The sequence below is a fragment of the Bacillus sp. NPDC057893 genome (genome assembly GCF_042796455.1).
Taxonomy (GTDB): domain Bacteria; phylum Bacillota; class Bacilli; order Bacillales; family Bacillaceae_G; genus Bacillus_A.
Genome location: NZ_JBHVNG010000002.1, coordinates 1,117,556 through 1,232,073 on the forward strand (window position 1 = coordinate 1,117,556; position 114,518 = coordinate 1,232,073).

Consider the following 114,518-nt stretch of genomic DNA (forward strand, 5'->3'; position numbering starts at 1 on the left):
CAACTATGATAATCATCAAATGTTTGGAGAACCATTCTCTGTACAAGAGGAAGTATTATATGAGACAGGAGAATATATGGGGATAGAGCCACAGCAAATGACGCTTTTATTCCAAATTGATTCAGATCATAAAAATTGTAATATGGTTTGGGGAGAATTAGGAATGCTATATTTCTGTATTAGTAATGAAGATTTGAAAAATCGACGTTTTGAAAATACATGTTGTGTGTTACAAACTTGTTAATGAAGAAGGTTGTTCTTGTAAAAAGAACAACCTTTTTACAATGTTAAATATGCATAATCTCATATGACCTATTTTGAAAAGTATTGTATACTCTGAAACTATACGATACTTTTTCGTATAGTTATAGAATGTAAGGAGTGACAAGATGGGAAAGACAAGTAAGTATGTGACAGCTGCCGCACTTTGTTCAACTATAGTAATGGGAGGCTTACAAGCGTCATCTGTATCTTATGCGGCTACGAATCCGACTACAGTGACAACACAATCAGATGCAAAGTTGTTAAATGATTTCAGAAAAGAATTAAAAAAACAGATTGATAATCGTGAAGAAAATATTACAATCGCATATAAAACAAAAGATAGAGATGCTAGAAAGATTATGGACCAATTGTACGGCGAGTTTAATAAAATCGTAGATGCTGATGAGTATGTAAAATATAATGTAGCATCTACTAAGTATTCTATAAAAGGTATGCCAGGGAATTATACGTTTACATTACAAGTGGAGTATCGTGAATCAAAAGAGCAAACACAGTATGTAAAGTCTCAGGCGAAAGCAATTGTAAATTCTATAATTAAACAAGGCATGGATGAGCATGAGAAAGTAAAAGCTATTCATGATTACGTTGTAAAACATGTATCTTATGATACGTCTTATCAAGCGTATACAGCGTATGAAGCGTTAGCGAATCGTTCTGCAGTTTGCCAAGGATATACATTATTAACATATCAATTATTGCAAGAAGCAGGTATTCAAAATCATATTGTAACAGGTACAGGGAATGGACAAGCTCACGCATGGAATTTAGTGAACATTGATAACAAGTGGTACCACCTAGATACTACATTCGATGATCCAGTACCAGATAAAGCTGGGCGTGTAACATATTCCTATTTTAATATGTCTGACGAGCAGTTAAGCAAAGACCACGAATGGGATCGTAGTAAATATCCAGCGGCAACTACAAGTTACTTTGGTGAATTAACAAACAAAATAAAAGCTGGTAGCTCAAAAACGATTGTATATGAGAAAATGTTAAAAGAAACAAATTTAAAATACTTGTCTGCACAATATGGAGCGGAAAATTATAATGAATTTAAGCAAAAGTTACAGCAACAATTTGCATCTAAACCAGAAAAAGTAGAAGTACGATATAAGCAGTCTATGGATGGAACGATGCAAGATATAAAGACAGTATTAAATGAAGTAACTTGGCCAAAAGGTGCAAAGCGTGTATCTTATCAAGTTGCGCCATATAGTGCAATGGCAGGTTATTCATTAGCGACAATTACATTTACGTATTAATGAAAAAGAGCATCTTTAAAAGGTGCTCTTTTTGCGTTTGGTTATAATATTAGTGACTATTTAGAATCGTGTGATAGAATAAAGGGAAGAGGATGCGATAGTTGAATGAACTTGTTCGAAAGTAATATATTTACATTGATATATTCTTGTCTAGTAATCGGACTTATCGTTTTGTTGTTTCTATCATTTACTCTGTTCATTAAAAGCTTATTGTAAAATAACATGTGATTAATATGAATCAGAAGCTAGATCGGATTATTGAATTGCTTGAAAAAGATAAAAAAAGAATGATGGAAGATGTATAAAAAGGAGAAGTAAATGGCGAATTATATAAAGGAATTACGTGAAAAAGTAGGACATGATTATATTTTCTTAAACTTTGCGGGTGGTTGTGTATTTAATAAAGAGGGAGAAGTATTACTGCAAAAAAGGGGAGACTTTAACGCTTGGGGCTTTCCGGGCGGTGCAATGGAAATAGGAGAGTCGGCTGCAGAAACTGCCATTCGAGAAGTTAAAGAAGAAACAGGATATGATGTAGAAATTGATGAGCTCATTGGCGTGTATACGAAATATTTTCAAACATATCCGAATGGAGATCAGGCACAGGCAATTGTAATATTCTTTAAGTTTTCAATCGTTGGAGGGAACAAAAAAGTAGACGGTGATGAAACGTTGGATTTGAAGTTTTTCCCGTTAGATAAAATGCCACCGTTATTTTGTAAACAACATGAAGATTGCTTGCAAGATTTATTGGAGAAAAGAGTAGGGGTATATCGCTAACATATAAAAAAGAAGCTAAAAGATTAGCTTCTTTTTTTATGTTCTATTTCCACCAATCATCAAACATTGACGCTGGTACTTGTCGTTTATGTTCACTCACTGTGTAACGCTTTTCGATTTTTTCTGCAACGTCAGCTGGAACTGATTTACCTTCTAAATAATCATCTAATTGATCGTAAGTAATGCCTAATTCTGTTTCATCAGCTTGACCTGGCTTTTTATCTAATAAATCAGCTGTTGGCATTTTTAAGTAAAGTCGCTCGTCTGCACCTAACTCTTGTAATAAAGCACGTCCTTGGCGCTTCGTTAAACCTGTTAATGGTAATAAATCTGCACCGCCATCTCCAAATTTTGTGAAGAAACCTGTTACAGCTTCAGCCGCGTGATCAGTTCCGATAACAAGTAATCCTTGTTGTCCGCCGATTGCATATTGTGTAACCATACGGATACGCGCTTTAACGTTACCTTTATTGAAATCTGTTAATGATTCACCTAATAAGTTTTCGTATTGATTTGAGAAAGTATCAACTGTTGAAGCGATATCAAATGCAGTAGATTGATCAGCTTGAATAAATTGTAATGCTAATTGTGCATCATCTTCATCCTTTTGTACTTTGTACGGAAGACGTACGGCGATAAACGTTGCGTTACCACCTTCATTACGAATTTCTTCAACTGCAAGCTGAGCTAAACGTCCAGCTAATGTAGAATCTTGTCCGCCACTAATTCCAAGTACAAATCCTTTCGCACCCGTTTTTTTTACATAATCTTTTAAGAAATCAACTCGTTTACGAATTTCTTCTTTCGGATCAATTACAGGCTGAACATGTAATGCTTTCATAATCTGTTCTTGTAATGTCATTATGTTTTCCTCCTATTCATATTAAAGCGATAAATAAGTTTATATGTATATTGGTACATACTTCTATCCTTTATTATTTCGCAAAACTAACGAATATACAATAGGATGTGTGTATGAATATGAATGTAGTCATTATAATGAAACTGCTTCGTGTAAGTAATTTTTTAAACCTTTCAATAATGTAAGGTTTTTGTCATTTGAATCGATGGAAGGTATTTCCGTACTTTACTAATATAAGAACATAGTTAGTAGAAGGGCGGAGAAGTAGTATGAACATTAGAGAACTCGCATTTCGAAATGTAACGCGAAATAGACGAACATACTCAGCTTATTTTTTGAGTAGTGCATTTGCCATTATGGCCTTTTTTGTATATTCATTTTTTGCGTTCCATCCGGCATTAAGTGCGGGAGAATTAGGGAAGTACGTATTTATAAGTATGTCTTTTGCACAGTCTATTATTTACTTATTTACATTCTTCTTTATTTTATATTCAATGGGAATGTTTTTGAAAACGAGAAAGCGTGAACTAGGAATTTTAATGATGCTAGGTATGACGAAATATCAATTAAAGCGTCTTATCTTCTTTGAAAATATCATGATTGGAATAGGGGCAATTATTTTTGGGATTCTTTCAGGTATGTTATTTTCAGGGATATTAATTTTTGTAGCCCCGATGATTTTAAAATTAGATATTTCTTTATCCTATTACATACCGATGAAAGCGATTGTTGTAACGAGTATTATGTTTTTCGTATTATTTATGATTATTTCATTGTTCAGTGCAGGAATGGTTCGTAAAAATAAAATTATGAAATTGTTTAGAGGATCAGCAGAGGCGAAACCAGAACCGAAGGCATCTATAATTTCTTCTATATTAGCAGTAGTATTGCTTAGTGTTGGGTATGTAGGCGCTCTTATGTCACATGGTGCAATGGTATTTATTATGATGATTCCTGTTACAACGGTAGTCACTATCGGTACGTATTTGCTGTACAAGCAGTTGAGCGTCTTTATTATTCGACTATGTAAAAAAAGTAAACGTTTCTATTGGACACAGACAAATATTATTACTTTGTCAGATTTAGCATACCGTATGAGAGATAACGCGAGAATGTTCTTTATTGTAACGATTATTTCAACTGTAGCATTTTCAGCAATAGGTACATTGGTTGGTTTTGCTTCGATGACGAAAGAAATTATGGACAGACCAATTGCGTTTCACTATCATTCTAAGCAAGGTAATAGCAATGAGTCACAGCATCTGAAAATTATTGACGAAGGATTAAAGAAACATAATATAGCAGCTTCAAAAATAAATATTTCATCGAAGACAACGGAGGAGCAGTCGTTAAGAAGCGCCAGTTTTATAAAAGAATCAGATTATAAGGAATATGCAAAGTTAACAGGAGAACCATTTAATACTGTATCAAATAAAGAGGCTTTATTTTTGTCAGTCGAAATACCAGGACCACCCATGAAAGAAAGGAAAGAAATTACTTTACCAAATGTGAATGAACCTTTAAATGTGAAAAAAGTTAATACTTCTTCATTAAGTAAAATACTAAGAGGTAATGTTTATGTAATCTCTAAAAATCAATATGATTCATTACAAGATGGATTTAAAGAAGAAAAAGATTATATGTATAAAACACAAGGAACAAAAGATGAAATTGAGGTTGGTAAAGAGCTTACGAATCAGATTAAGCCTTATCAAGAACATGCAACGTTTAGTGCAGAAGAGTACGATCAAAATCAAAGTTTACAAATCGCAGGACCCATTTTATTTGTAGGTTTCTTTATTGGTATTGTATTTTTCGTTTGTGCAGGAAGCTTCCTTTACTTCCGTTTATTTTCAGATTTGGAGGACGATACTCGTTTATTTGAAATGATTCGAAAAGTTGGATTGACGAGAGGGGAATTATCGAAAGTAGTCACAATCCGCTTAGCGCTTTTATTCTTCGTTCCAGTTGGAGTTGCAACATTACATGGGGCAGTAGCATTAACTGCGTTAGGACAAATGTTTGAGTACTCACTGTTTAAAGAGAATACGATTGTATTAAGTATTTTTGTAAGTATTCAAGTTTTGTATTTCGTCATTATACGAGCTCGTTATTTAAAACAATTGAAAGAAAGATTGAATATTCGTTAAATGTGTTTTTTTAACTTTTGTACTATATTTTCTAAAAAGAGTAAGGCATTACCAAATATATAGTGATAAAATGAAAATAGCGAGGTGAAAAAAATAATAGAGAGTAAGGGGGGAGTAACATGAAAGCAACAGGAATTATTCGAAAAGTAGATGAATTGGGACGGATAGTTATTCCTAAAGAATTACGAGATGTATTAGGAATACAAATCAAATCACCACTTGAAATTTTTGTAGAAGAAGACAAAGTCATTTTACAAAAATATCAACCTTACAATGCTTGTCAAATAACAGGTGATGTTTCAGACCAAAATATTTCATTAGCAAATGGAAACATTACTGTTAGTATAGAAGGCGCAAAACATGTAATAAAAGAAATTGAGCAGTTTTTGAAAAAGAGTGAGATTTAGTCTTAATTTATATTATTCTATTGAAAAACTGAAAAAGAAAAGGACCATTTAATGGTCTTATCCCTGTCAAGTAGACAATATTAAAAAGACTAAGCAGCCATCGAGATTCGATATTCTATCGGAGCTCGGTGGTTGAGTCGTTTTTGGAACCGTTTATAGTTATAAAAATAAATATACTCTTCAATTGCTTGTATTAAATCTGCTTCTGTTTTAAAATGATTCAAATACAACATTTCCGATTTAAAATGGGAGAAAAATGACTCAATACAGGCATTATCATGGCAGTTTCCTTTGCGAGAGTGGCTGCCAATGATACCTAAACCTAAAAGTCGTTTGTTGTAGGCGTGAGATGTGTACTGGAATCCCTGATCTGAATGGAGAATGGTTCCACGCACATCTCTTTTTTGTGCCAACATTTCAATTGTATCTAATACAAGTTCATTATCGTTGCGCTTGGATATTTTCCAAGAAACAACTTCGTTATTATAAATATCTTGTACAACAGAAAGATACCGAAATCCCTCTTGGAATCGTAGGTAAGTAATATCTGTAACAAGCGCTTCATTTTGTTGGCGATCTTTGAATTCACGGTTTAAAACATTCGGAAAAACATTGGAGTAGTTCCCTTTAAAGAAGCGACGCTTCTTTCGAATAATAGATTGAATGTTGAGCTCGCTCATTAAGCGATATACTTTTTTGTGATTTATAAAATATCCCTCTTCCTGTAAAGCGATTTTCATACGTGGATAACCATATTCCTTGTGCCTTACGTGAATAGATTGTATTACTTTTTTTAATCGTTTCTCGGATTCTAGTCGTATGTTTTTCATACTTTTTGTATGAATCCACTTATAGTAACTTGAACGATGTACACCCGCATATTTCGTAAGCCATATAACCGGATATTTCCCCTTTAATGATTCAATGATATGATATCTCACCGTATATTTTAGTGCACCTCCATTTACAGATTCGGATACTGCTTTTTTAAATATTCAACCTGTGCCTTATAGTAGTCACGTTCCTCTTCAATCGTCTTAAAATGAACGCGTTTGCCTTTTAGAGGATTTGATATACCTTTCATTCCACCATTTTTTCCACGAGTATCTGTAATTTCACCAAATTCTTTATATTTTTTCACCCAATTTTTTAGTTGTGTAGAGCTTCTAATCTGATATTTTTCCTTTATCATATTGTAACTTCCTTCTCCGTTTAAATAACTTTGAACAGCCGCTAACTTTAATTCTTCTGAATATGTAATAAATGTTGAACCTTTTTTAGTCATGAAAAATCCCCTCCAAGTAATAGTGTAACATCCATGTATGTACATGGTCTTTTTACACTGTCTACTTAAAGGGGATAATATCATTAATGGGTCCTTTTCTTTTGTTTATTGAGAAATATTTGAGAGGAAGGAAAATAGAACGAATAAAACGAAAGTTAAATATAAACGCATTCAATAGTGGTCTGAAATGAAAATAATATATTTTCAGGAGGGATTACGATGAATAGTAGTACAGCGAATAAACAAAAAGGCATTAAATTAATTCCGTTTACTGTAAATAAAGTGGTTGAACAAGTAAATGAAATTCCACCAGGTGTACAGCTGATTCATGCTCCGCAAGTATGGGAAAAGAGTGCGAAAGGGAAAGACATTGTCGTTGCCGTTTTAGATACAGGTTGTGATATAAATCATGTAGATTTAAAAGATCGTATTATTGGTGGGAGAAATTTTACAAAAGATTATGAAGGTGATCCGAAAATTTATCTTGATAATAATGGGCATGGTACTCATGTAGCGGGGACAATCGCAGCGACTGAAAATGGTGTCGGTGTTTTAGGTGTAGCGCCACTTGCTAAAATGTTAGTTTTAAAAGTATTAGCTGGAGACGGTTCTGGAAGCTATGAGCAAATTATTGAGGCCATTCATTATGCTGTAAATTGGAGAGGACCGAATAAAGAGAAAGTGAGAATTATTTCAATGTCACTTGGTGGTCCGCAAGATGTACCAGGATTACATGAAGCTATTCAAAATGCGGTAAAACAAGACGTACTTGTCGTATGCGCTGCTGGAAATGATGGGGATTGTAACGATGATACGGAAGAATTAGATTTTCCAGGTGCTTATTCTGAAGTAATCGAAGTAGGTGCTGTTAATTTAGAGCGGAAAATTTCATGCTTTAGTAATTCAAATCAAGAAATTGATTTAGTAGCGCCGGGTGATGAAATACTGTCTACGTATCCAGAGGGGAAATATGCAGTATTAAGTGGTACTTCAATGGCGACGCCGCATGTTGCTGGGGCGTTAGCACTTCTCATAAAGCAGTGCGAGAGAGAGTACGGTAGAAAATTATCAGAGCCGGAAATATACGCACAACTTATAAAAAAGACTGTACCTTTAGGGTATGAACGTACATCTGAAGGAAATGGATTAATAGATTTATTAAAAGAATAGTAATTACTAAAAAACATCTCATATTTATATGAGATGTTTTTTAGTCAGGCTGTGGAGAAAGTCTTCTCCACAGCCTGTTTTTGTGTCTGAACCTCTTTTATGTGTCAACACTGATAAAAAAGAGGAAAAGGAGAGATTTCTTATGATGGGTGCTTTAAAAAATCATCGTGATGAACGTGTATCTGTTTCTGTAGAAGAGTTAGTTCCACAAGATCATTTCCTTCGTGCAATTGAAGCGACAATTAGTTTTGATTTTATTGAGGAGAAGTTACGCCCTTATTACTGTGAAAACAATGGACGTCCGTCAATCCATCCTATCGTTTTATTTAAAATGATGTTTATTGGATATTTTTATGGTATTCGTTCTGAGCGTCAATTGGAAAAGGAGATTAAAACGAATATCGCCTACCGTTGGTTTTTAGGGTTTTCTCTATCAGATACTATTCCAGATCATTCTACAATCAGTTGGAATCGTCGTACCCGTTTTATTCATACAAATATTTTCGAAGAAATTTTTGATGAGATTGTGAGGCAAGCGACAGAGCACCGGATGGTGGGAGGACGTGCGCTGATGACAGATTCTACACATATTAAGGCCAATGCTAATAAAAATAAATTTGTACATAAATATAAAAAAGAAAAGGCAAAGTTTTATATAGATGAACTAGAAGCTGCGGTAATCGAAGATCGTGAGGTACACGGAAAAAAGAATTAAAACCCAGAAAGGAAAGTGATACCCCTACTAAAAAAACTCGTATAAGTACTACGGATCCAGATAGTGGATTTTTAATGAGAGAGGGAAAACCGAACGGTTTTCATTTCTTAGACCATCGTACGACTGATGCGAAGTACAATATTATTACAGATACTTATGTAACGGCTGGAAATATGGTAGATTCCGAGCCGTATTTAGCACGTCTACAAGCTCAAATTGATAAATTCGGATTTAAAGTGGAAGCTGTAGCTCTTGATGCAGGCTATTTTACAGGTTATATCTGTAAGAAATTATCAGAAAGAAATATATTTATGGTGATGGGGTATCGCCGATTTGGAAAGCGAAATAAAGAAGTACCGAAAAGCCAATTTAAATATGTAGAAGAAATGAATGCATTTGCTTGTCCGATGGGATGTATTTTAGAGTATGCGACAACGGATCGCGAAGGATATCGTCAATATAAATCGAATCCAGAAGACTGCGCTGTTTGTCCGCTACGTGAGGTGTGCTTTTCAAAGAAACAAAAACAAAAAGTTATCACTCATCATATATGGGAGAAATATAAAGATATCGCTAGAAAAAACAAGCTAACAGCTACAGGGAAAAAGTTGTATAAAGTACGCTGTTCAACTATAGAGCGAAGCTTTGCGGACGCCAAAGAACTACATGGCTATCGATATGCTCGGTTTCGGGGGCTGAAGTCTGTCCAAATGCAGGCTTATCTCACCGCAGCTTGTCAAAATATGAAAAAAATAGCCCTCCATCTGACCAAAAAGGGTCTGGTGGAGGGCTATTTTTCTAAATTCTATTATTTTATGTTGTTTTCATTCGCTAAAATCAAAAAGATTTCAGAGTGTTGGGAACCCTAAAGGGTTTCCCAACACTCTGACTAAAAAACATCTCATATTTATATGAGATGTTTTTTAGTATGGTTCTGTCGCATGTATTACAACATCTAATAAACCAGGGAATCTAGTATTTAAATCTTCTTCACGAATTGAAATGAAACGTTGTGTTCCTTCAAGGCGTGTATACATAACACCTGATTCACGTAAAACCTTGAAATGATGAGATAAAGTTGATTTCGCGATAGGGATGTTTAACGCGCCACAAGATTGTTCATTTTTCTCAAGTAACATATTTACAATTTGTAAACGAATTTGATCGCTAAGTGCATATAAGACTGAAGAGAATTGAATTTCTTCTCGGTTCGGATGGTATAGTGTTCGCATTATTTCACCTACTTGTATAAGTTGTTCTAGTTGCACTATAGCATATAAAGTGCTATATTTCTATTGTTCGACTATATTCGAACAATGGAAATATAGGGGGAGAAAAAATGAAGTATACAAAATTGCAAAAGGCAGGACTAAATATTTCAAAGTTAGGGTTAGGGACAAACGCTGTAGGGGGACATAATTTATATGCTGATGTGAATGAGGAAGAAGGAAAACGATTAATAGAAGAAGCGATCCAGCAAGGGATTACATTTTTTGATACAGCAGATTCATACGGTTTCGGTAGATCAGAGGAATTGGTAGGGGAAGTATTGAAAGGAAAACGCCACGAAGTTGTACTTGCTACAAAAGGTGGAATACAGCCGTTATTAAATGGAGAGGTTTATATTAATAATGAACCAAGCTATTTAAGAAATGCTGTGGAAAATAGCTTAAGAAGATTACAAACTGATTATATTGATTTATATTATTTACATTTTACAAATTCTGAAACAAGTTACATAGATTCAATTGGAGAGCTTACTCGCCTAAAAGAAGAAGGGAAAATTCGTTCAATTGGAATATCTAACGTTAATGTAAAGCAATTAAAAGAAGCGAATCAGCACGGACATATAGATGTTGTACAATCACCGTATAATATATTGGATCGTGCTGCTGGGGAAGAACTTTTGCCATATTGTATAGAATCAGGTATTTCATTTATTCCGTACGGGCCTCTTGCTTTTGGGATACTAGGCGGAAAATATACAGAAGATTTCAAATTGAGTGAAGGGGATTGGCGTCAAAGTGTAAATCTATTTGAAGAAAATACATATAAGAGTAACTTTAAGAAAGTTGAGAAGTTAAAAGGCTTAGCTAAAGAAAAGAATCTCGAAGTATCGAATTTAGCTTTAGCGTGGTTATTAAACAAAAAAGGAATTGATACTGTTATTCCTGGCGGGAAGCGAGCGGAGCAAATAAGAGAAAGTGTAAGAGCAGTGGATGTTTCATTGAATGAAAAGGTTATGAAAGAGATTGGATCTATATTAGAAGATTAGTTGAAAAGAGGGACAGTGCCCTCTTTTTATATAAAAGGAGAAGGTTTAAATGAAAAGAGTGCTAGCTGTATTCTTTACGATAATGTTTATGATTGGTACAGATACTTTCTTAATTTCACCACTTTTGCCAACATTACAACAGGTGTATCATGTATCAACTGAATTATCAGGATGGATGGTGAGTTCATATGCTTTAGGATACGCTGGATTTGCGCTTATCGCTGGTCCTATATCAGATGGCTTAAACAGAAAAAAAGTGATGGTATTAGGAATGAGTTTTTTTGCATTAAGTACATTTTTGTGTGGAATGGCACCGAGTTTTTTATGGATGCTAACATTTAGATTTTTAGCAGGTGTAAGTGCAGCTTTTGTATCTCCACAAGTATGGGCATCTATTCCGCTCCTTATAGAGAAGAAGCAAATTGTAAAAGCAATTGGAATTGCAACAGCAGGGTTATCAATCTCCCAAATTTTAGGACTGCCAATTGGAGCATATTTAGCAACGATACATTATACAACACCATTCTTCGTCATTGGTATATTATCAGCACTACTTGTCGTTCTTATTTATGTTACATTACCAGAAATACAACCAGTTCAAATAGGTGGAAATGAAAAAAATATATTAAAGCGCTATAAGCAATTACTTAGAGATTCAAAGGTTTCACTTTCTTATTTTGCATATTTTGTTTTTCAAACTGGTAATTTTGCAGCATTTTCATTCTTTGGTGTGTGGCTTTCCAGTCAATTTGGCTTACAAGTTCATGAAGTAGGTACAGCTATGCTCGTATTAGGATTAGGAAATTTAACCGGTAACATTTTTGGGCCGAGAATCGTAAATAAAATTGGTTATAACCTTTCTTTCTATGGTGGAATTGTATTTACAGCAGTGCTATATGTCATACTTCCTCATTTAAAGAACATTATATTTGTAGAGTTATTTTTCTTTGTTTTATTTTTTGTGACAGGAATTTTGTTTGTATTGATGATGGGGCGCTTACAAAATATGTCTAGTATAGCAAGAGGAACAGGAGCCGCTCTTGCTAATGCTTCTATGTATATTGGCCAAATGATTGGAGCGGCAATAGCAGGAATGTTATTTGCAGCATCTCATAAATTTATACTTGTAGGTAGTTTTACTGCGTTACTATATATAGGAGCTTTATTTTTGTTTAGAAAAAGTGAAAAGCTTAATGAAGATAGTGAAACAGGAATTGCATCATAAAGCCTTTAAAAATAAATCGGGGAAATCCAAAAAATAAAAAATCCCTAAAGAGATAGGGATTTATATATCGGCATATAGTTCCTTGGAAAAGGATATACTTAGTTTAACATATAGGACTACTTATATTTGTGAAGTAGATGTGAAAGTAATGTGAAAAATACCGTAATAAAAAGCACTGTTTTAGCTAATTTACAAGCACTGTTTTAGCTAATTTACTAAAACAGTGCTTTTCTTTTTGATTGAACAGTTGCTGCGTTTTCATCATGTATTCCAGCTTCTTCAATAACTCGTTTTTTTACTTTATTTAATAGATGGTCTACTGCCTCACCAAAATAGTTAGCTTCGCTTTTTGTGCGGGCTTCTCGTAAACATTTATAGTTTTCTAGCAGTTCCTCTTTTTCGGAGTTTGTTAAGAAATCTTCTATTTTCTTTTTTGTCATACGAAACACCCTTTCTTCTGACAAACGACGCAATAGAAAATATTTATTTTTCATTATAACAATAATTTTTAAAGAAAGTATAGATTAACGTCGTAATAATTTGTCAAGTTCTTGAATTTTTTCATCAGCTTTCCCAATTTGTGAATTTTTAGCCTGTTCACCACCTAGAGCTTGATGAAGTAAAAATGTTTGGCCTGAAATAGCGGTTACAATAGATACTTTTATAATTTCTTTAATTAAGGTGACATCGAATAAAACAAGTCCAAGAAGTGCAGCTAGGCTACCGGTAAATATATCGGTTAAAAACCCAAAGTGGAAAAACGTTTTTAAACGGCGTGGAAGCAATAACTTACCTTGGTTATTGATCAGATGGGAAACGAATCCAGTAACGCCACCAACTAGAACAGCAGTTAGCCATTGATACAATTCCATCGAATCCACTCCTTTTAGTGAATAAGATTCGTTTACTAAATATATATTCCTTTTTTAATTTTATATAAGCATATTGAGAAAGTTTGTTCTGGCTATTTGCTTGTTCAGTTTAATTATAACAGAAAAATCTGATATATTTCAGTCTATTATATGAAGCCTTTTTTCATTAATATGAATTCAGAAAGGGGTGCGTGAAATGTATATAGATTATCGAATAAGAAGTGTAGATGGTTATACAAAAAATATAGGGGAACTTGTAAGTATGATGGAGCATACGCGGGCAGTAACATTAAAGGAAATAGAGGATTTAGCAGTGGAGCAATTGGATTTAATAATGCCGAGTGGTGAGAATTCAATTGGTGCTTTACTAAAGCATATAGCGGCTATAGAAAAAGTCCATCAGCTTATTTCTTTTCAAAATCGTGATTTTACAAAAGAAGAATTAGAAGTATGGGAAGATGCACTGTATTTAGGGGAAGCGGGGAGATCTATCCGTGGTTATGAAATACAGTATTATGTACAACTTTTACAGAAAGTTAGAGAAGAAACATTAGAGTATTTGAGACAACGGGATGATGAATGGCTAATGTCAGAAAGAAAGTGGCCTAATGGTGTAGCATATAATCAGCACTACCTTTGGTTTCACGTGCTAGAAGATGAAATTAGTCATCGCGGACAAATTAAAATGCTGAAAAATAAGTTATTTGAAAATTACGTTAAATAAAGTAGCTTTTTAACGGGATATTCCATATAATGAGAGTAATTAAAATTAGAACGGGGTGATGTATTATGGCGAAATTAACTTATATGAATAATAAACCAAATACAAAGGTGGATGGAAAGGGCGATACTATATAAGTGAGCGCACTATCCTTCCACTTAGATTATAAACTAGGGAGGATATCAATTTGAATCAAAATATTTTAGAATCGTTCGGCTGGGATTCTTTTTTTGAAGAACAAGCTGTTGAGAACTATGAAGTAGGACGTATTTTACTTGAACATAAGCATATATATCGGATTATTTGTAATGACGGTGAATATATGGCAGAACTGTCTGGGAAGTTTCGGCATGAAGCGGTAACGAGAGGAGATTATCCAGCGGTTGGTGATTGGGTGTATATAAAGAAAATAGAAAATGAGCAAAAGGCAATCATTCATCGTATTTTTTCGAGAAGAAGTTCTTTTTCAAGACAAGAAGCTGGTAATAGAACTGAAGAACAAATTATTGCAGCAAATGTAGATTATTTATTTTTAGTGAATGCACTTAACCATGATTTTAACGTAAGAAGGCTGGAGCGTTATTTACTATTAGCGTATGAAAGTGGTGCAATGCCTGTTATTGTTTTAACAAAAAGTAGTTTATGTGAAGATGTGGAACAAAAAATCGTAGAAACGGAAGCTGTTGCAATTGGTGTTCCGATCTTCGTCGTCGATAGTTTAGAGCATACAGGTATTGACTCGTTACAACAATTTGTTGCTTCAGGAAAAACAATTGCTTTAGTCGGCTCATCGGGGGTTGGAAAATCTACTTTGTTAAATGCACTCGTAGGAATTGAGATAGCGAAAACGGGAGATATACGTGAGGAAGATAGTAAAGGGCGGCATACGACAACTCATCGTGAGCTGTTCCAACTACCGAGTGGGGGCTTAGTCATTGATACTCCTGGCATGAGGGAGTTGCAGATTTGGGAAGGAAGCAATGCAATTCAAACAACATTTTCTGATATTGAAGAACTTGCAAAAACATGCCGCTTCCGAGATTGTAAACATGAGAATGAACCAGGATGCGCAGTGCATAAAGCAATTGATAACGGGCTAACGACGATAAATCGTTTGCAAAGCTATAAAAAATTGCAAAGAGAATTGGCGTATTTTATGAGAAAACAAGATGCTATTCTGGCAAGAGCTGAGCGTGATAAGTGGAAGAAGATTTCTAAGCAAGATAAAAAGATGTAAAAAACCAAAGGACTATTCCTTTGGTTTTTTGTATTTGTAAATTTTATAATAATATTATTCATATATATAGACAAAGGGGAAATATTTGTTTAAACTTTACAAGGTGTTTATTAAAAACGAATTGTAAAAATAGAGGATAGGGAATGGGATATATTCATAATTGGTTATTTATCTTTAAAACTTAATATTTAAATGTAGGAGGTTTATAATGAGTAAACTGTTAAGGTGGTTTCGAGATATAAAAGTAGCAAAAAAGCTATTAATTTCATTTTTGGTAATTTTAATTGCAGCTGTCTCTATTATTGGAGGCATGTCTTATCAAACGGCTAAAAAGAATTTTGAATCACAAATTACGAGTAGTGCTCACGATAATATAAAAATATTAGATAATTTAATCAATCAAATGATTGAGGCGAAATTTAACGAAGTAAATAACTTTGCACGAGTGATTCATAGTGATATGTATCAAGGAGATAATCAAGATGAATTAAGAAAGGTGTTATCTCAATATATTAATTTAAATAAAGATATTGAACAAGTATATGTTGCCGGCAATGATAAGAAGTTTGTGCAAGAACCAAATATACAAATGGCAGCAGATTATGATCCAACAACCCGCTCTTGGTATAAAGATGCAGTGAGTAAACAAGGTGGAATCGTGGTCACTGAACCGTATAAGGCGAAAGGAAATGGACATATTGTCGTAACGATTGCGAAACAAACAGAAGATAAAAATGGCGTTGTTGCGGTAGATTTAAGTTTAGAGAATTTATTGAAAACAACAAAGCTAATCAATATTGGTAAAAAAGGATATACATTCATTTTAGATGGAAAACAAAAAATAATTGCGCATCCTCAAGAAAAACCAGGAGATAAAGCAGCTGATTCTTGGGCAAAGAAAATTTACGAAGATAATCAGGGCACTTTTTCATACACGTATGACGGTAGTGAAAAGAAAATGGTATTTGCTACAAACTTAAAAACAGGATGGAAAATCGGTGGAACGATGTACTCAAATGAAGTAATTGAAGCTGCTCAGCCTGTATTTTATAATATGTTAATTGTTATGCTTATTTCACTAGTTATAGGAGGAGCACTTATTTATCTCGTAACGCTTTCTATTACAAAACCTTTAAAGAGATTAGTTGCCACTTCTAAAAAAATAAGTGAAGGAGATTTAACGCAAACAATTGAAATTCATTCAAACGATGAAATTGGTCAACTTGCAAAAGGTTTTAATGAGATGACAGATTCACTACGAACGTTAATTGGAAGAATTAATGATTCGGCCGGGCATGTTGCAGCGGCATCAGAAGAGCTAACTGCGAGTGTAAGACAAGCGAGTGAAGCGACTGAACAAATTACAATGGCAATGGATGAAATATCGGGCGGGGCAACGACGCAAACATCAAGTGTTGAAAATGGTGCCATGTTACTGTTTGATGTAACAGAAGGGATTCAGCACGTAGCAAATAGTTCATCCTCTATTAATTCTGCTTCTGCTCATACACGTGAAAAAGCGGAAGATGGCGGAAAACTAGTAGGAAAAACAGTAAATCAAATGCAGTCTATTGCGGCATCTGTTTCGCAATCAGATGCAGTTATTCAGTTATTAAATAACAAATCAAAGCAAATTGGTGATATTTTAGAAGTAATTCAAAATATTGCAGATCAGACAAACCTGCTAGCATTAAATGCAGCAATTGAGGCTGCAAGAGCTGGTGAGCATGGAAGAGGCTTTGCAATTGTTGCTGATGAAGTACGAAAATTAGCAGAACAATCTAGCGTATCATCGAGTGAAATTAGTAAATTAATTTCTGAAATACAAGATGATATGAGTAAGACAGTAAAATCTATGAATAATGTAAATGAAGAAGTTCAATCTGGACTTGTTATCGCAAATGAAACGAAACAAAATTTTGCTGAGATTTTACAATCTACAAATGAAATTGTTGATCAAATTAAAACGATGGTTGAAACAGCTAATGGAATGTCAAAAGGTGCAAATGAAGTATCTATTTCGGTTGGTCAAATTGCTATGACGGCACAAAATAATGCGACGAGCACACAAAGTGTTGCAGCATCAGCTGAGGAACAGCTAGCTTCCATGGAGGAAATTGGTTCTGCAGCTGGTACATTATCTCAAATGGCTGAAGAATTGCAAGGGTTAATTGAAAGATTTAAAGTATAAAAAGGAGAGGCTGTCTTAAAATAGCATTAGTGCTATTTTAAGACAGTCTTTTAGCTGATAAACGGATTAGAGGTTCAATGTATGTAATGTTTGTCGAAAAATAGAGGGATTTGTAAAGCTGATGTATAATTAATCTAATATAGACTACGTTTAAAGGAGATCGGTATGGGAGTGTATTGGGGAACGAAAAGACATTCTTGGCTTAGCTATGTCTCGTTTTGGTTAAGTATTTTATTCTTTGTTGTTTTTTTAATTGAAGTGTTTGTATTTAAAACACTTTCAAATAGTTCATTACAAGTCGTTAAATATCTTTATTTGATATTTGTCCCATTAAATATCATTCTTTGTTTAAGGTTATTATCTAAGAAGAATGAAAAGAAAATATTACCGATTTTTAGTTTAATTGTATCATTATTATTTGCAAGTTTAATTCTAGTATTAGCATTAGCAGCTACAGGGAAAATCTTATGAGGAGAGTGATATAAATTACTCTTCTTTTTTGTTGTTTTTTTTAAGAGTTGTAAGTAGTGTGTAGGAAATAAGGAAAGTGATAAGTTATCAGTAAGGGAACATACTAGTGAATAGAGAGTGAACTGAAAATACTATAGGTTTTGTATGCGTTTATAAAGCAAATCAATGCGGTAGGATTCGTGATATATGGTACAATAAACATGGATAGTGATAGAGATAAAGGGTATATAAAATACTCATCGTTTTTTAGTAAGAGAGGGGTTATCTTATGCTATACGAGGATTTGATGACATTATTCCAAGCTGCTCCGATAGAATTGGATAGAGGCGGCTGGAAATATATAATCCAGGAACAAAATGATAAATATGAAATTGTTGATGAAATGTTAAAAAAGCAAATGAATGTTGAATTGTATTTTAATGAGTATGATGAGGTGAAAATCACTTTATATAAAGATGGAAGCCCCATTACTACTATGCAAAGAATTGCTATTTCAAAAGTTGAGTTAGATGAAGAGGAAGAAGGCATTCAATTCGTATTAGAACGCATGCCAAGTCGAATGATTCGTTTGCAATTAAAGCCATACCTTGCAGTAGAAATGGGGCCGTACTGGGAAGTATGTGAAGACTGTGAATGAACATGAAAAAACATCCGTATACACGGATGTTTTTTCATGTTTTTTGAAGTTGTTTAAAGGCAATAATCGGTAGTAAAATGATGCTCACCCAACCGATAATAGGGTATAGAATATGAAGTAATTCACTATATCCGATGAAACTAAAGCAATAACTAATTAGTAATATGAAGTAAATAATGTTATTACTTTTCCATCCGGTAATGGATTGCATTTGTTTTGTCATTCCGAACACATTACCAACTAAAGTTGTGAACACTTCACCGAAAATAATAAGAACAAAGAAAAAGTGAAAAGTTGCATTAAATCTTCTTATGACTTCAGCCATTGGGATATTGTATTGATAAAATTGGTCGACTGATAAGATAGCTAAATGGCTGCATAATAAAATTAAAGAAAGTCCTGCACCACCTAAAATTCCACCCCACAAAATGGCTTTTCGATCTTTTACTTCACTGGCTAACGGGACGAGAACGCTTTGGGCGAGCGAAAGATTTAAAGCGACATATGTAATAGGGCTAGTAATCCACTTCATATTCCAGCTCTCTGCAGGAATAGTATTACTAATAGGTGTTGTACTATGGAAAAAGGTTGTAATAGCGAGTCCGATAATAAAGATCATCATAATAGGTACGACAAGCGTATTTACTTCAAAAACACCTTGTAATCCCCGGCTCCCAATAATGAGACAGGCGATGACCGTGATGAAAATACCAAGTTGTCTCGGGAGGCGGAGTTGCTCTTCAAATACTGCACCGGCTCCTGATAACATAACGCTAGTTACGCCAAATAATACGAGTAATAATAAAGTATTTACGACATTTCCAAATACATCCCCAAATAAATATTTGTTAAATTCTTGCGCTGAAAATGCCCCGATTTGTGATGAAAGTAACATCATCTTTGTACCGAGCCAAATAAAAAAAAATCCACTTATACATATGCCAATGGTCCCGTACAATCCGTTAACTGTAAAAAATTCAACAATTTCTCGCCCAGTAGCAAATCCAGCTCCAACGACCGTTCCGATATAAGTAGCAGCGACTTTCTTTGCTACTTGCCATTGTTGATTGTCCATGTTATCCCTCTTTCTTCTATGATGAGCTTGACTTACTATTATGCATATGTGTGAGCTTGGACAATTAGACATGTGAAGTAGTTGAAAGAATACATGAATTATATGATATTAGGGAAATATTAAGGTTGTTAAAACTTTGTTACATATAAGCTGTTCATTCGGAAGAGTAGGAAATGTATGGTAAAATGTAATTAAGTTATTAAAAGATAATAATTATAAAATGATAAGAGGAGTGGATTGTATGAGTACGAAAACAAATGTTGTTGAAGTATTAAACAAGCAGGTAGCAAACTGGAATGTATTATATGTGAAACTGCATAATTATCATTGGTATGTGACAGGACCACACTTCTTTACATTACATGAGAAATTTGAAGAGTTTTATAATGAAGCAGGAACGTACATTGATGAGTTAGCAGAGCGTATTTTAGCGTTAGAAGGAAAACCGTTAGCGACAATGAAAGAGTATTTAGCAACTTCAACTGTAATCGAAGGGACAAGCAAAGAGTCTGCAGAAGAAATGGTACAAACTTTAGTAAACGATTTTTCTGCACTTATTCAAGAATTAAAAGAAGGTATGGAAGTAGCTGATGAAGCTGGTGATGAAACGTCAGCTGATATGCTATTAGCAATTCATACGACATTAGAACAACATGTATGGATGTTAAGTGCATTCTTAAAATAAACATAAATTGATTTTTTAAAAAACTCTATCGAAAAATTCTTTCAATAGAGTTTTTTGTGATTTTTCAGTTTTCTTTTATGCTATAATATAGTAAAAAGGAGGCGATACGATGTTTCGCTTTTTCAGAACTGGAAAAGAAGATAGAGAAATTACGAAAGATGAATTAGAGCAAGCGATGGCTAAGTTTCTAGAAACGAATGCTAATATCGTTTATACAGTCTTAGTAAATGATGATTACACAGTAAATTATGATTTGTTAAAGCCATATTTACCTGCATTTCCAACAAATTTTTTTCTGATAACGAAGGAAACGCTTGAGGTATTTGAACATACAGAAGAAAATTTAAACCTAGTTAAAGAAATTGATATCGTACAAAAGGCCGTAGATCAATATGTAACAGAAAAAGAAATGTTCCCAATTGTTGAAGATAGCGAAGATCGCCTCATATGCGGAGTGAAGCTAGGACCATATTTAAATCGTATATTAAAAAGAAACTTATATATTTCAGAAAAGCATTATTTAGTTTCAAGTAAACCAGATAAGAAAAAAAAGAATAGTGGGCAGATGTTATGAGAACAACAATAATATTATTGTTGTCTTTTTTTTTATTAAAATACTGATTTTTCAGTCTGTTTAACTTTATACTACAATTAGTGGATAGGAAGGAGTGGTGTATTATGCGTATACATACATTAATTATTAAATATCATTCTGAGGATCAGGTATTGTTAAGTTGAATTGTAGAATTTAACTACGTATACCGTGACCCTAGAATGATAGGAAGATTGGAGAAGCAATTATTATAAAAGGTTACGGGGGAATTTCTATATGAAAAATAGTATGACTTATATTAAGTTATTAAATGAAACGTTACATTGTTATGCAAATAAAGGAAGTTTTGAAGCGTATTCTTATATAACGAATAACGCTAAAGATGTAATGGGTAATGAAGCACAAATATATAATTTTAAATATGCATTAGCAAGTGCAGCAGGACTTGAAGAAGAAGCGTTGCATTTAATGAAGAAAGCAATTATAGAAAATGGATTCTGGTACGGAAGTGAGTATTTAATTTCCGATGATGATTTAAAACCACTACATAAATTTGAAGAGTTTCATAGAATGGTTCAATTATGTAAAGAAAGAGAAGAGTTAGCAAAGAAAACGGAACAAGCAGACGTGAAATATACATACAGCAAACAAAATGAAAATCTACTAATAACACTGCATGGGGATCAAGAAAATATACAAATAATAGAACCATATTGGAACTCTGTAATGGAACAAGGTTTTATGCTGGCATTGCCTCAATCTTCCCAAATTCAATTTTCAGATGGATATGTTTGGGATAGTATCGAAAGAGGAAGAGAAGAGTTAAAAGAACATTACAATAAGATTAAAGTAAATAAAACATTTGGAAATATTATTATTGGTGGCTTTTCTGCTGGGGCAAGAGTAGCGTTACATTCCATGTTACAAGGTGAAATAGAAGTGAACGGTTTTATTTTTGTGGCACCGTGGCTCCCGGAAATGGAAGAATGGGAAGAAATGATTGGAATATTACATGATAAAAGCATAAAAGGATATATAATATGTGGGGATCAAGATGAAGATTGTTTCGAATGTACACAGCAATTTGTAAAGTTATTAAAGGATAAAAATATAGAACATAAGTATAAAGTTGTGCCTAACTTAAATCATGATTATCCTCATAATTTTGATGAGTTATTAAAAGAAGCTATTGAATATATAGGAAGCAAAAACAATTGATTGGTAGTAAGAAAGGGAGATGCATCATATGTGATGCATCTCCCTTTCGTTATTATAAATTAAAAGCGTCTGCCAATAGGCGATAAGAGTTTAATTTATCTTCAAATTGATGAGTAATCGTGACAATCATAAATTCGTCAGTATTATACGCTTTGCTTAAGTTTAATATTTTTTCTTTCACAGAAGACGGATCACCGACGATCATACGTTGACGATTTTCTTTTATGCGGAATAGATCATAAGCACTATACGAATAATTTTGAGCAGTTTCGATAGAAGGAGTACCAGTAGTCCGTTTTCCTTGTTCTAATAGTAAAATCGATAAATCAAGGCTTGATGCTATCTTCTCTGCTTCTTCGTTTGTTTCTCCGCAAATAACAAAAATAGATACGATTGATTTTGGTTTATCACCTAAATAGGAAGGTTGGAATTGTTCTTGATAAGCCCTCATTACTTCAGGGCCACCGTATCCGTTAATGAATTGTGCAAATGCAAAAGAAGCGCCTTGCTTTGCGGCAATCATTGCACTTTCTCCGCTAGAACCGAGCATCCACATTTCAGGAGATGTTGTGATAACTGGAGTAGCCTTTAAGTTTGCATAATGATGGTTTTCTGGTACTTGATCATGTAAGTACATAGCAACATTTGCAATTTGTTCTGGATATTGATCAAGTGAGCCCATTTTACCTTCTTGAAGTGCGCGAGTTGCTATCGGCATACCACCAGGTGCTCTCCCGACACCAAGGTCGATGCGGTTTGGATAAAGTGCTTCTAAAACGCGGAAATTCTCGGCAACTTTATATGGGCTATAATGTGGCAGCATAACACCACCAGAACCAACTCTAATACGATCAGTTTTCGCGGCAATATGTGAAATGAGTATTTCTGGACTTGAACCAGCTAAGCTAACTGAATTATGGTGCTCGGATACCCAAAAACGTGTGAATCCGAGTTTTTCAACTTCTTGTGCAAGCGTAACTGTATGTGAAATAGCTTGGGCTGCTGTGCTACCATCTGAAATAGGTGATTGGTCTAATACACTTAATTTGATCATAGAATATACCTCTCAATCTTAATGTACATCCTATTATATATTTACTTATGAAAAATGCGTAATGAAATGCTCACACAAAAAAGCGGATAATTTTATATCCGCTTTTAACGAGAAAACCCTCGTTCATAATGATTCATTTCGACTAAGTTTAAAATATATTCGTAGTTATCAATTTCTAGATATATTTGCTTGCGTTCTTCCTCAGTTAGTTTAACGCTAGTAAGTTTTTTACAAAGCTGTTCTTTCTTTAATTCTAAATGTTTTTTTGTAGCATGATAGTCGTAAGTACGTTTCATGTGTATCCTTCCTTTCTCTACTATATATATATTTATTGTATGAAGCATGTAGAAGAGGGAGAGCTACACCATATGTATTTTTAGTGAATCTTCAAATTGCTATGGTGTTATGTTTAAGGGGATTCATGAATAAAATGCACTAAACCACTAATGTCCATTTTATGAAGTAAGGGGTGGAATTGTGCAGAAAGATATAATGTATAACACTGAGGTAGATGAAACGTTAAAAGTTATAAATAATGGATTAAAGAAGACGACACGTCCGAAACAAATTATTGTAGTAGGGGCAGGCATGGCTGGATTAGTTTCGGCATCTTTATTAAAAGCAGCAGGGCATGAAGTGAAGATTTTTGAAGCGAACAACCGTGTAGGTGGCCGCATAGAGACAGTTAGGATGGAAGATACCGGATTATATTTAGATGTTGGAGCGATGAGAATTCCGTATTCGCACAAATTAACGATGGCATATATAAGAAAGTATGGGCTACAGGTGAGCCCTTTTATTAATAGGAATGAGACTGATATTATATACGTAAATGGTCGGAAAACAACGTTGAAACAATATGAAAAGGACCCAAGTATTTTAAAGTATCCGGTGGAAATGAACGAAGAGGGGAAAACGTCGGAGGACCTATTATTATTAGCGGTACAGCCAATTATAAATTTTATTAAAAGAAATCCAGAAAAAAATTGGGATATTGTAGTAAAGGATTTTGGGAAATATTCTACAGGGCAATTTTTAAAGTATCATCCTTATCAATATAATACGTATTTTTCGCCAGTAACGATTGAGATGATTGGTGTTCTGTTAGATTTAGAAGGTTTTTTAGAAAGGTCATTCGTTGAGACGTTACGTTTTTTATACATTATGCAAGAGGAGAGCGGATTTTGTGAAATAATAGGTGGAAACGATAGATTACCAAAGTCTTTTTTACCGCAATTAGAAGAAAATATTATTTATAATCAAAAATTAATGAAGCTACATCAACACGATAACGGTGTGACGGCTTTCTATCGAAATGAGGAAACTTTTGAATATAGTAGTATTACAGGGGATTTAGTTATTGTTACAATTCCGTTTTCGACAATGCGTTTTGTGGAAGTAGATCCATTTGATTCTATATCTCATGAAAAGTGGAAAGCAATTCGTGAATTGCATTATATGCCTGCGACGAAAATAGGCATTCAATTTAAAAGTCGATTTTGGGAAGAACAAGGGCAATTAGGTGGCAGAATTATAACAGATTTGCCAATTCGTTACGCCTATTATCCAAGCCATGGAATTGGAGAGAAAGGACCTGCTATGATGTTAGGAAGCTATACATGGTCTTATGATGCGTTGTTATGGGATGGGTTATCAAAGGGTGATCGTATTTATTACACATTGCACAACTTAGCAACGATATTAGGTGGTCAAGTATATGATGAATTCATGTCTGGAATATCAAAAAGTTGGACATTGGATCCATATGCGCTTGGAGGATTTGCCCTTTTTCAAGCTGGTCAAGAATCTGAGCTACAACCAGTGATTGTAAAGCCAGAGGGGAAAATATTCTTTGCTGGAGATCATACAACGTTATATCACGGATGGATTCAAGGTGCGATTGAGTCTGGAGTTCGTGTAGCGATAGAAGTAAATGAATAAAATGTTTAAAATTCAGAAATTTCTTTACCGTATAACTTGAGATGGATATTATTATATATAAAAGAATTATAGGGAGTGTTTACAGTGAATCCGTTATTATTCGATTTTTCTTCTGAATTTTATACTGACAGGCTTTTTATTCGAATGCCGAAACCAGGCGATGGTAAAGTTGTATATGACGCAATTCAAGCTTCAATACAAGAATTAAACCCTTGGATGGTTTTTGCACAAAAAGAGCAAACAGAGGAAGAAATAGAAGAGAGTATAAGAAAATCGCATATTCAATTTTTACAAAGAGAAGATTTGAGGTTGCTAGTATTCTCGAAAGAGACAGGTGAATTTATTGCTTCTAGCGGATTACATCGTATTAATTGGGATATACCTCAATTTGAAATCGGGTATTGGATTGATTCGAGATTTAGTGGAAAAGGCTATATGGTAGAGGCTGCGAAAGGTATAACGGATTATGCTTTTTCTGAACTGAAAGCAAACCGCGTAGAAATTCGTTGTGATTCTCTAAATAAGAAGAGTAGAGCGATACCTGAGAAATTAGGTTTTAAATTAGAGGGGATTTTAGAAAGTGCGAGTGTTGCGGTAGATGGAAATGGATTAAGGGATATGTGTGTATTTGCAATGACGAGAAATACATATGAAAAAGAAGAGCTGTAAAGAAACAGCTCTTCTTCTTTATATTATGGTACAGGATGTCCATTAGAGCTTTCAAAAATTGTAAACCATTGTTGACGATCTAAGTTAACTTTTGTAGCAAGAGCGGCCGTTTTTACACGATCTAATTTACCTGAGCCAACGATTGGCATCATTTTAGCTGGATGAGCAAGTAACCATGCATACATAACAGTATCGATGCTATCAACACCTAGCTCAGTAGCAACTTTTTGCAGTGTTTCACGTACACGTACAGCACGTTCAGTTTGACCGGTAAAGATTTCACCACCAGCAAGAGGTGACCAAATCATTGGGTTGATTCGTTTTTCTTGGCATAAATCAATCGTACCTTTTTCAAAGTGCTCAAGCTGCATCGCAGATACTTCGATTTGATTTGTAATGAGCGGGAAATCTAAATATGAACTTAACATATTAAATTGTGAAGGTAAAAAGTTAGATACACCGAAGTGACGTACTTTTCCTTCGTGCTTTAAGCGTGAAAAAGCTTCTGCCACTTCGTTTGGATCCATAAATGGATCAGGACGATGGATGAGTAATACATCAATATAATCTGTATGTAAGTTTTGTAATGAATCCTCCGCGCTCTTTATGATATGTTCAGCACTCGTATTGTAGTGAGCAACATATCGCTCTGGAAATTTCGGTGATGGGGGAGCGATTCCACATTTTGTGACAATTTGCATGTTTTCGCGTAAGGAAGGCTTGAGTTGTAGTGCTTCTCCAAACAATTCTTCACACTTATATCCACCATAAATATCAGCGTGATCGAAAGTAGTTATCCCCATATCCATACAAGATTCAATAAAAGAAAGTAATTCTTGTTTCGTCATATTCCATTCTGCTAAACGCCAAAATCCTTGAATAATACGAGAAAATTCCAGTGTTTCGGCCATTTGAACTCGTTCCATTTTAAGTACCTCCTTGATGAATGATAATATTTTGAAAAGGCTTTCTTGCTACATATTATTATATAGTTACAGGGTCGTACATACAATAAATATGTTTTGCTACAAAAACGATTTTTTCTATATGCTATAATATAGAAACATTTAGCTATAAGGAGAGGTACGAAATGATTCCAGTAACAATATTAACGGGTTTTCTTGGATCAGGGAAAACAACATTATTAAATCGTATTTTATCAGAAAATCACGGTAAGAAATTAGCGGTGATTGTAAATGAAATAGGACAAATTGGTATCGATAATCAATTGATTATGAATGTTGAAGAAGAAATTATGGAAATGACAAATGGCTGTTTATGCTGTACTGTGCGTGAAGATTTACTTGTTGCTTTAAAACAATTACTGGATGTGAAAGCAGAAGGGGAAATGGAATTTGATGGATTAGTAATTGAAACAACAGGTCTTGCAAATCCAGGTCCGATTATTCAAACTTTCTTTTTAGATCCAGTTATTCAATCTGCATACCAAATTAACGGTGTTGTAACAGTTGTAGATAGCTATCATATACATAAACATTTTGAAAAGGGACTAGAAGCAAAAGAACAAATTGCCTTTGCTGATGTTGTGTTAGTTAATAAATTAGATTTAATTGAAGAAAATGAGAAAGAAAGTCTCGTGCATGAACTGCAAGGAATTAATCCAACTGCAAAATTAATCGAGACGACTAACTGTGAGGTAGATATACCATCGCTACTACAAATTCAAACGTTTAAAACGAAAGATACGTTACAAATTTACCCTCATAAAGAACATAACCATTTAGAAGGTGTAAAATCGTTTGTACTACGTGAAGAGCGTTCGTTAGATTTACAAAAACTGAATGAGTGGATGTCAGCTGTCGTGCAAGAGCTAGGGGAGTATTTATATCGTTACAAAGGGATATTATCTATTGACGGAGTAGATAAAAGAATTGTTTTCCAAGGTGTACATACATTGTTTGCTGCTTCGTACGATAGAGAGTGGCAAGAGGGCGAAGAGCGAGTAAGTGAAGTAGTGTTCATCGGAAAAGATATTAATAAAGAATGGTTCCAAGAACATTTCCAAGAGTGTGTGAAATAAGTCTGCGTATATTGCAGGCTTTTTTTGTTTACTAAAATTGGAATTTGTATTAAGATAATCTGAAAATACTAAACGTTTAGTATTTTGTTATGGGTAGGGGGAGAAAAGGTGCGTTTAATGATTCTTGGATTGCTTACTAAAAGGGAGTCGCTATCTGGTTATGAAATACAACAGGCGCTAAATATGGTGCAAAGTAATAAATGGGCGGAAGTTTTCCCAGCTTCTATTTATCACGCATTAAAAAAAATGGAAAATGAAAATTTCATTCAAGTTAAAGCAATTGAAATGACCGGAAAACGGTCGAAAACGATATATTGTATTACAGAAAAGGGAAGTCAAGAATTTAAAAGGTTATTAAAGGAGTCGTTTCAAAAAACTTCAGTTATGTTTCCGAAACATCTATATACAGCGTTAACATTTCTGTCAGAAGAAGAGAGTATGAGAGAGGAAATTTTAGAAGCTTTAGAAGAGCAGAAAAGTGAAATACGATCTACTTATGAAGAGATGAGGGAAGGAGAAAGACTAAAAGATAACGCGCCAGCGTATGTGAAACTAATTTTCGAAAATATGTATGAACAATGTGAGATGCAACTTCGATTTATTCATAGGTTAGAGAAACTATTAAAAAACTAAAAATGTGGTGGGAAGAATATGAAAATCGATCATCTTGTTATAAATGTAAATAAAGAAATACAAGAAAATAAGGAAACGATTAAAAATGTACATTCTATCGGGCTTCCATATGTTCCGAAATGGGGAAAGGGAACGAAAGGGTTTAAAGTATCTAACATATGGATTGGAAAAGAATATTTAGAATTAGTAAGAGTAAAAACAAAAGATGGGGGTGGTTGGGTACAAGAGTGGGTTCAGAAATATTGTGATGGCCATAGGGGACTCATCGGACTGGCAATTGATGTTGAAAATATAGATAAAGTGTATGGGAAAATGATAGAAGGTGGAATTGAAATTACAAAACCAGAACCATTACAATACAAGTGGTTTTTTAATTTATTTAAGAAAACTATGCCGTGGAAAAATGCATACATACAGCCGATGAAGGGGATGCCGTTTCAATTTTTTCTACAACAAATGGACGATCAAAAGAGCAGAGAATATATGGAGAAATATATGTATCCAAATAGTTTGGAGCAGGGAATTACAGGAATAAATACGGTGAAATTATATGGAGAAATAACAAATGAAGATAGAGACATTATTAGTTGTCTATTTTCAGATGTTACAAATGAAGAAGAAGAAATAGTAATACGTTTAAACAATCAAATGATTTATCTAATTCAATCGGATGAGCATTTTACGGAGATAATACTAGATTGCAAAAGCGAAGCACATAGGGAGAAGAAATTAAATATAGAAAATGTGACATTAATAAATAAATAATAAAAAGCCTGTTTTCACAGGCTTGTATTTTCATCTATTAGTAATTCCATTACAACACCTACAACTGGACCCTCGTCATCAATGTCTCCGTTTAAACGGAAGCCAAATGATTCATATAGTCCCATTGCGAGTTTGTTGTCTGGATGTAAACTTAAATAAATTATTTTACATTCAAATTTTTGTTGTAAATATTGGATTAGTAAACGAAGGAAACGTTTTGCATATCCTTTTCCTTGAAAATGCTGATCAATCATAAAACGATCTAACCATACGCTTTCATGCTTTTTGGAATGCCAACCGTACATTGCGTATCCAACGAGTGTTTCTTTGTCATATAAGCCTACTGACGTTCCGTTTTCTTCATATAATGATTCAGCTAAAGAAAACGCATTGCTTTCAATAAATTGCTGCTGTTCTTTTGTTACGTTTAAAGCAGCTACTGAACGCCAATTATTTGCTGTTACTTCACAAATGTGAAGATTCATAGTTCCAACTCACCTTCTAAATTATTATAGCTTAAAAGCTAATATGGATAATTTTACTTGTTATTTCGGCCAAGTCAAGTGAGAACAAACAAAAAAGAAGCTGAATGGCATATTCAGCTTCTTATAAAGTGAAACTTTAATGAGTGGGGGGGCATCCCCCACTCATTATCAACACGCACCAATCGGGCGTTTACTGCCCGTTAATACGGGATAAAAAGTTGATTAGTTAGTAGCTTCTTTCAATGTATTCACGTTTTCTTCCATTAAAGTAAAGTAATCTTTATTGTTCTTAGCATCATCCTCAGAAATAGTAGCAAGGTGATTTAAGCGTAAAATTTTTGTACCTGTTTCTTTTTGAATAACTGATGCTACTTTTGGAGTAGAGAATGTCTCAAATAAAATATATTTTAAACCGTGTTCTTTTACTGTTTTTGTAATGTCAGCAAGCTGTTTTTGAGATGGTTCATCAGATGCTGAAATTCCAGCGATTGGGATTTGTTTTAAACCGTATCGTTGTTCCCAGTAGCCATAAGCTGCATGTGAAACTAATATTTCTTTCGTTTTTGCATTTGCAACAACTGCTTTAAATTGATCATCTAAATCAGTAAATTTTGTTTGAAGTGCTGCGAAGTTTTTTTCGAATTCTTTTTTATGTTCAGGCTGTAATTCTACAAGTGCATTTTTAATTTTTTCTGCTTGTTTCATCGCAAGAGTAGGATCTATCCAAACGTGTGGGTCTTTATCGTGATGATGTTCATCTTCTTTATGACCGTCTCCATGATCGTGCTGCTCTTCTTCAGATGAAGCACGAAGTTCGATATCTTTAGATGCATTTACAACTTTTACGTTTTCTTTTTTTAAGGATTTTTCCATTTTTTCGGCAAATGGTTCTAATTCTGCACCGTTATAAACGAATAAATCGGCTTTTGCGATTTGTACAGTCTGTTTTTGACTCGGTTCAAATGTATGAGAATCCGCACCAGGTGGGTAAATTGCTTCTACATTTACATAATCACCACCGATTTTTTTTGCGAAATCAGCAAGTGGGAAAATGGTTGTATAAACAGTTAGTTTTCCATCTTTCTTGGCAGTATCTTCTTTTTTATTTGAGCAGCCAGTAAAAATTAAAGTGAAAATAAGTAAGAATGAAAATATAGTCAATCTTTTAGGCATGAAGTTCTCCTCTTTTCTTTTTTTACGGATATATCTTCCCCCAATTATAGAAGAAAAATATCATTTTAATACAAAACGGAATAATTACGTTTTAGCTCGCGAACCTAGTATAATACATCTTTATGAAAGTTGCAATAAATAATAATCATTACGATTTGATTTTGTTATAAATCTGTCAAAAAGAAAGGTATTAATTTTTGTGATTGGTGCATATGTGACAATGTTACTTTCATATATTGGGAGGGAGCAGAAAAAAGGGGATGAGCGCTTGGGTTACATTATGGAGGCTATCTTTTTAATACTTGCGGTTGTTTTGCCGTTATCTTTTGTTTTAATTTTTTTAAGAAGACTAATAAGTAATTTAGGGGATGCTACAACAATTACGAAATTGCCAGTTGAAGAAAAAGAAAAGAAAAAAGAGTAATTAAAGCACTATGCTTACGCATAGTACTTTAATTATGATAAAATGATAAAACGGAAACTCCTATTAGCGACTTTCAGCAAAAGGAGAGAAAAGTAAATAAAGAGGTATATATATGAATGAACGAACAGCGTTAGTACTTGGCGCAAGTGGGCTAGTTGGACAAGAAATAACGCGACTATTACTTGACTCAGATTACTACGATTCGGTTACTATTTTTGTAAGAGAACCATTACAATTACAGCATGAGAAATTGCAGCAGAAACAGGTGGATTTTTCAGTATTAGAGGAATATAAAGAATTTTTTGCAGTAGATGATGTTTTTAGTTGTTTAGGAACAACGATAAAAAAAGCGAAGTCGAAGGTGAATTTTAAAAAAGTAGATTATGAATATACATTGCGAGCTGCCTGCTTAGCTGAAAAACAAGGCGTGCAAAATTTTCTTGTTATTTCATCAATGGGAGCAAATCCTAAATCATTCTTCTTTTACTCGCAAGTGAAGGGGAAAATGGAAGAGGAGCTGAAAAAGCTAGTTATTGGTGGCATACACATTTTCAGGCCGTCATTATTAGTAGGAAATCGACAAGAATATCGTTTTGGGGAAAGAATGGCTGAGAAATTATCTCGTATTCTTCCGTTTATATTTAAAGGGGCTTTTAAAAAGTACAAACCAATTTCAGCCAAAGATGTGGCGAAAGGAATGTATATAACAGCGCTGCGTGAAGAATCGGGTATCCATATTTATAATTCAAATGAAATTACAACGATAGAATAAATAAAACCGAGAAGACTCACTTCTCGGTTTTATTTATTAGTTTTAATTTTTCCGGGTGCTCGTCGGTACTGATATGGTTCTTGTAATTCAAAGCCGAGTTCATTGGCGGCTATTCTTGGGAAGTATGGATTGCGAAGTAACTCACGTCCGATAAAAATTAAATCTGCCTCGTTAGTTTTTAAAATTTGCTCTGCTTGTGATCCTGTTGTAATTAATCCTACCGCACCAGTTGCAATGTTAACATGCTCCTTAATATGTTTAGCATATTGTACTTGGTAACCAGGATAAACATCAATATGTGCTGGAACAACTGCACCAGAACTACAGTCAATTAAATCTACGCTTTGCTCTTGCATCCATTTTGTATACTGAACATAATCATGAACAGTTAAACCTTCATGATGATAATCATTAGCAGAAATACGAACAAACAACGGCCCAGTCCAAACTTCATTTACTGCATCAGTGATTTCACGTAAGAAGCGATAGCGATTTTCAGGTGAGCCCCCGTATTCATCAGTTCGCTTATTGGAAAGTGGAGAAAGAAATTCATTAATAAGATAACCGTGGGCACCGTGTAATTCAATAACGTCAAAGCCAGCTTCTTTAGAGCGTAAAGCAGCTCTTTGAAAAGCCAAAACAGTTTCTTTAATTTGCTGTTTACTCATTTCTACTGGTATTTTCATTCTATCGTTAAACGGAATTGCTGAAGGAGCGAAAGCATCCGTTTCTAATTCAGCCTTTCTTCCGGCATGTGCGAGTTGAATGGCAGCTTTTGCACCGTTATCATGTATAAAAGTTGTCGTTTTATGTAAGCCTTCAATTAGGCTATCATCCCAAATGCCTAAGTCTTTGTTAGAAATTCGTCCTTCAGGTAATACAGCTGTTGCTTCAATCATAACTAAACCTACTTGACCGGCAGCCCTGGTTCCATAGTGGACGAGATGAAAATTAGTTACTTGGCCATCCTCATTCTCTGATGAATACATGCACATAGGCGACATAACGATACGGTTTTTTAGTGTAACGTCCTTAATTGTATAGGGTGAAAAAAGTTGGGGATTCATCAAATAGCCTCCTTAATTGAATTTTCTTACATTGTATCATTCTCTTTTTTGTTTCTCTAATAAAACGCTTATACGAAAAATTTTGTCTATTCGTGTTACAATGGCTAATATGAATTGAATTGGAGGATGACATATGTATCAGGCTTATTATGAAAGTGAATTAGGTTTGCTGGAAATTACAGCGAATACGAAAGGGATTACGTCTGTTATATTTGTTGAAGAAAGAAAAGAAGAACATAAAAATGAACTTGTTGAACAATGTATAAATGAATTAGATGAATACTTTGAAGGAAAAAGAAAAGAGTTTACAGTTCCATTGTCTGCTGAAGGAACACCATTCCAAAAGAATGTATGGGAAGCACTTTACACCGTACCATATGGCGTAAGTGCTTCATATTTAGATATTGCAGATAAGGTTGGGAATACGAAAGCTGTACGAGCGATAGGAGGGGCAAATAGCCGGAATCCAATTTCAATTATCGTTCCATGTCATCGTGTAATAGGAAAGAGTGGAAAACTTGTTGGGTATGCAGGTGGTTTATGGAGGAAAGAGTGGTTATTGAAGCATGAAGGCATATTAAAATGAAGTATGGATGGAAAGAGGGATTGTTTTGAAATGTATAAATTGTGGGCGACCTTGTATTAATGATCAGTTGAATTGTGCAAATTGTCAACGGAACTTGCATAATAAACAAGGTGAAGAAAGCTCGCTAATAGACAAAGAATTAGAAGTATATGTAGGGAGACAATATCCATATTACAAAAGAAAATGGGAGCTTGAGAATAAGCGAATTGCTAGGTGGAGCTGGAATGGTTTGGCTGCTATTTTCAATGTAGGTTGGCTTGGATATCGTAAGTATTATTTACCTGCTGCTTTATTTATACTGTTATTAGTAGCATGTGATGCATTTTCTTATTATATGGGGTTCAACGTAGCGTTGCCAATCATTAATATGGTGCCTCTTACGTTTTTATTACTCATTTTCATTCTATTTGGGATGGGGATTTTTGCAAATGGATTATATTATCAATTTGCAGAAAGGCGTATATATCGAATAAAAGCACGGGGAATTAAAGATGAATCGGTTGAAAATTATCTGATCCGTGATAGTGGTGGAACGAGTAAAATGGGAGCAACAATCGTTACTATTTTAGCAGTTGCTAGTATTTTTTTCAGTCATTTCTTTTTTCCGACTGATCGAGATATTATACAAAAAGTACGCACAAGTTCGCTTTATGAATATCCTTTCTTTTCGATTGGTGAATCGTTTGAAAGCTATTTTCAAAATTCAGGGTGGATATATTATCGTGGTTCGGAAGGTATGGAATTAGTAGAATTTCAAGGATACAGCCCAGGGATGCCAAGACAAAAAGTTACAATTCAATTTATTGTTGATTATAAATTGAGTGAAATTGAGCCATACTCCCTTACGATTAATGGTGAATCTAAAAATGAAGAAGAGTTTTTGAAGATAATGGAGGAAATATTTAAAGTTCAAAATCCATTTGATATAGAGGATGGCTTACAAGTAAATGCTATTCAACAAAGCGGAGGGAAAGCAATTTCTGACCGCTTTTTTTCTTTTTATAAAAATAAATATTTAAAATAATCAGAATCTTTTGTATAATAAAATATATTATACAAGTTTTAACTTATACATATAGATTGGGGGAAGGAAGAATGAAGAGAAAGGCAACAACAATTGCTGCACTTGCGTTATCGACTAGTGTACTGGTTGCGGGATGTGGGAATGGGGAGAAGGCTTCGACAACGAAGAAAGAATCAAGTAAGGGAATGGCAGATAAACAAGTTTTAAATTTGCTAGAAACAGCTGAAATTCCTTCAATGGATACATCTAAATCAACAGATTCTGTATCTTTCCGTGTATTTGTAAATGCAATGGAAGGATTATATCGTCTAGATAAAGATAATAAACCAACTCCAGGTATGGCCAAAGACGTGAAGATTAGTGAAGATAAAAAGACATATACATTTGAATTACGTGATGCAAAATGGTCAAATGGTGATCCAGTTCGAGCACAAGATTTTGTATATGCATGGCAACGTACATTAGATAAAGCAATAGCAGCAGAATATGCATTTATTTTATTTGATGTGAAAAATGCACAGAAAGTAAATAAAGGAGAAGTACCGTCGGATCAATTAGGTGTTAAAGCGAAGGATGATAAAACGTTGGTAGTAGAATTAGAGCAACCAGCACCTTATTTCCTTGAGCTTACTTCGTTCCCTACATTCTTCCCATTAAATGAAAAGTATGTAAAAGGACAAGGGGATAAATACGGATTAGAAGCAGATAAATTATTGTACAATGGACCATTTACAATGAGTGAATGGAAACATGAACAAAGTTACCAGTTAAAGAAAAACCAAAATTATTGGGATAAAGATGCTGTAAAATTACAAGAAATTAATGTGGGTATAGTAAAAGAGACAAGTACTGGGGTAAATTTATATGATAGTGATCAAGCAGACCGTGTCATTTTAAGTTCTGAGTTTGTAGACAAATATAAAAAGAATAAACCAGATGAATTTAAAACGAAGCTAGACCCACGTATGTATTTCCTACGTTTTAATCAAAAAAATGCAACGTTTAAAAATCAAAAGGTTCGTGAGGCGATTGATTTAGCGTACGATAAAAAAGGAATTGCGGATGTAATTTTGAATGATGGATCATTGCCAGCGTATTTCTTAGTACCTGAAAAGTTTACGACAGGACCAGATGGAAAAGACTTCCGTACTGTAAATAAAAATTTCCGTGACAGTAAAGATAATGCTGCGAAAGCAAAAAAACTGTGGGAAGAAGCGAAGAAAGAACTTGGTCAAGATACAATTACAGTAGAATTACTAAATGATGATAACGGTAGTCGTAAAAAAGTGGGCGACTTTATTAAAGAAGAATTAGAGAAAAACTTACCTGGTATTAAAGTGAATTTGAAGCAACAACCATATAAGCAGAAGTTAGATTTAGAAAAGAAATTTGAATATGAATTCTCATTATCTGCATGGAGTCCAGATTATCCAGACCCAATGACATATATTGATATGTTCGTTACTGGAAGCTCATTTAATGAAATGGATTATTCAAATCCGAAGTACGATGATTTAGTAGCAAAATCAAAAGGAGAACTACTAAAAGATGACGCAGCACGCTGGAAAGCACTTGCAGAAGCTGAAAAAATCTTAATTGGTCAAGATGCTGCAATCTCTCCTACGTACCAACAAAGTACAGCTTACTTAGAGAAGACGTATGTAAATGGTATTGCTAACCATACGTTCGGTGGCGACTTTAGTTATAAATGGGCATATATTACAAAGAAATAGTATAATAAAAGATGAGTGAATTTTCGCTCATCTTTTATTTGTTTAGGGAGGAACATGGAGTGTTGAAAGGAATCAATCATCTTTGTTTTTCAGTATCAAATTTAGAAAACGCTATTATGTTTTATGAAAGAGTGCTAGAAGGAGAACTATTAGTTAAAGGGAGAAAACTTGCATATTTCAATATATGTGGAGTATGGATAGCACTGAACGAAGAGGCACATATTCCCAGAAAGGAGATTCATCAATCTTATACGCACCTCGCATTTTCTGTTGAACAAAAAGATTTTGAACGCCTGTTACATCGGTTAGAAGAAAATAATGTTCATATTTTACTAGGAAGAGAACGTAATGTGAGAGATTGTGAGTCTATATATTTTGTTGATCCTGACGGTCACAAGTTCGAGTTTCATTCAGGGACACTACAAGACCGTCTAAATTATTATAGGGAAGAAAAACCACATATGACATTTTACTAGGGAGGAAGAGTATTTGCATGCACTTGTAATCGGGGGAACAGGGATGTTAAAGCAAGTTTCTATGTGGCTTTGTAAGCAAGGATTCCATGTTTCTATTATTGGACGAGATGAAGTGAAATTAGAAAATGTGAAGGGAGCAAGTTCTGCACCAGAAAATATCACATGCCTTCCGTTAGATTATCATAATAATGACGATGTAAAGATAGCTATTAAAGGTACAATTGAGAGAAATGGTCCCATAACATTAGTTGTCGCATGGATACATTCAAGTGCAAAGTATGCGTTATCACTCATTTGTAAGGAGATAGAATTTTCGTCTGAAACATACAGTTTATTTCATATTTTAGGCAGTAAAGCATCGCGTATGACTGCAGAGAAAATAGGTGGTACGCTTTGTCGGTATCATAGAATTATATTAGGTTTTATTTTAGAAGATACATACGGAAGATGGCTTACTCATCAAGAAATATCAGATGGAGTAATTAATGGGATTGAAAGTAATTGCAATGAATGGATTGTGGGGCAAATAGAACCATGGGAATTACGACCAAATTGATAAGGGGGAATGAGAAATGAAAACAACTGTATATGTAACAAGGCACGGTGAAACAGAATGGAATGTAGCGAAGCGAATGCAAGGACGGAAAAATTCAGCTTTAACTGAAAATGGTATGTTACAAGCGAAACAATTAGGTGACCGAATGAAAGATTTAGCTATCCATGCGATCTATAGTAGTCCGAGTGAAAGAACACTTCATACTGCAAAGTTAATAAAGGGCGAACGTGATATACCGATAATAGCGGATGAGCATTTTTATGAAATTAACATGGGTATATGGGAAGGACAAACAATCGATGAGATAGAAAGGCAATACCCAGAAGAAATACAATTGTTTTGGTATGAGCCACATCTTTTTCAGTCAACATCAGGAGAAAATTTTGAGGCCGTTCATAAAAGAGTAATTGAGGGGATGCAGCTTCTTTTAGAAAAGCATAAAGGCGAAAATATACTAATTGTTTCCCATGCGGCAGCGGCAAAATTACTTGTTGGGCATTTCGCGGGTAGTGAAATAGAAAATGTGTGGGATGATCCATTTATGCATAGCGCTAGTCTTAGCGTAATAGAATTTGAAGAAGGTAATGGAAAAGTAAAACAATTTGCAGATATAAGTCATTTTCAATAAACGTAAAAAAGGCCGCAAAACGGCCTTTTTTTGTAGGCATAAAAACTAACAATTACGTTTTTTATACCAGAAGTGGTCGAATTTCTTATTTTTGCAACATGGGAACTTATGTCCACCGCTGCAATCATTCCATTTATGCCCGTCATCGTGACAGTCCTTACCATGATCACATGAATCATCGCAAGAGCGACCGTGTCCGTGAGGGAAGAATTCGCATTTTTTACAGAAACTTCGTTTTGTCCAGAAAAATTTCTTTTCAAAGCGTATGCACTTTGTAACGAAAGTACAATGTTTTCTGCGAGTACGTTTTGTAACTAAAACGCATTCTTTTCTACGCGTCACTTTCGTAACGAACGTCCATTTTTGAACGCGCACACGAGTACATTTCGTAACAAATGTCCATTTTTTAACATGAGTACATTTTGTAACGAAAGTACAATGTTTCACGCGAGTACATCTTGTTCTTGGACATTTACGCCCTGTTGTACATTTACGCCCTGTTGTACATTTAAACCCTGTTGTACATTTATGATGAGAGAATTTATCATCATCGCACTCAAAAGCACTTGGATCTTGGTGTAAGAAATCCTCCATCCCAGCACTTTTGATTTCTTCAACAGCTTTTCTAATATCACGTTTCATAGAAATCCTCCTTATCGAGTATTAAATTGAAAAGGTATTCTTTTTCCTTAACATGATATGAGATACGGTTTCTTTCTGAACAGGACAAGAGTGTATTTTTATATAAATGGATGATAGCGGATGTATGGACAAGGCGTGGTGCATACATTGAATGAAGAGAACTGAGAAGGGATGGGAAAATATGCTACCTTCATATGATTTTTTTATTCATCCAATGTACTTAGTGGAATTGAAAAAAGATATTTGGTCAGATAGTCCAGTGCCAGCAAAGTTAACATATGGAAAAAAGAAGTATGATATTGATATCGTTTATCGAGGCGCTCATATTCGTGAGTTTGAGAAAAAGTCTTATCATGTTAAGTTTTATAAGCCAAAAAAATTTCAAGGGGTAAAGGAGTTTCATTTAAACTCTGAATTTATGGATCCATCTCTTATTCGTAACAAATTATCACTAGACTTTTTTAATGATATTGGGGTACTTTCACCGAAGTCACAGCACGTATTTATAAAAATAAATGGTCAAATACAAGGGGTATATTTACAGTTAGAATCAGTTGATGAAAACTTTTTAAAAAGTAGAGGATTGCCGAGTGGTTCTATTTATTATGCGATAGATGACGACGCGAATTTTTCTTTAATGAGTGAGAGAGATAAAGATGTTAAAACTGAGCTTTTTGCAGGGTATGAATTTAAATGTTCGAATAAAAATAGTGAAGAGCAACTAAGTGAATTCGTATTTCAAGCAAATACTTTGTCGAGGGAAGATTATGAAAAAGAAATTGGGAAGTTTCTAAATGTAGATAAATATTTACGATGGTTAGCTGGAGTTATTTTTACGCAAAACTTTGATGGTTTCGTTCATAACTATGCACTATATCATAACGATGAAACAAATTTATTTGAAGTTATACCGTGGGATTATGATGCGACTTGGGGGCGAGATGTACAAGGGAGACCGCTTAATCATGAATATATTCGCATTCAAGGGTATAACACGTTAAGTGCAAGGCTGTTAGATATACCTGTATTTAGAAAGCAATATCGAAGTATTTTAGAAGAAATATTAGAAGAACAATTTACAGTTTCATTTATGAGGCCGAAAGTAGAAGGAATATGTGAATCGATTCGTCCGTATTTACTACAAGATCCATATATGAAAGAAAAATTAGAAACATTTGATCAAGAGGCTGATATGATCTATGAATATATAAATAAAAGAAGAAAGTATATACAAGACCACTTACATGAATTGGATTAATTTTGAAAGAGATTGGAACATTATCAATCTCTTTTTTTGTATAATAAAGATGTACGAAAAAAGTGAAATAGTATGTATTTGATAGAGAATGGGGTTGTGTAGAGATGACGATTAAATGGATTGATTGGGTAAAACAAATACAATCTATAGCCCAAGCGGGTTTAACGTATTCTAAGGATGCGTATGATATAGAACGTTTCCAACAATTACGAGACATTTCGATTTCGATGATGTCACATTACACAAAAACAGATTGGGAAGTAGTAGAGAAATTATTTGCAAGTGAGACAGGCTATCAAACACCAAAAGTTGATATACGAGCAGTTGTTTGTCAAAATGAAAAATTATTATTTGTAAAAGAAAAAAGTGATGGGAAATGGGCATTGCCAGGTGGATGGGCCGATATTGGTTATACGCCAACAGAAGTTGCGGCAAAAGAAGTATCAGAAGAGACAGGTTATAAAGTAGATCATTTTAGGCTACTAGCAATATTCGATAAAGAAAAACATCAACCATCTCCATCAGCAACCCATATATATAAGGTTTTTATAGGTTGTGAGATTGTTGGTGGAGAAAAGAAACTAAGCATTGAAACAGAAGATATAGATTTTTTTAGTGAAAATGAAATACCTGATTTATCAATCGCTAGAAATACAGAATGGCAGATTAAAGAAATGTTTGCGTTTATGAAGGATCGAAATAAGGAAAAGATACTTGATTAATTAAATTAATCAAGTATCTTTTTAGGGTATATTGATGAAGGGCTGTACATATTCTTGTAACAAAAAAGAGTATAGTGTAGTCTTCTTTAAAGTCTATGAGTTAGGCGAAGAGATTCACATGATTATATTGGCAGATGGCAATCTTTATGTGATAATGGGGGGTATGTGAAGAAAAAAGGAGATAGAAAAGAATATGTTAGCGAATATAATAGATCAGTTATTGCAATTCTTTGCAAGCTTAGGGTACTTTGGAGTAGCTCTTGCTTTAATGATTGAAGTAATCCCAAGTGAAATTGTACTTTCGTATGCTGGCTTTTTAGTGGCGGATGGTAAAATTAGTTTTGTGGGTGCAGTTATCGCCGGAACTATTGGTGGTACTTTAGCGCAAATCTTTTTATACTGGCTTGGATACTACGGAGGGCGTCCAGTTGTAGAGAAATATGGGAAATATCTACTTATTAATAAACACCATTTAGACATAGCGGAAGGTTGGTTTAAGCGTTACGGAGCAGGCGTAATATTTTCTGCACGCTTTATCCCAGTAGTACGTCATGCTATTTCTATTCCAGCAGGACTAGCTAAGATGCCATTAAAACTATTTACACTTTATACGGTTGTAGCGATCATTCCATGGTCAATTCTATTTATATACTTAGGTGAAAAACTTGGTGGAAATTGGCGTCATATTAAAGAGTATGCATCTGATTACACACATTACATAATTATAGGAGCTGTGCTCTTTATTGCACTATACTTCGGTTTAAAGTATTTGAAAAAGAAAAAAACAACACGTTAAAGTCAATGATGATTCATTGGCTTTTTTATTTGTTTCGGTTCTAAACAAAAGGAGTTGTCCATAATGTGTAATAATAAAGCGTAGCGGAGGAATGTAATGAAAGGGTCACCGTTTATACGTGGAACGATATTTTTAACGATGGCAACGATGATATCTAAAATGTTAGGGTTTATATATATTATACCATTTACAGCAATGGTTGGTACGAGCGGGTACGTTCTATACACATATGCATATCGTCCTTATACAATCATGCTGAGTATAGCGACGATGGGGTTACCGCTCGCTGTTTCAAAGATGGTATCAAAATATGATCAACTAAATGATTATCATACAGTTAAAAGAGTACTAAAGAGTGGTATCGTTTTTATGTTAATAATGGGAGTTGTATCGTGTTTCACACTATATGTATTAGCCCCGCATTTAGCTGAACTTGTAGTTGATGGAAGTGATCAAACGGGGAATAGTGTAACTGCAGTCGCTACTAACATTCAAATTGTAAGTTTTGCGTTAATACTTGTACCAGTAATGAGTTTATTAAGAGGCTTCTTTCAAGGGTTTCAGTCGATGGGCCCTTCTGCATTAAGTGTAGTTGTAGAGCAATTCTTTCGGGTCTTAACCATATTGATAGGAAGTTTTGTCGTATTATATGTTTTAAAAGCGTCTGTTTCGCTAGCAGTTGGTATTTCAACGTTTGGTGCTTTCATGGGAGCGATAGGTGGATTAACTGTTTTAACTGCGTATTATGTAAGAAGGAGAAGGCATTTAAAGAAAAAAGAGATGGCAAGTATACCGCAAACGACGAAATCTTTCTTCTCGTTGTATAAGGAGCTCTTTACATATTCTATTCCTTTCGTCGTGGTTGGTTTAGCAATTCCTTTGTATCAGACTATTGATACATTTACAATTAATAAACTACTTATACAAATTGGATATATGCAAGGAGAAGCGGAAAAAATCAATGCGATAATTGGCCTTGTTCAAATGGTTGTACTTATCCCCGTTTCAGTTGCGACTGCTTTTAGTATGTCCCTCGTTCCAGAGATGACGAAAGCTTATACAGCAGGGAATACGAAGTTACTATATAAACATTTTACAAAGACGAATATATTAGTAGTAGGGATTACGGTACCAGCGGCGATTGGAATGATGGTGTTAGCAAAACCAATATATACGCTTTTGTTTAGTACTGGGAATGATCCGGAGATAGGAAGTGTTATTCTACAATATTATGCTCCTGCGTGTATACTATTTTCTCTCTTTACTGTAACGGCCGCCATGCTGCAAGGAATCAATCAACAACAGAAAACAGTATTAGGTTTAGTAATCGGAATTATTGTAAAGATAATATTAAATATTGTATTGCTTCCGTATTTCGATTATGTAAGTTTTATCATTTCAACTTACGCTGGTTATACGATTTCAGTTGGTTTTAACTTGTGGATGCTCTCTAAATATGTTATAAAAGCAACATAAGCTTTTAAGGCAGAGAATCCTCTGTCTTTTTCTACGTTTATAATATTTTTCACGTAAAAGCGTTTTCAAAATAATTTTTCTATTGAAATTTAAACGTATGTTTCATATGCTGAAAATAGCGGTTCAAAAACTGTTGTTTAAGTGAGGTAGATTCCCACATGTAAAAAGAATCGGGGTGATAGTATGTTAAATATGTATTTAACAGACCGAAACGGAAAACTACAAGAGATTGAGGAAATGCAAAAGGGTTGCTGGATTAATGTACTTCATCCAACTGAAGAGGAAATTCAGTATTTAGTACAAACTTTAAATGTAGACTTAGATTTCATTAAAGACCCTTTGGATGATGAAGAACGCTCTCGTATTGAAAAGGAAGACAATAATACCTTAATCATCGTCGATATTCCGACAGTTAGGCATGATGAAGAGGGGAATTCAATTTATGACACGATTCCAATAGGTATGATTGTAATGCCAGATTGTTTCGTTACAATTTGCTTAGAAGAGAATCCAATTTTTGAACGTTTTATTAATCAACGTATTAAAGAATTTTATACGTTTAAAAAAACACGCTTTGCACTGCAGCTCTTATATACAATTTCTACTTATTATTTAAGATACTTAAAGCAAATAAATCGAAAAACAATCGATTTAGAGCACCAATTAAATAAGTCGATGAAAAATAAAGAAATTTTCACATTGCTCGGCCTTGAAAAAAGTTTAGTTTATTTTACAACATCATTAAAGGCAAATAAAATTGTAATTCAAAAATTAATGCGAAACAGTACATTTTTGAAAATGTATGAAGACGATCAAGATTTACTAGAAGATGTATTAATTGAAAATAAGCAGGCTATTGAAATGGCGGAAATATATAGTCACATCTTAAGTGGAATGATGAATACATTCAGTTCGGTTATTTCTAACAATTTAAATAGTGTTATGAAACTGTTGACTTCTATTACAATCATTTTATCATTACCAACGATGGTTTCTAGTTTCTTTGGAATGAATGTAAAGGTTCCATTTGAAGGGGAAGCATATGGTTTTGTAATTGTACTTATAATATGTGTAACATTATCTTTCACTTTAGCATTTGTTTTTTGGAAGAAACGTTACTTTTAATGATAAGAAAGCTGCTCTAGCATAGTTGTCAAACTGCGCTAGAGCAGCTTTTTTTGCTATGAAATCTCAATTTTGGAACAGAATATAACTTGTGAAATGTAATGTGTATGAAGGTTATGAATTCCGTATAACCCTTGTTCAAATAATGAAATGGGGTTAAAATTACATATTGTTAATGAAAAGTTGGAGGAAATACATCATGGAATTGTTTGAATTACCGAAAGCATTCCTGCAAATGAATACAATCTTTATCTCAATATTAATCGAAGCACTTCCTTTTGTGCTAATTGGTGTATTTATTTCAGGATTCATTCAAATGTTTGTGACAGAAGATATGGTGGCAAAATGGATGCCTAAAAACCGATTTCTGTCCGTTTTATTAGCTACTTTTTTAGGTATGATGTTTCCTGGATGTGAATGTGGAATTGTTCCGATTGTAAGACGATTAATCGGAAAAGGGGTTCCACCCTATGCAGGAATTGCATTTATGTTAACTGGACCGATTATTAATCCCGTTGTATTATTTGCAACATATGTTGCTTTTGGAAGTAGTATGCACATGGTATGGTATCGTTCTATTGTAGCGATTATCGTAGCAATTATCGTTGGAATTATATTATCATTTATGTTTAAAGAACATCAATTAAGAGATGATCACTTCCCAGAAGTGAATCATAAGCGTCCGTTACGTAAAAAAATGTGGGATGTATGTACACATGCTGTTGAGGAATTCTTCTCAATGGGAAAATATTTAGTGCTAGGTGCGTTAATTGCAGCTGCGGTTCAAGTATTTGTACAAACTTCAACATTGCTTGCAATTGGACAAGGTCCGTTTTCTTCATCAGCTGTTATGATGGGACTTGCTTTCATTTTATCACTTTGTTCAGAGGCGGATGCATTTATTGCTTCTTCGTTCCAAAGTACATTTTCAACAGCGTCACTTGTCGCGTTCCTCGTATATGGACCGATGGTGGATATTAAAAATATGTTTATGATGCTTGCGACATTTAAAACAAAATTTGTAATTGTTGTGACGGTTACAGTTACACTTGTTGTTTATGCAAGCTCACTACTCATTTATGCGATGGGGTGGTAGGTTATGTTTCGAGCATATATATTACTAGGTTTCACAATTTTAATTGGACAGCTTCATATTTCCGGTAACATTACGAAGTATATAAATATGAAGTACGCCTATTTATCAAAAACTGCAGCTATTATTTTAGGTTTCTTAACGATTATACAAATTATTATCGTTTTCCAGAAAGAGCATCAAAAGGAAAAAGAGAAACAAGATTGTAGTTGTGATCACAGCCATTGTGGGCATGATCATTCAAAAGATGAAAATACATGGTGGAAAAAAGCATTTTCGTACACATTGTTCTGTTTCCCAATTATTTCAGGATTATTTTTCCCAATTGCAACATTAGATTCGGACATTGTTAAAGCGAAGGGATTCCATTTTCCTGTTGCACAAGCGGAAAGTAAAGATCCATTTATGACGAGACAATTCTTAAGACCAGATACGAGTATTTATTACGGAAAAGAAGGATATCGTGGTGTAATGGAAAAAGGGAAGAAAGAGTTTGTTACGAAAGACAATATTGCATTAAAAGATGAAGATTTCCTAAAGGGTATGGAGACAATTTACAATTATCCTGGTGAATTTACTGGTAAAACTTTATCATTTAAAGGCTTTGTTTTCCGCGATGACTCTTCTAAGAAAGAACAATATTTCTTATTCCGTTTCGGTATTATACATTGCGTAGCGGATTCTGGTGTATATGGTATGTTAGTAAAAAAACCAGAAGGTGTAGAGTGGAAAAACGATGATTGGATTCAAGTAGAAGGAGAAATTTCAACTGAATTTTATCAGCCGTTTCATGCGAATATTCCTGTTTTAGAAGTAACGAAATGGAATAAAGTTGAACAGCCGAAAGAACAATATGTATTTAGAGGAGCCGATTGATAAAATCGGTTCTTTTTTGTGGACTAAAAGTTCTAAAAATTGTTAATATTAAACGTGTAGTTCATGAGATGTAGTAAATGTTTGGATATTAGGGATATATAATTAAAGGGGTGATAACAATGACTGAAGTAAAGGGTAAAACAGCTAATGAATCAAGAGTTTTTAAAACGAGTCGAGTATTTCCAACGGATTTAAATGATCATAACACGCTATTTGGTGGAAAGATATTGGCGGAGATGGATATGGTTGCTTCAATTTCAGCAACGAGACACTCGAGAATGGAATGTGTCACAGCGTCTATGGATTGGGTAGATTTCTTATACCCAGTACGTTCTTCAGATTGTGTTAGTTATGAATCTTTCGTAATTTGGACGGGAAGAACTTCTATGGAGATATTTGTGAAAGTAGTAGCAGAAGATTTAATTTCAGGTGAAAAACGTGTAGCAGCAACTTCATTCGTTACTTTTGTTGCGCTTAGTAAGGAGAATAATCCAGTTCCTGTACCGCGTGTTATCCCTGAGACAGAAGAGGAGAAAGAATTGCATCGAATTGCTGTGTTACGTGCAGAACAGCGTCATATTCGTAAGGCGGAGAGTAAGAAGGTAGCTACACTGCTAACTTTTTGATGTAAAATACTTTCCTAGTGGTACTATTTTTGTAATGGGCTAGGGGATTTTATGAAATGAAAAGCGGACACCTAAAAATAGGTGTCCGCTTTTATAGTTTTTTCATCCCCATATCGTATTACAATAACTGCTTAGCAGAAGCAAGCAGCACCGACGATAATTAAGAGGATAAATAATACGACTAGTAGCGCAAATCCATTACCATGTGCGAAGCCCATTGTTATTTCCTCCTTTTATTTTAAGATACAACATACAATATGCAGATGAGCTCTTGTTTGATATGGACGTATATCATGCAATGACATATTTTTTGTATGATAATGTTTAAAAAAAGGAAAGATATAGGAATAACAGTAGTTAGAGAAAGGAACGTATCCATGAAACACTTTTTAATTGTAATAATTTGTTTTATAGGTGTATTCATATGGATGAACGTTGATGTGGAAATGGGGAAGAAAATGGCTAGTGGATATGAATTAGAAAAAATTCGGTCAGGGGATTTTCAATTATATACGAACGGTGACGAGTTATATAGAAGTTTATTTGAGAATATAAATCGTGCAGAAAAGAATGTGTATATTCATTTTTATATTGTAGGTAAAGATGAGGTAAGCAAAGAATTCTTACAATTATTAGAGAAAAAAGCATCTAGCGGAGTAGATGTGAAATTGTCAGTAGACCGCATTGGCGGATATAAGCTTAAGAAAAAGATAATCAATCAATTAAAAGAAAAAGGCGTGAAGTTTACATTTAGTAAAAAACTTAAATTAAAAAACTTATTTTATTCTTTGCATCAACGTAATCATAGACGCATTGTTACTATAGATGGGAAAGTTTCGTACATTGGTGGCTTCAATATCGGAAAGGAATATCTTGGGCAGGATCCTAAATTTGGTCCGTGGCGTGATTATCATGTACGCATCGAAGGGAATGGAGCTACTGATATGGAACGGAAATTTGCGGAAGATTGGCAGGAAGATACGGGAGAAAAGGTCCCTATACGTCAAGAGTTACCTGTACAAGGAAATGTAAAATATCAATATGTATTTTCGAATGGGAAAGGTTTATGGCAGGAGTATGGAGCGCTTTTAAAGAAGGCAAAACATTCCTTAATTATCGCTACACCATATTTTGTACCGAGTAAAGAGATGGTAAAAGGACTGAAAGATGCATTAAATCGTGGTGTCCGTGTGAAAATTCTCGTTCCATTTAAAAGTGATGCCGTATTGTTAAAACAAGCTGCCTACCCTTATTTGAAAGACATGTTAGATGCTGGAGCGGAGATTTATCAATATCGAAATGGATTTTTTCATGGGAAAGTAACAATCATCGATGAGGAAATCGTTGATATCGGTACAGCAAATTTTGATAATAGAAGTTTTTACTTAAATAACGAATCTAACTGTTTCATATATGACAAGAAAGTCGTTGCTGACGTATGGAGTCGATTAAAAGGAGACTTTCATAAATCAAAACGATTTTCTGAAGAAGATTTTGAGAAAATTAGTAGCTGGGATTGGTTTCTAGCAAGAATATCAAATGTTATCGCATCATATTTATAGTATATAGATGAAAAATAGGAAGGGAGGAGCTTTAATGGATTGTATGAAAGAATTGATGACATATAGTTACACACTTATATATAAAGTTGGAGAGTACACGGGCAAGGTTCGAGATGAAGAATTAAAGGATATTTTACAGCATCATTTGCCGTATATGTTACAAGCATATAATGAACAAGTGAATTTTCAAGAAGGAGAAAATATACAGCATATAACTTGTAAACAAATGTGGCCGGAATTTACAGAAATGGATAGGGAAACAGATAATGAATATACAGGGGATATGGGGATTGCAATTTGTTATATTACACATCTGAAACGATTAGCATTAAAGTTTGCTCAAGTGGCAGTAGAAGTTGCGAACCCGGAGTTTCGTTCTTTTCTGGAAAATTGTTTTGTGAAAATGAATCGTTACGCATATAATGTTTGGCAATATGTTGTGAAGAAGGAATATAAGATTAAACATGTATATGAAAATGAAAAATTCGCGTGAAAAGCTAAGGTGGAATGAAAGGCGCCTTAGTTTTTTTATGTCTAATTAGAGGGGGGATTAAAGATCGGTTATGTTATCTGAAAATTTACAATAGTTTACTGTATCTTTACTATTTTTAAATCTTTCCTTTAAAAATAAAGAGTAATATGGGATTGTACATATTCTATCAAAGGGAGGAAACGCAAATGAACAAATGGGTTAAGTCATTAACTGCTATGGCACTTGCAAGTTCTTTATTAATGGTAGGTTGTAGTAAAGATGAGGATAAAAAGAAAGAGGATGACACAACAACAAAGCAAAATGAAAAGAAAGATAAAGAAACAAGCGGAACAGACAAGTCTTCTGATTCGAAAGAAAAGAAATAAAGTGAAACTTTAATCAGTGGGGGTTTTGTCCATCCCCACTGATTATTAGCCCTCACCAATCGGGCATTTACGGGCAGTAACTTCCTCGCATTCGCCGAATTTACTGCCCGTTAATGCGGGATAAATGGATAATAGAGCTTCCTCACATATACGAGGAAGCTTTTTTGTTGTATATTTGTATGTTTTACGGAAAAATAGAGAGAAAGAACTGAAGAGGGGATAGTATATGAAAGTATGTATATTAGGAGCGACAGGTAGAGTAGGATCACACATTATGAAATTGGCACTACAAGATTCATATGAAGTAACGGTATTAGTTCGTGATTTGAGTAGAGTAGAAACAGAGCATGAAAGGTTGCATGTTATTAAGGGAAATGTATTAAACGGAGACGATATAAAGGAAGCGATTAAAGGATGTGATATTGTAATTAGTGCTCTTGGAACTGATCGAAATGGGACGTTAGAGAAGAGTGTACCGATTATTATAAAACAAATGGAAGAAGAGGGCATAAAGAAAATTGTTACAATAGGAACGGCTGGTATTTTACAAGCGCGAATAAACCCAAGTATATATCGTTTCCAATCAAAAGAATCGAAAAGAAAAATGACAACAGCTGCGGAAGATCACTTAGCTGCTTATGAAGCGCTGAATAATAGTAAACTATGTTGGACTGTTGTTTGTCCGACGCATTTAATAGATGGTGATGTAACAGGTGTATATCGAACTGAAAAAGATATGTTGCCAACAGATGGATCGAAAATCACAGTTGGTGATACAGCTCATTTTACATGGAGTTTACGTAATAAAAGCTTATACGAGAAAAGCCGAGCAGGTATTTCATATTAAAAAACCATCCCAAAATAGGGATGGCTAAAAAATGATATAGCATACAAAGATGATAATCATAATGATTTGGAGAATGGCTTTGGCTACTGTACTACTTAAAAAACCGACTACAGTTGCAATTCCGACTAAAAGGGCGTCTTTTGGCGCCTTTTTATGCATTAGTTCCGTAATAAATACAGATAAGAACGGTATGATAATAAGACCAAATGGCGGGAAGAAGAACGATCCGACAATGATAGAAACCATACCAACACGTTCGCCCGATTTTGTACTTCCGTATTTTTTTAGGAAGTATCCATTTGCAATAAAGTCAGCAACGAAAATGAAGAGTGTAAAAATGACTTGAAAAATCCAAAAAGATGTCGTCAACTCTCCGCCATTTATTCCAAAATGATAAATGAAATAGCCAGCCCATACGGCAAGGATGCCAGGAATAATGGGGTATATAAAGGCAAGAAATGAAACAATGAAACAAGCAATGATACAAATTGTTAGTAAAACAGTCACTTTATAACTCCTTTGTAGTATCTAATTTATGTACAGCAATTTTTTTAATCTGATGCCCATCAAGTTCTAATGCTTTGAATTGAAAACCAGCATATTCAACCGAATAGCCAGCCTCAATATTTAAATCGATTGCTTGAGAGAGAAGCCAACCACCAATTGTATCTAAATCACTTTCATCGATATGTAGGCCAAACATATCATTTACTTCAGAAATGAGTACTTTCCCATCTAAAACAGTAAGCTTAGGAGTACGCTTTTCAATCATCGGTGATTCGTCTGCGTCAAATTCATCTTGAATTTCTCCGATAATTTCTTCAAGAATATCCTCCATCGTTAAAAGGCCAGCAGTTCCACCGTATTCATCCATAACAATCGCCATTTGTACGCGGTTCTTTTGGAGGTGTATTAACGTTTTACGAATGGGAACTGTTTCAAATACAGTTAAAACTGGGTGTATGTACGATTCAAGTGGTTTATAATTTCCTTTTGTTTGATCGTGAAATATTTCTTTCGTATTTATCATCCCAATTATGTCGTCTTTATCTTTTTCAATAATAGGATAGCGTGTATACTTTTCAGTTGCGACGATATCCATATTTTCTTCTAACGTATTTTCAGTAGATAAGCAAATCATCTCGGTACGAGGAACCATGATTTCTTTCGCAACTCGATCATCAAATTCAAAAATATTATTAACATATTTATACTCGGTTTGATTGATTTCACCGCTTTTATAACTTTCACCTAAAATGAGTCGTAATTCTTCTTCAGAATGAGCAAGCTCATTTTCTTTCGCAGGCTCTAAACCGAGTGATTTTGTAAAAAATATAGCTGCACTATTGAGAAGCCAAATGAACGGATACATAATTTTATCAAATAAAATAAGTGGTTTTGCAAATTTTAATGTGATTACCTCTGCTTTTTGGATTGCGAAAGACTTAGGAACTAACTCGCCTAATACAACATGGAAAAAAGTAATCACACTAAAAGCAATAATAAAGGATAACGTGTTAGCCATTGTTCCAGTAATATTGATTTTTTCAAATAATGGTCGCAGTAAATGTTCCACAGTTGGTTCACCAAGCCAACCAAGTCCTAAAGAGGTGATAGTAATGCCAAGCTGACAAGCGGATAAATAAACGTCTAAGTTAGATAAAACGCTTCTTGCAGCCAATGCTTGCTTATTACCTTCATTTGCAAGCTGGTCAATTCGACTTTTTCGTACTTTTACGACAGCGAATTCTGAAGCAACGAAAAAACCAGAAATAAGGATAAGTATAAAGATGAGAAAAATATTTAATATGTCCAAGTGTGTTCTTTACTCCTAATTTGGAATAAAGATGTCACCTCCTGCAATTATGTTATACTTTTATAATAAATCCAAATGAAAAGATTAGTCAAAGAAAATGGGCAAATATTGGTAGGTTTCTATAGTAGTTTTTTAATTTGCTGTTATTTTGTCCTCTATATAATAGGAATAACCGTCTACTTTTAATTTAAATAGACGGTTATTCTATGTTATGGTTTCGAAATACTTCTAGTTAAAGTATACGTGTTCTGTTTAGGGTAGTTTGTTGTCCATAAAGCTTGGAGAAACGATAAGATGCTATATGGAATATAAAGTAGTAATAAACCAATTGTGACAACTATAGGTGCATTTTTGCCAAATTGGACGATAAATTGTAATAGTCCATTTGTATGAAAAATACATTCCATAAAAACGAATGAAAGAATAATGGAACTCAAAATAGATTTATGATTGGAAGTAAGCGCAATAAATAACGTATCAACAAGGAAAGATGAATTTTTTATTTCGTATTCATTAGTAGTATTTAAGAACGGTAGCCATTTTTTAATTGCTTGCATAACGATTATCATAGAAGTGCTACATACGATGATAAAAGAGGAGAAGAAAGGAAACTTTATGAATTTCGCGATGTAGAGAAGTGATAATAGGACTAAACATTGTAATATCACAGTGCCAAAAGAATACGGTATCCAGCGAAATAAAGAACTACACTTTTTTAATGAGTTTGGTGCTTTTAAAAATAGATGGCCAATTCCTAGACTTATAAAGAAACCGATTACAAGAGTGAATGTGAAACGAACGATCGATAAAAAATATATTTCCCATATGTAGGGGAACAGTGGTGACGAATGGTTAGAGGTATGTATTATATTTTGTGTATGTATAAGCTGATTTGCTGAGAAAAGGATAGGTTCATGCATCCAATCAATTGTTGGAATTGAAATGGAAGAAGACTGCATTAGATTATGGAAAATGCTTACAAATCCAGTTGAGTAGGAATAATTATGTGTAATGAATAATGCTGGAAGAGGACTTATGACAAAAATAATCAAAACACCGGCTATAAATTTACATATATGTGAGCGCAATAAGGACATTCAATCACCTGCTCTTTGAATATTCAGAAAATTCTTATTCTTATTTTAGCTTTTTTCGGATGAAGTTACAACATATTTTTCTTTACGTATTGGTATATGGATAGTTTTAAATTATTTTTAGAAATTTATTATATGTGTGAGATATAAAGCAGAAGAAGGTGTATAACAGCACTAATACAAAAAGCATGAACATTTTAGCATTTTTACGCTTTTTGTATGGAATGAATGATAAAAAATGTAGGGAAAAGTCGAAAGAATTAAATTGATTTTTAAAATTGGAAGGTGATACCATAAAGTTAAACAGTGTTTAAATCATTGTTTAACTAATAAATTCTAGAGGGGGAGATAAGTTGAGGGGAAATGAAAACATATCAACGAAAGAAAAGATTTTAAATACAACATTGGAGTTAATTAAAAACGAAGGTTTCGAAAGTATAACGATAAGGAAAATTGCGGCATTGTCAGATGTAAATATTGCGCTTGTAAATTACCATTTTGGTTCAAAAGAAAAGTTGATTAGTGAGACGATTAAAGTCTTATTAATTAGCTTTCAAGGCACTTTTTCTATTTTAGATGATATTACAGTGCCAGCGAAAGAAAGATTAAAAATATTTTTATTTGATTATGTACTAGTAATTCGGCAATATCCTGAGTTAGTTAGGAAGATTATTGCAATGGGAACTACGGTATTTACATCTCAATACGAATATGGAGATTTTTTGAAGAGGCTAGGTTTTAGTAAAGTGAAGAATATTTTGAGTGAAATAACAAATGAAACGGATCAGGAAATTTTAATGATGATGACAGTGCAAATATTTGGATCTATTTTTCTTCCAGCATTAATGATGCCAATTCTTGAATCAGGGGCAGATATAAGAGTACTGCCTGTAGAAAAACAGATTGATTTCCTATTTGAACGCTATTTTTATAAAAATTGAGATAGTGGGTGATAGAGATGATTAGTTTTATTAGAAAGCATTGGTGTGATGTAGGGTTAGTTGTGGCTATTGTTGTCGTTGTTTGTTTAGTCGCGAATTTGGGAGAAATAAGTGAAATGAAAGTACTGTTAGCGTTAAGTTTTGTGGCCATTTTAGTGCATCAATTTGAAGAGTATCGTTGGCCAGGTTATTTCGCTGGTCTGTTTAATGTAGTTATATTTAAAAGTGATATACCAGATCGCTATCCATTAAATACGCAATCTGCTATGGTAATAAATATTTTGATTGCATATGTTTTTTATTTACTTCCGGTTTTCTTTCAAAATATAATATGGCTTGGGATGGCACCTATTTTAATGGGATTTTTTCAATTCATATGGCATGGTATTTTTGCGAATATAAAAGCTAAAACAATATACAATCCGGGATTAGGTGCGGTTGTATTACTACATGTTCCGATTGGTTATGCATATATGAGATATGTTCTTTTACACAATCTAGCTACAAATTTGGATTGGATATTAGGGCTGATCTATTTTCTAGTAGCTACCTATTTTTTAATTATAAAAGGAAATATGTTAATGAAAAGTAAGGAGACAAATCATTATTTTTCTAAAAAGCAATTAGGTCCGTACAATGATGCATTAAAGTGATCCAGAATTCAGAAGGGATTTTTGATGCTGAAGAGAGTACAAGTGTATGATTAATGAATAAATTATGACGGAAAAAAGAATAATTTTCAGAAAAATAAAATAATATATTTATTTTTTTCTGAAAATATAATATAGTTATGGCACAGAAAGTATTTTAGCATAAGGAGGCTTTTTTTATGAGGATTAAAGGGAATTATGTGCCAAAGAGGGAAGTTTTGTTTTGCTCAAGTTCAATTACGGTAGGGGAAACGCTGGAGCATTTAAATAAGACGGGGTATCGTTGTGTACCAGTTTTAGATGAAAAAAAAGAGAAGTTTTTAGGGAATGTATACAAAGTAGATATTTTAGAATATAAAGGTTCACTTGAAGATAATGTATTACAATTATTGAACGATAAGAATGGGTACGTGAGAGAAGACTCTTCCTTCTTTAAAGTATTTTTTACAATTAAAAAACTACCGTATTTATCAGTAGTTGATGAAGAAGGGGTCTTCCTTGGTATTTTAACTCATAAAAAAGTTTTTGAACTATTAGAAGATGCATGGGGAGTCCATTCTAGTAAATATTCTGTCATGATTGGAACACAAGATTATAATGGGGCCATTCAAAAATTATCGACAGTGCTAAAGAAATACACTGGTATTCAAAGCTTAATGACTTTTGATAATGATGCTTTATTAGTACGTAGAATAATGTTTACATTGGGAGAAGAGTTTGAAGATAGTGAATTAGAAACATTGCTAAAGGATTTAGAAGATCATGGATTTAGAGTTGTGTATGTTGAAGAGATGAATAATCCACGTGAAGTTGAAACGATAGAGTAACAAGTAAAAGCCATCTTATTTTTTGATGGCTTTCATTTTCTTTCGTATAAAAATATTCAAATATAATAAAATGTAAAAATCTTAAATTTCTAAAAAAATTTGTGTAATAGAATAAATAAAGGAGGTATGTGTGGATAATTTTGATTTTCAAAAAATTCTATTTAAAAATATGTTTTTATTTTTCAACCAAATATGTTACTATATGTGTGATAAAAACAAAGAGGTCTGACAACTAAACTCCACGTTATAACACTCTAATAACTTAAATATTCAAAAAAATCAAATTTATTATTTGGAGTAATTAAAAGGGGAATGGAGAAATTATGGAGAAAGACATTGCTTTGTAAGGGGCATATTTTATGATTATGAACAGAGAGGAGGATGCATAGCATATTGTGAGAATAGAGAAAAACAATGAAAAAGTGCTATGCAAATGAAAGAAATGAAGGGACGATTAAGGCCAGGTGATACGTTAGCAATCGGTTTAATGTTATTTGCATTATTTTTAGGAGCAGGAAATTTAATTTTTCCACCAGTTTTAGGTCAACAAGCAGGAGAAAATGTTTGGATTGCTACAATTGGATTCCTAGTAACGGGAGTCGGATTACCCCTATTAGCTGTCACAGCTGTCGCGTTTGTAGAGGGGGACTTGAAAGCGCTATCTTCTAGAGTTCACCCTATATTTGCGTTTATTTTTCCACTAGTTAGTTATTTAGCAATTGGACCATTCTTTGCGATCCCGCGTACTGGAGCTGTTTCGTTTGAAATGGGAATGAAGCCGTTTTTATCAGAAGCAATGGTTTCAGAATGGTACATGCTGTTCCTTTACACTATAGTTTTCTTCGGAGTAACGTGGTATTTATCATTAAATCCATCTAAATTAGTTGATTGGTTTGGAAAGTTCCTTACACCGTTGTTAGTATTAATAGTTGCTGTTATTGTCGGAAAGGCAATTATTGATCCGATTGGAACACCGGCTGCACCACTCGCTGCTTATAAAGAAAATGCTTTCTTTGGTGGGTTTATTCAAGGGTATTTAACGATGGATGCAATTAGTGCTCTTGTGTTTGGAATTGTTGTTGTACAAGTTATTCGCTCAAAAGGAATAAAAGAGAGCGGACAAATCGCAAAAATAACAGTCGTATCAGGAGTAATTGCTGTAATAGGTTTAACGTTAATATATTTATCACTTGCTTATCTAGGTTCAACAAGTACATCACTTGGTGTTTCAGAGAACGGTGGTCTTATATTAACGAATGTTGTAAATGAGTTGTATGGAACGAGTGGGAAAATTTTATTAGGGCTTGTTATTACACTTGCTTGTTTAACGACTTCGGTTGGATTAGCATCTGCCTGTGCTGGCTTCTTTACAAACTTATTCCCGAAATTTTCACATAAAACGATTGTAACAATAGTATGTGTATTTAGTTTAATTGTATCTAACTTAGGATTGACACAATTAATCGCAGTAACTTTACCAGTGTTAATGATCATTTATCCAGTTGCAATTGTATTAATCGTACTTTCATATTTCCATAAATGGATTGGAAAGCGTAATACAATTTATATTGGTGCAATATTAGGTGCATTGTCAATTAGTTTATTTAATGGCTTAGAAAGTGCGAACATAAAAATTGACGCAATTTCAAATGTACTACAAATGTTACCATTATATAAAGAAGGAATAGGATGGTTAATCCCAGCATGTGTTGGCGGGGTTCTCGGTTTCTTCTTCTATAAATCAAATGAATCAAGTGAGTTACAAAAGAAAGGTGCCTAGGCGCCTTTCTTTTTTTAAAGGGGATTTTTATGTTTTGTCTAAGTAATAATTGGGAGGATTGATAAAATGGCTAGTTTTGAAGATTTTTTAACTTTGGATTTGCGTATTGGGACAGTAAGAAAGGCGGAGGAATTTAAAGAAGCAAGGATTCCTGCAATTAAGTTAGAGATTGATTTTGGAGAGTTAGGGGTTAAGCAATCAAGTGCTCAAATTACGAAAAGATACAATCCAGAAGATTTAATCGGTCAACAAGTCGTTGCTATTGTGAATTTCCCACCAAAGCGTGTGGCAGGATTTAAATCGGAAGTACTTGTGCTTGGCGGAGTTCCTGAAGCTGACGATGTTGTTTTACTTCAGCCTAATATGGATCTACCGAATGGAACGAAAATTAGTTAGTGTGAAGGTAGGTGTTAATTTGGATATCGGACGAGAATATTTACAATGTGCAATTTCGAATTTCAAAACAACACAAAACCAGGGAGAACGAGTACTTTCTCAATTATCTTATGAACAGATAATGTGGTCTTCTCATGAGGAGACAAATAGTATTGCGATTATTATTAAGCATTTGCATGGTAATATGCGTTCAAGATGGACGGATTTTTTAACGTCCGATGGTGAAAAAACAGATCGTAATCGAGATGGTGAATTTGAAGGCGGCTACAATTCAAAACAAGAAGCTCTCGCTGCGTGGCAAGAAGGGTGGGAACATGTTTTTAAAACGATGAATACTATAACGCCAGAACACCTATTGAAGACAGTATACATTCGCGGAGAAGCACACACTGTAATGCAAGCGATCGAAAGGCAAATTTCTCATTATGCTTTACATATTGGTCAAATTATCTACATTGGTAAAATGTTAAAAGAAAATGAATGGGAGTGTTTAAGCATTCCTAGAGGGCAGTCTACTAGTTATTTAGAGAAAAAACGTTCAACGTAATAATAGGAAAAAAAACGATATAAAATAGGAAGCAAAAAAATAAGCCAAACGATAGATGGCTCCGTGAACATTAGAATGCTACCAGCAATAAGCCCGTATATATTAAGAAGAAAACCAAAAAGTGTATTTATAGGAATAAAACGTGAGACAAATAATTGCTGATTTTTGAAACAAGTGTTGTGAAATAAATAAAAGCGAAAATGCCATGTAGAGGTAATAAGATCTTTCTTTCTCGCTATTCTTTTTTTACATTTATGACAAATGAATGGTGGCTGCATTTCGTTACGCTCCATTTTTTATATTCATTAGTTTCATAATAATGTGAGACAAAATTAAGTACAAAGTGTATATACCTATATATGCTCCTGCAAGTAGAAAAAGTGGATTTAGTAAAATTCCATGAATGCTTGTCATGAAAACTAAATTTTGTATTAAAACATCATATATATTCATAGAAATAATTGTCCCGAGTACATATAGTGCTAAGTATGCGAAAATATGTAGCACAATACGAATTTTAGGATGTAAACCAAGTAAATAAAAAGTAATTGATAGAGCGATTGGTAATGCTCCTATTAGTAGCTTCAATTCATTTCACCTCATTAACAATATAGCCGAAATTTAAGCGGTCTATTCTCTAGAGCTTGTACATAACTTGAAATAGAGAGGGTGATAGTATGAATCGAGGCTTTTTTTATGTGAAATTAACAAGTGTACGCAAGTTAATTTTATTTGTTATTACTACGGTATTGGCGACTTTTTTTCTTATTAGTATGATGGTTACTTCTATGAAAGAGACGAAGTCAACGTATTTATATAATTGGTTAAATGAGTTATCAATGAATGGTTACATGTACGTTATTGGGAAAGAGAATCATTATTTTACACAGGAGTACCGGAATTTGAATCAAGACTTTTCTATTTCTTCATTCCTTTTTTCGATGGCTACGAATATTCGTTTTGATGATGTACGTAGTTTTGTCGGGAAAGAACTTCCGGGATTTGGGAAATATGATACAGAAATCGTTATAGCAGGTGAAGGGACAAATTACTCCAATTTACCGATAGAGTCGAGCGTTCCTCTTGAAGAAGTAGTGAAGGAACGGACTGGAGAAACTGGACAAGTTCCTAAGTCTGATCCGAATAAAGAGAAGAAACAGCCAGCTCAAACGACGGGAAAAAGACAAGTTGCATTTATTTATCATACACATAGCTGGGAATCTTATTTGCCATTACTGAACTTAACGAATGACCCAGATCCGAATAAAGCAACGAGTTCTGTAACGAATATTTCAATAGCTGGAGATCGTTTTCGGGAACAACTGGAAAGTGAAGGTATAGGTGCTACTAACGATAAGACTGATGTCGGCCAAAAGTTAATAAGTAAAGGATTAAACAGTAATAGTTCTTATAAAATGTCCCGAGAAATTGTACAAGAAGCGATGACTGGAAATAAAGAACTCCAATACTTTTTTGATTTGCACCGTGATAGTGCGCGCAAAAACGTCACGACAAAGACAATTGGGGATAAATCATATGCGAAGCTTGCTTTTGTAATTGGGAAAGGTAACAAAAACTATGAAAAAAACTTACAATTAGCAACGGCTTTACATGAGACAATTAGTAAAAAATATCCGGGAGTAAGCCGAGGTGTTATTCAAAAAGGCTTCCAAACAGGGAATGGTGTTTATAATCAAGACTTATCAGGACAGGCGATTTTAATTGAAGTTGGTGGCGTAGATAATACAGATGAAGAATTGAATCGATCAATTGATGCTCTTGCTAAAGCATTTGGAGAATATTTTTGGCAAGCTGAAAAAGTGAATGGATAAACGTAAGTGAGAAGCTTATGTTTATTTTTTTTGAGCATAAGTTATGGTCAATAAGACATGTCACAGTATAGACATAATTTCCTATCATTATAGCAATATCGAAATTTGTCTATTTATAGTAAGGAATTTAAAAAGGAATTTTCGGAATAGTGGAGAAAATCTTTTTACAAGGAAAATTTTTAACTAACAAAATGGATAGGGTGATCAAGGTGATTCGGGAGATTAGAGCAGAAGATGCAGCACTATTTTTACAATTAAGTAAGCAATTAGACGAAGAAACGAAATTTATGTTATACGAACCAGGAGAAAGAAAAACTACAGTAGAGCAACAAGAAAAGATGGTCCATCGTTTTATAGAAAATGAATATGCGACAATATTTGTAGCAGTTGAAGAAGAGAGAATAGTAGGGTTTATTTTAGTTAATGGAAATAATATTCAAAGAAAGAGACATGTGGCAGGCATTGTAATTGGTATTTTGCAAGAGTATAGTGGCCGAGGTATTGGAACGAGTTTGTTTAAAGAAGTAGAGAAGTGGGCAAGATTACATGATGTATGGCGTTTAGAATTAACGGTAATGGCCCACAATACAAGAGCTCAGGCACTATATAGCAAAATTGGATTTGCACAAGAAGGTGTCAAAAAATCTGCTCTTATCATCGATGGAAAAGGTATCGATGAGTATGAAATGGCCAAATTATTAAAATAAGAGGTCGTTATATGAAAAAAAGATGGGCACTACTTGGTACCGTAGCAATGATACTGATCATTGGAGTAGCAGGAATAAATTATAAGATGTACAAGGAGCAAGAGGCGCGGGAAGTAAATGTAAACAATATATTTCCGAAAGCTAAAGAAACGATTGCTAATATGGATGGGGATATCGCAGTCATTAGTAATCCAAATTCGATGCTTGTACTCGTGAATAAAAATAGGCGTTTACCAGATGGGTATAGACCGCCAGATTTAGTTGTTCCGAAAGTACGTTATTCTAGTGAAGGTGATCAGGAGAAGAAAAAGATGAGGAAAGAGGCAGCGGTGGCACTTGAGGAAATGATTCAGCAAGCCGATAATGAGCGGATTTTCCTTTTTGCAGTCTCTGGATTTAGATCTTTTGATCGACAAAAAGCATTAAATACAATGTATAAAAAACAAGATGGAGAAGCAAAGACAGCGATGTCTAGTGCAGTCCCTGGTACGAGTGAACATCAAACAGGACTAGCTATGGATATTACATCTCAATCTGCTAAATTTCAGTTGGAAACTGTTTTTGGGGAGACGAAAGAAGGAAAGTGGCTTTCTGAAAATGCCCATAAGTTTGGTTTTGTTATTCGATATACGAAAGAGAAAGAAGGGATTACCGGCTATCGTTATGAACCGTGGCATGTACGGTATGTTGGGAATCCGCAAGCTACATATTTATATGAAAACCAACTGACGCTTGAAGAAGTAACGCAGTAATGAATTGAGGGGAGAGGGCTAAGATGACGATGTTATATAAGAAAAAGGTACATGCATATATTACGAGAGAAAAAGAAGGGGTTATGCAACTACTCGTTTTTAAACATCGTGATATACGAGAGGCTGGTATCCAAGTGCCAGGTGGGACAGTATATGAAGGGGAAACGTTAGAGGCAGCAATTTTACGCGAAGTACAAGAAGAGTCAGGACTACGCCATTTTTGTATCGAACGCTTCCTTTCTGATTACATTATTTATATGAAAGAAAAAAAGGAATATCAAAAACGTCATTTTTTCCACATTTCATTATTAACAGATGTGAAAGATACGTGGGAACATATAGTAAGTGCCGGTGAGGAAGACAAAGGTTTAGTATTTTGTTATGAGTGGATTGATATTAACAAATGTCCTGAATTAGCGGGTAAACAAGGCGAGTTTTTACATTTGTTAGAAGAGGTATATGTAAAATAATAAAAAGAGTCTGAGGCGATATTGAATTCGTTTCAGACTCTTTTTATTTCTCTGGAAATTAAAGGTTTTTAAACTGGTAAGTTGAAGTCTTTTAAAGGGATTGTAGTTGTTTATGCGAGGAGCGGAGAAAATGAAAAAGTAATAGATATACGTCATATATAAAAGGGCTTATAAAAGGAGAATGAAAATGGAAATTCAGTTCAATACATTATTGCAAAAAGAATTAACAATTCATGATATACAAACTGCAATGGAAGAAGGAAAATTAACGTCGAAAGAATTAGTCATGTATTATCTTTATAGGATCGCAAAGTATGACCAAGATGGTCCGAAAATCAATTCTATTTTAGAAATAAATCCAGATGCTATCTTTATTGCAGAAGCGTTAGATCATGAAAGAAAGACAAAAGGTGTGAGAGGTCCATTACATGGTATACCAGTTTTGCTGAAGGACAATATTGAAACGAATGATTCTATGCATACAAGTGCAGGGACAATTGCCCTAGAACAAAATATAAGTAGTGAAGATGCATTTCTCGTTACAAAACTGCGTGAAGCAGGTGCAATTATAATAGGGAAAGCAAATATGACAGAGTTGGCAAACGGAATGTCTTTTGAAATGTGGGCTGGATATAGCGCTAGGGGCGGTCAAACAATTAATCCATATGGAACGGGCAAGGATGATATGTTCGTTGGTGGCTCAAGTACAGGGTCTGCCGTTGCAGTTGCTGCTAACTTTACAGTATTATCCGTGGGTACAGAAACAGATGCTTCTATTTTAAGCCCAGCTGTTCAAAGCTCTGTTGTAGGTATTAAACCGACTGTTGGTTTAATTAGCCGTAGAGGAATTATTCCGTTCACATATTCGCAAGATACAGCCGGACCATTTGCTAGAACTGTAACAGATGCTGCTATTTTGCTAGGGAGTTTAACTGGGGTAGATGAGAAAGATGTAGCTACTCATAAAAGTGAAGGTATGGCAGAGCCGAATTATACAAAATATCTCGATGTTAATGGCTTGAATGGAGCGAAGATTGGTTTATTTAGCAATGCACCAGAAGAATATTATGAATCTGGAGAATACGATGAAAAATTGTTTAAGGAAACGATTCAAGTTTTACGTAGTAAGGGAGCGACAATAGTAGAAGATATTGATATTCCATCTTTTCATAGAGAATGGAGCTGGGGAGTTCCGCTTTATGAACTGAAGCATAGCTTAGATAACTATCTTTCTAAATTACCTTCTACCACTCCAGTACATTCTATGTTGGAATTAATAGAGTTTAATGAAAATATAGCAGAAAGAGCTTTGAAATATGGACAAACTAAGTTAGAGAGAAGAACAGATTTTCCTAACACGTTAAGAAATCCTGAATATTTAAACGCAAGATTAGAAGATATATATTTTTCTCAGGGACAAGGTATTGATTTTGCTTTGGAAAAATATAAACTTGATGCGATTCTGTTCCCATCCTATATAGGATCCACTATATGTGCAAAAGCAGGTTATCCATCTATAGCAATACCAGCAGGATATATGAAAAACGGGAGGCCTTTTGGTATTACACTTGCCAGTACTGCTTTTAGTGAAGGGACATTAATTAAACTAGCATATGCTTTTGAACAAGCGACAAAGCATAGAAAGGTTCCAAATTTATCATAAATGGAAAAAAGAGAAGGCTGCTCGAAATGGATTTTTAGAGACAGCCTTCTCTTTTTAATAGCTAATATTGTTGTGAATTTTTGTTAAAAAAACGATGTTATTTGTCGAATCGTTGATATATTGTAAGTTGTGATAGATATATTTTAAAAATCGTTCATATAATTTCATTTACTATGGTGCTATGTAGTTGGAAGTTCTACTTTGGGAATACCCATCTATTAAGTTAAACGGAAATATCCTTCTTTTGTTTTTGCTGATACTTTAATAAGCTAAAAGATAAACAAGCAGAACATAAAATAAGAAAAGAAGCAATGATATAAATAGTACGAACACCGAACGTATCTGTAATAATTCCAACGCTAAGCATAGAAAGACCAGAAGCTGTCGAGAGAAGCGTACCATGAGCTGTATACATCTTGGATAATAAAGAAGGCGCGACGCTGGATTGTAAAACCGTCGTTTGAGAAATATCTCTAATTTGATAACATGGACCCATTAGAACACATAGGAATAGTGCAATTAACCCGCTACTCGTCATACCATATAAAAATGTAAGAATGCTAAACATAAGAGATCCTATCGCCATAGAGCGTATTAAATTATTTTGAATATATGTACTCATTCTCCATGCCAATATTCCGCCAATTAATGTTCCGACATAATAACTTGTATTAATATATCCCCACCATTCTTCGCCTTTATGTAAAGCAGTAGTTACATATGCCATCGTAATAGCACCGATCCATATCGTTCCTGCGAAAGTTTCAATTAAGTCCATAAGTGTAACGGTGCGTAGAGACGGGTGTTGAAATAACAGTTTCCATCCCTCTAATAAAGCAGTAGTTTTCGAAGAAGTGGGTTCTGCTACTCGTTCAGCTTGTATAGATTGTAATGAAAGGTGTAATATAATACATCCGAAAATCATTAATAGATTATTAATCATGAGTGTCGAAGTAACGCCAATGAGAAGAACAATTATACTTGTAAATGAGTAAGCAGCGGCTTGTATAATTTGTGTTGAAAAGGAAAAGACACTATTTACTTTTACTAATTTTTCTTGTGGTGTTAAGCGCGGGATAACGGCGTATAGTAAAGGCGCACTCCAGCCACTACATAATGAAATGAAAATAACAAAAGTTAAAAGAGCAGAAATGTTTGTTGATAGAATAGGAAATAATAGCATTAACAATATTAAAAGAGCTGTTTTAATCCATTGCAGAGTATATAGCAATGCATAAGATGGAAAACGATTCATTATAAGTGGTGCAGATGTGTTCGCGATAAGATTTGTGATTACTTGTAATAATGGAAAAAGAGCAGTAATTGTAGCTGATTTAGTTGTGATATAGATGTGAGTTGTAATAATCATTATGTATACAATGTCAGCAAGGATAATACACATTTTGGAGCCTAAATAGAAAGCTAGTGAGCGTTTCGGCAATAAGAATACCACCTTCCAAAAAAATAATGGTTTTTTAGTTAGAATAATTATAATCTGAAAAATATATTTTTGAAAGAATTAAATTTTTTGTCATTTTTTGAAAGGGATTTTCATGTATAATGAAGAATATATTGATATAGTATTTTATTAATGCTTGTTGTAACAGCGAATATATATAATAGCTTGTAGCAAACGCCCTTCTATGAGAAAGGGCGGATAAACCATTCTTTTCTTCATATACATATAGAAAATGAGAAAGAAAGTGAGGGTTGCATATGGCTGGATGGGTGATTTGGTTTATAATAGCGGGTATTTTATTTATTGCAGAAATGTTGTCGATTACTTTTTACATGCTTTGGCTTGGAATTGGAGCTGTTGTCGGAGGTCTTATTGCTTTGTTTGCTCCTGATGCACTATTCTTACAAGTTGTTGTTGGGGCGATTGTAAGTTTAACATTGACTTTCTTTACGAAAAGAATTTCAAAAAACTTTCGAGAAGCAAAAGGTTTTACTGATACAGTAGATAAACTTGTTGGTAAAAAGGGAATTGTTATGCAAACGATTACAATCGAAGTGAACGGTATTGTGAAAGTGGATGGAGATACTTGGACAGCTATTTCGGATACTCCTATTGATGCTGGAGAAAAAGTCGTTGTTATAAAGAGGCATAGTACTATTTTACAAGTGAAAAAGGAGAGTGAATAAATATGGTAGTAGCATTAACGTTAACGATTATTTTCGCATTGATTGTCGTTGTATTTATTGCATTGACGATTAAAATTATTTCTCAGCAAAAAGTTGGGGTTGTTGAAAGGTTTGGTAAATTTCAACGGATTATGCACCCAGGATTAAATATTTTAATCCCAATTGTAGATCGTGTTCGTGTATATCATGATTTACGTATTCAACAAACGAATGTACCACCACAAAAGGTAATTACGAAAGATAATGTACAAGTAGAAATTGATACAATTATTTTCTATCAAATTGTTGAACCAGAGCTTGCGACATATGGTATTTCAAACTATGAATATGGTGTTCGTAATATTACATCTGCAACAATGCGTCAAATTATTGGTAAAATGGAGCTTGATGAAACATTATCAGGCCGTGAAAAAATTTCAACAGAAATTCGTTTAGCACTTGATGAAGCGACAGAAAAATGGGGCGTTCGTATTGAGCGTGTCGAAATAGTCGATATTAACCCACCAAAAGATGTGCAAGTATCAATGGAAAAACAAATGAAAGCAGAACGTAATAAACGTGCGATCATTTTAGAAGCTGAAGCAGCAAAACAAGACAAAGTCCTTCGTGCTGAAGGAGAAAAACAAAGTAAAATTTTAATGGCTGAAGGGGATAAAGAAGCCCGTATCCGCGAGGCTGAAGGTATACGAGAAGCGAAAGAATTAGAAGCGCAAGGGGAAGCAAGAGCGATTGAGGAAATTGCAAAAGCAGAACAAAATCGAATTGAATTACTTCGCGCAGCAGATTTAGATGAGCGCGTACTTGCTTATAAATCATTTGAATCATTGATTGAGGTTGCAAAAGGACCAGCCAATAAAGTCTTTATTCCGTCTAATGCAATTGAAACACTTGGTACTCTTGGTGCGATTGGGGAAATTTTTAAAGAGAAACAAGTGAAGAAATTACCTTCGTCAGATACAGAAAAATAACTATACGAGCGAGGAAGAGAAATGGGATGCCATTTCTCTTTTTTGTGCGTATATTACGAAAGGCTTGTACATATCCATGTATAAAGAAGGTGATACAGTGAAAAAGTATGCAACTCATATACATGGGAAAAAACTAGTTTCGTTACTCTTTTTATATGCACTAATAGTAATTATTATTGCGTCGATTTTGACGTCACTTTTACATACAATGAAATCGAATTATGCGAATCAATGGTTTGGAAAAGTATCTATGCAAGGTTTTGTTCAAATGATAGAAAGTGAGAATCGCTATTATGGATTTGATTATTTTAAGCAAAATAAACGAGAATCAGTTGGGAATTTAATGTTCTCTATTGCGACAGATTTGAAAATAAAAGATTTAAGAACATTTGTCGGGAAAGAAGTACCTGGTATGTCAAAGTATTACTCGAATATTATCGTAGCTGGGGAAGGGACAAACTTTACGAATATCCCAAATGAATCTAGTGTACCGATTGAAGAAGTAACGAAAGAGCGAGAAGTAGCAAAAGATAAAGTTACAGAAGCGGAAAAGAATAATCCAATCCAGAAAAAGAACGGAACGAAAAAAGGAGAAAGCGCAGTATACATTTATCATACACATAGCTGGGAATCCTTCTTTCCGTTATTACCAGGGGCTACCGATCCATCAAGTCCAGATGTAAATGTATCCTTACTAGGAGAACGTATGAAAGAGCAACTTGAAGGACAAGGAATTCCGGTAATTCATGATAAAACGAATATGGGGGATTTATTAGCGAGTAAAAAATGGAAATGGTATCAGTCGTATACAGCATCTCATGGATATGTAAAAGAAGCATTAGCACAAAATAATAAAATTGCGTTTCCGATTGATATACATCGTGATGACCAGCGCAAGAAAGTAACAACAAAAGTAATTAACGGCAAATCGTATGCAAGGTTATATTTTATAATTGGGATGGAAAATGAAGGACGTGTTGAAAATGAAAAAATTGCAAGAGCAATCAATAGTTATTTAGATGAAAACTATTACGGATTAAGTAGAGGGATTTTTCCGAAGTATAAAAAAGATGGAAATGGCGTTTATAACCAAGATTTATCTAAAAATGCGATGTTAATTGAAGTTGGTGGTGTGGATAATACGTTAGATGAATTATATAACACAATTGATGTATTAACGGAAGCGTTTAGTAAGTATTATTGGAATGATGCAGAGAAAGTGAATGGGTGAGGAACGGGAAACCGGTCCTTTTTTATTTTTGAAATCCTAAAATATGATATAATAGAATTTTGTGAATATTAAACAAGGAGTGGGATAAACATGCAAATACTACTAATACGACACGGAGAATCAGAAGCTGACATTTTACATGTACATGAAGGACGAGCGGACTTTGAATTAACAGAAAAGGGGAGACAACAAGTTCAAAGACTTGTACAGAAAGTGAAAAAGGATTTCCCGCCAGATTTCATTTGGGCAAGTACATTAAAACGTGCTCGCGAAACTGGTGAAACGTTAGCGGAAGCAATTGGTTGCCCAATTCAATTAGAAGAGGAATTAATGGAGTTTAATAATGGAGTACAAGCAGGCTTATCATTTGAAGAAGCGAAGAAATATCCAGAGCCAAAGTATCTTCATGATCGTTTTGAAAACGGGGAATCATTTATTGAATTTCGAATGAGAATCGAAGGAATCTTTTCTAAAATCGTGACAGAGAATACATATGACCGGATTGCAATCGTTGCACATGGTGGTGTAATAAATAGTATATTACGTGCATTTTTCCAAATGCCAATTTCAATGGACTATTATTTTAAAATGGGAGATACAGGAATTAGTTTGATTGAACTTACAGATAAACAGAAAACTGTACATTTTATAAATGAAACAAATCATTTGGATGGAATGTAAGTAGCTATGTACAAAGTTGTATTTTTCGATGTGGACGGTACGTTGTTAAGCGAGATTGATAGAAGTATGCATGAAAGCACAAAAGAAGCGATACAAGGGTTAATAGATAAAGGAATTCACGTAGTTGTTACAACAGGGAGACCATATAGTTTATGCTCACAATTTAAAGAGCTGGGTATAAATACGTTTATTTCTGCAAATGGTGCACATATAAAGTGTAATGAAGAAGTTATACATAAATCGGTACTTTCTAGTGAAATTGTTCATGATATTTCAAATTTCGCTGAATTACATGGTCACAGTGTTTCTTATTTTACAGAAGAATTTGCTATGAATGGTGTTGCCTCGAAAGATGAACGTGTAATACGAGCACTAAACGAAACGTTAAATGTAGAGCAGTATCCTGACAAAGTCAGAAACTTGTTAGAAGAGGTTTATTGTGTATGTCTGTATGCTGATGAATCAGAAGCTCAAAAATTCTTTGAAAGATATCCAGCACTTACGTTTGAACGTTTTCATGGTTACGTTATGAATGTGTTGGAAGATAATAAAGTATCAAAATTAACGGCTATTCAAAAGGTATTGGAGCATTTAAACATTTGTAAATCAGAAGCGATTGCTTTTGGCGACGGTGGAAATGATATTGAGATGTTGCAGTATGTAGGATTAGGGATTGCGATGGAGAATGGTAAAGAAGAGCTAAAGAAAAAGGCGGATTACGTTACAAAGAAATCAAGTGAAGGTGGCATATTATTTGCCTTAGAGAAGTTTAATGTCGTCTAACATACCTTTATTGAAATAAAGGTATGTTAGGATCTTTAACGTGCTCACATAATAAAGTATGAATTTGCCCACGATGATGATAGACGTGGGCAATAATTTCAAGCAACCATTCAAATCGAGAGTAAGAAACACCCCAATAGGCAGTCATAATTTCCGCTAATTCTTCATTGGAATAGGATAAAAAAGTTTTAGAAAGTAAATCGTACCCTTGTATCATCGTTTGTTGCATTTGAGTAATTGTTTCAGGTGTATGCTCTATATAAAAGGTTTGTAACTCTTTTTCCGTAGTACCATTTAATATGAGAAAATCAGCAGGGCAAATAAGAGAAAGATGTGCACACATTTCAAATACTGATCGCTTCGAGTGAATTGGTTGTATTTTTAAATCATCTTCATTATATTGGTTAAGCATTTGAATAGAAGTATCAACAGCAACTTGTAGTTGATGCAATGCAGATTGAACAAACATTGTAATTCTCCTCATCTCCGTATATAATAATTTCTTAAGGGTATTATATCATACTAAAAATTCTGAAAATTCTAGTAGTTTGACTAGCATAATGAAAAGTATTATATTGTAAAAGGTCATATGAAACGTGAAATAGAATGGAATGCAATTATTGAGTTAGGAGTTAGACCAATGAGTTTGAAATATGGAAGAGATACAATTGTTGAAGTTGACTTAAATGCCGTAAAACATAATGTAAAAGAATTTAAAAAACATGTAAACGATGAAAATATTACGATGATGGCTGCTGTAAAAGCGAATGGATATGGCCACGGAGCAGTTGAAGTTGCGAAATCGGCTATTGAAGCAGGAATAAACCAACTTGCAGTTGCATTTGTAGACGAAGCAATTGAATTAAGAGAAGCTGGAATCACTGTACCGATTTTAATTTTAGGTTATACACCAGTAGCAGCTGTAGAAGATGTAATTCAATATGACGTTATGATGACTGTTTATAGAGTAGAAGATTTACATGGTATAGATGAAGTTGCAAATCATCTTCAAAAGAAAGTGCGAATTCATGTGAAAATTGATACAGGAATGAGCCGTATTGGTCTACAGGAAGAAGAAGTTAAACCGTTTTTTGAAGAGTTAAAATGTATGCGATATGTAGAAGTAGTAGGGATGTTTACACATTACTCTACCGCTGATGAAATAGATAAAACTTATACAAATATGCAAACAAGTTTGTTTGAGAAAGCTGTAAATACAGCGGAAGAATTAGGAATTCATTTTCCATATATTCATAGTTCAAACAGTGCAGGATCAATGGAACTTAGTAACACATTTCAAAATATGGTTCGTGTCGGTATTGGAATTTACGGTATGTATCCTTCAAGAGAAGTGGATCATACAGTTGCTTCCTTACAGCCAGCGTTGTCTTTAAAATCAAAAGTAGCTCATGTTAAACATGTGAAGAAAAATCGTGGTGTTAGCTATGGAAATACGTATGTAACAACGGGTGAAGAATGGATTGCAACTGTACCAATTGGTTATGCTGATGGTTATAATCGGCAGTTATCTAATAAAGGGCAGGCCTTAATTAATGGAGTTAGAGTACCTGTTATTGGTCGTGTTTGTATGGATCAGCTTATGCTAGATGTTACAAATGCAATGCCAGTACAAGTAGGAGACGAAGTTGTATTCTACGGCAAACAAGGTGAAGAAGAGATTGCAGTAGAAGAAATAGCTGATATGTTAGGTACAATTAACTATGAAGTTACATGTATGTTAGACAGAAGAATTCCACGTGTTTATAAAGAAAATGATGAAACGACTGCGGTTGTAAATATATTAAGAAAAAAATAAGAAAAAACTGAATCGATATGATTCAGTTTTTTTATTTTTGACAAATGAAAAATGTTCTATTTATACCGTGTAGTTGTATATTGTTACATCCTACAGATTTTAAAGAGGTAATAATTTCGTCTCTAAAATAACATGCTTCCTCGATAGAAAAATCACTCCTATTCCAACAATCCATAATAATCGTACTTTGTCATAATTTCAAAACCACATTGTGTATATAGTTTTAAAGCATTGTTATTTTTCGTTTCGACGTCTAATTCAATTGTTGAAACTCCTTCTGTAATAAGGGTATGTACCATATAACTAAGAATATCTTTACCATATCCTTTACCTTGATAAGAAGGATGAACTGCGAATCCTGATAGTGTAGTAGATTGCTCTTGCTCAGTAACGGTAATCGTTCCAATTGCTTTTTCATTAATAAGAGCAATGTAAACTTGATGAGAAGGTGACTTCATCATTTTTTGTAACCATGTGTATGTATTTGCTGCCGAATCTCCAAAAGCTTCACTAGCGGTTTCTATAAGATCAGGAAGTAATTCAGAAGATGCAACGGTAAGATTAATATTATTTTTCATTGTTTTTTGTACTTCGTTTGTTTCGAACTCCATACCGTACTCGCTATATAAATAAGGCAAGTTCATTTGTTTTGCAAATGATTTCCCTGAAATAGAGTCACCATTAATTATAAGAAGTGCTTCATCTGCTTCTCTTTTTTGTATTTCTTTAATGGAAGTTTGTAAAAGAGTAGCGCCTATATGTTGTTTCCTATAGTTCGGATGAACAAACCCTATTAACTCCAGTTTTGTAGGTCTCTCAAAGTCGTACATACTTAATGCACCGATTAATTGAGTATCATCATAAAATAGAAAATCATTTACCACTTCTTTATTACGGGCAGTTAAAAAGTTGACATGCAAATCTGACGAGTAATCAATTTGATCGTGTTGTCCGCAAATATGAGCTAAATCTTTCAGCTGTTGTATTTCATTTTCAACTAAAAAGTTCTTTTTTTGAATTTTCATTTCATGGGCCCTCTCAATCATATATTAAAAATAGGATGGGTGACTTAACCACTTTTCTAATTCCACACTACCTTGAACAGATAATAAACGGAATAAATATCGATAAGGTTGTCTACATTGTTCTAAATGAGGAATAGGCATAATTGTTTCATAGCCTCTTTTAAAGGTATGTGCTTCTTTTTCAGTAAGTACATATTCTAATCCAATAAAATCAAACTCTCGTGGGGCAATTGCATAAGCCTCTGTATCTACTAAACCAGTAATAGATTCTCCATCTGATAAAAACTGAGTAGGATCCATATCAATTAAAACAAGTGTAGATTCCTTCGGTGACGGCAAGGAAGAGAGCTGTGACTCAAAAGTATGAAATGCGTTATGTATACTCATATTATCGGAATAAAACATATTTACAAGGTTCTTGCTTACTTTTAAAATGTGAGATTTAAATTCTTCTAGTGGAACTTGGAAAGCACCAGAAGGGTTTCCTATGATATTAGCTTTAAATGAATGAATCTCTGCTAGTCCTTTTCCAAGGCTGAATAAAATAGAGTCAGGTTGACCGATAAATGATTGCAGTGTACTTCCGGTTAGTTTTTCGACGATAACATACTCTCGTGCATTTAAAACATGTTTTTGCAAAATAGTCGGGATGGGTAAGGTAGTATGCTTTTTCAATAATGTGTGAACCGTTTCTAAATGATGTACATTTCTTGGATCAATTCCAAATAGGTTTTGGCATCCCAACCAAAAATCATTGTTTGGCTCTTCAGTCATTTTTGAAGAGCGAACGATAACTTCTTCAGCCGCTGTTTTTACGAGAAACACGTCGCTTGCATGGTCTTCATAGCCTGGATGTAGTGCTTGGGCGGATAGGATTGGAGAAGTGAATAGTTGTTGTAGCATAAAACCCCTCCTTTTTCTGTGAATTCTATAAATTAATTATATAACAGATTATGTACTACGTGGATAATGATAGGGGATAATACAGAACATAAATAAATTTATAGTGAGAAATTAGAATGGAAATTATATTTTTCTAGTTTTGTATGAATTATCAAAATAATTATTCGGGTGATTAACGTGTAAAAATGCTTGAATGTAAAGTACGTATTTAATAGGATATGGCGAGCAAAAGGGGAAATAAGTATTCATTTATAAGCTTTTGTAATCGTAATAGTGCGGGATATAGAAAATATTTCTCAATAATAAAATGAAGAGAAACATATGAAGAAGTAGAATAGATTCCTTTATAATAGATTTAAATTAATTAACTTGATTAATTATTAAGTTTTGTTAGATGGAAAGGAGAGAATGTTATGGCGAACGTACTCGTAATAAATTTTCCTGGAGAAGGCCATATTAATCCGACGCTAGCAGTTGTTAGTGAGCTAATTCGGCGCGGGGAAACAGTTGTGTCATATTGTATTGAAGATTACAGAAAAAAGGTTGAAGCAACAGGTGCTGAATTTCGGGCATTTGAAAATTTTCTCTCTCAAATTAATATTATGGAACGAGTAAATGAAGGTGGTAGTCCTTTAACGATGTTATCTCATATGATAAAAGCATCAGAACGTATTGTTACTCAAATTGTAGAAGAAACAAAAGAAGAAAAGTACGATTATTTAATATATGATAATCATTTTCCAGTAGGACGTATTATAGCGAATATCTCACAATTACCAAGCGTTTCTTCTTGTACGACTTTTGCTTTTAATCAGTACATTACTTTTAATGATGAGCAAGAATCGAGACAAATAGATGAAACTGATCCACTATACCAATCTTGTGTAGTGGGAATGGAAAAATGGAAAGAGCAGTATGGAATGAAATGTAATAGTCTGTATGATATTATGAATCATCCTGGCGATATTACGATTGTATACACTTCCAAAGAATATCAGCCACATTCGGATGTATTTGATGAATCGTATAAATTTGTTGGTCCATCAATTGCTACTCGAAAAGAAGTGGGCAGTTTTCCTATTGAAGATTTAAAAGATGAAAAAGTGATTTTCATTTCTATGGGAACAGTTTTTAATGAACAACCTGCCCTGTATGAAAAATGTTTTGAAGCATTTAAAGATGTAGATGCGACGGTCGTATTAGTCGTTGGTAAAAAGATAAATATAAATCAATTTGAAAACATTCCGAATAACTTTAAGTTGTATAATTATGTGCCACAATTAGAAGTTTTACAACATACTGATGTATTCGTGACACATGGAGGTATGAATAGTTCGAGTGAAGCGTTATATTACGGTGTTCCGTTAGTTGTAATTCCGGTAACAGGAGATCAGCCATTAGTTGCGAAACGATTAAATGAAGTAGGGGCAGGCATAAGACTTAATCGTAACGAATTAACTTCTGAATTGTTACGTGAAACTGTAAAGAAAGTAATGTGTGATGTGACGTTTAAGGAAAATAGTCGTACGGTTGGAAAGTCGCTTCGAAATGGTGGTGGGTATCAAAGAGCGGTTGAGGAAATATTTAAATTAAAAATGAAGCCGTTTTCAAAGCTTAAGTAGATGTTAAAAACACACTTACTACTTTTAATCTGTAAGTGTGTTTCTTGTATTAGCCTTTAAATAAATTACATAAAAACCACTGTAATGGTGAAACTTTTGTGTATATAAATTGGATCTATTATTGTAGCTGGTTCACTGGAACTTATTTTAGCCCCTAATGGATTAGTAGATGGTGGAGTAACTGCGATTGCTATTATGGCAAATAAAGTTGCAGGATTACCGCTTTACGGAGTTTTTTTAGGACTTAATATTCCTATTTTACTATTTACTGCAAAAGTAATGGGAAAGAAGTTTTTTATCCGTACATCCTATGCAAATGTTGTTACAACACTTGGATTGATCTATTTAAAGCCATTTCCAGCTATTACGACTTCAGAATTATTAATTGTACTTTATGGAGGAGTACTATTTGGTGTTGGTGTTGGAATCGTTGTAAAAATGGGCGGAGCAATTGATGGATCAGAAATGTTAGCTGTTTGGATGAACAAGCATTTTAAAGTACCAATTAGTACATTTTTACTTGCTGTAAATGCAGTTATCTTTGTATTTGTTGCTATTTTATTTTCAATTGAGCAAGCGATGTTCTCATTAGCAATTTTCTATATTGTTACGAAGATAATTGATTTCATATTAGACGGTATTAATCAAGGAAAGAGCGTCATGATTATTTCGAATAAAAATAAAGAAATTGGCGAACTGCTTATGAAAGAATTACAACTGTCTGTTACGTATCTACATGGAGAAGGTGGTTTTTTAGGAGAGCACCAGAGAATTATTTATTGTATTACAAACCGTTTCATTTATCCGAAAATGAAAGATCTCGTTCTCTCTGTAGATCCAAGTGCTATAATTGAAGCTTCTTATTCAACAGAAACAACTGGTGTAAAGCGTCCAGGAAGGACAGCGAGATCAGGGCAAGTATCAGAAAAATAGTGAATGAAAATAACTCCACGTAAGTATAACTTGCGTGGAGTTATTTTTAGTTAGGGAACCAGACTCTTTTCAGTAATTTGACAACAGTTTCGATACAATCTTCTGGAATACTGCCGAAACCGAGTAATACATACGACGCCTCGCTTAAATTATGAACAGAATCGTATGTTGAGAGAGGGTACAACTTAATGCGTTGTTTCGCAGCGGCATGAATAAGTTCTTGTTCGTTCATCCCATTATGAACGTGAAGTACGATATGAAGTCCTGATTGTTCGCCGAGTATTTGAACACGAGATTCCATTTCATTTTTGATAGATTTAACTAGTAATGTATGCTTTCTTTTATATAACGTACGACTACGGTTTAAATGACGCTCCCAATCACCATTGTGAATAAAGGTTGCAAAAGCGAGTTGCTGTATTGTGGAAACAGTTTGTTTAAATTTACCTTCAAGTTCTTTATAGATTTTTAATAGATGAGGTGGTAAAACGATATACCCCATTCGCAAAGAAGGTAAAAAGGATTTCGAGAAAGTTCCCATATAAATAACGCGTTCATTTGAATCTAGTCCCTGTAAAGAGGGGATAGGTTTTCCTACATAACGAAATTCCCCGTCGTAATCATCTTCAATAATATATCCTCCGCAATCATTGGCCCATCTTAATAATTCGAGCCTTCTAGATAATGGCATAATCATTCCAAGAGGAAATTGGTGTGATGGAGTGACGTATGCTACATTGGAACGTGATTCACGTAAAGCTGAAATACGAATCCCTTTATCATCTAATGAAATAGGGTAAACAGGAAGGCCAGAACTTTGAATCATAGCAGTTATACGGTGAAATCCAGGATTTTCGATTCCGTATTCTTTTTTTGAACCAAGCAGTTGAAGTAGTAGCCAAAGAAGAGGCTGCGTACCGGCTCCGATAATAATTTGATCAGGTGAAGAATGTACCCCGCGGGCATGATATAAATATTTTGAAATATGCTCTCGTAGAACGAACTCACCTTGAGGATCTTCTTTAGCAAATAATTCATTTTCATACTGGAATAAAGTTTCTTGTAATGCTCTTTTCCAGTTTGTAATTGGAAAAGCTTTTTGATCAATCAGCCCTTGGCTACAATCATAGTCATATTGTTCTTTTTTTATATTGTTAGCGCTGTTTGACATAACTTGTTGTTTATTTTGAATGACATCAATATCAACTTCTGCAACAAAAATCCCACGTTTCGGTTTACTTTCTACATAACCTTCAGCTAGTAATTGTTGATAAGCAGACTCAACAGTAATACGGCTAATATTAAGTTGTACCGCTAAATTTCTGTGAGAAGGAAGGCGTGTACCGGCAGGTAGTAATCCCTGAGAGATTTCTCGTTTCATATATTCGTAAATTTGTAAGTAAATTGGTGTTTTACTTTCTAATTGCAATGGGATAGTAAGATCCATTTTATGAATTCTCCTTTAAAAACTGGCCATATAAAAAATAATCGAACTGTCACTTAAGTTAGGGGCAGTTACTTTTTATAATAATGATATAACATTTAGAAAATTTTATAAATAGTAAGGAGAGAATCATAATGAATATTAGAGAAGTAGTAACAGAAGCTGATTTACATGATGTATTCCCCGTATTACAGCAATTACGAACGAAACTTTCAAGAGAAGAAGCAAGTTCTTTATTTCAAAAAATGAAAGACGAAAATTATAAACTACTCTCGTTACAGAATGAAGATGATGAAGTTGTTTGTCTTGCAGGTGTAGCGATTTGTACGAATTTCTATAATGAGAAACATGTTTTCGTATATGATCTTGTAACTGCGAAAGCTCACAGATCAAAAGGATATGGTAAGGTTCTGCTGTCATATGTAGAAAGATGGGGGGAAGAAAAAGGGTGCAGTTCTATCGTTCTTACATCAGCGTTTCCAAGAGTTGATGCCCATCGTTTTTATGAAAGAGAAGGCTATGATAAGGTAAGCTATTCTTTTTATAAAGAGTTATAATACTAAGTAGGTTCTATGTGAGATAACATATAGAACCTACTTTTATTTAGAAGTATAAGATGAAGAGGGGTAATTGCTTATTTTGTCGAATAGTTTCTTTATAATTGAGACGATAAAATTGAATTTAAAGAAGGTTAGGGGAGTTTATACTTGGAAAAAATTCAGAAACTATTAATCCCAAAAGGTGTAAGAGTTATCGTAATATCTGATATTCATGGCGAATTAAATCTTTTAAAGGAATTATTACATAAAGTTAATTTTAAAGATGATGATTATTTAATTATAAATGGCGACCTTTGTGAGAAGGGGAACGATAGCATTGGCGTCGTAAACTATGTGATGGATCTAGTAGTTAGCAAGCCAAATGTTTATGTAGTTGAAGGGAATTGTGAAGTTGTAGTTGAAGCACTTGTAAATGAAAATCCTGCGCTAATAAATTATTTATGTACGCGAAAAAATACAATTTTTAATGAATGGCTAGGGCAATTGAACGTTACCATTAATGAAGAAAGTGACATTTGTGAAGTGAAAAACATATTGATGAGCCATTTTTCTAAAGAAATAATGTGGCTAACAGAATTGCCAACTGTTATTGAAACAGAGGATTATATCTTTGTACATGCAGGGCTTGAAGATAGAGAGGATTGGAAACAAACAGACAGGAAAAATGCGATAGCAATGCCAGAGTTTTTTAATAGGTCACACAGAGCGGATAAGTACGTAATTGTTGGACATTGGCCTGTTGTGAACTATTCCGAGAAGGCGCCGTCTAATAATCCGGTTATCGATAAGAATAAAAAAATTATCGCGATTGATGGTGGTAATGCGATTAAAGAAGCAGGTCAATTAAACGCATTTATCATTCAGAGGACACCTACAGGTGATACGTTTTCTTATACACATGTAGACTATTTTCCAGCGTATGCAGTATTGGCTGATTTTAATGCGAATTCAGTAATGCAGGGCGGGGTTACATATCCGCATTATTACATAGAGCCTGTGGAGAGAATGAAAGATTTTACTATATGTAAACAAATAGGAACAAATGAACTACTTTATGTGAAAAGCGAGTATATAAAGCAACTTGAATCAGGTGAGTATACAGTGAAAACGGATATTTCTTGCGCGCAAATCAATATTAGAAAAGGGGATACAGTTTCTTTAATTGATGGTAGCTGCATGGGATATGATTTAATAAAAAAAGATGGTGTAGAAGGCTGGATAGAGAAAGGGATTCTTCTTGAGATAGAAAAGAAGGGAAATAAAATATTTAGCTAAAATAGGAGGGATATAGCCTCCTATTTTTTATTAACTATGTTACGAGTTCGTACTTCATCTAAATTTTTCCGAAGTTCCGTTTCTAAATTAAACTCGAAAAAATTAGCGAACTTACATAAATAATTCGTATCTTATAACAAAATTATATAATATAGAGTAGAGGTTTGTTTTTGATTTTTCAGAAAAAACATTATAATTATATATGAAATAAAGAGAGATGTAGGAGGAAATTATGCAAAACGTTATATTAAAGGGGAAAAAAGTTACGATTCGTACAATAGAAGAATCAGATATAAAAACATTATGGAGTATTGTATATAAAGAAGAAAACCCAGAATGGAAGAAATGGGATGCACCATACTTTCCAATTTCAATGCAAGAATACACGCCATATAAAGAAAATTCACAAAAACGTTTAAAAGAAGAACCGCTATCGAATTTAGTTGTCGAAAATGACGGTCAAATCATTGGGACAGTAGGTTTTTATTGGGAACATAAACCGACGCGTTGGTTAGAGATGGGAATCGTTATTTATGACCCAGCATACTGGAATGGTGGCTACGGTACAGAAGCATTAACACTATATAGAGATTTACTATTTGAAAATATGGAGATTGGTAGAGTAGGGCTCACAACTTGGTCTGGAAATGAACGAATGATGAAAGTAGCGGAAAAAATAGGAATGCGATTAGAAGGTAGAATGCGAAATTGTCGATATTATAACGGAACATACTATGATTCTATTCGAATGGGAATGATTCGTGAAGAATGGGAAGAGCTTTGTGTAACGAAGGGGTGAGGAAGCGTGTACGCTATTATTGCTACATTTGATAGAGTGTTTACTTATAAAATTAGAGAATTGCAAAGTGAATTAACGAATATAATCGGAACAAACCAACTAGCTGGAGTAGAACCCCATATTACATTGGCTGATTATAATGAGTTAGATGTTAATTTATATACGGAGAAATTAAAGGAGTTTGTAGCTTTTCAAGAGAACATTGCTGCTGTAACTTTTCCTTCTGTTGGAACTTTTCCTACTAACGGAACGATCTTTCTAGCACCGACCATTACCAATGAATTATTAAGATTTCATCATTCTTATCATGATTATTTCAAAACTTTTCATGATAATCCAAACTCATATTACGTACCAGAAAAATGGGTTCCGCATTGCACGATTGCTAATCAGTTAAATTCAAATCAGTTTTTAAGTGTAATGGAGTATATATATGAAAAATTTGATGTTACAACAGCTTCGATTGAGAAGTTAGAATTAATTAAAGTAAATTATGAAAATGGTTCTGCCGTTTCTTCTAGTATTTTAGCAGAGTGTAATTTAAAGAGAATGGAGACATCGAGATGACATATGTAATTAGAGAAATGAAGCAAGAAGATATTCATGCTGTACAAAACGTAGCGAAAATAGCTTGGCATGATACTTACGAAGGAATTATTCCGAGAGCGATTCAAGACAACTTTTTAAATGAAGCGTATTCCGATGAAAAAATGAAATATCGCCTTGAAAATACACATTTATTTGTTGCGGAAGAAGAGGGAGAAGTAATTGGCTTTGCAAATTTTTCACCAATTAGACTGCAAAACGAAGCAGAATTAGGTGCAATTTATTTGTTGCCAGATCAGCAAGGGAAAGGGATAGGGACAGCTTTGTTACAAAAAGGGATCACGACGTTAAAAGGGATTCGAAAAATGTACATTCATGTAGAAGCGGAAAATGAAAAAGGAAAACGATTTTATGAAGCAAAAGGTTTTGCGGCTTTAGAGCAATTTGAAGAAGATTTCGAAGGGCATATGCTACAAACAGTGAGAATGGTTTTATACATATAAGGAGGATCAGAAATGAAAATTTTTGATTTCAGTGAAAAAGTGGGAAAGCATATATCAGCATTTCAATCTAACTTTATAATGTCAAAAATATTAAAACATCAAGGGGATATACATATCGGTGCCATGCATTTACAAGAGAATGGAATCATCGGATATCATGAAGCAGTTGTATCTCAACTGCTTCTTATTGTGGACGGCGAAGGGTATGTATGCGGGGCAGATAAAGAAAAAGTGAAGGTAGAAGCTGGACAAGCTGTATTTTGGGAGAAGGGAGAGCTTCATGAAACGAGTACAGAACAGGGGTTAATGGCAATTGTTATGGAAGCGGAGAATCTTGAACAAGCGATATTAATGCCTATTAGTGATGGGGAGTTGTGAAAAATGATAGAAAAGGCAAATCAAGAAGATACAAAAGAAATATTACATTATGCAGCTCAATCGCTTTTTGAAGGAACGAGAGGGAATTGTCAGTTAAGTACAGAGAAAGCGATTGAAATAACAAAGCCAATAGTGGAAAAGGGAGCATATTATTTAGTCATTAAAGAAGAAAATAAAGTAATGGGATGGATATTAATAGGTGAAAATACTGATTATTTTTCTCGTGAAAAACTTGGATTTATATATGAACTGTACGTTTTCCCGGAATATCGCGGGAGAGGATTATCGCGAGAACTTATGGAGGCTGGTATTAAGGAATTGAAGGAGAAGTATTCAGAAATTCGTTTGAATGTATTTGCTGGAAATTTTGCAAAAGAGATGTACGAAGAATTTGGGTTCATTGAAAGACAAGTAATTATGACTTTGAAGTGAGAAAATAGTTCAAGCTGGAATAGCAAAATATAAAATAAAAGAAGCCGATGAATAAATCGGCTTTTTAACGATACATCGTCCACATCCCAATATCTTTAAACCCTAATCGTTTATAAATTCGTCCAGCAGCTGGATTGTTATAAAATAAGCAAAGTGTTCGGCCTTCTTTCGTAAAGTCTTGAATCATTTTTTGTAATATGAGCGAAGCATATCCATTCCCGCGATAATTCGGGTGTGTACATACACCAACTACCATTGCGGATAATGAATTTTCAGCGGAAGTTGAGGCGGATGCGATGATTGCGCCGTCTTTTTCAATATAGTATGTACGTCCTGTATTTGTTTCAATAGCTTGCCTTAACATTTTCTCTGATTTATTAGCAGCTGGGAATTCAGCGATGTTATTTCGTAATTGCATAATTAGCTCTACATCATCTAGTGAGGCAAGTTTAATTGTTTCTTGAACAGGCGTGCTAGGTAAGTTGTTGTTATCTGGACATTCGCAAAAATACATTTCATTTTTGGCACCTAGTTGTATACTTGGAGCAGTTTCGAATCTTTCTACAATGTTTGACTTGCCAGAGAGTTTAAGCGGCTTATATACGGAAAGAAGTGCCTCATAGTCAGCGACCATAAACTCTCCTTTACTATACGGTATAAATGTATCGTGGAAGCGGAGTAAAATTGATTTTAATGTCCCGTTCTCTTTGAATGTTCCCCATAATTCTTGAAAAGCTGTATCATAACCGAAAGCTTCAATATCTCCAATAATAAATAAATTCATTGCTGCTTCTTCTTTTAGAAAAGAAAGTACTTGTTCATGATCATTTTGAGTTAATTTTTTGAGCATAGTAAACCGACCTCTTTTTATTTTTCTAAATATTATAACTTTTTATTTTTGAAATCAATATAAAATTTTATGTTTAGTTCACAAAGTTTCGGAAAAACTAGGAAAGATATGACAAAGGAGGTTATGAACGGTGGATCATCCAATTCAAGGATTAATGAAAGCAGCAATGGAAAATTTGAAGGAAATGGTCGATGTAAATACGATTGTTGGAGAGCCTGTTCAAACGGCTGACGGTGGTGTAGTGTTAACGGTTTCTAAAGTGGCGTTCGGTTTTGGAGCTGGAGGATCTGACTTCCAGACAAATGATGGACAAAGAGCGAACGGTACACCTGCATTTGGTGGCGGTAGTGCGGGTGGTGTTTCAATTACACCAGTAGCATTTCTAGTCGTGAATAAAGATGGGGTAAATATTCTTCATTTACAAAATGCGACACATTTAGCGGAAAAAATAATTGAATTAGCTCCACAAACAATCGATAAAATTCAATCGATGTTCCAAAAAGATGAAAAAAAAGAGGGGAATCATCACCCTCAAAATCCAGATGATATCCTTTAAAAACGCCTGCTTATGAGCAGGCGTTTTTTCTTGTAATCAGTATGTAATAAAACACATGAAATTGTAAATAGTTTTTGAAGTTTTTTCTATGTTTCTAAAATTTTTCATGTTAAAATATGCTATAGAATTGAAACATATAAAACGAAGGTGGCTAGGTGCTTTGTCTGGAGGATCTGACCAAGTAAAAAATATGATATATATTAATGGTAATCGTCGGGGTCATTGTTTTATTACATCAGGAATTACGTTTAAAGAGTTTGCAAGTAACATCCCTTCACCACTTCACCAAGTATTGCTTTTAAAGCATAATTTTGAGTGGACAGATTTTCATTATCATACTTTATTTGAATATGTCGAGGAAGAAAATATACATAAACTCATTCAAGCAGAGATTGATGAATTTGATGAATTTTGTTGGGTAGATTTTGATGATGCAAGCGATTTAGATGAACTAGAGCCAAAAGAAATTGCAGAGCTTTTATATTTGGCTCATAAAAAAGAACCACTTGCAAGAACATTCTTTCCGTTGTTGAAAAATAGATTTGTTTATTTTTCACATGATGACGGTTGGTACAACAAAGTGTATTACCGTAGAATCGGTGATTTTATAGGAATGCTAAGTAAAGTCATTCCTTATAAACTCGGTGCTTTCGGTAAGAAACGTTTTACTTTCTTCCAAAAATCAAAAATTTTCCCAGCAATTTCAAAGGAAGTTATCCTTGGGCTTATGCCGTTAATGGAAGATGGGTTATACATTGATTTAGCGGGGAAAATTGAGTCGAGAAGAGGTCTTGAAATTCCGGTATATGTAGTAGGATCATTCGAAAGTACGGATGAGGTACTAGATAATATTGATGAATTGAAAGCGGAAGCAACAGAAACGGGTTGGCTCATTTTTGATAAGAAAGAACAAGAGTGGCAATGGGTTGTAGACTAAGAAAACTTGGCGCATGAAGTCAAGTTTTCTTGTCTTTTGAAAGGAGAACAAATGAAGAAATATTATACAATTGTGGGTATTGTAAGTATTATTCTCGTGGCGATATTACTTATAACTTGTCCGAAAGAATCAGATTTTAAATTGTATTTAGAGGATAAGTATGCATTGAAATGTGACGAGAGTAGCTTTGAATGCACGCAAAATGTAGATGAAAAAAAAGAGAAATTACAGTTTGAAAGTATTGATGCACGAAATGGTGTTTTCTTTATGACTGTAAAGCAAACGTATAAAACAGAAGCTGGTGTTACGAAAGAATATAGCGGAGTAGGTATATTCGGTACATTTCTTTTTGTTTCAGAGAAGACTTTCTAGTAATAGAAGGTCTTTTTTTTATGCTTATGTTCATATAGATGAAGTAAGACAAGCATAGGAGGGGTATTGATGAAAAAGGGATGTATCGTTTGTGGTGGTGAGGAGTTTTTTTCTTCAACATTATATGCGCGTACGAAACAAGATTGGGCATATGCGCCAAACATGTACCGATTTGAAAAGGTGTTTATTGAGCATAGAGATGAAGAAAATTATCCAGTTTTTCAAGAAATTACAGCGAAGCATTGTTGTGGATGCGGTCATATCATGTTGTATCATGAATGAACACACCAAGTATAACTTGGTGTGTTTTTTTTAAAACGCTGATAAAGCAAGCGGATAGAGTAAAGTGAATAAAACAGAAAAACTGCCAAAACCAATTGCGGTATATCCAAGTGTTCTCGCTCCAAAATTGACAGCTAATAAGCCAACTAAAATAGCAAGGGAGCCGAGTGTAACAGGATAAAAAGCAATGGAGAATAACGAAAGAAATAATGCGACATAGCCTATCATTGCACCGGTATTTGTACCTTCTATTTCATTTGCAATTTCTTTGCGCTCATGTCTAATCGGAATACCAGCTGGAGATATTTCAGCTGCATACTCTTCTTTTTTTTCACCACTTTTAAAATGATGATTTCTCTTTCTTCGCATGTACATCCCTCTCTTTCAATTGGGTGTATCTATAGTATCTTTCATAAGGAACAGAACATGAGTATGAGTTAAACCCAAGTAAAGCAAAAATTGGAGAAAATAGATTCCGTTGTTATCTTGTTCATCCCGCTATTTGCGGGTAGTAAGACTCCCACCTCAAAATTCGGCTGGAGCAAAGAAGTTAGGTGGGAGTCAGGCTGCCCGTAAAAGCACGATTGGTGCCGGCTAATAATCAATGGGGGACGAACAAAAACCCCCCACTGATTAAAGGTTTCACTTTATCTCCTTATGAAGATAAACAGGGATTTTGGAACATGATGTAGAATGAAATGAAGGATAATACGTGAAGGTAGGGGAATGTATGACGAAGTTTAATTGGCATGAATCGGCAGAGAAAAAATGGGATAACAATGCAGAGTTTTGGAATCAAAATAGTCAAGAAATGTGGGATAGTGGGAGCAGGAGTACAATCATTCCATTTTTTGAGCAGTACGTGGAAAAAGAAGTACAAGTGTTAGATGTTGGCTGTGGTGATGGGTATGGTACATATAAATTAAGTCTTACTGGGTACAAAGCGGTTGGGGTGGACTTATCGGAAGTTATGATTCAAAAGGGTAAGGAACGCGGAGAAGGTCCAAACTTATCTTTTATAAAAGGTGATCTTTCTTCATTACCATTTGAAAATGAGAAATTTGAAGCAATTATGGCAATTAATTCTTTAGAATGGACCGAGGAGCCATTGCAAGCATTAAATGAAATAAAGCGTGTTTTAAAGAAAGATGGATACGCATGTATTGCAATTTTAGGACCGACAGCAAAACCGAGAGAGAACAGTTATCCTCGCCTATACGGAAAAGACGTTGTTTGCAATACGATGATGCCTTGGGAATTTGAACAGTTAGCAAAAGAACAAGGATTTGAAGTTGTAGATGGTACCGGCGTATATAAGCGTGGAGTAAATGAGAAGATGTTAGGTCAACTACCTACAGAGTTACAACAATCGTTAACGTTCTTATGGGTATTTATGTTAAAAAACGTATAACGAAATCAAAGAACTTTTAGGAGGTAAATAAGTGCAGAAAATACAAAAAACTGATACAATATCATCAGAACCAATTAAAGGGGGACTAGGGTATATGACAACTACTACAACAGTTAAATCTGATATTGAAATCGCACAAGAAGCAAGTATGAAGAAGATTCAAGAAATTGCAGCTAATTTAAATATTTTAGAAGAAGAACTAGAGCCATACGGACATTATAAAGGCAAGTTATCTCTTGATATTTTTAAGCGTTTACAAGATGAGAAAGACGGTAAAGTTGTTTTAGTAACAGCGATTAACCCAACTCCAGCAGGAGAAGGTAAATCAACAGTAACAGTTGGTTTAGGTCAAGCTTTTAATAAAATTGGTAAGAAAACAGTAATTGCACTTCGCGAACCATCTCTTGGACCAACAATGGGATTAAAAGGCGGAGCAGCAGGTGGCGGTTATTCTCAAGTAGTACCAATGGAAGACATTAACCTTCACTTTACTGGAGATATTCATGCGATTACAACTGCCAATAACGCATTAGCGGCGTTTATTGATAATCATATCCAACAGGGAAACACACTTGGAATTGATACGCGTAAAATCGTTTGGAAACGCTGTGTTGACTTAAATGATCGTGCCCTTCGTAACGTAGTAATTGGTCTTGGTGGACCAGTTCAAGGTGTACCACGTGAAGACGGTTTTGATATTACAGTAGCATCTGAAATTATGGCCGTATTCTGCCTTGCAACAGATATTCAAGATTTAAAAGCACGTTTATCTCGCATTGTTGTCGCTTATAACTTTGCAAATCAACCTGTAACGGTTAAAGATTTAGGCGTAGAAGGTGCGTTAACATTACTATTAAAAGACGCATTAAAACCGAACTTAGTACAAACGTTAGAAAATACACCAGCTATCATTCATGGCGGACCATTTGCGAATATCGCTCACGGTTGTAATAGTGTTATCGCTACAACAATGGCAGCAAAATTAGGCGATTATGTTATTACAGAAGCTGGATTTGGTGCTGATTTAGGTGCTGAGAAGTTTTTAGACATTAAAGCACGTGCAGCTGGTATTAAGCCAGAAGCGGTAGTTATTGTTGCAACTATTCGTGCGCTTAAAATGCACGGTGGTGTGGCGAAAGATCAATTAAAAGTAGAAAATGTAGATGCGTTAGCAAAAGGTATGGAGAACTTACAGAAGCATGTTGAAACAATTCAAAGCTTCGGTGTTCCATTCGTAATTGCAATTAACAAGTTTATTACAGATACAGATGTAGAAGTTGCTTACCTACAAGAATGGTGCAATGAGCGTGGCTATGCAGTATCCTTAACAGAAGTTTGGGAGAAAGGTGGCCAAGGCGGAGTTGACCTTGCTGAGAAAGTGTTAAAAGAAATTGACAAAGGTGAAAATAACTACGCGCCACTTTATGAATTAGAATTACCATTAGAAGAAAAAATTCGTACAATTGCTCAAAAAGTGTACGGCGCTAAAGATATTGAATTTGCTCCGAAAGCACGTAAGCAATTAGCTCAATTTGAAGGAGAAGGCTGGAGTAACCTACCAATATGTATGGCGAAGACACAATATTCTCTTTCTGATGATGCAACAAAACTAGGTCGTCCATCTGACTTTATTGTTACAATTCGCGAATTGAAACCATCAATTGGTGCAGGATTTATCGTTGCGTTAACAGGAACAATGTTAACAATGCCAGGTCTTCCAAAACAACCAGCTGCACTACAAATGGACGTAAATGAAGATGGAAAAGCAGTAGGTTTATTCTAAAAGGTTGTAATTTATCCCGTTTATCTGTAAACTGTATATACATCAAGTGGCGCCTTTCCATCGAAAGGCGCCTGTTTTTTGGAGGAAATTATGTTTGATCCAACTGCTTTTGAAAATTTAAAGGTAATCGTGGAAGGAGCTGTCTATGATTTCGATCTACATGGTGATATTCTTGTAACAGATCGAAAAGATGTGATGGACCTTGCTTCATTAAGTCGTATGTATAGTATTTCATTTCAACTAACAGAAACATTTAAAACGTTGGTAGAAGCAACATTTTCGCTATCTGTTGATGCAAAGAATTTATCAGGTGAAATATTAGAGGTACCTCAGTTTATACCAGGTTGTGAAATGAAGTTGGAATTTTCGTTCCCGATGGAACAACCAGAGGTAGGATGCCGCGAAATTGAAGCTGTATTGCAATCTATATGGGGAAAAGAGCGAATGATTTCGCAGAAAATTTCATACGAATATAATAAGCAAGCGATTTCATATCATAATAAGGTAGAGGTTCTATTTCAAAAAGCGATTACAGAAGACCATGTTGATGATTTAATAGCTGTTATTTCACACATGATAGAAACGGTGCGAACAATACAACATTTTCTTCAAAAATAGAGATAAAGGAGAAAAACAAATGATAAAAGATATGCAACCATTTTTACAACAAGCTTGGGAAAAGGCTGGTTTTAAAGAGTTTACTGAAATTCAAAAACAGGCGATTCCAACTATTTTAGAAGGACAAGACGTTATAGCTGAATCTCCAACTGGAACAGGAAAAACACTAGCGTACTTATTACCCCTTTTACATAAAATTAATCCTGAAGTAAAACAAGCTCAAGTTGTAATTGTAGCGCCAACTCGTGAACTTGTTATGCAAATTCATGAAGAAGTTCAAAAATTTACAGCGGGAACTGATATTTCAGGTGCATCTTTAATTGGTGGTGCAGACATTAAGCGCCAAGTAGAAAAATTAAAGAAACATCCGAGAGTAATTGTTGGTTCACCAGGACGTATTTTAGAATTGATTCGCATGAAAAAATTAAAGATGCATGAAGTGAAAACAATTGTATTTGATGAGTTCGATCAAATTGTAAAACAAAAGATGATGGGTGCTGTACTTGATGTAATTAAATCAACGATGCGCGATCGTCAATTAGTATTCTTCTCGGCGACAATAACAAAAGCTGCAGAAGAGGCGGCACGTGATTTGGCAACTGAGCCACAATTAGTTCGTGTAACACGTGCAGAGGCAAAGAGCCTAGTTGAACATACGTATATCGTTTGTGAACGTCGTGAAAAAAATGATTATATTAGAAGAGTTATGCATATGGGAAATGTAAGAGCAGTTGCCTTTTTAAATGATCCTTTCCGCTTAGATGAAATTACTCGGAAATTGCAATTCCGCAAAATGAAAGCAGCAGCTCTTCACGCAGAAGCGAACAAACAAGAACGTGAAGCAACGATGCGTGCATTCCGCAGCGGGAAATTAGAAATTTTACTTGCTACTGATATTGCAGCACGTGGATTAGATATCGATGATTTAACACACGTAATCCACTTAGAGTTACCAGACACAGTAGACCAATATATTCACCGCTCAGGACGTACGGGACGTATGGGCAAAGAAGGAACAGTCGTTTCTCTTGTAACAGAACAAGAAGAGCGTAAATTACTACAATTCGCGAAAAAATTAGGTATTGTGTTTACGAAACAAGAAATGTTCAAAGGAACATTTGTAGAATCGAAACCACCAGCACCAAAGAAAAAGAAACCAGCATTTACTGGGAAGAAAAAGCCTAGATAAATAAATGGAAAGACGTAACTATACGTAGTTACGTCTTTTTTGTTTGTAATTGAATAATAAAGGGAGTTTTATTAACGCTACTATAAGAAATATCGATAAAGGTGAAGTATTTCTCATTTAGTCTGTACAAGGAAATAATATAAAAAAGCCGAATATAAAACTGATATGAAATAATAAAAAGAAGGTACATGTATGGATAGGAAATTAGGAATGTTTTTAAATACGAAACATATTGAAGTAAACGAAGGGATACAAAAGGCGAGGGAATGGGATTTAAAATATATTCAATTATATGCTATGAATAGGAACTTCAACTTAGCTAATATTTCAAAGGTAGAATGGATTACTTTAAAGGAAAGTTTATCTCTTAATGGAATGAAAGTTCCATCATTAGCAATTAATTTTGGAGAAAATGGAATTGTAGGAACGGAAATTGACAGTGCAATAGATCAGTTTAAATATACTACTGACAAGGGGTTAGAACTCGGAGCAAGGATAATAACAGCTCATATTGGGGAAATTCCAGATGATGAAAAAAGTGAGTACTATAATAAAATGGAACGGGTTTGTGATGAGATAGGAGATTTAGTATTTAAATTTGGGGGAGTCTTCGCAATTGAGACGGGATCTGAAAAAGCGATAGTGTTAAAAAGATTTTTAGAAAATATAAACGCAAAAGGATTAGCTGTTAACTTTGACCCAGCAAATATAATAAGTGATGTAAATGAAAATCTGATAGAGAGTCTATTTCTCTTAAAAGAGTATGTAGTACAAACACACATTAAAGATTGTAAAGAAGTAAAAAGCAATGGTTCAAGTAAGTATATAGAAGTCGCAGCAGGAAATGGTGAAGTGGATTTTGATACATTCTTCAAGGCATTAGACGAAATTGGATTCGACGGGTATAACATGATTGAAAGAAATGATTATTTTGACCAACTTGACGGAATGAGCCAGTCGATCAATTTCGTAAAGAAGTACATATAAATTAAAAAGGAATAACAATAGTAATTGTAGAAAGCTACATAGAATATAAAAACCATTAGGAGGAAAACCAATGATTCATAAAGTCGGAAAAATTATGTTATATGTAAATAATCAAGATGAGGCAGTAGATTTTTGGACAGAAAAAGTAGGGTTTCATGTAATTGCAGAGGAAGATAACAAACAAGGAATGAGATGGATTGAAATCGCTCCAACTAACGATGCAGAAACGAGCATTATACTACATAATAAAGAAGTTATTTCTAAAATGAGTCCAGAATTGAATCTTGGTACACCGTCTTTAATGTTCTTCTCAGAAAATCTGGAACAACTATATACAGATTTAACAAATAAAAATGTTACAGTTGGCGAAATGGTAACAATGCCTTCAGGTAAAGTGTTTAACTTTGCTGATAGTGAAGGGAATTATTTTGCGGTTATGGAAAAGAACAAATAATGATATTGTTATGTCAAAATCCCCCTTATATATAATGAGGGGGATTAAATGTTTGAAGTGGATTTTTCATTAGAGAGTTGTTTGATAAAAAATGTCCCTTTTTCAATAGCTGTCTCAATATAACCAACGATTTGATCAAACGTAAAAACCTGTAGGTCTTCATACAAATGTTGCTCGGGGTACAGCATATCTTCAAAAAGATATTTTCGAAAAGCCAAAACGTTCTCTTTAGAAACCTCTTCGATGTCCACAATGTGAGCTTCTTGATTAAGAAGAGAAAAGAGCTGTTGTTCTTTATCGTAATGATGCAACAATTGTGCGTTCAATAATTTAAAATCGTTATAGTACATAGGTGCGATGGTTTCGTCGTTCTCAATTCTGTTTTTTAGCCAAGGTAGAAAAAATCCACTTAGCCAATTATCATCGGCAATGAGATGCGTATAATAGCCTAAAAGAAAAGGGGAGTCTATATGCTCTTCATATTTATGAATAAATGATTCGTAATCTATTCTTCTTGTATAGTTTTTCGTTGTACCAGCGTAAAAATGTGAAGTTCCTTTTTCTTCTTTTGAATGAACAGCATCAGGAGCTACACCACCAAGTAAGAAAGAAGTTTTATCTTGAATAGAAAGTTTCTTAGCAATACCGTTAGCGATAATGATATGCATAATTCGTGATCCCATGAATAACACCTCTATTTCATGTATTCATTTTAGGGAGCTGTTTGAACGTGTAGTATTACTTTCCCTGTACTTTGTCTACTTTCGACCCATTCATGTGCTTTCCCTGCATCTTGAAGAGGAAAAGATTTCGTAGCTTTAATTTGTAAACTTCCATCGCGTAAATAACGGAAAACTTGATTCGCAGTTTCTTGAAGCAATTCAGGACGTTTTTTCCGTGTAGTGCCAAAGCTGAAACCGAGTATAGAACGGCAACTTGCGTGTAAATCTTTCGTTTGAAAATTACCAACTTCTCCGCTAGCATTGCCGAAATGGACGAGACGACCGTAATAAGCAAGGCATTCTAAACTTCTTTCGGACACAGTACCAGAAATAGAATCTAAAACAATATTAACGCCTTCTCCGTGTGTAAGCTGAGTTACCCTCTCTACAAAATCTTCATCTTGATGACAAATAACATAATCAGCGCCAGCATCTAAAGCAATTTTTCTTTTTGCTTCACTTCCGACAGTCCCGATTACTTTTTTAGCCCCTAATAATTTTGCGAGTTGAATCGCGGTAGTACCAATTCCTCCAGCAGCGGCATGAATTAGAACAGATTCACCTTGTTGAAGTCTTGCAACATTTACAAGTAAATTATAGCTTGTAAAAGATACGATAGGACAAGCGGCGGCGGTTTGAAAGCCGACTTCATCAGGTAAAATGAAAGTAAGATTTTCGTTTGCGACTACATATTCAGCGTAAGAGCCGTTTTGAGGAAAAGCAATGACACGCTGGCCAGGATAAATGTTTTTTACATGAGAACCGACTTGTTCTACAATACCAGCTGCATCTATCCCTGGAATAAAAGGTAAGGCCTTGTTTCCTTTTTTTCCATAACGTGATTTAATATCGGCAAAATTAACACTAGTAGCAACAATGCGAATTAAAACTTGATTATCTGAAATGGCTGGAATATCCACATCTGTATATTGCATCACTTCAGGACCACCGAAAGAAGTTACAACGATAGCTTTCATCATATATCCCCCTAAATTTTACTATATAAATCATTTTAAAGCTTTATTAGGAAATGGAAAATTATATAATTGTTATGCAAGGTTATAAGTGAATCTTATGAAGTTATTAGATCATTATATTAACGTATATAAAAAAATTTTTGAAAAAATCGAACGAAATATCATTTACTTGCCAATATATAGTGTAGAACAAAGGAGGGATGATACATGAAGGATGAAACAGTGTATATAGATTTAATCCAATTAACTTTATCGGGCAATAAAGAAGCGTATAGCGAATTGTATGATAAAACGATTCAAGAAGTATATAAGACAGCACATTTTTTAATAGAGGATAAAACAGATGTAGATGATGTCGTTCAAGAAATATACATACAGCTATATGAAGCGCTTCGTAAATACGATAGCGAGAAGCCATTTCGTCCTTGGCTAATCGGACTTGCGATTAAACAAATTCATTCTTATAGAAGAAAGAGGTGGATGCGACTACGTATTGTAAAAAAAGCAGAAGAGCAAAGAAAACCAGTACAAGTTGATTTTTCTAACGATGTTGTAAGTAAAATATCAAACCAAAAACTAATCGAACTCATTCATAAATTACCATATAAACTGAAGCAAGTTATTATTTTAAGATACTTACACGATTACTCCCAAGAAGAAGTAGCGCAAATATTACATATTCCAATTGGGACTGTGAAATCTAGAATTCATTCGGCATTAAAGAAACTACGTCAAAAAGAGCAAGTAGAAGAAATCTTTTTAGGAGAGGTAGGGAATGTGAAATGAGTTTAAATTGTAGAGTTAGAGAATCTATACAAGAAGAAGCGAAGGGGGTTATTGCCCCGCCGGAGTTAAAAGAAAAAGTAATCGTGCAAATAAAAATGAAGCGCGGAGGGAGTAAAAGGAAGAAACGTCTTATCGCCGGAGTGCTTGCAGCAGCACTTTTAATCCCGACGACTGGTTTTGCTTATCAATCTATTATGGCGGATGGTATATACGGATCTTTTGAGAATTTAAAAAAACATGCCGGAGCGATGACATTAGAAGCGTATATGCGTTTTAATGCAAAATTATCACAAGCGAAAGATGAAATGGGTGCGAAGGAATATGAAGAGTTTACAACAGAACTAAAGAAATTAACAAATGCAAAGCTTGAGTATGGAGATTCGAACGGTAATATTGATTATGATCAGTTATCATCAGCTAAAAAAGAGGAAATGAAAAAGGTAGAAATGGAGCTTCAACCGTATTTTGATAAATTGAATGGCCATAAATCTAGTAAAGAAGTGTTAACTCCAGAAGAGTATGAACAATATATGGAAGCATTAATGTCATATCAAACCGTATTAGTAAAAACGAAATCAAGTGGTGGGATAACAGTAGACGAAGTACCTGAGGCGTACAAAGACAGATTTATTAAAGCGGAGCAGTTTATGGAGTATGTAGATGAAAAGGTGCGATAAGTAGAAAAGCTCATAGCTTTAGCTTTGAGCTTTCTTAATTGAAGCGTAAAGATATTAACCACCTATTCCTTTTGCTATCAATAGGAAATATACAACTACCAGTATTACTCCATTTAATGCAGTACCAAGTATTCCGAATAACCAATTTTTTGATGCTATCGCAAATATAATTCCGAGGAATGAAAGTATACTGAGAATCATAATAAGTAACGATAAATTCGCATTAGGCCCTCTTAAAATAAAGAAAGAAAATACACTTGCGATAAATGTTAGAACCGAGAAAGCCCCTAATTTATACATAATAAATCTCCCTTGGCTGAAATGTATTTTGACTTAGCGCACGATTTTCTTTAGTTTAACATAAATTTCCTATTACCAATTAAATATATGAACAATAAAAAATGAGTATAAAATCTATGCGATTTCATACTCGTTTTGTTATTACTTAAATTTCCTTACCGCATGTATAGCAACTCTCACAAGGAGTATTGCACTTATAAATAAACCACCATAACCAACGACACTTAAAAATTGATTATTAGGTTCTTTTGTATACAAGTCAGGGGCAGAATTACAGAATTTATGATACGGGAAAGCCCACGCAGGACTTTAGTCCGTCTTTAGACGTGGGATGAAAGCATCGTTTTTGCATAGCAAAACATGGTATACTTTATTCATAGTCATGCAAAAAACTCTAAAACGAATGTTCTCTGAAAACAGAATACATATGAGGTTGGGGTAGTCAATTCTTCTACTCCGTAAAATGTATTAAGTCGTCATGCAAAAGACGTAAAAACATTTGAGAACGAACAATCTGTACGGTATGGTCACAGTACCGTAGCCCACGAACCTATATGGTCTGTTGTGGGAGTGGTGATGGCACACCGCAATCTTGCACGTCAGCGATACCAGAAATGGACTTCGCCTTTGGTAGCAAGAATCCAACTGACGTTAGTCAGCTAGCCCCTTTAGGGGTGGGAGTGTCAACTTGACTTGCTTAATAAAGTGAAAGTGGGAAATCACTTAGTTATATTCCTTACTATTCTCCTTGTCTTTTTGTATAAAACAATCTAAAAGCGAGTAACCAGCTATTAAACTAATAATGGTAACGAAAGTTGTATTCACAAGAATAATATTAGCTAAATAAGGTAAGTATTCGCCAAGTGGTGAGAAGAGTAGAGCTGGGGAAAAGGAAATTAATATTGTAGGCACTGTAATAGCGATAAATTTATCCGGCTGAAAGCTCCAGTTTTGTTTACTCGTTGCGTGATTAATAGATTGAAGGAATCGTAATAAAATGCCGACCAAAAGAGGGAAGAGTGTAAAGTAGAATAATCTTGGATAAACGTTAAAGTTCACCTGCGCGTCTGTATCTAAATAAAATTGAATTTTTACTCCAACAAATAATAATAAGACGATAAATAATGTAAAGCAGAGATATTGAATCACTTTTTGCATTTTATTCCACCATCCTTTATTAAAAAATATATTCAAGGAGCGAAGATATATACGATAATGGCGTTGTATATATCTTCGTTTTCTATTAGTTAATTATGGATTTTGTTTGCTTCGTTAAGTAATCAATAATTCCCATCGCGCTAATCTCTAAATCAAGATGTAAAATGTTATAAACAGAATGATTTGATGGAACGTTTAGTTTTGTAAGATGAGTGGAGACTTTCTCCATTAGTAAAGATTGTAATGCCTTAGTAGCCTCATCAAAATCAGTATGTTTTTGAAAAACTTCATTTCCAGTATTAACGAAAATAGGTAACCAATGTTCCAGTTGGTTATATACTTCTGTAACATGAGAGGATGCACCGTAATGACCGAAATAAATAGTATCTACATTCATACTTTGAATATGATTTTTAGAAGCAGTCATCGCATCTGGCTGGAATTGCGAAGGGGACGTTGATGGTAAATATAACTCTACACCAAGGTCTGCAAGCTCTCTATAATAAATTCCGATTGTATCACCAGTAAAAATGCCGTTTGTTAATGAATCATGAATGCTAATATGGTGCTTCGCATGCCCTGGTGTATCATAAAATGTAAGGATGTGGTTTTCTGAAATCTTTAATGTATCATCATTTTGGACAATATGAACACGTTTTTCTTCAATTGGAAGAATTGGAGCAAAAAGTTTATCGAAATCTTCTTTGTACACAGCTTTTGCGCCTAAAATGAGTTTTGTTGGATCAATCATATGACGAGCCCCGCGCGGATGCACAAATAGAGTAGCATTTGGGCACTTTTCCATCATTAACCCTGCTGCGCCTGCATGATCTAAATGAACATGTGTAACGATAATGTTTTTAACATCATTTAAATCAATATGTAATTGTTGTAAGCCGTCTAAAATATAGGGAAGAGAAGGGGCCGCACAAGTTTCAATTAAAGTAATATCGTCACCTAATAAAACATACGTACCTGTTCGTTCATTGTGTTGTAAGTCGTAATCATCAATAAGATATAGGTGAGAAGACAATTGTTCTACTTTTTTCATACTTACCACTCCTTATATACTTGCATGTTTTTCCCGCAATAACGGGCAGTAAGACTCCCACCTCAAAATTTGTATGAAGCAAAGCAGTTAGGCGGGAGATCAACTTCCCGTAAAAGCCCGATTGGTGAGGGCTAATAATCAGTGGGGATGAACAAAATCCCCACTGATTAAAGTTTCACTTTATATTATACGCTAAAAAAAGATAAAGGCAGAAAACGAAAATTCGTCTTCTGCCTTTATGTAATGTTGTTATTTAGTTTGTCCTTTACTAATAGACATAATGAAAAGTCCAACAATACCGCCAACTAGTGGAAGAGTAATTTCTCCTGCTAAATTAAAGTAGGAGCTTAAGAATAAACCATTTACATCGATTACCCATCCAGTAACATACAATAACATCATATATAGTACGAAATAAAACTCGCGATTTGAAATCGTTTCACGTTGTGCAGTTTTCATAATGAACACCATCCTTTTCTATTATAATAGAATATAAACTGTCACATTTTGTTCACAATTCAATTGTAAAACTTTCCATTATAAAAGTCTAGTAGTTTGTGTCGAATTCTCGAACGTAAATAAAACGCTATCATTTTGGCATGTAAGTATGTAATAGAAGCTGTATATTCACGAATGTAGTATAGTATAAACATAGAATGATAGTGTAGAGAGGGGTAGGAACAATGACAGTTCATGATTTTTCAGCTAAAACAATAACAGGAGAAGATAAATCGTTAAAAGATTACGAAGGAAAAGCACTTCTTATTGTAAATGTAGCTAGTAAATGTGGATTTACACCGCAGTATAAAGGGTTACAAGAAGTATATGATAAATATAAAGACCAAGGACTAGAAATACTCGGTTTCCCTTGTAATCAATTTGGAGGACAAGAACCGGGAACGGAAGCTGATATTACTAGTTTTTGTGAATTGAACTACGGTGTAAACTTCCCGATGTTTGCAAAAGTTGATGTGAAAGGTGACAAGGCTCATCCTCTGTATACATACATGACAGAACAAGCACCAGGTTTACTCGGTATGAAAGCAGTAAAATGGAACTTTACTAAGTTTTTAATTGGAAGAGACGGGAAAGTAGTAGGACGTTTTGCACCGCAGACGAAGCCGGTGGATTTAGAGGTGGAGATTGAGAAGGTGCTTGGGGAATAATTAGGAGTTAGCTATCTTTTATTATGTTTATTAAGAAAACACCTCAAAGAACAAAGTAGCTCTTAGTCTTTGAGGTGTTTTCTTTAAACTCATATTATCAAGATTAAATCACTGTATCGAATTCATTTGATTTAGGTAGAGAAGCTGCTTTTTTCATAAGCACTTCCCATAAGTGTACGGATTTCTTCCATTCGGCTGCGGTCTGTCCGTTTTGATACATAGCGTTCTCATAACTGAAAGTAAGTTGTTGCATATCGGCCGAGTTGTAAAGTGTATCGATGCGGAGAGCGTATTCTCGGAATGTTTGACTTTCCCCCCGTGGTATGCCGATTCTCGCAAATTGTTTTAAAAGTGCACCGTAAGCATTTAGATAAACAGCATCATCTTTTCGGTATTTATAGAAAAGAATAATAAAAAATGTAATCCATTTCATTCTAGTGGTGAAGAGAATGTATCCTATGATACTAATTGGTATCGTAGAGAGGAATACGTACCACCAAGAAAACCCATTTTTAGAATTTGTAATCTTTTTAGTAGAGGCTTTTTCTGTATTTTCTATTAAACTTTTGAGCTTTGCTTCATTATTCCGTTTGTGTATTTGCTCGTTATTAGAATTATTTGCTTCGCTATTTTGTGAAATAGGAGCAGGCGTATTATTTATAAAATTATAGGGATTGGTAAATCCTTTTGTTGGTTCGAATGGAATCCATCCGTATCCTGGAAAATATACTTCGACCCAAGAGTGTGCGTTATTGTTCGCGATTGTATAAACATTCTCACCTTCACCTTCAGCAATTGTATTCTCAAGAGTTCCTTCTGTATAGCCTTTTACCCAGCGTGCTGGAATCCCAGCAGAACGAAGTAACACAATCATAGACGTCGAAAAATTATTACAGTATCCGCTTTTTGTATCGAAAAGGAATTGATCTACATAATCTTGGTTTTTTGCAGGAAATAAGACATTCGTTGTTTCATATACAAAAGAATGGTCTGAGAAGTAATTTTCAATAGCTAATACTTTATCATACCGGTTGTCTTTATTATTTGTAAGATTGACAGCCAAGTCTTTTACTCGCTGCGGTAATGATTCGGGAAGTTGTGTGTACTTTGTCATGAAATAAGAACTCGCTTCATGGCCTTCATTCGTTTTTACAGTTTTCAAGCTTTCTATGGGAAACTCCGGGATCTCGTATGTTACTTTATACGAATTTAAAGTAGTAGAAGAGTCTCCGTGCATCGTATAGATTTTTTCTGAAAATGGGTCAACACTGTATGATACATCAGAAGAAGTCTCAACTGATACTAATCCTGCTGGATAGGTAAGGTGAGGATCACTTTTTTGCATGGTGATGGTTGCTTCGGTTGTTTCCGTTTTTGTATTTTGTTCGTACCAGCTCACGACGTCGTTTTTATTTTTAAAAGAAACCTTTTTCGGCTTTTCAGAAACCTCCCAGCCCTTTCCTGTATAAAAATCTTTTGTTTCTACTCTCCAATATTGTTTGTTTTGCGTTTGTGCTGTAAAAACAATTGTATTATCCGCCTTAAAAGGACCGCCTAATTGCGAGTCATCTAAACCATACCCAATTGTAGAAACTTCTTGTTTTTTACTCGCTTCGGATGTGTTGAATTTTAAAAAATTCATTGGGTTTGGCCATTGAGGGCCGAATTTTGGAGCAAAGTATGCGATGGTTGCTGACAATACAATAAATATTGTAAGAGGTCTAAGTAATTTTGAGATTTCTCTAGCATAATTTTGTAAGTGTTCCATCTCTTTTATTCGTTCTATTCGAAGAAGACTAAGTATAAAAAAGCCGATGACAACAGTACGAATAATAGCGTAGTTTGCATTGTATAAATGTAAGTTATGAAAAGTTGTGATATAAATAATAGTCAATACAAGAAATAACAACCCACGTTTTTTATGAATCATCCAAAAAGAGATGAAAGAACTCAAAAACCAAAATGATAGAAAAAATAAAATTGTTGGAAAAACTGGAGAAATATCTAGCAAATTCCCTTGGAAAAACAGGGAGAAATTTCGAGAAAGATCAGAAAAAAATGTTGTTAGCCAAAATGGATTTATAAAAGAATTTTTATAATACAAGGAATGAACGATGAATAAGATTGTGACGATCTTTATTGGAATTTTCCACCTCGTTTGAAAAAAAGAGAGAGTGAAGCAAATTCCTATAAATATTACAAAAATATCTAATCTACCTACGTTTGTAATACCTATAAGGGGTCTTAGCCATTCTAGTAAAAGAAGAAGTGCACATACATGCATGAAGAATCTGCTCATATCCCATCGGTATTTTGTTTGTAATGTTATCATATGCTCACCTCAAAAAACACGTTTGTATACCGATTTTCATAAACCGCGTTTACAAATATTTTTCGTTTTTGTAGAGTTTCTAGTATACTTAGTTCTCGATGTGAGAGTTGATTCGCTTTTTCTTTCACGACAAACACCATTAATTTTCTATTTTTTATAGCAGCACAGTCAGCCGCCTTTTGAATATCGGGAGAAAGATCGCTTGTCACGAGTATAATCGTTACGGGCTGATACATTTTTCTTAATTCCATTTCTACACTCTGGGAGAGCGGGAATACACTGTCTGCTTGTACTTTCGCTAAATGACAAAAGATTTGTTGCAACTGAGTATCTCCATTGTCTAATGGGAAAATAGTTCGTTCTTTTCCGACAGACACGAATGACGCTGGTGAATTTTGCTTCAAGACAGCCCTCACAATAGAGGCAGTAAACGTTACGACTGATTCGAATAGAGGGGACTCGGTTCTGTCCATGAATATCATGATATTATGGCTGCGCTGTTGTTCAAACTCTTTCGTCATAATATTGTTTGTTCGTGCAGTTGCTTTCCAATCAATCCATGAAAAGCGGTCACCAGGTTTATAGTCTCTGACACCGACAGAGACTGTAGAGTTTTTTGCTAAATTTATATTTGCTGAAAGTGCTCCTTGTTCGAAATGATTTTCCAATTGTCGATACGTTATATCTACATACTGGGGATAGACTAAAAATGTATCTGGAACTGAAAAAGTTACTTCTTTCTCCATCATACCGAATAGATCACCAGTTTTGACACGTACGCTTGAAAAAGTGTGCTCTCCTCTAGGGATTGTGTCAATAACATATTGAAACGAAATATTTCGTTTTAATCCTGGAAAGAGTATGACCTTATTCATCTTTGCTTGTCTACAACTTGTAAATTGTGGTGGCAGTTCATCTTCTATAACTAAATAAAGTAAGGGAAAAGGAAATTTTCTTTTTATTGTAATCGTGCTTGAAAATTGATCTCCTGCTGCATATTCATTTTGGTTTGTTATTCGTTTTACTTCAGCGTCCCGTAAAGCGTAGAAGGGGAGTAGTAGTGAATAAAGGCCAATAGGAATCGTACTGTAAAACAAAAACCAACTTACAAATCCTCCTTGAAGCATAGCGTACACAAATGTTAAGACTAGGCATAAAGGGATTAGCAATAACTTGGTAACGTGATATAGTGCTTGTAGTAGTCGTTTCATCAAAGGTTCATCGGCCTTTGCGTCGGCACGGTAGTTCGTGCAACGATTTTGGCGATAACTTTTTCTCCTGTTATTCCTTCAAATCTTGCTTCCATTTTTAGAATGAGTCTGTGAGCTAAAACGTAAGGAGCTAAAAATTTAACATCGTCTGGAATAACATAATTTCTGCCATGAATGAATGCATAAGCCTGTGAAGCTTTCATTAAAGCAATTGAGCCTCGTGGACTTGCACCTAGCTGTATAGAACTATAAGAACGAGTCTGATTAACAAGCTTTACAATGTAATGCTTGATTGCTTTGTCCATGCTTATTTCCCGTACGCTTTGTTGTAAATAAAGTAATTCTTCTATTGTAGTAATAGCTTGTAAATGGGAGAGTGGATTTGTTTTTTCCATCCGGTTTAAAATTTCAAATTCTTCTTCTGGTGTAGGATATCCCATTGTTAGCTTCAACAAGAAACGATCGAGCTGAGCTTCTGGTAAAGGATATGTTCCCTCATATTCGACCGGATTTTGTGTAGCCATTACAAAGAAAGGTTTTGGTAACGGTCTTGTAATGCCATCTATTGTGATAGTGCCTTCTTCCATACTTTCAAGTAAGGCAGATTGTGTCTTTGGAGATGTACGATTAATTTCATCAGCAAGTACAAAATTCCCCATAATTGGTCCAGGCTTGAACTCAAATTGGAGCTCTTTTGGATTGTAAATAGAAACACCTGTTACATCTGACGGCAGTAAATCAGGTGTGAATTGAATTCGCTTGTAATCGGCATCAATTGATTTAGAAAGAGCGCGTACTAGCATTGTTTTCCCTACACCGGGAACATCTTCTAATAGTACATGACCTCCAGCTAAGAGAGCTGTCAAGGCTAAGGTCGTTTCTTTTCGTTTTCCGACCATTAATTTTTCAATATTGTTGATTATTTTTTCTACAATGGGATGTAATGAATCAAGCTGGGGCATCGTAATCCTCCTAATTTTATTATCTTTTTCTAATTCATTTTTATGTTAAAGAAAAGGAGTTCCTTTATTTTAATGCAGTATGATAGTAATCTAAGAGGTAAGTAGTAATGGTTTATATAAGTTCATATTGAGAACTTATATAAATAGGGAAAAACTTAAATGATAAAAAATCATGGTGATATACTTTATACTTTCTATGTCCTTAAAGGTAATCCTACTCATAATTTTATGAATATTCAGATTATATATGCAGATTACATCTAGTATAATTGTTTCCGTAATTAAGAGCAATACAGTAAATAATGATTTGTAGTTTTATCCCTCTATTTGCGGGCTGATTAAAGTTTCACTTTATATAAAATACGTCTTGATAATAGTATCGTTGAAGAAAAGTAAATTCCTTATAGCATTATTGAAGTAGTATCAAAACTCTTTTTAATATATTTATATAAAAACGTAGGAATTTCTCTTGCGTTTTTTCTTATGCAAAAAAGGTGATTCCTCCAAATACTATTCTCCTAATAAGCTCACCGCTGACCGAAATCTTCACAACAAAACAAAGTAATCTTTACTTACAAATGTTTCCCCTTAAACTGATTTCCAAATGAATTTATGACAATCTCTTGAACTGTGCGAAATGTCACATCTGTATTTTACAACCTCTCTTATAGTAAGGGTATGTAAGAGAGACGTATTAAAGGAGTGAACAGTATGAAGAAGAAACCTTCAGCACTAATGAGACGTTTAAAATATTTTTCACCAATAGATCGTTATAACGATAATCATACACAAGAAACATATGAAGATCGTGAATGGGAAAATGTGTACAGAAAACGTTGGCAGCATGATAAAGTAATCCGTTCTACACACGGTGTGAACTGTACGGGTTCATGTAGCTGGAACATTTATGTGAAAGATGGAATTGTAACATGGGAGGGTCAAGAGCTTAATTATCCAACAACAGGTCCTGATATGCCGGATTTTGAACCACGAGGATGTCCGCGTGGAGCGAGCTTTTCTTGGTACATTTATAGTCCGCTTCGTGTGAAATATCCATATGTACGTGGTGTGCTTTGGGAAATGTGGCAAGAAGAACTACAAAATAACGAGTCACCATTAGATGCTTGGAAAAGCATTGTGGAAAACCCTGAAAAGGCACGTAAGTATAAGCAGGCGCGTGGTAAAGGCGGATTCATTCGTGCGAATTGGGATGAAGTATTACAACTTGTTTCAGCTTCTTTACTTTATACAGTAATTAAATACGGTCCAGACCGAAATGTTGGTTTTTCACCAATTCCAGCTATGTCGATGTTAAGTCACGCAGCTGGTAGCCGCTTTATGCAACTTATGGGTGGGCCGATGCTTAGCTTCTATGATTGGTACGCGGATTTACCACCAGCTTCTCCGCAAATTTGGGGTGATCAAACAGATGTACCAGAAAGTAGTGATTGGTATAACTCTGGCTACATTATGACATGGGGTTCAAATGTACCGATGACAAGAACACCAGATGCTCACTTTTTAGCAGAGGTTCGATATAAAGGAACGAAAGTCGTTTCTGTAAGTCCTGACTTTGCTGAATCTACAAAGTTTGCGGATGATTGGATTAGTGTGAAGCAAGGTACAGACGGTGCACTTGCGATGGCAATGGGGCACGTAATCTTACAAGAATTTTACGTAGATAATCAAGTGGAATACTTCACAAAGTATGCGAAGCAATATACTGATTTTCCTTTCTTTGTCACATTGAAACAAAAAGGAGATCAATTCGTTGCGGATCGTTTCTTAAATGCTACTGATATTGGACGTGAAACAAAGTTAGGAGAATGGAAGCCTGTTCTTTGGAACGAAAATACGAACGATTTTGCAACACCTCATGGCACAATGGGGTCACGCTGGGATAACGAAAAGAAATGGAATTTGCGTTTAGAAGATGAACAAACAGGTGAAAAGATAGATCCACGTCTTTCTTTACTTGGAATGGAAGACGCTGTTGGAACGGTACAAATTCCGTACTTCTCAGATGATGGAAACAAAGTATTAGAACGTACAATTCCAGTGAAAAAAATTATGACAGAAGAAGGCGAAGTGTTCGTTACAACTGTATACGACTTAACGTTAGCAAATTACGGCGTGAACCGAGGGCTCGGCGGACAAGAGCCGAAAGATTTCAATGATGATGTACCATTTACACCTGCATGGCAAGAGAAAATGACAGGAGTGAAACGAGAGCTTATTATTCAAATCGCTCGTGAGTTTGCACAAAACGCAGTTGATACGGATGGTCGCTCGATGATTATTGTAGGGGCCGGTATTAACCATTGGTTTAATTCTGATACGATTTATCGCGCAGTTTTAAATCTTGTTCTTCTCGTTGGAGCGCAAGGTGTAAACGGCGGTGGTTGGGCACATTATGTTGGGCAAGAAAAGTTACGACCAGCAGAAGGATGGCAAACAATCGCGATGGCAAAAGATTGGCAGGGGCCACCGAAATTACAAAACGGTACATCTTTCTTCTATTTCGTAACAGATCAATGGCGTTATGAAGATACACCGGTTGGACATTTAGCATCACCAATTGAGGGCAATTCTCGTTATCAACATCACGGTGATTACAATGTATTAGCAGCACGACTTGGCTGGTTACCTTCCTATCCAACGTTCGAGAAAAATGGAATTGAATTATATAAAGAAGCTGTTGCTGCTGGTGCAACAACGCAAGAAGAAATCGGAAAATACGTTGCACAAAAACTAAAAGAAAAAGAACTAAAATTTGCGATTGAAGATCCAGATAATAAAAACAACTTCCCGCGCAACTTATTCGTATGGCGTGCCAACTTAATTTCAAGTTCTGGTAAAGGCCACGAATATTTCTTAAAACATTTATTAGGTACAACAAATGGATTAATGAATGACGATAGTGATTCAATACGACCAGAAGAAATTAAGTGGCATGAAGAAGCGCCAGAAGGGAAGCTTGATCTACTCATTAATTTAGATTTCCGTATGGCTGGAACAGCGCTCTATTCTGACATCGTCTTACCTGCTTCAACTTGGTATGAAAAGCATGATTTAAGCAGTACGGATATGCATCCATTTGTACATCCATTTAATCCAGCAATCGGTTCACCGTGGGAAGCACGCTCTGACTGGGATATTTTCACCGCTCTTTCTAAAGCTGTGTCAGATTTAGCGAAGAAAATCGATCTTGAACCAATGAAAGAAGTCGTTGCAACACCACTTCTTCACGATACACCGCAAGAATTAGCGCAACCACTAGGTAAAGTTAAAGATTGGAGTAAAGGTGAGTGTGAACCGATCCCAGGTAAAACAATGCCGCAAATTCATGTTGTCGAACGAGATTATAAAACGATTTATGACAAAATGACAGCGCTTGGGCCGAATGCTGGGAAACAACCGATTGGTACGAAAGGCATTTCTTGGTCTGCAGAAAAAGAATATGAGCAATTAAAGAGCAAATTAGGAGTTATTCGAACGGATTCTATTGCGAAAGGTTGCCCAGACATAAAAGAAGCAATCAATGCTGCTGAGGCGGTATTAACGCTTTCTTCGACAACAAACGGTCATATGGCTGTAAAAGCATGGGAAGCACTTGAAAAACAAACGGATTTAAAACTGCGTGATTTAGCAGAAGAACGTGAAGAAGAATGCTTCACATTCGAACAAATTACAGCACAGCCGAAAACAGTAATTACTTCTCCAGCCTTTACAGGTTCTGAAAAAGGTGGACGCCGTTACTCTCCATTTACAACAAATGTGGAACGTCTTATTCCTTGGAGAACGATAACGGGTCGACAATCTTTCTACTTAGATCATGACATGATGAAAGAATTCGGTGAAACGATGGCAACATTTAAACCAATTCTGCAACATAAACCGTTCCGTAAATCACGTCCCGAAGTAGAAGGAAAAGAAATTACACTAAACTATTTAACACCGCATAATAAGTGGTCGATTCATAGTATGTATTTCGATTCATTACCGATGTTAACGCTGTTTAGAGGTGGTCCAACTGTTTGGATGAATAAAGATGATGCGGAAGAAGCTGGAGTTGCTGATAATGATTGGATTGAATGCTTTAACCGTAACGGTGTTGTTGTAGCGCGTGCTGTTGTAACACACCGTATACCGAGAGGAATGGCATTTATGCACCATGCGCAAGATCGTCATATTAACGTGCCTGGTACGAAATTAACAAGCACCCGCGGGGGAACTCATAATAGTCCAACTCGAATTCACGTTAAACCAACACATATGATTGGTGGATATGGCCAATTAAGCTATGGATTTAACTATTATGGTCCGACTGGGAACCAGCGTGACTTAAATGTTGTAATCCGTAAACTGAAGGAGGTAGATTGGCTTGAAGATTAAAGCACAAGTCGGAATGGTAATGAACCTAGATAAATGCATCGGCTGCCATACTTGTAGCGTAACATGCAAAAACACCTGGACAAATCGTCCAGGTGCTGAATATATGTACTTCAATAACGTAGAAACGAAACCTGGAATTGGTTATCCGAAACAATGGGAAGATCAAGAGAAATATAAAGGCGGCTGGGAATTGAAAAATGGTGAAATTCAGCTGAAATCCGGTTCGAAAATGAAACGCCTTATGAATATTTTCCACAATCCAGATCAACCAACAATCGATGATTACTTTGAACCTTGGAACTATGATTATGAAACATTAGCAAATAGCCCGCAGCGTAAGCATCAACCAGTTGCTCGTCCGAAATCAGCAATTACAGGCGAATTTATCGACAAAATTGAATGGGGCCCAAACTGGGAAGATGATTTAGCTGGTGGACATATAACAGGATTGCAAGATCCGAACGTAAAGAAAATGGAAGAAGAAATTAAAACAGATTTTGAAAATGTCTTTATGATGTATTTACCACGCATATGCGAACATTGTATGAATCCATCTTGCGTATCTTCTTGTCCATCTGGTGCGATGTATAAACGTGAAGAAGATGGGATTGTTCTTGTGGATCAAAATGCATGTCGTGCTTGGAGGTTCTGCGTATCTTCTTGTCCATATAAAAAAGTGTATTTTAACTGGCAAACGAATAAAGCAGAAAAATGTACAATGTGTTTCCCACGTATTGAAGCTGGTATGCCAACGATTTGTTCGGAAACATGTGTAGGACGTATTCGGTATATTGGGGTAATGCTATATGACGCTGACAAAGTGAAAGAAGCAGCTTCTGTTGAAGATGAAAAAGATTTATATGAATCTCAGCTTACTGTTTTCCTAGATCCCAATGATCCAGAAGTAGCAGCTGAAGCGAAAAAACAAGGCATTCCTGAAGAATGGATTAAAGCAGCACAAGAGTCACCAATCTATAAAATGATTATCGATTGGAAAATTGCTCTGCCTCTTCATCCAGAGTACCGTACAATGCCAATGGTTTGGTATATCCCACCGCTTAGCCCAATTATGAATATGGTGGAAGGGAAAGGTAGTAACTGGCAAGCAGAAGAGATTTTCCCTGCTATCGATAATATGCGTATCCCAATTCAATATTTAGCGAATCTACTCACTGCAGGAGATGAATCCCACATTCGTCTTACATTGAAAAAAATGGCTGTCATGCGAACGCATATGAGAGCATTGCAAATTAATAAAGAACCAAATGAAGCAGTATTAAAAGAAATTGGTTTAACGAAACAGGATGTAGAAGATATGTATCGTCTTCTTGCTATCGCGAAATATAAAGATCGCTTTGTCATCCCGACATCTCACCGTGAACAAGTTGCTGATCTATATAGTGAACAAGGAAGCTGTGGTTTATCCTTCACAGGTGGGCCAGGGTCTTGCATGACAATTTCTTAAATAAAGGGGGCAGAAAATGATGAAACAAAGTTTACAAACTGCTTTTTCTTGTTCTTCTTTTCTTCTCTCCTATCCGGAACTTGGGTGGGGAGAAGCTTTAACTGAATTACAAGAAGAGATTGAAGCAATTGAACAGGAAGACGTTAAAGCAGCACTTACAGCATTTATAAAACAAGCACTAGATAAAACGAACGATCAATTAATTGATTGTTACGTATATACATTTGATTTTGGTAAAAAGACAAATATGTATTTAACTTATATGAACACAGGTGAACAAAGAGAAAGAGGTATTGAATTATTAGAGTTAAAACAGCATTATAAAAAATCTGGTTTTGAAGTAACAGATAAAGAACTACCTGATTATTTACCGCTTTTGCTTGAGTTTTTTGCAAATGCAAATGAGCAAGATAGTGAGCCAATTATGAGTAAATACAAGGAAAATATACAAGCGTTACACGTTCAGTTGAAAGAAGCAGACAGTATGTATGAACCAATTCTTGCAGCTATTCTCCTCGCTATCGATACATGGGGTGTACAGACAAATTAGAAAGGAGAGTTGTCAAAATGATGGATCAATTTCTATGGGTGTTGTTTCCCTATATCATTTTTGCAATCTTTATCGGTGGACATATTTTCAGATACAACTATGATCAATTTGGATGGACATCAAAATCTAGTGAACTATTAGAGAAGAAAATGCTCCGAATCGGAAGTCTATTATTCCACTTTGGGATCATGTTCGTAATTGGCGGTCATGTGATGGGGATTTTAATTCCAGAGGCTGTATACCGTTCAATAGGTATTTCTGAGCATATGTATCATGTAGTAGCAATTAGTTTCGGGCTTCCGGCGGGTGTTGCTTCTATCATCGGCTTAATTATATTAACGTACCGCCGTGTAACAGTAAAACGCATCATTGCAACGAGTACAACGGGAGATTATATTGCGCTTATTTTATTACTTATCGTTATGTTAGCAGGACTTTCTTCAACATTTTTAAATATCGACTCAAAAGGATTTGATTATCGTACAACGATTGGCCCTTGGTTCCGAAGTCTCTTTATTTTCCAACCGAAAGTTGAATATATGATGGAAGTACCTGTATGGTTTAAAATTCATATTATTGCAGCGATGGGGCTTTTCGCAGTATGGCCATTTACAAGACTTGTACATGTATTTAGTGCCCCAATTAAATATGTAAGCCGCAGCTATGTAATTTACAGAAGACGTATTCCTAATGAATTGAAAAAATAATACTGCTGTAAGCGGATAGGAGCTAGCGGGTAAAACGAAACGAGGTCTAATATGGAAGGCCTCGTTTTTGTTAATATAAGGTGACAGCCGTGTACGTGAAAATTAATAAGTAGCTTAATATGAAAACAGAGTAGCATCTATATAAGATGCTACTCGATGCTACAAACAGAGGCAGAGCAATCTTCACAAGCAATTTCACATTTTAAAAATTGTAAATCATGGATCGTAATCTTTCCTTTATTAATAGAAATCGTACCTTTTTTTTTCAAATCATTTAACATTCGATTTACACTTTCACGCGAAGTTGCACAGAAATTTGCAAGTTCTTGATTCGTTAATGGTAAATCGATGAGAATCCCATTTTCTTTTAACATACCATAACTATTTGTCATACGAATGAGAGTAGAATATAGGGCACCTTTTTTGCCGTGTAATACTAAATCTCGGAACTTCGTTTGCATTCTTCTTAAATGTTCACTAATCCATTTCATAAATTCAAATACAAGTGCGGGTTTTTGGAGTAATGCTTTTTCTAAGGCTTCACGCTTTATAACGCCTACTTCAACATCTTCAAGGCATTTTGAATTTAATAAATACTTCGCATTGTCCGTGAACAATGTTAGTTCTCCAATAATGTCATATTGCGAACAAATACGGAGTGTTAATTCTTGCCCGTCAGCACTTAGTTTACTAATTTGTACTTTTCCTGAGTGGATGATATAGAGATCTGTTGCTTCCATACCTTCTTGAAAAATAAAACTTCCTTTTTTTATCTGCATTTTATATTCAACAGATGCAAGTAATTCTTTTAAATCTTGAGATAATGTCATACTGTTTGCCACAGCGATCACCTTTCTTCTTATAAGCAATACATTTCCTATTTTGAGTGTAAGTATGATGAAAATGCAAGAGCTATTTTTAAAAAAAGTGAAATTTCAATGACCGTAAGGGGAAACAATCTCAAATTTCTAAAAAGCTACTTGTAGTAAGGAATTATATATAACTCTACGTTTTTTTAGTTGGAAAAAGAGAACAAGAAACACAATGGGAAATTTCAATGTGTAAAGAGAATGAGGCTAGAGATGTGAACAAAATTCGAACGGATTTGTGAAGATTTGTTGAATGGGGAAAGTAATGTGAGAAAAGTCACATTGAATATGTAGCTTCTTTTTTATAATAAAGGCAAATAAAAAAATTGAAAACTTACTAAGGATTTGAGTAGAAAAGAAGGGATATAGATGCACGAGAAGATGAGAGATTCTTTAGAACGGCCACTTCAAGATTTACGTATTTCAGTTATTGACCGTTGTAATTTTAGGTGCACATACTGTATGCCAGCTGAAGTGTTCGGACCTGATTATGCTTTTTTACAGGAAGAGTTTTTATTAACATTCGATGAAATAGAAAGATTAGCTAGATTATTTATAAGTATGGGAGTCAATAAAATTAGACTTACTGGTGGAGAACCTTTATTACGTAAAGACTTACCAAAGTTAATTGCAAGGCTTGCAAAGCTAGAAGGTTTAACGGATATTGGTCTCACAACAAACGGTATTCATTTAGCAAAACAAGCAAAGCTATTAAAAGAAGCGGGATTAAAACGTGTAAATATTAGTTTAGATGCGATAGAGGATCATGTCTTCCAAAAAATTAATGGACGAAATGTAAGTACAAAACCTGTATTGAAAGGAATTGAAGCAGCAAAGGCAGCTGGATTAGAAGTAAAGGTAAATATGGTTGTAAAAAGAGGGATGAATGATAGTCAAATTCTTCTTATGGCTCGTTATTTTAAAGAACAAGAAATTCAGCTCCGTTTTATCGAGTTTATGGATGTGGGCAGTACGAACGGATGGAACTTTGAACAAGTTATTACGAAGGAACAATTAATAGAGAAAATTAATCGTGTATATCCGATTGAGCCTGTTACACCTCGTTACTTTGGAGAAGTTGCAAAATTATATCGATATGTAGGGAGCAACGCAGAAGTTGGATTTATTACTTCAGTCTCTGAGTCATTTTGTTCTTCTTGTACGAGAGCTCGTATTTCGGCAGACGGTAAATTTTTCACATGCTTATTTGGAACAAAAGGAACGGATCTACGAACGCTTCTTCGAGAAAATATTTCTGATGCATCACTATTAAAAATTTTACAACATACATGGGAGTTTAGGAAAGATCGGTATTCAGATGAAAGAACGGCTGAAAGTACAAATAAACGTCCAAAAGTTGAAATGTCTTACATTGGTGGATAACGAAAGGAGGATTCCATATGCAGGAGCGTTATTCAAGGCAAGTATTGTTTTCTGGAATTGGTGAAATGGGACAAAGAAAAATAAGAGAAAAACATGTGCTCCTAATCGGTGCGGGTGCACTTGGAGCCGCAAATGCGGAAGTGCTCGTTAGGATGGGAATTGGGAAATTGACAATCGCAGACCGTGATTACGTCGAATGGAGTAATTTACAACGGCAACAGTTATATACAGAAGAAGATGCACAGCAGTGTAAACCAAAAGCAATTGCAGCGGCAGAACATTTAAGAAGGATTAATTCTGAAGTGGAAATTGTACCAGTTGTAACGGATGTCACAATGCAAGAAATGGAAGAGTTAACAAAAGAAGTGGATCTTATTTTAGATGCGACTGACAATTTCGATACGCGCCTACTTATAAATGACATTTCACAAAAAGAAAATATACCTTGGATATACGGTGGTTGCATTGGAGGTTACGGTGTAACGTATACGATTCTTCCAGGGGAAACGCCATGCTTTCGCTGCCTAATGGATCATCCTATGGGCGGTGCAACATGCGAAACAGCAGGAATCATTCAGCCAGCTGTACAAATGGTCGTTGCTCACCAAGTAACAGAAGCTATGAAAATATTGGTGGATGATTTTCAGTCGTTACGAGGGACAATGTTATCATTTGATATTTGGAACAATCAATATCTTTCATTAAAAGTAAATAGGCAGAAAAAAAGTACATGTCCATCTTGTGGAAATTTACGCACGTATCCAAGTTTAACGTTTGAATCACAGATGAAAACAGAAGTGCTATGCGGAAGGAATACGGTTCAAATCCGTCCGGGAGTAAAGGGGATTCTTAATTTAGAAGAAATTCAAAAGCGCTTACAAAAAAGTGTGAATGTCAAAAAAACACCATATTTACTATCGTTTCTAATTGATGACTATAGTTTTGTTTTATTTACAGACGGTAGGGCGTTTATTCATGGGACTAATGATCTGAAAATGGCAAAACGGTTATACGCAAAGTATATAGGGTGAACATAAAGAAAGTTTTTCCCTATCAAAACGAGGTGAAAAAAGAATGTTAGAAAAACGTATACCAATTCCAGTGGCAGAAGCAGTCGCGCGTGTAATGGAGTACGCTCATCGAGGTGAAACTGAAAAGGTTGCACTTATAGAAAGTTATGGACGAATCCTTGGAGAAGATGTTGTTGCAGATCATGATGTTCCGCATTTTGATCGCTCTCCATACGACGGATTTGCGATTCGAGCGGAAGATACAAAAGAAGCAAGTAGCAGTACCCCCATTCAGTTCGAGGTGATTGGTGAAATTGGAGCAGGTTTTGTTTTTACAGAAGAAGTGAAACCATTTCAAGCTGTACGTATTATGACAGGAGCCGCGATTCCAGTGGGGTGTAATGCTGTTGTTATGTTAGAACTAACGGAATCGTTTGAAGAAAACGAAAAGACTTATATGAAATTAAAACGCTCTTTTGCGTCTGGTGATAACATTTCTTTTAAAGGGGAAGATGTAAAACAAAATGCCATCCTTGTGAAAAAAGGAACTCCTATTAACCCTGGAGTAGCGGCGCTTCTTGCTACGTTTGGTTATAGTTCAGTACATGTTGTAAGACAGCCGATTATTGGAATTGTAACGACAGGAAGTGAACTGCTCGAAGTACATGAACAACTGAAACAAGGCAAGATTCGAAATAGTAACTCCTATATGATTGCTGCTCAAGTTGAACGAGCAGGTGGAGTCGTACGGTATTATGGACAATTCGTTGACGATTTAGAGACGTGTTATAACACTGTAAAAAGAGCAATGAAAGAAGTCGATATTTTAATTACAACTGGTGGTGTTTCAGTAGGGGACTATGATTATTTACCTGCTATTTATGAGAGATTACAAGCTAATGTACTTTTCAATAAAATAGCGATGCGACCAGGAAGCGTGACAACTGTAGCTGAGCTAGAAGGAAAACTATTATTTGGTCTATCTGGTAATCCTTCTGCTTGTTATGTCGGATGTGAACTATATGTTCGACCAGTAATTCGAACATACTTGCATAGGAAAGATTCGCATGTATATCGTGCAGAAGCGATTTTACAGAAAGATTTTCCGAAAGCAAACCCATTTACTCGTTTTGTAAGAGGGAGAGTTGAAATTGTAGATGGCCAATTGCAAGTTACACCAGTTGGCTTAGATAAATCAAGTGCAATTTCTTCACTTGCAGAAGCGAATGCATTTATCGTTTTACCGGGCGGAACACGAGGATTTGAAGCAGGAATAGCTGTTTCGGTACTGTTATTAGAATCAAACGTAGGAAGCGAGTGGCCATGGGAAGAACCACTTCGATCGTACAAGTAATAGAAAAATAGATTGATGGCTTCTTCGCGGATTATGATTTATACAAAGATAAGAGGTGCAAGATGACACATACGTATTATGAAGTAATTGATACGCCTATTTCAATTGAAGATGTTACAAGTAAAGTAATTCGACGTGAGTGTGGTGCAGTTACTACTTTTATTGGTACTGTCAGAGAATTTACGAAAGGACGTCGTACACTATATTTAGAGTATGTAGCTTATAAGACAATGGCGGAAAAACAGCTTGCGAAAATTGGTACCGAAGTAGAAGAGAAATGGCCGGGGACATATGTGGCAATTACACATCGCATTGGTACATTGCAAATTTCTGATCTTGCTGTTGTTGTAGCTGTTGCTACACCACATCGGAAAGCGGCCTATGAAGCGAATGAGTATATTATGGAGCGTATAAAACAAATTGTTCCGATTTGGAAGAAAGAGTTTTGGGAAGATGGTGAGTCATGGATAGGTGATCAGTTAGAGAAAACAGCATATG

General features: G+C 34.7%; 126 protein-coding genes and 2 pseudogenes (2 of these 128 running past the window's edge). 90 read left to right on the forward strand and 38 right to left on the reverse strand.

The genetic code is table 11. The annotated features are described in order from the left end of the window. The 4 genes and pseudogenes from ACFVQC_RS14490 to ACFVQC_RS14505 form a co-directional block, all read left to right on the forward strand. Window positions 1–244, forward strand: partial view of a YwqG family protein gene (locus tag ACFVQC_RS14490; protein WP_377894336.1) — the 3' portion only. It extends 509 nt beyond the left edge of the window; 244 of the gene's 753 nt are visible here — the last part of the coding sequence; the start codon falls outside the window, past its left edge; its stop codon occupies window positions 242–244. A 145-nt stretch (window positions 245–389) separates the two neighbouring features. Then, window positions 390–1,550 carry a transglutaminase domain-containing protein gene (locus tag ACFVQC_RS14495; protein ID WP_377898555.1) on the forward strand — a complete coding sequence of 387 codons (1,161 nt, stop codon included), beginning with the start codon at window positions 390–392 and terminating at the stop codon, window positions 1,548–1,550. Between the two features lie 105 nt (window positions 1,551–1,655). Then, window positions 1,656–1,855: pseudogene (locus ACFVQC_RS14500) on the forward strand (DUF4083 domain-containing protein). A gap of 13 nt (window positions 1,856–1,868) precedes the next feature. After that, the gene (locus ACFVQC_RS14505) at window positions 1,869–2,330 is read left to right on the forward strand and encodes an NUDIX hydrolase (RefSeq protein ID WP_377894339.1); all 462 of its coding nucleotides are present in this window, start codon (window positions 1,869–1,871) and stop codon (window positions 2,328–2,330) included. 43 nt (window positions 2,331–2,373) lie between these two features. Here ACFVQC_RS14505 and nadE read toward each other — a convergent pair whose 3' ends face one another. Next, a complete protein-coding gene (gene nadE / locus ACFVQC_RS14510) occupies window positions 2,374–3,192 on the reverse strand; it encodes an ammonia-dependent NAD(+) synthetase (protein WP_377894341.1) in 819 nt (272 codons plus the stop codon). Window positions 3,193–3,461: 269 nt separating this feature from the next. On the opposite strand from nadE, the gene ACFVQC_RS14515 reads away from it, so the two are divergent. Both ACFVQC_RS14515 and ACFVQC_RS14520 read left to right on the forward strand, forming a co-directional pair. Beyond that, on the forward strand, window positions 3,462–5,342 hold the full coding sequence (locus ACFVQC_RS14515) for an ABC transporter permease (protein ID WP_377894343.1): 1,881 nt from the start codon (window positions 3,462–3,464) through the stop codon (window positions 5,340–5,342). A gap of 119 nt (window positions 5,343–5,461) precedes the next feature. Next, window positions 5,462–5,749, forward strand: coding sequence for an AbrB/MazE/SpoVT family DNA-binding domain-containing protein (locus tag ACFVQC_RS14520; RefSeq protein ID WP_000648281.1), 288 nt, complete (start codon window positions 5,462–5,464; stop codon window positions 5,747–5,749). A gap of 89 nt (window positions 5,750–5,838) precedes the next feature. Here the strand turns inward: ACFVQC_RS14520 and ACFVQC_RS14525 are convergent, their stop codons facing one another. Together ACFVQC_RS14525 and ACFVQC_RS14530 are read right to left on the reverse strand one after the other, a co-directional pair. Beyond that, window positions 5,839–6,690: an IS3 family transposase gene (locus ACFVQC_RS14525; RefSeq protein ID WP_377898556.1), complete on the reverse strand. Its 852-nt coding sequence runs from the start codon at window positions 6,688–6,690 to the stop codon at window positions 5,839–5,841. Window positions 6,691–6,713: 23 nt separating this feature from the next. Continuing rightward, window positions 6,714–7,034 (reverse strand): helix-turn-helix domain-containing protein, encoded by a 321-nt coding sequence (locus tag ACFVQC_RS14530; protein ID WP_002114332.1) that lies wholly within the window; start codon window positions 7,032–7,034, stop codon window positions 6,714–6,716. Window positions 7,035–7,253: 219 nt separating this feature from the next. On the opposite strand from ACFVQC_RS14530, the gene ACFVQC_RS14535 reads away from it, so the two are divergent. Together ACFVQC_RS14535 and ACFVQC_RS14540 are read left to right on the forward strand one after the other, a co-directional pair. Next, window positions 7,254–8,204: a serine protease gene (locus tag ACFVQC_RS14535; protein ID WP_377894344.1), complete on the forward strand. Its 951-nt coding sequence runs from the start codon at window positions 7,254–7,256 to the stop codon at window positions 8,202–8,204. Between the two features lie 142 nt (window positions 8,205–8,346). After that, a protein-coding gene (locus ACFVQC_RS14540; protein WP_377898557.1) for an IS1182-like element ISBth7 family transposase occupies window positions 8,347–9,788 on the forward strand; the annotation gives its coding sequence in 2 pieces (ribosomal slippage) (window positions 8,347–8,908 and window positions 8,908–9,788; 1,443 coding nt in all). A 54-nt stretch (window positions 9,789–9,842) separates the two neighbouring features. On the opposite strand, the gene ACFVQC_RS14545 is transcribed toward ACFVQC_RS14540, so the two are convergent. After that, entirely contained in the window at window positions 9,843–10,151 is a 309-nt protein-coding gene (locus ACFVQC_RS14545; protein WP_377894345.1) for an ArsR/SmtB family transcription factor, read from the reverse strand. A 107-nt stretch (window positions 10,152–10,258) separates the two neighbouring features. On the opposite strand from ACFVQC_RS14545, the gene ACFVQC_RS14550 reads away from it, so the two are divergent. Together ACFVQC_RS14550 and ACFVQC_RS14555 are read left to right on the forward strand one after the other, a co-directional pair. After that, complete coding sequence (locus ACFVQC_RS14550) at window positions 10,259–11,194, forward strand: aldo/keto reductase (RefSeq protein WP_377894348.1); 936 nt, start codon at window positions 10,259–10,261, stop codon at window positions 11,192–11,194. Window positions 11,195–11,243: 49 nt separating this feature from the next. Continuing rightward, window positions 11,244–12,419, forward strand: a complete 1,176-nt coding sequence (locus ACFVQC_RS14555; protein ID WP_377898558.1) for an MFS transporter — start codon at window positions 11,244–11,246, stop codon at window positions 12,417–12,419. A 215-nt stretch (window positions 12,420–12,634) separates the two neighbouring features. Here the strand turns inward: ACFVQC_RS14555 and ACFVQC_RS14560 are convergent, their stop codons facing one another. Together ACFVQC_RS14560 and ACFVQC_RS14565 are read right to left on the reverse strand one after the other, a co-directional pair. Beyond that, window positions 12,635–12,859 (reverse strand): hypothetical protein, encoded by a 225-nt coding sequence (locus ACFVQC_RS14560; protein ID WP_375370675.1) that lies wholly within the window; start codon window positions 12,857–12,859, stop codon window positions 12,635–12,637. An 84-nt stretch (window positions 12,860–12,943) separates the two neighbouring features. Beyond that, window positions 12,944–13,291: a DUF4257 domain-containing protein gene (locus ACFVQC_RS14565; RefSeq protein WP_377898559.1), complete on the reverse strand. Its 348-nt coding sequence runs from the start codon at window positions 13,289–13,291 to the stop codon at window positions 12,944–12,946. Window positions 13,292–13,487: 196 nt separating this feature from the next. Between ACFVQC_RS14565 and ACFVQC_RS14570 the strand changes: the two genes are divergently transcribed. From ACFVQC_RS14570 to ACFVQC_RS14590, 5 genes are all read left to right on the forward strand, one after another. Continuing rightward, on the forward strand, window positions 13,488–14,015 hold the full coding sequence (locus ACFVQC_RS14570) for a DinB family protein (protein WP_377898560.1): 528 nt from the start codon (window positions 13,488–13,490) through the stop codon (window positions 14,013–14,015). A 184-nt stretch (window positions 14,016–14,199) separates the two neighbouring features. Continuing rightward, window positions 14,200–15,249: a ribosome small subunit-dependent GTPase A gene (gene rsgA / locus ACFVQC_RS14575; RefSeq protein ID WP_377898561.1), complete on the forward strand. Its 1,050-nt coding sequence runs from the start codon at window positions 14,200–14,202 to the stop codon at window positions 15,247–15,249. Window positions 15,250–15,457: 208 nt separating this feature from the next. After that, on the forward strand, window positions 15,458–17,440 hold the full coding sequence (locus ACFVQC_RS14580; protein WP_377898562.1) for a methyl-accepting chemotaxis protein: 1,983 nt from the start codon (window positions 15,458–15,460) through the stop codon (window positions 17,438–17,440). A gap of 165 nt (window positions 17,441–17,605) precedes the next feature. Then, window positions 17,606–17,911, forward strand: coding sequence for a hypothetical protein (locus tag ACFVQC_RS14585; protein WP_219918054.1), 306 nt, complete (start codon window positions 17,606–17,608; stop codon window positions 17,909–17,911). 268 nt (window positions 17,912–18,179) lie between these two features. Further along, on the forward strand, window positions 18,180–18,548 hold the full coding sequence (locus tag ACFVQC_RS14590; protein WP_016094221.1) for a DUF3979 family protein: 369 nt from the start codon (window positions 18,180–18,182) through the stop codon (window positions 18,546–18,548). Between the two features lie 34 nt (window positions 18,549–18,582). Here the strand turns inward: ACFVQC_RS14590 and ACFVQC_RS14595 are convergent, their stop codons facing one another. After that, window positions 18,583–19,623 (reverse strand): YkvI family membrane protein, encoded by a 1,041-nt coding sequence (locus tag ACFVQC_RS14595; protein WP_063226475.1) that lies wholly within the window; start codon window positions 19,621–19,623, stop codon window positions 18,583–18,585. Between the two features lie 241 nt (window positions 19,624–19,864). On the opposite strand from ACFVQC_RS14595, the gene ACFVQC_RS14600 reads away from it, so the two are divergent. From ACFVQC_RS14600 to ACFVQC_RS14610, 3 genes are all read left to right on the forward strand, one after another. Beyond that, the gene (locus ACFVQC_RS14600; protein WP_002118526.1) at window positions 19,865–20,308 is read left to right on the forward strand and encodes a Dps family protein; all 444 of its coding nucleotides are present in this window, start codon (window positions 19,865–19,867) and stop codon (window positions 20,306–20,308) included. A 109-nt stretch (window positions 20,309–20,417) separates the two neighbouring features. Further along, on the forward strand, window positions 20,418–20,882 hold the full coding sequence (locus ACFVQC_RS14605) for a DUF3939 domain-containing protein (RefSeq protein WP_000488199.1): 465 nt from the start codon (window positions 20,418–20,420) through the stop codon (window positions 20,880–20,882). 255 nt (window positions 20,883–21,137) lie between these two features. Further along, entirely contained in the window at window positions 21,138–22,079 is a 942-nt protein-coding gene (locus tag ACFVQC_RS14610; RefSeq protein WP_377898563.1) for an alpha/beta hydrolase, read from the forward strand. A 52-nt stretch (window positions 22,080–22,131) separates the two neighbouring features. On the opposite strand, the gene ACFVQC_RS14615 is transcribed toward ACFVQC_RS14610, so the two are convergent. Both ACFVQC_RS14615 and ACFVQC_RS14620 read right to left on the reverse strand, forming a co-directional pair. Then, window positions 22,132–23,133 (reverse strand): LLM class flavin-dependent oxidoreductase, encoded by a 1,002-nt coding sequence (locus ACFVQC_RS14615; RefSeq protein ID WP_377898564.1) that lies wholly within the window; start codon window positions 23,131–23,133, stop codon window positions 22,132–22,134. Between the two features lie 104 nt (window positions 23,134–23,237). Next, window positions 23,238–23,429, reverse strand: a complete 192-nt coding sequence (locus ACFVQC_RS14620; protein WP_002148588.1) for a DUF3896 family protein — start codon at window positions 23,427–23,429, stop codon at window positions 23,238–23,240. A 181-nt stretch (window positions 23,430–23,610) separates the two neighbouring features. On the opposite strand from ACFVQC_RS14620, the gene ACFVQC_RS14625 reads away from it, so the two are divergent. Next, window positions 23,611–25,074 carry a flavin monoamine oxidase family protein gene (locus ACFVQC_RS14625; RefSeq protein WP_002148587.1) on the forward strand — a complete coding sequence of 488 codons (1,464 nt, stop codon included), beginning with the start codon at window positions 23,611–23,613 and terminating at the stop codon, window positions 25,072–25,074. 84 nt (window positions 25,075–25,158) lie between these two features. Beyond that, entirely contained in the window at window positions 25,159–25,743 is a 585-nt protein-coding gene (locus tag ACFVQC_RS14630) for a GNAT family N-acetyltransferase (RefSeq protein WP_377898565.1), read from the forward strand. 23 nt (window positions 25,744–25,766) lie between these two features. Here ACFVQC_RS14630 and ACFVQC_RS14635 read toward each other — a convergent pair whose 3' ends face one another. Next, a complete protein-coding gene (locus ACFVQC_RS14635; protein ID WP_377898566.1) occupies window positions 25,767–26,669 on the reverse strand; it encodes an aldo/keto reductase in 903 nt (300 codons plus the stop codon). Between the two features lie 164 nt (window positions 26,670–26,833). On the opposite strand from ACFVQC_RS14635, the gene ACFVQC_RS14640 reads away from it, so the two are divergent. The 3 genes from ACFVQC_RS14640 to ACFVQC_RS14650 all read left to right on the forward strand — a co-directional run bounded on the left by ACFVQC_RS14640 (window position 26,834) and on the right by ACFVQC_RS14650 (window position 29,182). Beyond that, a complete protein-coding gene (locus tag ACFVQC_RS14640) occupies window positions 26,834–27,784 on the forward strand; it encodes a CobW family GTP-binding protein (protein WP_377898567.1) in 951 nt (316 codons plus the stop codon). Between the two features lie 108 nt (window positions 27,785–27,892). After that, complete coding sequence (locus ACFVQC_RS14645) at window positions 27,893–28,417, forward strand: PadR family transcriptional regulator (RefSeq protein WP_002148579.1); 525 nt, start codon at window positions 27,893–27,895, stop codon at window positions 28,415–28,417. Window positions 28,418–28,435: 18 nt separating this feature from the next. Beyond that, on the forward strand, window positions 28,436–29,182 hold the full coding sequence (locus ACFVQC_RS14650; RefSeq protein WP_377898568.1) for a VOC family protein: 747 nt from the start codon (window positions 28,436–28,438) through the stop codon (window positions 29,180–29,182). Window positions 29,183–29,196: 14 nt separating this feature from the next. Here the strand turns inward: ACFVQC_RS14650 and ACFVQC_RS14655 are convergent, their stop codons facing one another. Beyond that, complete coding sequence (locus ACFVQC_RS14655) at window positions 29,197–29,667, reverse strand: GNAT family N-acetyltransferase (RefSeq protein ID WP_377898569.1); 471 nt, start codon at window positions 29,665–29,667, stop codon at window positions 29,197–29,199. A 222-nt stretch (window positions 29,668–29,889) separates the two neighbouring features. Next, a complete protein-coding gene (locus ACFVQC_RS14660) occupies window positions 29,890–30,840 on the reverse strand; it encodes a metal ABC transporter substrate-binding protein (protein ID WP_002118552.1) in 951 nt (316 codons plus the stop codon). 268 nt (window positions 30,841–31,108) lie between these two features. Between ACFVQC_RS14660 and ACFVQC_RS14665 the strand changes: the two genes are divergently transcribed. Both ACFVQC_RS14665 and ACFVQC_RS14670 read left to right on the forward strand, forming a co-directional pair. Beyond that, entirely contained in the window at window positions 31,109–31,264 is a 156-nt protein-coding gene (locus ACFVQC_RS14665; protein ID WP_198285187.1) for a hypothetical protein, read from the forward strand. 112 nt (window positions 31,265–31,376) lie between these two features. Then, the gene (locus tag ACFVQC_RS14670; protein WP_002148572.1) at window positions 31,377–32,036 is read left to right on the forward strand and encodes an oxidoreductase; all 660 of its coding nucleotides are present in this window, start codon (window positions 31,377–31,379) and stop codon (window positions 32,034–32,036) included. Between the two features lie 29 nt (window positions 32,037–32,065). Here ACFVQC_RS14670 and namA read toward each other — a convergent pair whose 3' ends face one another. Continuing rightward, on the reverse strand, window positions 32,066–33,103 hold the full coding sequence (gene namA, locus ACFVQC_RS14675) for an NADPH dehydrogenase NamA (protein ID WP_377895664.1): 1,038 nt from the start codon (window positions 33,101–33,103) through the stop codon (window positions 32,066–32,068). Window positions 33,104–33,236: 133 nt separating this feature from the next. Here namA and ACFVQC_RS14680 point away from each other — a divergent pair, with 133 nt between their 5' ends. From ACFVQC_RS14680 to ACFVQC_RS14705, 6 genes are all read left to right on the forward strand, one after another. Further along, the gene (locus tag ACFVQC_RS14680; RefSeq protein ID WP_002031467.1) at window positions 33,237–33,689 is read left to right on the forward strand and encodes a methylated-DNA--[protein]-cysteine S-methyltransferase; all 453 of its coding nucleotides are present in this window, start codon (window positions 33,237–33,239) and stop codon (window positions 33,687–33,689) included. A 25-nt stretch (window positions 33,690–33,714) separates the two neighbouring features. Beyond that, window positions 33,715–34,713, forward strand: coding sequence for a DUF2628 domain-containing protein (locus ACFVQC_RS14685; RefSeq protein WP_377895663.1), 999 nt, complete (start codon window positions 33,715–33,717; stop codon window positions 34,711–34,713). A gap of 71 nt (window positions 34,714–34,784) precedes the next feature. Then, window positions 34,785–36,446, forward strand: coding sequence for a peptide ABC transporter substrate-binding protein (locus ACFVQC_RS14690; protein WP_377894107.1), 1,662 nt, complete (start codon window positions 34,785–34,787; stop codon window positions 36,444–36,446). Window positions 36,447–36,505: 59 nt separating this feature from the next. Further along, window positions 36,506–36,922, forward strand: coding sequence for a FosBx1 family fosfomycin resistance bacillithiol transferase (gene fosB / locus ACFVQC_RS14695; RefSeq protein WP_377898570.1), 417 nt, complete (start codon window positions 36,506–36,508; stop codon window positions 36,920–36,922). Window positions 36,923–36,935: 13 nt separating this feature from the next. Next, the gene (locus tag ACFVQC_RS14700; protein ID WP_377898571.1) at window positions 36,936–37,478 is read left to right on the forward strand and encodes a short-chain dehydrogenase; all 543 of its coding nucleotides are present in this window, start codon (window positions 36,936–36,938) and stop codon (window positions 37,476–37,478) included. Window positions 37,479–37,494: 16 nt separating this feature from the next. Further along, window positions 37,495–38,106 (forward strand): phosphoserine phosphatase 1, encoded by a 612-nt coding sequence (locus tag ACFVQC_RS14705; RefSeq protein ID WP_033717930.1) that lies wholly within the window; start codon window positions 37,495–37,497, stop codon window positions 38,104–38,106. A gap of 45 nt (window positions 38,107–38,151) precedes the next feature. Here ACFVQC_RS14705 and exsB read toward each other — a convergent pair whose 3' ends face one another. Further along, the gene (gene exsB, locus ACFVQC_RS14710; RefSeq protein ID WP_377898572.1) at window positions 38,152–38,748 is read right to left on the reverse strand and encodes an exosporium protein ExsB; all 597 of its coding nucleotides are present in this window, start codon (window positions 38,746–38,748) and stop codon (window positions 38,152–38,154) included. A 181-nt stretch (window positions 38,749–38,929) separates the two neighbouring features. Here exsB and cotH point away from each other — a divergent pair, with 181 nt between their 5' ends. From cotH to ACFVQC_RS14750, 8 genes are all read left to right on the forward strand, one after another. After that, window positions 38,930–40,006, forward strand: coding sequence for a spore coat protein CotH (cotH, locus tag ACFVQC_RS14715; RefSeq protein ID WP_219921156.1), 1,077 nt, complete (start codon window positions 38,930–38,932; stop codon window positions 40,004–40,006). Between the two features lie 104 nt (window positions 40,007–40,110). Then, window positions 40,111–40,728: an NUDIX hydrolase gene (locus tag ACFVQC_RS14720; protein ID WP_264540634.1), complete on the forward strand. Its 618-nt coding sequence runs from the start codon at window positions 40,111–40,113 to the stop codon at window positions 40,726–40,728. Between the two features lie 193 nt (window positions 40,729–40,921). Then, window positions 40,922–41,524, forward strand: coding sequence for an undecaprenyl phosphate transporter UptA (uptA, locus tag ACFVQC_RS14725; protein ID WP_000880689.1), 603 nt, complete (start codon window positions 40,922–40,924; stop codon window positions 41,522–41,524). A 96-nt stretch (window positions 41,525–41,620) separates the two neighbouring features. Beyond that, window positions 41,621–43,000, forward strand: a complete 1,380-nt coding sequence (locus tag ACFVQC_RS14730) for a putative polysaccharide biosynthesis protein (protein ID WP_264540635.1) — start codon at window positions 41,621–41,623, stop codon at window positions 42,998–43,000. Window positions 43,001–43,183: 183 nt separating this feature from the next. Continuing rightward, window positions 43,184–44,125 carry a magnesium transporter CorA family protein gene (locus tag ACFVQC_RS14735; RefSeq protein ID WP_000933700.1) on the forward strand — a complete coding sequence of 314 codons (942 nt, stop codon included), beginning with the start codon at window positions 43,184–43,186 and terminating at the stop codon, window positions 44,123–44,125. Window positions 44,126–44,324: 199 nt separating this feature from the next. Continuing rightward, on the forward strand, window positions 44,325–45,221 hold the full coding sequence (locus ACFVQC_RS14740) for a permease (RefSeq protein WP_377894121.1): 897 nt from the start codon (window positions 44,325–44,327) through the stop codon (window positions 45,219–45,221). A gap of 3 nt (window positions 45,222–45,224) precedes the next feature. Further along, window positions 45,225–46,094 carry a TIGR03943 family putative permease subunit gene (locus ACFVQC_RS14745; protein ID WP_377894123.1) on the forward strand — a complete coding sequence of 290 codons (870 nt, stop codon included), beginning with the start codon at window positions 45,225–45,227 and terminating at the stop codon, window positions 46,092–46,094. Between the two features lie 119 nt (window positions 46,095–46,213). Then, window positions 46,214–46,720, forward strand: coding sequence for an acyl-CoA thioesterase (locus tag ACFVQC_RS14750; protein WP_002200764.1), 507 nt, complete (start codon window positions 46,214–46,216; stop codon window positions 46,718–46,720). A gap of 131 nt (window positions 46,721–46,851) precedes the next feature. Here ACFVQC_RS14750 and ACFVQC_RS14755 read toward each other — a convergent pair whose 3' ends face one another. Continuing rightward, the gene (locus tag ACFVQC_RS14755; protein WP_000505094.1) at window positions 46,852–46,938 is read right to left on the reverse strand and encodes a YjcZ family sporulation protein; all 87 of its coding nucleotides are present in this window, start codon (window positions 46,936–46,938) and stop codon (window positions 46,852–46,854) included. Window positions 46,939–47,097: 159 nt separating this feature from the next. On the opposite strand from ACFVQC_RS14755, the gene cls reads away from it, so the two are divergent. From cls to ACFVQC_RS14775, 4 genes are all read left to right on the forward strand, one after another. Beyond that, window positions 47,098–48,282 (forward strand): cardiolipin synthase, encoded by a 1,185-nt coding sequence (cls, locus tag ACFVQC_RS14760; RefSeq protein WP_377894124.1) that lies wholly within the window; start codon window positions 47,098–47,100, stop codon window positions 48,280–48,282. A 34-nt stretch (window positions 48,283–48,316) separates the two neighbouring features. Beyond that, window positions 48,317–48,775, forward strand: coding sequence for a spore coat protein (locus tag ACFVQC_RS14765; protein WP_377894126.1), 459 nt, complete (start codon window positions 48,317–48,319; stop codon window positions 48,773–48,775). A gap of 185 nt (window positions 48,776–48,960) precedes the next feature. Next, window positions 48,961–49,140, forward strand: a complete 180-nt coding sequence (locus tag ACFVQC_RS14770) for a hypothetical protein (RefSeq protein ID WP_377894128.1) — start codon at window positions 48,961–48,963, stop codon at window positions 49,138–49,140. Between the two features lie 226 nt (window positions 49,141–49,366). Then, window positions 49,367–49,987, forward strand: a complete 621-nt coding sequence (locus tag ACFVQC_RS14775) for an NAD(P)-dependent oxidoreductase (RefSeq protein ID WP_377898573.1) — start codon at window positions 49,367–49,369, stop codon at window positions 49,985–49,987. A 24-nt stretch (window positions 49,988–50,011) separates the two neighbouring features. Here the strand turns inward: ACFVQC_RS14775 and ACFVQC_RS14780 are convergent, their stop codons facing one another. The 3 genes from ACFVQC_RS14780 to ACFVQC_RS14790 all read right to left on the reverse strand — a co-directional run bounded on the left by ACFVQC_RS14780 (window position 50,012) and on the right by ACFVQC_RS14790 (window position 52,900). Beyond that, window positions 50,012–50,494, reverse strand: a complete 483-nt coding sequence (locus ACFVQC_RS14780) for a DUF456 domain-containing protein (protein ID WP_377898574.1) — start codon at window positions 50,492–50,494, stop codon at window positions 50,012–50,014. A 1-nt stretch (window position 50,495) separates the two neighbouring features. Then, window positions 50,496–51,803 carry a hemolysin family protein gene (locus ACFVQC_RS14785; RefSeq protein WP_377894132.1) on the reverse strand — a complete coding sequence of 436 codons (1,308 nt, stop codon included), beginning with the start codon at window positions 51,801–51,803 and terminating at the stop codon, window positions 50,496–50,498. A gap of 209 nt (window positions 51,804–52,012) precedes the next feature. Next, complete coding sequence (locus ACFVQC_RS14790; RefSeq protein ID WP_377898575.1) at window positions 52,013–52,900, reverse strand: hypothetical protein; 888 nt, start codon at window positions 52,898–52,900, stop codon at window positions 52,013–52,015. A 350-nt stretch (window positions 52,901–53,250) separates the two neighbouring features. Between ACFVQC_RS14790 and ACFVQC_RS14795 the strand changes: the two genes are divergently transcribed. The 6 genes from ACFVQC_RS14795 (at window position 53,251) to ACFVQC_RS14820 (ending at window position 58,038) form a co-directional block, all read left to right on the forward strand. Further along, window positions 53,251–53,838 (forward strand): TetR/AcrR family transcriptional regulator, encoded by a 588-nt coding sequence (locus ACFVQC_RS14795; RefSeq protein ID WP_219918087.1) that lies wholly within the window; start codon window positions 53,251–53,253, stop codon window positions 53,836–53,838. 8 nt (window positions 53,839–53,846) lie between these two features. Continuing rightward, window positions 53,847–54,491: an HXXEE domain-containing protein gene (locus ACFVQC_RS14800; RefSeq protein WP_377894135.1), complete on the forward strand. Its 645-nt coding sequence runs from the start codon at window positions 53,847–53,849 to the stop codon at window positions 54,489–54,491. A gap of 176 nt (window positions 54,492–54,667) precedes the next feature. Next, complete coding sequence (cbpA, locus tag ACFVQC_RS14805) at window positions 54,668–55,315, forward strand: cyclic di-AMP binding protein CbpA (RefSeq protein WP_377898576.1); 648 nt, start codon at window positions 54,668–54,670, stop codon at window positions 55,313–55,315. A gap of 442 nt (window positions 55,316–55,757) precedes the next feature. After that, window positions 55,758–57,095: a branched-chain amino acid transport system II carrier protein BrnQ4 gene (brnQ4, locus tag ACFVQC_RS14810; protein WP_483861778.1), complete on the forward strand. Its 1,338-nt coding sequence runs from the start codon at window positions 55,758–55,760 to the stop codon at window positions 57,093–57,095. 66 nt (window positions 57,096–57,161) lie between these two features. Further along, window positions 57,162–57,491: a chaperone CsaA gene (gene csaA, locus ACFVQC_RS14815; protein ID WP_377898578.1), complete on the forward strand. Its 330-nt coding sequence runs from the start codon at window positions 57,162–57,164 to the stop codon at window positions 57,489–57,491. Then, entirely contained in the window at window positions 57,472–58,038 is a 567-nt protein-coding gene (locus ACFVQC_RS14820) for a DUF1572 domain-containing protein (protein ID WP_033706697.1), read from the forward strand. The genes csaA and ACFVQC_RS14820 overlap by 20 nt, the downstream gene beginning before the upstream one ends. Here the strand turns inward: ACFVQC_RS14820 and ACFVQC_RS14825 are convergent. Both ACFVQC_RS14825 and ACFVQC_RS14830 read right to left on the reverse strand, forming a co-directional pair. Then, the gene (locus ACFVQC_RS14825) at window positions 58,011–58,316 is read right to left on the reverse strand and encodes a permease (RefSeq protein ID WP_377898579.1); all 306 of its coding nucleotides are present in this window, start codon (window positions 58,314–58,316) and stop codon (window positions 58,011–58,013) included. The genes ACFVQC_RS14820 and ACFVQC_RS14825 overlap by 28 nt on opposite strands. 4 nt (window positions 58,317–58,320) lie before the next feature. Continuing rightward, on the reverse strand, window positions 58,321–58,626 hold the full coding sequence (locus ACFVQC_RS14830; RefSeq protein WP_377898580.1) for a hypothetical protein: 306 nt from the start codon (window positions 58,624–58,626) through the stop codon (window positions 58,321–58,323). 89 nt (window positions 58,627–58,715) lie between these two features. On the opposite strand from ACFVQC_RS14830, the gene spoIIP (ACFVQC_RS14835) reads away from it, so the two are divergent. From spoIIP (ACFVQC_RS14835) to ACFVQC_RS14855, 5 genes are all read left to right on the forward strand, one after another. After that, entirely contained in the window at window positions 58,716–59,870 is a 1,155-nt protein-coding gene (spoIIP, locus tag ACFVQC_RS14835; protein WP_377898581.1) for a stage II sporulation protein SpoIIP, read from the forward strand. Window positions 59,871–60,079: 209 nt separating this feature from the next. Beyond that, on the forward strand, window positions 60,080–60,577 hold the full coding sequence (locus tag ACFVQC_RS14840; protein ID WP_219918091.1) for a GNAT family N-acetyltransferase: 498 nt from the start codon (window positions 60,080–60,082) through the stop codon (window positions 60,575–60,577). Between the two features lie 11 nt (window positions 60,578–60,588). After that, a complete protein-coding gene (locus ACFVQC_RS14845; protein ID WP_002200752.1) occupies window positions 60,589–61,329 on the forward strand; it encodes a M15 family metallopeptidase in 741 nt (246 codons plus the stop codon). Window positions 61,330–61,352: 23 nt separating this feature from the next. Next, window positions 61,353–61,799 carry an NUDIX hydrolase gene (locus ACFVQC_RS14850; protein WP_002158140.1) on the forward strand — a complete coding sequence of 149 codons (447 nt, stop codon included), beginning with the start codon at window positions 61,353–61,355 and terminating at the stop codon, window positions 61,797–61,799. Window positions 61,800–61,986: 187 nt separating this feature from the next. Next, the gene (locus ACFVQC_RS14855) at window positions 61,987–63,462 is read left to right on the forward strand and encodes an amidase family protein (RefSeq protein ID WP_377894144.1); all 1,476 of its coding nucleotides are present in this window, start codon (window positions 61,987–61,989) and stop codon (window positions 63,460–63,462) included. A gap of 223 nt (window positions 63,463–63,685) precedes the next feature. Here the strand turns inward: ACFVQC_RS14855 and ACFVQC_RS14860 are convergent, their stop codons facing one another. Then, window positions 63,686–64,903 (reverse strand): MFS transporter, encoded by a 1,218-nt coding sequence (locus ACFVQC_RS14860; RefSeq protein WP_377898582.1) that lies wholly within the window; start codon window positions 64,901–64,903, stop codon window positions 63,686–63,688. A gap of 275 nt (window positions 64,904–65,178) precedes the next feature. On the opposite strand from ACFVQC_RS14860, the gene ACFVQC_RS14865 reads away from it, so the two are divergent. The 5 genes from ACFVQC_RS14865 (at window position 65,179) to ACFVQC_RS14885 (ending at window position 69,270) form a co-directional block, all read left to right on the forward strand. Continuing rightward, complete coding sequence (locus ACFVQC_RS14865) at window positions 65,179–65,607, forward strand: NfeD family protein (protein WP_377898583.1); 429 nt, start codon at window positions 65,179–65,181, stop codon at window positions 65,605–65,607. Between the two features lie 2 nt (window positions 65,608–65,609). Beyond that, window positions 65,610–66,575, forward strand: a complete 966-nt coding sequence (locus ACFVQC_RS14870) for an SPFH domain-containing protein (RefSeq protein ID WP_377898584.1) — start codon at window positions 65,610–65,612, stop codon at window positions 66,573–66,575. A gap of 97 nt (window positions 66,576–66,672) precedes the next feature. Continuing rightward, complete coding sequence (gene spoIIP / locus ACFVQC_RS14875) at window positions 66,673–67,806, forward strand: stage II sporulation protein P (RefSeq protein WP_377898585.1); 1,134 nt, start codon at window positions 66,673–66,675, stop codon at window positions 67,804–67,806. A 90-nt stretch (window positions 67,807–67,896) separates the two neighbouring features. Continuing rightward, window positions 67,897–68,487, forward strand: a complete 591-nt coding sequence (locus ACFVQC_RS14880) for a histidine phosphatase family protein (RefSeq protein ID WP_377898586.1) — start codon at window positions 67,897–67,899, stop codon at window positions 68,485–68,487. 6 nt (window positions 68,488–68,493) lie between these two features. Next, a complete protein-coding gene (locus ACFVQC_RS14885) occupies window positions 68,494–69,270 on the forward strand; it encodes a Cof-type HAD-IIB family hydrolase (protein WP_377898587.1) in 777 nt (258 codons plus the stop codon). Between the two features lie 7 nt (window positions 69,271–69,277). Here ACFVQC_RS14885 and ACFVQC_RS14890 read toward each other — a convergent pair whose 3' ends face one another. After that, complete coding sequence (locus tag ACFVQC_RS14890) at window positions 69,278–69,739, reverse strand: DinB family protein (RefSeq protein WP_377898588.1); 462 nt, start codon at window positions 69,737–69,739, stop codon at window positions 69,278–69,280. A 171-nt stretch (window positions 69,740–69,910) separates the two neighbouring features. Here ACFVQC_RS14890 and alr point away from each other — a divergent pair, with 171 nt between their 5' ends. Next, the gene (alr, locus tag ACFVQC_RS14895) at window positions 69,911–71,086 is read left to right on the forward strand and encodes an alanine racemase (RefSeq protein ID WP_377898589.1); all 1,176 of its coding nucleotides are present in this window, start codon (window positions 69,911–69,913) and stop codon (window positions 71,084–71,086) included. A gap of 31 nt (window positions 71,087–71,117) precedes the next feature. Here the strand turns inward: alr and ACFVQC_RS14900 are convergent. The 3 genes and pseudogenes from ACFVQC_RS14900 to ACFVQC_RS14910 form a co-directional block, all read right to left on the reverse strand. Then, window positions 71,118–71,252, reverse strand: a pseudogene (locus tag ACFVQC_RS14900) (class I SAM-dependent methyltransferase); the annotation flags it as partial. Further along, window positions 71,245–72,111 carry a GNAT family N-acetyltransferase gene (locus tag ACFVQC_RS14905; protein WP_377898590.1) on the reverse strand — a complete coding sequence of 289 codons (867 nt, stop codon included), beginning with the start codon at window positions 72,109–72,111 and terminating at the stop codon, window positions 71,245–71,247. The pseudogene ACFVQC_RS14900 and the gene ACFVQC_RS14905, both read right to left, overlap by 8 nt. 24 nt (window positions 72,112–72,135) lie before the next feature. Continuing rightward, entirely contained in the window at window positions 72,136–73,014 is an 879-nt protein-coding gene (locus ACFVQC_RS14910; protein WP_377898591.1) for a nitrate reductase, read from the reverse strand. A gap of 413 nt (window positions 73,015–73,427) precedes the next feature. Here ACFVQC_RS14910 and ACFVQC_RS14915 point away from each other — a divergent pair, with 413 nt between their 5' ends. Together ACFVQC_RS14915 and ACFVQC_RS14920 are read left to right on the forward strand one after the other, a co-directional pair. After that, window positions 73,428–74,636, forward strand: a complete 1,209-nt coding sequence (locus tag ACFVQC_RS14915) for a macrolide family glycosyltransferase (protein ID WP_377894162.1) — start codon at window positions 73,428–73,430, stop codon at window positions 74,634–74,636. Window positions 74,637–74,744: 108 nt separating this feature from the next. Further along, window positions 74,745–75,569 carry a YitT family protein gene (locus ACFVQC_RS14920; protein WP_377898667.1) on the forward strand — a complete coding sequence of 275 codons (825 nt, stop codon included), beginning with the start codon at window positions 74,745–74,747 and terminating at the stop codon, window positions 75,567–75,569. Window positions 75,570–75,615: 46 nt separating this feature from the next. Here ACFVQC_RS14920 and pdxR read toward each other — a convergent pair whose 3' ends face one another. Further along, window positions 75,616–77,016, reverse strand: coding sequence for a MocR-like pyridoxine biosynthesis transcription factor PdxR (pdxR, locus tag ACFVQC_RS14925; RefSeq protein WP_377898592.1), 1,401 nt, complete (start codon window positions 77,014–77,016; stop codon window positions 75,616–75,618). A 131-nt stretch (window positions 77,017–77,147) separates the two neighbouring features. Here pdxR and ACFVQC_RS14930 point away from each other — a divergent pair, with 131 nt between their 5' ends. The 7 genes from ACFVQC_RS14930 (at window position 77,148) to ACFVQC_RS14960 (ending at window position 81,506) form a co-directional block, all read left to right on the forward strand. Beyond that, a complete protein-coding gene (locus ACFVQC_RS14930; RefSeq protein WP_078181692.1) occupies window positions 77,148–77,570 on the forward strand; it encodes a GNAT family N-acetyltransferase in 423 nt (140 codons plus the stop codon). A gap of 150 nt (window positions 77,571–77,720) precedes the next feature. Next, a complete protein-coding gene (locus ACFVQC_RS14935; protein WP_377898593.1) occupies window positions 77,721–78,848 on the forward strand; it encodes a metallophosphoesterase in 1,128 nt (375 codons plus the stop codon). Between the two features lie 232 nt (window positions 78,849–79,080). Then, the gene (locus tag ACFVQC_RS14940; RefSeq protein WP_377894168.1) at window positions 79,081–79,647 is read left to right on the forward strand and encodes a GNAT family N-acetyltransferase; all 567 of its coding nucleotides are present in this window, start codon (window positions 79,081–79,083) and stop codon (window positions 79,645–79,647) included. 6 nt (window positions 79,648–79,653) lie between these two features. After that, the gene (locus ACFVQC_RS14945; RefSeq protein ID WP_377898594.1) at window positions 79,654–80,214 is read left to right on the forward strand and encodes a 2'-5' RNA ligase family protein; all 561 of its coding nucleotides are present in this window, start codon (window positions 79,654–79,656) and stop codon (window positions 80,212–80,214) included. Next, complete coding sequence (locus ACFVQC_RS14950) at window positions 80,211–80,696, forward strand: GNAT family N-acetyltransferase (RefSeq protein ID WP_002200736.1); 486 nt, start codon at window positions 80,211–80,213, stop codon at window positions 80,694–80,696. The genes ACFVQC_RS14945 and ACFVQC_RS14950 overlap by 4 nt, the downstream gene beginning before the upstream one ends. Before the next feature lie 12 nt (window positions 80,697–80,708). Beyond that, window positions 80,709–81,074 (forward strand): cupin, encoded by a 366-nt coding sequence (locus tag ACFVQC_RS14955; RefSeq protein WP_377898595.1) that lies wholly within the window; start codon window positions 80,709–80,711, stop codon window positions 81,072–81,074. A 3-nt stretch (window positions 81,075–81,077) separates the two neighbouring features. Beyond that, window positions 81,078–81,506, forward strand: a complete 429-nt coding sequence (locus ACFVQC_RS14960) for a GNAT family N-acetyltransferase (protein ID WP_377894173.1) — start codon at window positions 81,078–81,080, stop codon at window positions 81,504–81,506. Between the two features lie 64 nt (window positions 81,507–81,570). Here ACFVQC_RS14960 and ACFVQC_RS14965 read toward each other — a convergent pair whose 3' ends face one another. Next, the gene (locus tag ACFVQC_RS14965; RefSeq protein WP_377893174.1) at window positions 81,571–82,356 is read right to left on the reverse strand and encodes a GNAT family N-acetyltransferase; all 786 of its coding nucleotides are present in this window, start codon (window positions 82,354–82,356) and stop codon (window positions 81,571–81,573) included. 130 nt (window positions 82,357–82,486) lie between these two features. Between ACFVQC_RS14965 and ytfJ the strand changes: the two genes are divergently transcribed. The 4 genes from ytfJ to ACFVQC_RS14985 all read left to right on the forward strand — a co-directional run bounded on the left by ytfJ (window position 82,487) and on the right by ACFVQC_RS14985 (window position 84,503). Next, the gene (ytfJ, locus tag ACFVQC_RS14970) at window positions 82,487–82,912 is read left to right on the forward strand and encodes a GerW family sporulation protein (RefSeq protein WP_070142179.1); all 426 of its coding nucleotides are present in this window, start codon (window positions 82,487–82,489) and stop codon (window positions 82,910–82,912) included. Window positions 82,913–83,072: 160 nt separating this feature from the next. After that, the gene (locus tag ACFVQC_RS14975; protein ID WP_002148453.1) at window positions 83,073–83,849 is read left to right on the forward strand and encodes a hypothetical protein; all 777 of its coding nucleotides are present in this window, start codon (window positions 83,073–83,075) and stop codon (window positions 83,847–83,849) included. Window positions 83,850–83,900: 51 nt separating this feature from the next. Further along, a complete protein-coding gene (locus ACFVQC_RS14980; protein ID WP_002118741.1) occupies window positions 83,901–84,221 on the forward strand; it encodes a hypothetical protein in 321 nt (106 codons plus the stop codon). Window positions 84,222–84,290: 69 nt separating this feature from the next. Further along, the gene (locus ACFVQC_RS14985) at window positions 84,291–84,503 is read left to right on the forward strand and encodes a hypothetical protein (protein ID WP_002012518.1); all 213 of its coding nucleotides are present in this window, start codon (window positions 84,291–84,293) and stop codon (window positions 84,501–84,503) included. A gap of 30 nt (window positions 84,504–84,533) precedes the next feature. On the opposite strand, the gene ACFVQC_RS14990 is transcribed toward ACFVQC_RS14985, so the two are convergent. Then, window positions 84,534–84,872, reverse strand: coding sequence for a permease (locus tag ACFVQC_RS14990; RefSeq protein ID WP_098775925.1), 339 nt, complete (start codon window positions 84,870–84,872; stop codon window positions 84,534–84,536). 361 nt (window positions 84,873–85,233) lie between these two features. Here ACFVQC_RS14990 and ACFVQC_RS14995 point away from each other — a divergent pair, with 361 nt between their 5' ends. The 6 genes from ACFVQC_RS14995 to ACFVQC_RS15020 all read left to right on the forward strand — a co-directional run bounded on the left by ACFVQC_RS14995 (window position 85,234) and on the right by ACFVQC_RS15020 (window position 90,945). Continuing rightward, window positions 85,234–85,914: a class I SAM-dependent methyltransferase gene (locus ACFVQC_RS14995; RefSeq protein ID WP_033717918.1), complete on the forward strand. Its 681-nt coding sequence runs from the start codon at window positions 85,234–85,236 to the stop codon at window positions 85,912–85,914. A gap of 94 nt (window positions 85,915–86,008) precedes the next feature. After that, window positions 86,009–87,697 carry a formate--tetrahydrofolate ligase gene (locus tag ACFVQC_RS15000; RefSeq protein WP_377893192.1) on the forward strand — a complete coding sequence of 563 codons (1,689 nt, stop codon included), beginning with the start codon at window positions 86,009–86,011 and terminating at the stop codon, window positions 87,695–87,697. 90 nt (window positions 87,698–87,787) lie between these two features. Then, the gene (locus ACFVQC_RS15005) at window positions 87,788–88,315 is read left to right on the forward strand and encodes a hypothetical protein (protein ID WP_142395873.1); all 528 of its coding nucleotides are present in this window, start codon (window positions 87,788–87,790) and stop codon (window positions 88,313–88,315) included. A gap of 19 nt (window positions 88,316–88,334) precedes the next feature. Then, window positions 88,335–89,504: a DEAD/DEAH box helicase gene (locus ACFVQC_RS15010; RefSeq protein ID WP_341306961.1), complete on the forward strand. Its 1,170-nt coding sequence runs from the start codon at window positions 88,335–88,337 to the stop codon at window positions 89,502–89,504. Window positions 89,505–89,696: 192 nt separating this feature from the next. After that, a complete protein-coding gene (locus ACFVQC_RS15015; RefSeq protein ID WP_377898596.1) occupies window positions 89,697–90,491 on the forward strand; it encodes a sugar phosphate isomerase/epimerase family protein in 795 nt (264 codons plus the stop codon). 70 nt (window positions 90,492–90,561) lie between these two features. After that, a complete protein-coding gene (locus ACFVQC_RS15020) occupies window positions 90,562–90,945 on the forward strand; it encodes a VOC family protein (protein WP_377893169.1) in 384 nt (127 codons plus the stop codon). Window positions 90,946–90,989: 44 nt separating this feature from the next. On the opposite strand, the gene ACFVQC_RS15025 is transcribed toward ACFVQC_RS15020, so the two are convergent. Continuing rightward, window positions 90,990–91,628 (reverse strand): zinc dependent phospholipase C family protein, encoded by a 639-nt coding sequence (locus ACFVQC_RS15025; protein ID WP_002148431.1) that lies wholly within the window; start codon window positions 91,626–91,628, stop codon window positions 90,990–90,992. A 29-nt stretch (window positions 91,629–91,657) separates the two neighbouring features. Beyond that, a complete protein-coding gene (locus ACFVQC_RS15030; protein WP_377898597.1) occupies window positions 91,658–92,644 on the reverse strand; it encodes a quinone oxidoreductase family protein in 987 nt (328 codons plus the stop codon). Window positions 92,645–92,851: 207 nt separating this feature from the next. On the opposite strand from ACFVQC_RS15030, the gene ACFVQC_RS15035 reads away from it, so the two are divergent. Both ACFVQC_RS15035 and ACFVQC_RS15040 read left to right on the forward strand, forming a co-directional pair. Beyond that, complete coding sequence (locus tag ACFVQC_RS15035) at window positions 92,852–93,430, forward strand: sigma-70 family RNA polymerase sigma factor (protein WP_377893164.1); 579 nt, start codon at window positions 92,852–92,854, stop codon at window positions 93,428–93,430. Beyond that, window positions 93,427–94,107, forward strand: coding sequence for a DUF3600 domain-containing protein (locus ACFVQC_RS15040; RefSeq protein WP_377893162.1), 681 nt, complete (start codon window positions 93,427–93,429; stop codon window positions 94,105–94,107). Before ACFVQC_RS15035 ends, ACFVQC_RS15040 begins: the two co-directional genes overlap by 4 nt. A gap of 54 nt (window positions 94,108–94,161) precedes the next feature. Here the strand turns inward: ACFVQC_RS15040 and ACFVQC_RS15045 are convergent, their stop codons facing one another. From ACFVQC_RS15045 to ACFVQC_RS15060, 4 genes are all read right to left on the reverse strand, one after another. After that, window positions 94,162–94,407: a hypothetical protein gene (locus ACFVQC_RS15045; RefSeq protein WP_377898598.1), complete on the reverse strand. Its 246-nt coding sequence runs from the start codon at window positions 94,405–94,407 to the stop codon at window positions 94,162–94,164. Between the two features lie 723 nt (window positions 94,408–95,130). Further along, window positions 95,131–95,565 carry a hypothetical protein gene (locus ACFVQC_RS15050; RefSeq protein ID WP_377893160.1) on the reverse strand — a complete coding sequence of 145 codons (435 nt, stop codon included), beginning with the start codon at window positions 95,563–95,565 and terminating at the stop codon, window positions 95,131–95,133. Window positions 95,566–95,650: 85 nt separating this feature from the next. Next, window positions 95,651–96,616: an MBL fold metallo-hydrolase gene (locus ACFVQC_RS15055; protein ID WP_377898599.1), complete on the reverse strand. Its 966-nt coding sequence runs from the start codon at window positions 96,614–96,616 to the stop codon at window positions 95,651–95,653. A 249-nt stretch (window positions 96,617–96,865) separates the two neighbouring features. Next, on the reverse strand, window positions 96,866–97,075 hold the full coding sequence (locus tag ACFVQC_RS15060) for a DUF3925 domain-containing protein (RefSeq protein ID WP_002158089.1): 210 nt from the start codon (window positions 97,073–97,075) through the stop codon (window positions 96,866–96,868). 224 nt (window positions 97,076–97,299) lie between these two features. Here ACFVQC_RS15060 and bsaA point away from each other — a divergent pair, with 224 nt between their 5' ends. Beyond that, window positions 97,300–97,782 carry a glutathione peroxidase gene (gene bsaA / locus ACFVQC_RS15065; RefSeq protein WP_377898600.1) on the forward strand — a complete coding sequence of 161 codons (483 nt, stop codon included), beginning with the start codon at window positions 97,300–97,302 and terminating at the stop codon, window positions 97,780–97,782. Between the two features lie 103 nt (window positions 97,783–97,885). Here bsaA and ACFVQC_RS15070 read toward each other — a convergent pair whose 3' ends face one another. The 3 genes from ACFVQC_RS15070 to ACFVQC_RS15080 are packed head-to-tail and all read right to left on the reverse strand — an operon-like array spanning window position 97,886 to window position 102,287. Next, window positions 97,886–100,114, reverse strand: coding sequence for a transglutaminase TgpA family protein (locus ACFVQC_RS15070; RefSeq protein ID WP_377898601.1), 2,229 nt, complete (start codon window positions 100,112–100,114; stop codon window positions 97,886–97,888). After that, window positions 100,111–101,325, reverse strand: a complete 1,215-nt coding sequence (locus tag ACFVQC_RS15075) for a DUF58 domain-containing protein (protein ID WP_377898602.1) — start codon at window positions 101,323–101,325, stop codon at window positions 100,111–100,113. The genes ACFVQC_RS15070 and ACFVQC_RS15075 overlap by 4 nt, the downstream gene beginning before the upstream one ends. After that, window positions 101,325–102,287 (reverse strand): AAA family ATPase, encoded by a 963-nt coding sequence (locus tag ACFVQC_RS15080; protein WP_377898603.1) that lies wholly within the window; start codon window positions 102,285–102,287, stop codon window positions 101,325–101,327. Before ACFVQC_RS15080 ends, ACFVQC_RS15075 begins: the two co-directional genes overlap by 1 nt. A gap of 711 nt (window positions 102,288–102,998) precedes the next feature. Here ACFVQC_RS15080 and ACFVQC_RS15085 point away from each other — a divergent pair. Genes ACFVQC_RS15085 through narI form a run of 4 tightly spaced genes read left to right on the forward strand, consistent with a single transcriptional unit; the run spans window position 102,999 to window position 109,404 of the window. Further along, a complete protein-coding gene (locus ACFVQC_RS15085; RefSeq protein WP_377898604.1) occupies window positions 102,999–106,682 on the forward strand; it encodes a nitrate reductase subunit alpha in 3,684 nt (1,227 codons plus the stop codon). Next, a complete protein-coding gene (gene narH, locus ACFVQC_RS15090) occupies window positions 106,672–108,147 on the forward strand; it encodes a nitrate reductase subunit beta (protein ID WP_377898605.1) in 1,476 nt (491 codons plus the stop codon). Before ACFVQC_RS15085 ends, narH begins: the two co-directional genes overlap by 11 nt. Window positions 108,148–108,166: 19 nt before the next feature. Next, window positions 108,167–108,697: a nitrate reductase molybdenum cofactor assembly chaperone gene (gene narJ, locus ACFVQC_RS15095; RefSeq protein ID WP_377893189.1), complete on the forward strand. Its 531-nt coding sequence runs from the start codon at window positions 108,167–108,169 to the stop codon at window positions 108,695–108,697. Between the two features lie 17 nt (window positions 108,698–108,714). Continuing rightward, on the forward strand, window positions 108,715–109,404 hold the full coding sequence (narI, locus tag ACFVQC_RS15100; protein ID WP_377893150.1) for a respiratory nitrate reductase subunit gamma: 690 nt from the start codon (window positions 108,715–108,717) through the stop codon (window positions 109,402–109,404). 149 nt (window positions 109,405–109,553) lie between these two features. On the opposite strand, the gene ACFVQC_RS15105 is transcribed toward narI, so the two are convergent. After that, window positions 109,554–110,246 (reverse strand): Crp/Fnr family transcriptional regulator, encoded by a 693-nt coding sequence (locus tag ACFVQC_RS15105; RefSeq protein ID WP_377893149.1) that lies wholly within the window; start codon window positions 110,244–110,246, stop codon window positions 109,554–109,556. Window positions 110,247–110,642: 396 nt separating this feature from the next. Between ACFVQC_RS15105 and moaA the strand changes: the two genes are divergently transcribed. The 4 genes from moaA to ACFVQC_RS15125 form a co-directional block, all read left to right on the forward strand. Continuing rightward, on the forward strand, window positions 110,643–111,656 hold the full coding sequence (gene moaA / locus ACFVQC_RS15110) for a GTP 3',8-cyclase MoaA (protein ID WP_377893147.1): 1,014 nt from the start codon (window positions 110,643–110,645) through the stop codon (window positions 111,654–111,656). A gap of 17 nt (window positions 111,657–111,673) precedes the next feature. Next, window positions 111,674–112,687: a molybdopterin-synthase adenylyltransferase MoeB gene (locus tag ACFVQC_RS15115; protein WP_377893145.1), complete on the forward strand. Its 1,014-nt coding sequence runs from the start codon at window positions 111,674–111,676 to the stop codon at window positions 112,685–112,687. A 43-nt stretch (window positions 112,688–112,730) separates the two neighbouring features. Next, complete coding sequence (locus ACFVQC_RS15120) at window positions 112,731–114,020, forward strand: molybdopterin molybdotransferase MoeA (protein WP_377898606.1); 1,290 nt, start codon at window positions 112,731–112,733, stop codon at window positions 114,018–114,020. 62 nt (window positions 114,021–114,082) lie between these two features. Then, window positions 114,083–114,518: the 5' portion of a molybdenum cofactor biosynthesis protein MoaE gene (locus tag ACFVQC_RS15125; protein WP_377893141.1), read on the forward strand. 35 nt of this gene lie beyond the right edge of the window; the window shows 436 of its 471 coding nt (coding positions 1–436); the start codon lies at window positions 114,083–114,085; its stop codon lies off the right edge, out of view.

Coding starts and splice junctions, on each gene's coding strand:
- ACFVQC_RS14670 (WP_002148572.1), top strand. CDS start 31,377: ATGAATGAACGAACAGCGTTAGTACTTGGCGCAAGTGGGCTAGTTGGA.
- ACFVQC_RS14980 (WP_002118741.1), top strand. CDS start 83,901: ATGAAGAAATATTATACAATTGTGGGTATTGTAAGTATTATTCTCGTG.
- ACFVQC_RS15055 (WP_377898599.1), bottom strand. CDS start 96,616: ATGAAAAAAGTAGAACAATTGTCTTCTCACCTATATCTTATTGATGAT.
- ACFVQC_RS14590 (WP_016094221.1), top strand. CDS start 18,180: ATGCTATACGAGGATTTGATGACATTATTCCAAGCTGCTCCGATAGAA.
- ACFVQC_RS14705 (WP_033717930.1), top strand. CDS start 37,495: ATGAAAACAACTGTATATGTAACAAGGCACGGTGAAACAGAATGGAAT.
- ACFVQC_RS15085 (WP_377898604.1), top strand. CDS start 102,999: ATGAAGAAGAAACCTTCAGCACTAATGAGACGTTTAAAATATTTTTCA.
- ACFVQC_RS15000 (WP_377893192.1), top strand. CDS start 86,009: ATGACAACTACTACAACAGTTAAATCTGATATTGAAATCGCACAAGAA.
- narJ (WP_377893189.1), top strand. CDS start 108,167: ATGAAACAAAGTTTACAAACTGCTTTTTCTTGTTCTTCTTTTCTTCTC.
- ACFVQC_RS14550 (WP_377894348.1), top strand. CDS start 10,259: ATGAAGTATACAAAATTGCAAAAGGCAGGACTAAATATTTCAAAGTTA.
- bsaA (WP_377898600.1), top strand. CDS start 97,300: ATGACAGTTCATGATTTTTCAGCTAAAACAATAACAGGAGAAGATAAA.
- ACFVQC_RS15010 (WP_341306961.1), top strand. CDS start 88,335: ATGATAAAAGATATGCAACCATTTTTACAACAAGCTTGGGAAAAGGCT.
- namA (WP_377895664.1), bottom strand. CDS start 33,103: ATGAATCCCCAACTTTTTTCACCCTATACAATTAAGGACGTTACACTA.
- ACFVQC_RS14565 (WP_377898559.1), bottom strand. CDS start 13,291: ATGGAATTGTATCAATGGCTAACTGCTGTTCTAGTTGGTGGCGTTACT.
- ACFVQC_RS14530 (WP_002114332.1), bottom strand. CDS start 7,034: ATGACTAAAAAAGGTTCAACATTTATTACATATTCAGAAGAATTAAAG.
- ACFVQC_RS14560 (WP_375370675.1), bottom strand. CDS start 12,859: ATGACAAAAAAGAAAATAGAAGATTTCTTAACAAACTCCGAAAAAGAG.
- ACFVQC_RS14730 (WP_264540635.1), top strand. CDS start 41,621: ATGAAAGGGTCACCGTTTATACGTGGAACGATATTTTTAACGATGGCA.
- ACFVQC_RS14580 (WP_377898562.1), top strand. CDS start 15,458: ATGAGTAAACTGTTAAGGTGGTTTCGAGATATAAAAGTAGCAAAAAAG.
- narI (WP_377893150.1), top strand. CDS start 108,715: ATGATGGATCAATTTCTATGGGTGTTGTTTCCCTATATCATTTTTGCA.
- ACFVQC_RS15070 (WP_377898601.1), bottom strand. CDS start 100,114: ATGATAACATTACAAACAAAATACCGATGGGATATGAGCAGATTCTTC.
- ACFVQC_RS15050 (WP_377893160.1), bottom strand. CDS start 95,565: ATGCAAAAAGTGATTCAATATCTCTGCTTTACATTATTTATCGTCTTA.
- ACFVQC_RS14640 (WP_377898567.1), top strand. CDS start 26,834: ATGATTCCAGTAACAATATTAACGGGTTTTCTTGGATCAGGGAAAACA.
- ACFVQC_RS15120 (WP_377898606.1), top strand. CDS start 112,731: ATGTTAGAAAAACGTATACCAATTCCAGTGGCAGAAGCAGTCGCGCGT.
- ACFVQC_RS14680 (WP_002031467.1), top strand. CDS start 33,237: ATGTATCAGGCTTATTATGAAAGTGAATTAGGTTTGCTGGAAATTACA.
- ACFVQC_RS14615 (WP_377898564.1), bottom strand. CDS start 23,133: ATGATCAAATTAAGTGTATTAGACCAATCACCTATTTCAGATGGTAGC.
- ACFVQC_RS14865 (WP_377898583.1), top strand. CDS start 65,179: ATGGCTGGATGGGTGATTTGGTTTATAATAGCGGGTATTTTATTTATT.
- cotH (WP_219921156.1), top strand. CDS start 38,930: ATGCTACCTTCATATGATTTTTTTATTCATCCAATGTACTTAGTGGAA.
- ACFVQC_RS14660 (WP_002118552.1), bottom strand. CDS start 30,840: ATGCCTAAAAGATTGACTATATTTTCATTCTTACTTATTTTCACTTTA.
- ACFVQC_RS14545 (WP_377894345.1), bottom strand. CDS start 10,151: ATGCGAACACTATACCATCCGAACCGAGAAGAAATTCAATTCTCTTCA.
- ACFVQC_RS14850 (WP_002158140.1), top strand. CDS start 61,353: ATGACGATGTTATATAAGAAAAAGGTACATGCATATATTACGAGAGAA.
- ACFVQC_RS14855 (WP_377894144.1), top strand. CDS start 61,987: ATGGAAATTCAGTTCAATACATTATTGCAAAAAGAATTAACAATTCAT.
- ACFVQC_RS14995 (WP_033717918.1), top strand. CDS start 85,234: ATGACGAAGTTTAATTGGCATGAATCGGCAGAGAAAAAATGGGATAAC.
- ACFVQC_RS14585 (WP_219918054.1), top strand. CDS start 17,606: ATGGGAGTGTATTGGGGAACGAAAAGACATTCTTGGCTTAGCTATGTC.
- ACFVQC_RS14870 (WP_377898584.1), top strand. CDS start 65,610: ATGGTAGTAGCATTAACGTTAACGATTATTTTCGCATTGATTGTCGTT.
- ACFVQC_RS14655 (WP_377898569.1), bottom strand. CDS start 29,667: ATGAATCTTCACATTTGTGAAGTAACAGCAAATAATTGGCGTTCAGTA.
- ACFVQC_RS15005 (WP_142395873.1), top strand. CDS start 87,788: ATGTTTGATCCAACTGCTTTTGAAAATTTAAAGGTAATCGTGGAAGGA.
- exsB (WP_377898572.1), bottom strand. CDS start 38,748: ATGAAACGTGATATTAGAAAAGCTGTTGAAGAAATCAAAAGTGCTGGG.
- alr (WP_377898589.1), top strand. CDS start 69,911: ATGAGTTTGAAATATGGAAGAGATACAATTGTTGAAGTTGACTTAAAT.
- ACFVQC_RS14825 (WP_377898579.1), bottom strand. CDS start 58,316: ATGCAGCCACCATTCATTTGTCATAAATGTAAAAAAAGAATAGCGAGA.
- cbpA (WP_377898576.1), top strand. CDS start 54,668: ATGAGGATTAAAGGGAATTATGTGCCAAAGAGGGAAGTTTTGTTTTGC.
- ACFVQC_RS15030 (WP_377898597.1), bottom strand. CDS start 92,644: ATGAAAGCTATCGTTGTAACTTCTTTCGGTGGTCCTGAAGTGATGCAA.
- ACFVQC_RS14755 (WP_000505094.1), bottom strand. CDS start 46,938: ATGGGCTTCGCACATGGTAATGGATTTGCGCTACTAGTCGTATTATTT.
- ACFVQC_RS15025 (WP_002148431.1), bottom strand. CDS start 91,628: ATGGGATCACGAATTATGCATATCATTATCGCTAACGGTATTGCTAAG.
- moaA (WP_377893147.1), top strand. CDS start 110,643: ATGCACGAGAAGATGAGAGATTCTTTAGAACGGCCACTTCAAGATTTA.
- ACFVQC_RS14950 (WP_002200736.1), top strand. CDS start 80,211: ATGACATATGTAATTAGAGAAATGAAGCAAGAAGATATTCATGCTGTA.
- ACFVQC_RS14740 (WP_377894121.1), top strand. CDS start 44,325: ATGGAATTGTTTGAATTACCGAAAGCATTCCTGCAAATGAATACAATC.
- ACFVQC_RS14555 (WP_377898558.1), top strand. CDS start 11,244: ATGAAAAGAGTGCTAGCTGTATTCTTTACGATAATGTTTATGATTGGT.
- ACFVQC_RS14720 (WP_264540634.1), top strand. CDS start 40,111: ATGACGATTAAATGGATTGATTGGGTAAAACAAATACAATCTATAGCC.
- ACFVQC_RS14940 (WP_377894168.1), top strand. CDS start 79,081: ATGCAAAACGTTATATTAAAGGGGAAAAAAGTTACGATTCGTACAATA.
- ACFVQC_RS14635 (WP_377898566.1), bottom strand. CDS start 26,669: ATGGAACGAGTTCAAATGGCCGAAACACTGGAATTTTCTCGTATTATT.
- ACFVQC_RS14890 (WP_377898588.1), bottom strand. CDS start 69,739: ATGTTTGTTCAATCTGCATTGCATCAACTACAAGTTGCTGTTGATACT.
- ACFVQC_RS14905 (WP_377898590.1), bottom strand. CDS start 72,111: ATGAAAATTCAAAAAAAGAACTTTTTAGTTGAAAATGAAATACAACAG.
- ACFVQC_RS14750 (WP_002200764.1), top strand. CDS start 46,214: ATGACTGAAGTAAAGGGTAAAACAGCTAATGAATCAAGAGTTTTTAAA.
- ACFVQC_RS14515 (WP_377894343.1), top strand. CDS start 3,462: ATGAACATTAGAGAACTCGCATTTCGAAATGTAACGCGAAATAGACGA.
- ACFVQC_RS15080 (WP_377898603.1), bottom strand. CDS start 102,287: ATGCCCCAGCTTGATTCATTACATCCCATTGTAGAAAAAATAATCAAC.
- ACFVQC_RS14845 (WP_002200752.1), top strand. CDS start 60,589: ATGAAAAAAAGATGGGCACTACTTGGTACCGTAGCAATGATACTGATC.
- ACFVQC_RS14595 (WP_063226475.1), bottom strand. CDS start 19,623: ATGGACAATCAACAATGGCAAGTAGCAAAGAAAGTCGCTGCTACTTAT.
- ACFVQC_RS14985 (WP_002012518.1), top strand. CDS start 84,291: ATGAAAAAGGGATGTATCGTTTGTGGTGGTGAGGAGTTTTTTTCTTCA.
- ACFVQC_RS14910 (WP_377898591.1), bottom strand. CDS start 73,014: ATGCTACAACAACTATTCACTTCTCCAATCCTATCCGCCCAAGCACTA.
- ACFVQC_RS14570 (WP_377898560.1), top strand. CDS start 13,488: ATGTATATAGATTATCGAATAAGAAGTGTAGATGGTTATACAAAAAAT.
- ACFVQC_RS14505 (WP_377894339.1), top strand. CDS start 1,869: ATGGCGAATTATATAAAGGAATTACGTGAAAAAGTAGGACATGATTAT.
- ACFVQC_RS14535 (WP_377894344.1), top strand. CDS start 7,254: ATGAATAGTAGTACAGCGAATAAACAAAAAGGCATTAAATTAATTCCG.
- ACFVQC_RS14650 (WP_377898568.1), top strand. CDS start 28,436: ATGAAAATCGATCATCTTGTTATAAATGTAAATAAAGAAATACAAGAA.
- ACFVQC_RS14770 (WP_377894128.1), top strand. CDS start 48,961: ATGAACAAATGGGTTAAGTCATTAACTGCTATGGCACTTGCAAGTTCT.
- ACFVQC_RS14690 (WP_377894107.1), top strand. CDS start 34,785: ATGAAGAGAAAGGCAACAACAATTGCTGCACTTGCGTTATCGACTAGT.
- cls (WP_377894124.1), top strand. CDS start 47,098: ATGAAACACTTTTTAATTGTAATAATTTGTTTTATAGGTGTATTCATA.
- ACFVQC_RS14745 (WP_377894123.1), top strand. CDS start 45,225: ATGTTTCGAGCATATATATTACTAGGTTTCACAATTTTAATTGGACAG.
- csaA (WP_377898578.1), top strand. CDS start 57,162: ATGGCTAGTTTTGAAGATTTTTTAACTTTGGATTTGCGTATTGGGACA.
- ACFVQC_RS15045 (WP_377898598.1), bottom strand. CDS start 94,407: ATGTATAAATTAGGGGCTTTCTCGGTTCTAACATTTATCGCAAGTGTA.
- ACFVQC_RS15060 (WP_002158089.1), bottom strand. CDS start 97,075: ATGAAAACTGCACAACGTGAAACGATTTCAAATCGCGAGTTTTATTTC.
- ACFVQC_RS14735 (WP_000933700.1), top strand. CDS start 43,184: ATGTTAAATATGTATTTAACAGACCGAAACGGAAAACTACAAGAGATT.
- spoIIP (WP_377898581.1), top strand. CDS start 58,716: ATGAATCGAGGCTTTTTTTATGTGAAATTAACAAGTGTACGCAAGTTA.
- ACFVQC_RS14610 (WP_377898563.1), top strand. CDS start 21,138: ATGAAAAATAGTATGACTTATATTAAGTTATTAAATGAAACGTTACAT.
- ACFVQC_RS14885 (WP_377898587.1), top strand. CDS start 68,494: ATGTACAAAGTTGTATTTTTCGATGTGGACGGTACGTTGTTAAGCGAG.
- ACFVQC_RS14930 (WP_078181692.1), top strand. CDS start 77,148: ATGAATATTAGAGAAGTAGTAACAGAAGCTGATTTACATGATGTATTC.
- ACFVQC_RS14880 (WP_377898586.1), top strand. CDS start 67,897: ATGCAAATACTACTAATACGACACGGAGAATCAGAAGCTGACATTTTA.
- ACFVQC_RS14915 (WP_377894162.1), top strand. CDS start 73,428: ATGGCGAACGTACTCGTAATAAATTTTCCTGGAGAAGGCCATATTAAT.
- ACFVQC_RS14955 (WP_377898595.1), top strand. CDS start 80,709: ATGAAAATTTTTGATTTCAGTGAAAAAGTGGGAAAGCATATATCAGCA.
- pdxR (WP_377898592.1), bottom strand. CDS start 77,016: ATGGATCTTACTATCCCATTGCAATTAGAAAGTAAAACACCAATTTAC.
- brnQ4 (WP_483861778.1), top strand. CDS start 55,758: ATGAAGGGACGATTAAGGCCAGGTGATACGTTAGCAATCGGTTTAATG.
- ACFVQC_RS14765 (WP_377894126.1), top strand. CDS start 48,317: ATGGATTGTATGAAAGAATTGATGACATATAGTTACACACTTATATAT.
- ACFVQC_RS14775 (WP_377898573.1), top strand. CDS start 49,367: ATGAAAGTATGTATATTAGGAGCGACAGGTAGAGTAGGATCACACATT.
- uptA (WP_000880689.1), top strand. CDS start 40,922: ATGTTAGCGAATATAATAGATCAGTTATTGCAATTCTTTGCAAGCTTA.
- ACFVQC_RS15075 (WP_377898602.1), bottom strand. CDS start 101,325: ATGAAACGACTACTACAAGCACTATATCACGTTACCAAGTTATTGCTA.
- ACFVQC_RS15035 (WP_377893164.1), top strand. CDS start 92,852: ATGAAGGATGAAACAGTGTATATAGATTTAATCCAATTAACTTTATCG.
- ACFVQC_RS14820 (WP_033706697.1), top strand. CDS start 57,472: ATGGAACGAAAATTAGTTAGTGTGAAGGTAGGTGTTAATTTGGATATC.
- ACFVQC_RS14790 (WP_377898575.1), bottom strand. CDS start 52,900: ATGTCCTTATTGCGCTCACATATATGTAAATTTATAGCCGGTGTTTTG.
- nadE (WP_377894341.1), bottom strand. CDS start 3,192: ATGACATTACAAGAACAGATTATGAAAGCATTACATGTTCAGCCTGTA.
- ACFVQC_RS15115 (WP_377893145.1), top strand. CDS start 111,674: ATGCAGGAGCGTTATTCAAGGCAAGTATTGTTTTCTGGAATTGGTGAA.
- ACFVQC_RS14600 (WP_002118526.1), top strand. CDS start 19,865: ATGAGTACGAAAACAAATGTTGTTGAAGTATTAAACAAGCAGGTAGCA.
- ACFVQC_RS14620 (WP_002148588.1), bottom strand. CDS start 23,429: ATGAAACGTACTTACGACTATCATGCTACAAAAAAACATTTAGAATTA.
- ACFVQC_RS14520 (WP_000648281.1), top strand. CDS start 5,462: ATGAAAGCAACAGGAATTATTCGAAAAGTAGATGAATTGGGACGGATA.
- ACFVQC_RS15015 (WP_377898596.1), top strand. CDS start 89,697: ATGGATAGGAAATTAGGAATGTTTTTAAATACGAAACATATTGAAGTA.
- ACFVQC_RS14965 (WP_377893174.1), bottom strand. CDS start 82,356: ATGCTCAAAAAATTAACTCAAAATGATCATGAACAAGTACTTTCTTTT.
- ACFVQC_RS14605 (WP_000488199.1), top strand. CDS start 20,418: ATGTTTCGCTTTTTCAGAACTGGAAAAGAAGATAGAGAAATTACGAAA.
- ACFVQC_RS14990 (WP_098775925.1), bottom strand. CDS start 84,872: ATGCGAAGAAAGAGAAATCATCATTTTAAAAGTGGTGAAAAAAAAGAA.
- ACFVQC_RS14495 (WP_377898555.1), top strand. CDS start 390: ATGGGAAAGACAAGTAAGTATGTGACAGCTGCCGCACTTTGTTCAACT.
- ACFVQC_RS15040 (WP_377893162.1), top strand. CDS start 93,427: ATGAGTTTAAATTGTAGAGTTAGAGAATCTATACAAGAAGAAGCGAAG.
- ACFVQC_RS15020 (WP_377893169.1), top strand. CDS start 90,562: ATGATTCATAAAGTCGGAAAAATTATGTTATATGTAAATAATCAAGAT.
- ACFVQC_RS14960 (WP_377894173.1), top strand. CDS start 81,078: ATGATAGAAAAGGCAAATCAAGAAGATACAAAAGAAATATTACATTAT.